General features: G+C 70.7%; 100 protein-coding genes and 1 pseudogene (2 of these 101 cut by a window edge). 42 read left to right on the top strand and 59 right to left on the bottom strand.

Annotation, left to right across the window (positions count from 1 at the left end; genetic code table 11):
• Positions 1-11: the start of a serine hydrolase domain-containing protein gene (locus MZC64_RS27875; RefSeq protein WP_247761794.1), read on the bottom strand. It extends 1075 nt beyond the left edge of the window; the window shows 11 of its 1086 coding nt (coding positions 1-11); its start codon is at positions 9-11; the stop codon falls past the left edge of the window.
• A 151-nt stretch (positions 12-162) separates the two neighbouring features.
• Between MZC64_RS27875 and MZC64_RS27870 the strand changes: the two genes are divergently transcribed.
• Positions 163-621, top strand: a complete 459-nt coding sequence (locus MZC64_RS27870) for a GNAT family N-acetyltransferase (RefSeq protein ID WP_247761795.1) — start codon at positions 163-165, stop codon at positions 619-621.
• Here the strand turns inward: MZC64_RS27870 and MZC64_RS27865 are convergent.
• From MZC64_RS27865 to MZC64_RS27830, 8 genes are read right to left on the bottom strand one after another with little or no spacing between them, the layout of a single operon-like run.
• Complete coding sequence (locus MZC64_RS27865) at positions 599-1489, bottom strand: DUF4380 domain-containing protein (protein WP_247761796.1); 891 nt, start codon at positions 1487-1489, stop codon at positions 599-601. The genes MZC64_RS27870 and MZC64_RS27865 overlap by 23 nt on opposite strands.
• On the bottom strand, positions 1483-2631 hold the full coding sequence (dgoD, locus tag MZC64_RS27860) for a galactonate dehydratase (protein ID WP_247761797.1): 1149 nt from the start codon (positions 2629-2631) through the stop codon (positions 1483-1485). The genes MZC64_RS27865 and dgoD overlap by 7 nt, the downstream gene beginning before the upstream one ends.
• Positions 2632-2641: 10 nt before the next feature.
• Entirely contained in the window at positions 2642-3361 is a 720-nt protein-coding gene (locus MZC64_RS27855; RefSeq protein WP_247761798.1) for an SDR family NAD(P)-dependent oxidoreductase, read from the bottom strand.
• A 13-nt stretch (positions 3362-3374) separates the two neighbouring features.
• A complete protein-coding gene (locus MZC64_RS27850; protein ID WP_247761799.1) occupies positions 3375-5501 on the bottom strand; it encodes a glycoside hydrolase family 27 protein in 2127 nt (708 codons plus the stop codon).
• Positions 5498-7555 (bottom strand): alpha-galactosidase, encoded by a 2058-nt coding sequence (locus MZC64_RS27845; RefSeq protein WP_247761800.1) that lies wholly within the window; start codon positions 7553-7555, stop codon positions 5498-5500. Before MZC64_RS27845 ends, MZC64_RS27850 begins: the two co-directional genes overlap by 4 nt.
• Complete coding sequence (locus MZC64_RS27840) at positions 7552-8379, bottom strand: carbohydrate ABC transporter permease (protein ID WP_247761801.1); 828 nt, start codon at positions 8377-8379, stop codon at positions 7552-7554. The genes MZC64_RS27845 and MZC64_RS27840 overlap by 4 nt, the downstream gene beginning before the upstream one ends.
• Complete coding sequence (locus MZC64_RS27835; protein ID WP_247761802.1) at positions 8376-9275, bottom strand: carbohydrate ABC transporter permease; 900 nt, start codon at positions 9273-9275, stop codon at positions 8376-8378. Before MZC64_RS27835 ends, MZC64_RS27840 begins: the two co-directional genes overlap by 4 nt.
• 1 nt (position 9276) lies before the next feature.
• Entirely contained in the window at positions 9277-10554 is a 1278-nt protein-coding gene (locus tag MZC64_RS27830; RefSeq protein ID WP_247761803.1) for an ABC transporter substrate-binding protein, read from the bottom strand.
• Between the two features lie 144 nt (positions 10555-10698).
• Here MZC64_RS27830 and MZC64_RS27825 point away from each other — a divergent pair, with 144 nt between their 5' ends.
• The 4 genes from MZC64_RS27825 to MZC64_RS27810 all read left to right on the top strand — a co-directional run bounded on the left by MZC64_RS27825 (position 10699) and on the right by MZC64_RS27810 (position 18213).
• Positions 10699-11403, top strand: coding sequence for a FadR/GntR family transcriptional regulator (locus tag MZC64_RS27825; protein ID WP_247761804.1), 705 nt, complete (start codon positions 10699-10701; stop codon positions 11401-11403).
• Between the two features lie 217 nt (positions 11404-11620).
• On the top strand, positions 11621-12706 hold the full coding sequence (locus MZC64_RS27820) for an alpha-lytic protease prodomain-containing protein (protein WP_247761805.1): 1086 nt from the start codon (positions 11621-11623) through the stop codon (positions 12704-12706).
• 184 nt (positions 12707-12890) lie between these two features.
• Positions 12891-16046: a S8 family peptidase gene (locus MZC64_RS27815; protein ID WP_247761806.1), complete on the top strand. Its 3156-nt coding sequence runs from the start codon at positions 12891-12893 to the stop codon at positions 16044-16046.
• Between the two features lie 181 nt (positions 16047-16227).
• Positions 16228-18213, top strand: a complete 1986-nt coding sequence (locus MZC64_RS27810; protein WP_247761807.1) for a hypothetical protein — start codon at positions 16228-16230, stop codon at positions 18211-18213.
• 198 nt (positions 18214-18411) lie between these two features.
• Here MZC64_RS27810 and MZC64_RS27805 read toward each other — a convergent pair whose 3' ends face one another.
• The gene (locus MZC64_RS27805) at positions 18412-19824 is read right to left on the bottom strand and encodes an endonuclease/exonuclease/phosphatase family protein (protein ID WP_247761808.1); all 1413 of its coding nucleotides are present in this window, start codon (positions 19822-19824) and stop codon (positions 18412-18414) included.
• 148 nt (positions 19825-19972) lie between these two features.
• Complete coding sequence (locus tag MZC64_RS27800) at positions 19973-20341, bottom strand: VOC family protein (RefSeq protein WP_247761809.1); 369 nt, start codon at positions 20339-20341, stop codon at positions 19973-19975.
• A gap of 75 nt (positions 20342-20416) precedes the next feature.
• Here MZC64_RS27800 and MZC64_RS27795 point away from each other — a divergent pair, with 75 nt between their 5' ends.
• On the top strand, positions 20417-20866 hold the full coding sequence (locus MZC64_RS27795) for a MarR family winged helix-turn-helix transcriptional regulator (RefSeq protein ID WP_247761810.1): 450 nt from the start codon (positions 20417-20419) through the stop codon (positions 20864-20866).
• Positions 20867-20907: 41 nt separating this feature from the next.
• Here MZC64_RS27795 and MZC64_RS27790 read toward each other — a convergent pair whose 3' ends face one another.
• Together MZC64_RS27790 and MZC64_RS27785 are read right to left on the bottom strand one after the other, a co-directional pair.
• Complete coding sequence (locus tag MZC64_RS27790; RefSeq protein ID WP_247761811.1) at positions 20908-22020, bottom strand: oxygenase MpaB family protein; 1113 nt, start codon at positions 22018-22020, stop codon at positions 20908-20910.
• A 71-nt stretch (positions 22021-22091) separates the two neighbouring features.
• A complete protein-coding gene (locus tag MZC64_RS27785; protein ID WP_247761812.1) occupies positions 22092-22730 on the bottom strand; it encodes a GPP34 family phosphoprotein in 639 nt (212 codons plus the stop codon).
• A gap of 612 nt (positions 22731-23342) precedes the next feature.
• Here MZC64_RS27785 and MZC64_RS27780 point away from each other — a divergent pair.
• Positions 23343-23960, top strand: a complete 618-nt coding sequence (locus MZC64_RS27780) for a hypothetical protein (RefSeq protein ID WP_247761813.1) — start codon at positions 23343-23345, stop codon at positions 23958-23960.
• Positions 23961-24126: 166 nt separating this feature from the next.
• Here MZC64_RS27780 and MZC64_RS27775 read toward each other — a convergent pair whose 3' ends face one another.
• The 3 genes from MZC64_RS27775 to MZC64_RS27765 are packed head-to-tail and all read right to left on the bottom strand — an operon-like array spanning position 24127 to position 27493.
• Positions 24127-24762, bottom strand: a complete 636-nt coding sequence (locus MZC64_RS27775; RefSeq protein ID WP_247761814.1) for a GPP34 family phosphoprotein — start codon at positions 24760-24762, stop codon at positions 24127-24129.
• Positions 24759-25655, bottom strand: coding sequence for a class I SAM-dependent methyltransferase (locus tag MZC64_RS27770; RefSeq protein WP_247761815.1), 897 nt, complete (start codon positions 25653-25655; stop codon positions 24759-24761). The genes MZC64_RS27775 and MZC64_RS27770 overlap by 4 nt, the downstream gene beginning before the upstream one ends.
• Positions 25652-27493: an ABC transporter ATP-binding protein gene (locus tag MZC64_RS27765; protein ID WP_247761816.1), complete on the bottom strand. Its 1842-nt coding sequence runs from the start codon at positions 27491-27493 to the stop codon at positions 25652-25654. The genes MZC64_RS27770 and MZC64_RS27765 overlap by 4 nt, the downstream gene beginning before the upstream one ends.
• A gap of 359 nt (positions 27494-27852) precedes the next feature.
• On the opposite strand from MZC64_RS27765, the gene MZC64_RS27760 reads away from it, so the two are divergent.
• The 9 genes from MZC64_RS27760 (at position 27853) to MZC64_RS27720 (ending at position 36801) form a co-directional block, all read left to right on the top strand.
• On the top strand, positions 27853-28044 hold the full coding sequence (locus tag MZC64_RS27760; RefSeq protein WP_185006029.1) for a hypothetical protein: 192 nt from the start codon (positions 27853-27855) through the stop codon (positions 28042-28044).
• A gap of 304 nt (positions 28045-28348) precedes the next feature.
• Complete coding sequence (locus tag MZC64_RS27755) at positions 28349-29764, top strand: flavoprotein (protein WP_247761817.1); 1416 nt, start codon at positions 28349-28351, stop codon at positions 29762-29764.
• The gene (gene lxmK, locus MZC64_RS27750) at positions 29751-30821 is read left to right on the top strand and encodes a class V lanthionine synthetase subunit LxmK (protein WP_247761818.1); all 1071 of its coding nucleotides are present in this window, start codon (positions 29751-29753) and stop codon (positions 30819-30821) included. Before MZC64_RS27755 ends, lxmK begins: the two co-directional genes overlap by 14 nt.
• Positions 30818-31753, top strand: a complete 936-nt coding sequence (locus tag MZC64_RS27745) for a T3SS effector HopA1 family protein (RefSeq protein WP_247761819.1) — start codon at positions 30818-30820, stop codon at positions 31751-31753. Before lxmK ends, MZC64_RS27745 begins: the two co-directional genes overlap by 4 nt.
• Positions 31750-32535, top strand: coding sequence for a bifunctional 2-polyprenyl-6-hydroxyphenol methylase/3-demethylubiquinol 3-O-methyltransferase UbiG (locus MZC64_RS27740; RefSeq protein WP_247761820.1), 786 nt, complete (start codon positions 31750-31752; stop codon positions 32533-32535). Before MZC64_RS27745 ends, MZC64_RS27740 begins: the two co-directional genes overlap by 4 nt.
• Positions 32532-33704, top strand: a complete 1173-nt coding sequence (locus MZC64_RS27735) for an insulinase family protein (RefSeq protein WP_247761821.1) — start codon at positions 32532-32534, stop codon at positions 33702-33704. Before MZC64_RS27740 ends, MZC64_RS27735 begins: the two co-directional genes overlap by 4 nt.
• On the top strand, positions 33701-34885 hold the full coding sequence (locus MZC64_RS27730) for a pitrilysin family protein (RefSeq protein WP_247761822.1): 1185 nt from the start codon (positions 33701-33703) through the stop codon (positions 34883-34885). Before MZC64_RS27735 ends, MZC64_RS27730 begins: the two co-directional genes overlap by 4 nt.
• A gap of 29 nt (positions 34886-34914) precedes the next feature.
• Positions 34915-35394 carry an SRPBCC family protein gene (locus tag MZC64_RS27725; RefSeq protein ID WP_247761823.1) on the top strand — a complete coding sequence of 160 codons (480 nt, stop codon included), beginning with the start codon at positions 34915-34917 and terminating at the stop codon, positions 35392-35394.
• A 186-nt stretch (positions 35395-35580) separates the two neighbouring features.
• On the top strand, positions 35581-36801 hold the full coding sequence (locus MZC64_RS27720; protein ID WP_247761824.1) for an MFS transporter: 1221 nt from the start codon (positions 35581-35583) through the stop codon (positions 36799-36801).
• 74 nt (positions 36802-36875) lie between these two features.
• Here the strand turns inward: MZC64_RS27720 and paaN are convergent, their stop codons facing one another.
• Genes paaN through pdhA form a run of 4 tightly spaced genes read right to left on the bottom strand, consistent with a single transcriptional unit; the run spans position 36876 to position 41977 of the window.
• On the bottom strand, positions 36876-38549 hold the full coding sequence (paaN, locus tag MZC64_RS27715) for a phenylacetic acid degradation protein PaaN (RefSeq protein WP_247761825.1): 1674 nt from the start codon (positions 38547-38549) through the stop codon (positions 36876-36878).
• Positions 38550-38596: 47 nt separating this feature from the next.
• The gene (locus MZC64_RS27710) at positions 38597-39868 is read right to left on the bottom strand and encodes a dihydrolipoamide acetyltransferase family protein (protein ID WP_247761826.1); all 1272 of its coding nucleotides are present in this window, start codon (positions 39866-39868) and stop codon (positions 38597-38599) included.
• Positions 39865-40875 carry an alpha-ketoacid dehydrogenase subunit beta gene (locus tag MZC64_RS27705; protein ID WP_247761827.1) on the bottom strand — a complete coding sequence of 337 codons (1011 nt, stop codon included), beginning with the start codon at positions 40873-40875 and terminating at the stop codon, positions 39865-39867. The genes MZC64_RS27710 and MZC64_RS27705 overlap by 4 nt, the downstream gene beginning before the upstream one ends.
• A gap of 1 nt (position 40876) precedes the next feature.
• Positions 40877-41977 (bottom strand): pyruvate dehydrogenase (acetyl-transferring) E1 component subunit alpha, encoded by a 1101-nt coding sequence (gene pdhA, locus MZC64_RS27700; RefSeq protein ID WP_247761828.1) that lies wholly within the window; start codon positions 41975-41977, stop codon positions 40877-40879.
• Between the two features lie 171 nt (positions 41978-42148).
• Between pdhA and MZC64_RS27695 the strand changes: the two genes are divergently transcribed.
• From MZC64_RS27695 to MZC64_RS48835, 5 genes are all read left to right on the top strand, one after another.
• On the top strand, positions 42149-42604 hold the full coding sequence (locus tag MZC64_RS27695) for an Lrp/AsnC family transcriptional regulator (RefSeq protein WP_247761829.1): 456 nt from the start codon (positions 42149-42151) through the stop codon (positions 42602-42604).
• A 173-nt stretch (positions 42605-42777) separates the two neighbouring features.
• On the top strand, positions 42778-43986 hold the full coding sequence (locus tag MZC64_RS27690) for a S8 family peptidase (protein WP_247761830.1): 1209 nt from the start codon (positions 42778-42780) through the stop codon (positions 43984-43986).
• A 108-nt stretch (positions 43987-44094) separates the two neighbouring features.
• A complete protein-coding gene (locus MZC64_RS27685; RefSeq protein ID WP_308301079.1) occupies positions 44095-44985 on the top strand; it encodes an aminoglycoside phosphotransferase family protein in 891 nt (296 codons plus the stop codon).
• Between the two features lie 60 nt (positions 44986-45045).
• Positions 45046-45297, top strand: coding sequence for a hypothetical protein (locus MZC64_RS27680; protein ID WP_247761831.1), 252 nt, complete (start codon positions 45046-45048; stop codon positions 45295-45297).
• A complete protein-coding gene (locus MZC64_RS48835) occupies positions 45294-47567 on the top strand; it encodes a tetratricopeptide repeat protein (protein ID WP_247761832.1) in 2274 nt (757 codons plus the stop codon). The genes MZC64_RS27680 and MZC64_RS48835 overlap by 4 nt, the downstream gene beginning before the upstream one ends.
• On the opposite strand, the gene MZC64_RS27670 is transcribed toward MZC64_RS48835, so the two are convergent.
• Genes MZC64_RS27670 through MZC64_RS27655 form a run of 4 tightly spaced genes read right to left on the bottom strand, consistent with a single transcriptional unit; the run spans position 47564 to position 50849 of the window.
• Complete coding sequence (locus tag MZC64_RS27670; RefSeq protein ID WP_247761833.1) at positions 47564-48079, bottom strand: GNAT family N-acetyltransferase; 516 nt, start codon at positions 48077-48079, stop codon at positions 47564-47566. The two genes, MZC64_RS48835 and MZC64_RS27670, sit on opposite strands and share 4 nt — an antisense overlap.
• A gap of 18 nt (positions 48080-48097) precedes the next feature.
• Positions 48098-48892 (bottom strand): citryl-CoA lyase, encoded by a 795-nt coding sequence (locus tag MZC64_RS27665; RefSeq protein ID WP_247761834.1) that lies wholly within the window; start codon positions 48890-48892, stop codon positions 48098-48100.
• Positions 48889-50091, bottom strand: coding sequence for a CaiB/BaiF CoA-transferase family protein (locus MZC64_RS27660; RefSeq protein ID WP_247761835.1), 1203 nt, complete (start codon positions 50089-50091; stop codon positions 48889-48891). The genes MZC64_RS27665 and MZC64_RS27660 overlap by 4 nt, the downstream gene beginning before the upstream one ends.
• Positions 50091-50849, bottom strand: a complete 759-nt coding sequence (locus tag MZC64_RS27655) for an IclR family transcriptional regulator (protein ID WP_247761836.1) — start codon at positions 50847-50849, stop codon at positions 50091-50093. The genes MZC64_RS27660 and MZC64_RS27655 overlap by 1 nt, the downstream gene beginning before the upstream one ends.
• A 97-nt stretch (positions 50850-50946) precedes the next feature.
• Here MZC64_RS27655 and MZC64_RS27650 point away from each other — a divergent pair, with 97 nt between their 5' ends.
• A complete protein-coding gene (locus MZC64_RS27650) occupies positions 50947-52263 on the top strand; it encodes an MFS transporter (protein ID WP_247761837.1) in 1317 nt (438 codons plus the stop codon).
• Here MZC64_RS27650 and MZC64_RS27645 read toward each other — a convergent pair.
• From MZC64_RS27645 to MZC64_RS27630, 4 genes are all read right to left on the bottom strand, one after another.
• On the bottom strand, positions 52253-56104 hold the full coding sequence (locus tag MZC64_RS27645) for a hypothetical protein (RefSeq protein ID WP_247761838.1): 3852 nt from the start codon (positions 56102-56104) through the stop codon (positions 52253-52255). The genes MZC64_RS27650 and MZC64_RS27645 overlap by 11 nt on opposite strands.
• A gap of 268 nt (positions 56105-56372) precedes the next feature.
• Positions 56373-57023 carry a glycoside hydrolase family 6 protein gene (locus tag MZC64_RS27640; protein ID WP_247761839.1) on the bottom strand — a complete coding sequence of 217 codons (651 nt, stop codon included), beginning with the start codon at positions 57021-57023 and terminating at the stop codon, positions 56373-56375.
• Positions 57001-57315, bottom strand: coding sequence for a hypothetical protein (locus tag MZC64_RS27635; protein ID WP_247761840.1), 315 nt, complete (start codon positions 57313-57315; stop codon positions 57001-57003). Before MZC64_RS27635 ends, MZC64_RS27640 begins: the two co-directional genes overlap by 23 nt.
• Positions 57316-57340: 25 nt before the next feature.
• Positions 57341-59527, bottom strand: coding sequence for a glycoside hydrolase family 9 protein (locus MZC64_RS27630; RefSeq protein ID WP_247761841.1), 2187 nt, complete (start codon positions 59525-59527; stop codon positions 57341-57343).
• A 215-nt stretch (positions 59528-59742) separates the two neighbouring features.
• Between MZC64_RS27630 and MZC64_RS27625 the strand changes: the two genes are divergently transcribed.
• Positions 59743-60738, top strand: a complete 996-nt coding sequence (locus MZC64_RS27625) for a LacI family DNA-binding transcriptional regulator (protein WP_247761842.1) — start codon at positions 59743-59745, stop codon at positions 60736-60738.
• 106 nt (positions 60739-60844) lie between these two features.
• Here MZC64_RS27625 and MZC64_RS27620 read toward each other — a convergent pair whose 3' ends face one another.
• The 9 genes from MZC64_RS27620 to MZC64_RS27580 form a co-directional block, all read right to left on the bottom strand.
• Entirely contained in the window at positions 60845-61180 is a 336-nt protein-coding gene (locus tag MZC64_RS27620; protein ID WP_247761843.1) for a hypothetical protein, read from the bottom strand.
• Between the two features lie 113 nt (positions 61181-61293).
• On the bottom strand, positions 61294-63168 hold the full coding sequence (locus tag MZC64_RS27615; RefSeq protein WP_247761844.1) for a DUF2264 domain-containing protein: 1875 nt from the start codon (positions 63166-63168) through the stop codon (positions 61294-61296).
• Positions 63165-64175, bottom strand: a complete 1011-nt coding sequence (locus MZC64_RS27610) for a hydroxyacid dehydrogenase (protein WP_247761845.1) — start codon at positions 64173-64175, stop codon at positions 63165-63167. Before MZC64_RS27610 ends, MZC64_RS27615 begins: the two co-directional genes overlap by 4 nt.
• A complete protein-coding gene (locus tag MZC64_RS27605) occupies positions 64172-65038 on the bottom strand; it encodes a carbohydrate ABC transporter permease (RefSeq protein ID WP_247761846.1) in 867 nt (288 codons plus the stop codon). Before MZC64_RS27605 ends, MZC64_RS27610 begins: the two co-directional genes overlap by 4 nt.
• The gene (locus MZC64_RS27600) at positions 65035-65928 is read right to left on the bottom strand and encodes a carbohydrate ABC transporter permease (RefSeq protein ID WP_247761847.1); all 894 of its coding nucleotides are present in this window, start codon (positions 65926-65928) and stop codon (positions 65035-65037) included. Before MZC64_RS27600 ends, MZC64_RS27605 begins: the two co-directional genes overlap by 4 nt.
• The gene (locus tag MZC64_RS27595; protein ID WP_247761848.1) at positions 65925-67253 is read right to left on the bottom strand and encodes an ABC transporter substrate-binding protein; all 1329 of its coding nucleotides are present in this window, start codon (positions 67251-67253) and stop codon (positions 65925-65927) included. The genes MZC64_RS27600 and MZC64_RS27595 overlap by 4 nt, the downstream gene beginning before the upstream one ends.
• 96 nt (positions 67254-67349) lie before the next feature.
• Positions 67350-68561 carry a substrate-binding domain-containing protein gene (locus tag MZC64_RS27590; RefSeq protein ID WP_247761849.1) on the bottom strand — a complete coding sequence of 404 codons (1212 nt, stop codon included), beginning with the start codon at positions 68559-68561 and terminating at the stop codon, positions 67350-67352.
• Between the two features lie 288 nt (positions 68562-68849).
• On the bottom strand, positions 68850-70718 hold the full coding sequence (locus MZC64_RS27585) for an ABC transporter ATP-binding protein (protein ID WP_374205800.1): 1869 nt from the start codon (positions 70716-70718) through the stop codon (positions 68850-68852).
• The gene (locus MZC64_RS27580; protein ID WP_247761850.1) at positions 70715-72448 is read right to left on the bottom strand and encodes an ABC transporter ATP-binding protein; all 1734 of its coding nucleotides are present in this window, start codon (positions 72446-72448) and stop codon (positions 70715-70717) included. The genes MZC64_RS27585 and MZC64_RS27580 overlap by 4 nt, the downstream gene beginning before the upstream one ends.
• Before the next feature lie 88 nt (positions 72449-72536).
• Between MZC64_RS27580 and MZC64_RS27575 the strand changes: the two genes are divergently transcribed.
• Positions 72537-73154: a TetR/AcrR family transcriptional regulator gene (locus MZC64_RS27575; protein WP_247761851.1), complete on the top strand. Its 618-nt coding sequence runs from the start codon at positions 72537-72539 to the stop codon at positions 73152-73154.
• Here the strand turns inward: MZC64_RS27575 and MZC64_RS27570 are convergent.
• Positions 73129-73920 (bottom strand): isocitrate lyase/phosphoenolpyruvate mutase family protein, encoded by a 792-nt coding sequence (locus MZC64_RS27570; protein WP_247761852.1) that lies wholly within the window; start codon positions 73918-73920, stop codon positions 73129-73131. The two genes, MZC64_RS27575 and MZC64_RS27570, sit on opposite strands and share 26 nt — an antisense overlap.
• A gap of 71 nt (positions 73921-73991) precedes the next feature.
• Between MZC64_RS27570 and MZC64_RS48830 the strand changes: the two genes are divergently transcribed.
• Positions 73992-74945 (top strand): helix-turn-helix domain-containing protein, encoded by a 954-nt coding sequence (locus MZC64_RS48830; RefSeq protein WP_247761853.1) that lies wholly within the window; start codon positions 73992-73994, stop codon positions 74943-74945.
• Here MZC64_RS48830 and MZC64_RS27560 read toward each other — a convergent pair.
• Together MZC64_RS27560 and MZC64_RS27555 are read right to left on the bottom strand one after the other, a co-directional pair.
• Entirely contained in the window at positions 74922-76133 is a 1212-nt protein-coding gene (locus tag MZC64_RS27560) for a styrene monooxygenase/indole monooxygenase family protein (RefSeq protein WP_247761854.1), read from the bottom strand. The genes MZC64_RS48830 and MZC64_RS27560 overlap by 24 nt on opposite strands.
• 89 nt (positions 76134-76222) lie before the next feature.
• Positions 76223-76819: an excalibur calcium-binding domain-containing protein gene (locus MZC64_RS27555; protein ID WP_247761855.1), complete on the bottom strand. Its 597-nt coding sequence runs from the start codon at positions 76817-76819 to the stop codon at positions 76223-76225.
• Between the two features lie 263 nt (positions 76820-77082).
• On the opposite strand from MZC64_RS27555, the gene MZC64_RS27550 reads away from it, so the two are divergent.
• The gene (locus MZC64_RS27550; protein ID WP_247761856.1) at positions 77083-78384 is read left to right on the top strand and encodes a methyltransferase domain-containing protein; all 1302 of its coding nucleotides are present in this window, start codon (positions 77083-77085) and stop codon (positions 78382-78384) included.
• A 100-nt stretch (positions 78385-78484) separates the two neighbouring features.
• A complete protein-coding gene (locus tag MZC64_RS27545; protein ID WP_247761857.1) occupies positions 78485-79219 on the top strand; it encodes a hypothetical protein in 735 nt (244 codons plus the stop codon).
• Between the two features lie 4 nt (positions 79220-79223).
• Here the strand turns inward: MZC64_RS27545 and MZC64_RS27540 are convergent, their stop codons facing one another.
• From MZC64_RS27540 to MZC64_RS27530, 3 genes are read right to left on the bottom strand one after another with little or no spacing between them, the layout of a single operon-like run.
• Positions 79224-80054, bottom strand: a complete 831-nt coding sequence (locus MZC64_RS27540) for a class I SAM-dependent methyltransferase (protein ID WP_247761858.1) — start codon at positions 80052-80054, stop codon at positions 79224-79226.
• A gap of 14 nt (positions 80055-80068) precedes the next feature.
• Complete coding sequence (locus MZC64_RS27535; protein ID WP_247761859.1) at positions 80069-80626, bottom strand: DinB family protein; 558 nt, start codon at positions 80624-80626, stop codon at positions 80069-80071.
• Between the two features lie 9 nt (positions 80627-80635).
• The gene (locus tag MZC64_RS27530) at positions 80636-81790 is read right to left on the bottom strand and encodes a mandelate racemase/muconate lactonizing enzyme family protein (protein WP_247761860.1); all 1155 of its coding nucleotides are present in this window, start codon (positions 81788-81790) and stop codon (positions 80636-80638) included.
• Positions 81791-81919: 129 nt separating this feature from the next.
• Between MZC64_RS27530 and MZC64_RS27525 the strand changes: the two genes are divergently transcribed.
• From MZC64_RS27525 to MZC64_RS27515, 3 genes are read left to right on the top strand one after another with little or no spacing between them, the layout of a single operon-like run.
• A complete protein-coding gene (locus tag MZC64_RS27525) occupies positions 81920-82732 on the top strand; it encodes an ABC transporter permease (protein WP_247761861.1) in 813 nt (270 codons plus the stop codon).
• Between the two features lie 17 nt (positions 82733-82749).
• Entirely contained in the window at positions 82750-83748 is a 999-nt protein-coding gene (locus tag MZC64_RS27520) for an ABC transporter substrate-binding protein (RefSeq protein ID WP_247761862.1), read from the top strand.
• Positions 83749-83753: 5 nt separating this feature from the next.
• Positions 83754-84542 carry an ABC transporter ATP-binding protein gene (locus MZC64_RS27515; protein WP_247761863.1) on the top strand — a complete coding sequence of 263 codons (789 nt, stop codon included), beginning with the start codon at positions 83754-83756 and terminating at the stop codon, positions 84540-84542.
• A 555-nt stretch (positions 84543-85097) separates the two neighbouring features.
• Here MZC64_RS27515 and MZC64_RS27510 read toward each other — a convergent pair.
• Positions 85098-86012: a hypothetical protein gene (locus MZC64_RS27510; RefSeq protein ID WP_247761864.1), complete on the bottom strand. Its 915-nt coding sequence runs from the start codon at positions 86010-86012 to the stop codon at positions 85098-85100.
• Between the two features lie 165 nt (positions 86013-86177).
• Between MZC64_RS27510 and MZC64_RS27505 the strand changes: the two genes are divergently transcribed.
• From MZC64_RS27505 to MZC64_RS27495, 3 genes are read left to right on the top strand one after another with little or no spacing between them, the layout of a single operon-like run.
• Entirely contained in the window at positions 86178-86852 is a 675-nt protein-coding gene (locus tag MZC64_RS27505; protein WP_247761865.1) for a response regulator transcription factor, read from the top strand.
• A complete protein-coding gene (locus MZC64_RS27500) occupies positions 86849-88234 on the top strand; it encodes a HAMP domain-containing sensor histidine kinase (RefSeq protein ID WP_247761866.1) in 1386 nt (461 codons plus the stop codon). Before MZC64_RS27505 ends, MZC64_RS27500 begins: the two co-directional genes overlap by 4 nt.
• Positions 88231-88707, top strand: coding sequence for a hypothetical protein (locus tag MZC64_RS27495; RefSeq protein WP_247761867.1), 477 nt, complete (start codon positions 88231-88233; stop codon positions 88705-88707). The genes MZC64_RS27500 and MZC64_RS27495 overlap by 4 nt, the downstream gene beginning before the upstream one ends.
• Here MZC64_RS27495 and MZC64_RS27490 read toward each other — a convergent pair.
• Positions 88704-90506 (bottom strand): acyltransferase family protein, encoded by a 1803-nt coding sequence (locus tag MZC64_RS27490; protein ID WP_247761868.1) that lies wholly within the window; start codon positions 90504-90506, stop codon positions 88704-88706. The genes MZC64_RS27495 and MZC64_RS27490 overlap by 4 nt on opposite strands.
• Before the next feature lie 74 nt (positions 90507-90580).
• Here MZC64_RS27490 and MZC64_RS27485 point away from each other — a divergent pair, with 74 nt between their 5' ends.
• Positions 90581-91087: a 2'-5' RNA ligase family protein gene (locus MZC64_RS27485; RefSeq protein ID WP_247762152.1), complete on the top strand. Its 507-nt coding sequence runs from the start codon at positions 90581-90583 to the stop codon at positions 91085-91087.
• A 33-nt stretch (positions 91088-91120) separates the two neighbouring features.
• Here MZC64_RS27485 and MZC64_RS48065 read toward each other — a convergent pair.
• Positions 91121-91390: pseudogene (locus MZC64_RS48065) on the bottom strand (alpha/beta hydrolase); the annotation flags it as partial.
• Positions 91391-92406: 1016 nt separating this feature from the next.
• Here MZC64_RS48065 and MZC64_RS27475 point away from each other — a divergent pair.
• Genes MZC64_RS27475 through MZC64_RS27465 form a run of 3 tightly spaced genes read left to right on the top strand, consistent with a single transcriptional unit; the run spans position 92407 to position 96584 of the window.
• Positions 92407-92865: a hypothetical protein gene (locus tag MZC64_RS27475; protein WP_247761869.1), complete on the top strand. Its 459-nt coding sequence runs from the start codon at positions 92407-92409 to the stop codon at positions 92863-92865.
• Positions 92846-94324 carry a hypothetical protein gene (locus tag MZC64_RS27470; protein ID WP_247761870.1) on the top strand — a complete coding sequence of 493 codons (1479 nt, stop codon included), beginning with the start codon at positions 92846-92848 and terminating at the stop codon, positions 94322-94324. The genes MZC64_RS27475 and MZC64_RS27470 overlap by 20 nt, the downstream gene beginning before the upstream one ends.
• On the top strand, positions 94317-96584 hold the full coding sequence (locus MZC64_RS27465; RefSeq protein WP_247761871.1) for a tetratricopeptide repeat protein: 2268 nt from the start codon (positions 94317-94319) through the stop codon (positions 96582-96584). The genes MZC64_RS27470 and MZC64_RS27465 overlap by 8 nt, the downstream gene beginning before the upstream one ends.
• Positions 96585-96665: 81 nt before the next feature.
• Here the strand turns inward: MZC64_RS27465 and MZC64_RS27460 are convergent, their stop codons facing one another.
• From MZC64_RS27460 to trpB, 7 genes are all read right to left on the bottom strand, one after another.
• Entirely contained in the window at positions 96666-98723 is a 2058-nt protein-coding gene (locus tag MZC64_RS27460) for a glycosyltransferase (protein ID WP_247762154.1), read from the bottom strand.
• Between the two features lie 2 nt (positions 98724-98725).
• Complete coding sequence (locus MZC64_RS27455; RefSeq protein ID WP_247761872.1) at positions 98726-99331, bottom strand: DUF998 domain-containing protein; 606 nt, start codon at positions 99329-99331, stop codon at positions 98726-98728.
• A gap of 57 nt (positions 99332-99388) precedes the next feature.
• On the bottom strand, positions 99389-100840 hold the full coding sequence (locus MZC64_RS27450; RefSeq protein WP_247761873.1) for a HAMP domain-containing sensor histidine kinase: 1452 nt from the start codon (positions 100838-100840) through the stop codon (positions 99389-99391).
• Complete coding sequence (locus tag MZC64_RS27445) at positions 100837-101547, bottom strand: response regulator transcription factor (protein WP_247761874.1); 711 nt, start codon at positions 101545-101547, stop codon at positions 100837-100839. The genes MZC64_RS27450 and MZC64_RS27445 overlap by 4 nt, the downstream gene beginning before the upstream one ends.
• Positions 101525-103525, bottom strand: a complete 2001-nt coding sequence (locus MZC64_RS27440; protein ID WP_247761875.1) for an NACHT domain-containing NTPase — start codon at positions 103523-103525, stop codon at positions 101525-101527. The genes MZC64_RS27445 and MZC64_RS27440 overlap by 23 nt, the downstream gene beginning before the upstream one ends.
• A gap of 418 nt (positions 103526-103943) precedes the next feature.
• Complete coding sequence (trpA, locus tag MZC64_RS27435; protein WP_247761876.1) at positions 103944-104693, bottom strand: tryptophan synthase subunit alpha; 750 nt, start codon at positions 104691-104693, stop codon at positions 103944-103946.
• Positions 104687-105871 carry a tryptophan synthase subunit beta gene (gene trpB, locus MZC64_RS27430; RefSeq protein WP_308301078.1) on the bottom strand — a complete coding sequence of 395 codons (1185 nt, stop codon included), beginning with the start codon at positions 105869-105871 and terminating at the stop codon, positions 104687-104689. Before trpB ends, trpA begins: the two co-directional genes overlap by 7 nt.
• A 45-nt stretch (positions 105872-105916) precedes the next feature.
• On the opposite strand from trpB, the gene MZC64_RS48060 reads away from it, so the two are divergent.
• Together MZC64_RS48060 and MZC64_RS27415 are read left to right on the top strand one after the other, a co-directional pair.
• A complete protein-coding gene (locus MZC64_RS48060) occupies positions 105917-106714 on the top strand; it encodes a GntR family transcriptional regulator (RefSeq protein ID WP_308301077.1) in 798 nt (265 codons plus the stop codon).
• A gap of 79 nt (positions 106715-106793) precedes the next feature.
• Positions 106794-107381, top strand: a complete 588-nt coding sequence (locus tag MZC64_RS27415; protein ID WP_247761877.1) for a LuxR C-terminal-related transcriptional regulator — start codon at positions 106794-106796, stop codon at positions 107379-107381.
• A 37-nt stretch (positions 107382-107418) separates the two neighbouring features.
• On the opposite strand, the gene MZC64_RS27410 is transcribed toward MZC64_RS27415, so the two are convergent.
• Positions 107419-108393 (bottom strand): hypothetical protein, encoded by a 975-nt coding sequence (locus MZC64_RS27410; RefSeq protein WP_247761878.1) that lies wholly within the window; start codon positions 108391-108393, stop codon positions 107419-107421.
• 89 nt (positions 108394-108482) lie between these two features.
• Here MZC64_RS27410 and MZC64_RS27405 point away from each other — a divergent pair, with 89 nt between their 5' ends.
• Positions 108483-109094: a MerR family transcriptional regulator gene (locus tag MZC64_RS27405; RefSeq protein ID WP_247761879.1), complete on the top strand. Its 612-nt coding sequence runs from the start codon at positions 108483-108485 to the stop codon at positions 109092-109094.
• Between the two features lie 3 nt (positions 109095-109097).
• On the opposite strand, the gene MZC64_RS27400 is transcribed toward MZC64_RS27405, so the two are convergent.
• Both MZC64_RS27400 and MZC64_RS27395 read right to left on the bottom strand, forming a co-directional pair.
• Positions 109098-109700 (bottom strand): response regulator transcription factor, encoded by a 603-nt coding sequence (locus MZC64_RS27400; RefSeq protein ID WP_247761880.1) that lies wholly within the window; start codon positions 109698-109700, stop codon positions 109098-109100.
• Entirely contained in the window at positions 109697-110881 is a 1185-nt protein-coding gene (locus tag MZC64_RS27395; RefSeq protein WP_247761881.1) for a sensor histidine kinase, read from the bottom strand. The genes MZC64_RS27400 and MZC64_RS27395 overlap by 4 nt, the downstream gene beginning before the upstream one ends.
• Positions 110882-110932: 51 nt before the next feature.
• On the opposite strand from MZC64_RS27395, the gene MZC64_RS27390 reads away from it, so the two are divergent.
• Positions 110933-112072, top strand: a complete 1140-nt coding sequence (locus tag MZC64_RS27390; RefSeq protein ID WP_247761882.1) for an LGFP repeat-containing protein — start codon at positions 110933-110935, stop codon at positions 112070-112072.
• 50 nt (positions 112073-112122) lie between these two features.
• On the opposite strand, the gene MZC64_RS27385 is transcribed toward MZC64_RS27390, so the two are convergent.
• A complete protein-coding gene (locus tag MZC64_RS27385) occupies positions 112123-112650 on the bottom strand; it encodes an RICIN domain-containing protein (protein ID WP_247761883.1) in 528 nt (175 codons plus the stop codon).
• A 91-nt stretch (positions 112651-112741) separates the two neighbouring features.
• Positions 112742-113917, bottom strand: a complete 1176-nt coding sequence (locus MZC64_RS27380) for an MFS transporter (RefSeq protein ID WP_247761884.1) — start codon at positions 113915-113917, stop codon at positions 112742-112744.
• Positions 113918-113979: 62 nt separating this feature from the next.
• Between MZC64_RS27380 and MZC64_RS27375 the strand changes: the two genes are divergently transcribed.
• Complete coding sequence (locus tag MZC64_RS27375; protein WP_247761885.1) at positions 113980-114897, top strand: phosphotransferase; 918 nt, start codon at positions 113980-113982, stop codon at positions 114895-114897.
• Here the strand turns inward: MZC64_RS27375 and MZC64_RS48825 are convergent.
• Positions 114868-115343, bottom strand: partial view of a DUF4185 domain-containing protein gene (locus MZC64_RS48825; RefSeq protein ID WP_308301076.1) — the end only. It continues 1027 nt past the right edge of the window; the window shows 476 of its 1503 coding nt (coding positions 1028-1503); the start codon falls outside the window, past its right edge; its stop codon occupies positions 114868-114870. The genes MZC64_RS27375 and MZC64_RS48825 overlap by 30 nt on opposite strands.

Here is a 115343-nt window from a genome sequence, read left to right as displayed (position 1 = left end):
CTTCTGAGCACGGGAAACCATCCTTTTCTACGCGGACCCCCCGTGCCCACCACATCAGTCCGGCCGCGCTGTTCTCTTGTGCGATCGGCCAAGATCAGGGCCGGGCGCCGCGCCGATCGCACAACCCTTGCTACCGCGAGCCCATCGCGGTGGGATGGCGGCATGATCACCGTCGCGCCCTGCCCGCCGGACCGGGTCGAGTGGCTGGTCCGGCTGCTGACCGGCTATCACCTGGCCACCGAGGCGGAGAAGGGCGCTCCGGCGCCGGACGCCACCGGGTTGCCGGAGCGCTACCGCCGGGAGGTGCTGGATCCGCTGGGTTCGTTCGCGGACGGCCTGGTGTTGCTGGCGTCCACTGTGGACGAACCGGTGGGGTGTGTGGTGCTGACCGCAGACGGCGAGCTGAAACGGCTGTGGGTGGATCCGGGCTGGCGCGGCAAGGGCGTGGCCCGGCACCTCACCGAGGCCGCGGTGCAGGCGGCCGGGACCGGGGTGCGGTTGTCGGTGTGGGACTGGCGGACTGACGCGATCGGGTTGTACCGGCGGCTCGGGTTCCGCGAGGTCGAATCCTGGGACGAGCGGGACGGGATGGTGTGTTTCAGGCTGGATCCGCCACGCTGACCTCGATCCGCAACCCGGTGGACGCGCCCGGCGCCAGGGTGGTGAGCGGGCCGAGAATCTCGCATTCCACGATCTCGTCCGGTGGGTTGAGGTTGCCCAGGGCGGCGATTGGTTCGGGCAGCGGGGATTCCAGCCAGACTTCCAGCGGCGAGCCACCGTCCGGATACTCGGCGGCACTGTCCACAGTGAACCGCTGGGTGAGCGAGCGGCGGCCGTGGTGGGTGACCCAGCCCACGCTGCCAGGGAAGCCGAGTTTGCCCACGGTGGCCTGGCTGGGCACCGTCACCAGGTCACCGTCGATCCGGTGTTCGACCGGGTGGGTGGTGGTGATCAGGTCGCGGACCCTGGGCTCGGGGCGGTCGGTGAGTCCGATGTGGACGGTTCCGGCCGGGAGCTGGGTGACGTTCCACAGCGACCAGCGGACCGGGTGCTCGCCGGTGTTGGTGGCGGTGAGGTCGAGGCAGTAGCCGGCGTCCTTGGCGTGCAGGGTGAAGCGGCGGGTCAGGCGCAGGCCGGTGTGCGGGTCGTGGCCGCTGGTCAGGGTGACGGACAAGCCTTCGACGGCGGCGGTGTACGGGCCGGAGTCCAGCACCGGGTCGGGTGGGCCGGGCCATTCGTGCGCGCCGGACCAGCCCTGCGGGGCGGGCCAGGTCTTGTCGCCGCCGTAGTTGACCCAGTCGCCCATCTCCCCGGAGTTGGGTGCGAACCGGTGCCCGCCAACGGGTTGCAGCTCGTCGTCGAGCAGCCTCGGGTTGCGCCACAACACCTCGACGCCCTCATGCCGCAGGGAGAGCAGGCGGCCACCGAGCGCGGGCAGGAAACCCAGCCGCAGCACGCCGTTGTCCAGCCAGATCGCCTCGGTCACCATTCGGCCAGACTGCCGTCCTCGTGCCGCCACACCGGGTTGCGCCAGTGGTGGCCGGTCTCGGCGGCGCGGCGGACCGCGGTCTCGTCGATCTCGATGCCCAGGCCGGGGCCGAGCGGGCGGCGGGCGTGGCCGTCGACGAAGTCGAACGGGGTGGTGTCGAGGAGGTAGTCCAGGAGTTCGCCGCCGGTGTTGTAGTGCAGGCGCAGGCTTTGTTCCTGGATGAGGAAGTTGGGCGTGGCGAAGGCGATCTGCAGGCTGGCGGCCAGTGCGATCGGGCCGAGCGGGCAGTGCGGGGCGATGCTGGCGCCGTAGATCTCGGCCAGCGCGCCGATCCGCCGTAACTCGGAGATGCCGCCGGCGTGCGAGGGATCCGGTTGCAGCACCGCGACGCCGGCGTCCAGCGCCGGTTTGACCTCCCAGCGCGAGTACAGCCGCTCCCCCACCGCCACCGGCACCGTGCTGGCCTGCACCACCGAGGCCAGCGCATTGCCTTGCAGCTCAGGCAGAACCGGTTCTTCGACGAACATCGGCTGCACCTCCTCCAACATCCGCACCAGCCGCCGGGCCATCGCCGGGCTGGTGCGGCCGTGGAAGTCGATGGCCAGATCCCCGTGCGGGCCAAGGGCTTCCCTGGCCTGCCGGGCCCGGTCGAGGGCGGCGTTGGCCTGGGCGGGGGTGTCGATCGCGGTGAGCGGCCCGGCCACGTTCATCTTCACCGCGGTGTACCCGGCCTCGACCTGCCTGGTCACGGCGTCGAAAATGCCGTCCGGCCGGTCGCCGCCCACCCAGGAGTAGACCCGCACCCGATCGCGCACCGGGCCGCCGAGCAGCTCGTGCACCGGGCAGTCCCGCGCCTTGCCCGCGATATCCCACAGCGCCTGGTCGTAGCCGGACAGCGCGCTGGAGAGCACCGGTCCGCCGCGGTAGAAACCACTGCGCCGCAACACCTGCCAGTGATCCTCGATGCGCAGCGGGTCCTGGCCGAGCACCAGTTCGGACAGCTCGTGCACGGCCGCGCGCACGGTCTCCGCCCGGCCCTCCACCACCGGCTCGCCCCAGCCGACGAGGCCCTCATCGGTGCTGATCTTGAGGAACAGCCAGCGCGGCGCGACCAGAAAGGTCTCGATCCCGGTGATCTTCACTCATACCCCCTCATGACGAGTCCTTGGCCGCTGACCAGCCGCCGTCGACCACCAGTTCCGCCCCGGTGACGAAGCTGGCCGCCGGGGAGAGCAGGAAGTTGACCACCTCCGCCACCTCGGCAGGCTCACCCAGCCGCCGGGCCGGGGTGGCCCTGGCACTGCGTTCCCGGTCGGCCTGGCTGACCCGGTCCCAGGCGGCGGTGAGCACCGGGCCGGGCAGCACCGCGTTGACCCGCACCTCCGGCGCGTACTCCACCGCGAGCTGCCGGGCCAGCGACACCAGTCCGCCTTTGCTGGCGGCGTAGCCGGGGTGGCCGGGGATGCCGAAGTGCGCGTGCACCGAGGACACCAGCACCACCGCGCCGCGCCGGGGCATCAGCGTGGGCAGGCAGGCGTGCGCGGCCAGGTAGGCGCCGGTGAGGTTGACCTCTAGTTGCCGGGTCCACTCGGCCCGGCTCTGCTCGTGCAGTGGCCGCACGGTGACGGTGAAGGCGTTGCATACCAGCGCGTCCACCCCACCGGCCAGGTCGTCGGCCAGTTCCAGCACCCGTCGCCAGGTGTCCTCGGCGGCCACGTCGCCTACTAGGGGGTGGGTGCCGTTGTCCATTGTGGACGCGACCAGGTCGACGCCGATGACCTGGTAGTCCGCTGCCGCCAGACGTCGGGCGGTCGCGGCGCCGATGCCCGCCGCCGCTCCGGTGACCACCGCGCACCGCGACCGTCCCGACATGGCTACTCCCCTTTCAGAGCCTGGACTGGGACACGCGGTTGTCCGGTCCGCGGTGCACCAGCCAGGCCGAGCCGTTCGCGCCAGGGGCGGCGCCGACCGCGCCGACAACACTGTTGCTGGCGAACTCGGTTCGCTTGAACCAGCCGCCCCAGTTGCCGTCGGTCCGGTTGACCTGCCACAGCGTGTAGTCGCCTGCCCTGGCGAACAGGTAGATCCTGTCCTGTGTGGACAGTAGCGTCGGACTGCCGCTGATCACGCCACCCAGGCCGGTCCACGCGCCCCAGTTGCCCGCGGTGTCGCGCTGGCGGACCCAGACGGCGTCCTCGGCGGTGCGCACCGCGACGAAGGTGCCGTCGGAGACCACGGCCGCGCCGGGGCGGCCGTAGGTGGGCTTGTCCCCGGGGGCGCCGATGCTGGTCCAGGCGGAGTCGGCCGTGCGGGTCCAGATTTTGCCGTCGGCACCGCGGCCGAACAGGCTCCAGTTGTCGGGACTGGTGAAGGCCACGCTGGGCGAGTCGGTGAGGCTGCCGCCGAGGCGCTGCCACGGTCCCCACACCCCGGCGCGGGAGGTGCGGCGGTAGGCGGCGTTGTCCAGGCCGCGCACGAACACGTCGATCCGGTTGCCCGCGCTGGCGTAGGCGGCGGGCTGGCCGAGGATCCGGCCGCCGGTGGGGCCGCCGAGCGGGGTCCAGCGCTGGGACCATTTGTCGCCGGTGCGGAGCTGCTGTTCGAGGACGCCGTGTTCGTTGCGCTGGAAGGCGACCGCGGTGGCGTCGTCGAAGCGGACCAGGGCCGGGCTGGCCGAGGCCGCGCCGCCAAGGGAGTCACCGGGGGCCAGTTCGGCGCCGCGCAGCTTGAGCATGGCGGTGCCGTGCGCGGGCACGGTGGCGGTGTAGGAGCCGGTGGCCTTGCCGCGGTCGGCGCGGGCGCGCAGGTCGCGGACGGCAACCTCGCCCTGGAGTCCGGCGTCGGCGAACTTCACCGTGATCTCGGCGGGCTGATCACCGCGGTTGAGCAGGACGACCGAGCGTTCACCGGCGCGGGAGAGCACCTTGCTGTAGATGTCGGTGCTGCCGTTGTTGCCAATCCGCACGCCCTGGATGGCCCGGCGGTCCTGGTTGACCGCGAGGATCTCCGGGTTGCGCAGGGTGCGGATCATCGATTCGGGCAGGGTGCGCGGATCGGAGCCGATGATCAGCGGCGCGGCCATCTGCGCCCACATCACGAACTGGGTGGTGGACTCCTCCTCGTTGAGTTCGAGGGTGCCCTTCTCGGTGCGGCGCATAGGGATCAGGTAGTCCGGGTCGTTGAAGTGACCGGGCCCGCTGGCTTCCGGGTGCGCGGCGTTGTCGTCCATGTTGCGCAACATGTCCCGCCAGATCCCCTCATACGGGGTGCCGAAGGCGACATCGGTGGAGGAGCGCCAGGAGTCGGCCACGGTGGGGCCGAAGCTGTAGGAGATGCCGGCCACCTGGTCCGGGCCGTGCGGCACGCTCCAGGCGTCGGTGACCGGGTTGCACAGGTTGAGCAGCATTGGCCGCCCGGCCTTGCGCACCGCGGCGGAAAACTCGGCGAAGGCCTTGGCGGGCTTCATGTTCTGGTGGATGCCGCAGAGGAAGTCGATTTTGATCGCGTCGAACTTCCAGCGGGCGAACTGCTTGGTGTCGCGTTCGTAGTAGCCGCCGCTGCCGACCCCGCAGTTCTTGCCGTCCCAGGCGCCCGCGTCGGTGTAGATCCCGGCCTTGAATCCCTTGCGGTGCAGGTCTTCCACCAGCTGGTCGAAGCCGTTGGGGAACTTGACCGGGTCGATCACCAGGTCACCGGCGGCGTTGCGGGCCTGCGGCGCGGTCCAGCCGCCGTCAATCCAGATGATCTTGTATCCGGCGTCGCGCAAACCGCTGGCGGCCATGTGGTCGGCGACCCCGCGGATGCTGGCCTCGGTGGGCGCGCCGGTGCCGTAGTAGGTGTTCCAGCCCATGTACGGGGTGTCGGCCAGGCCGCTGTCGTAGTACTCGGGCGCGCCCTGATCGACCGCGGCACTGGTGTGCGCGGCCTCCTCGGGCGACGCGGCGGCGGGCAGCGTCGCGGCGAGCATGGCCAGGGCGGCCAGTGCCGTGCCGCGCCGTAACAGGGTTCTCATGGCAGGGTCACCTCTCGTCGTTGGTGGGTGTCCAGCACGGTGACGGCGGCGTCGTCGGCCGGGGTCCAGTCGAAGGGGAGCCCGGCGTACAGCAGGTGCGCGCCCGAGTAGCGGGCGCCGGTTGTTCTGTCCACATAGGACGCGGCGGGGTTCAGTCCGCGCAGGCGGACGCGGGCGGAGCGGCCGGGAACCAGGGGTGCGCCGTCCAGGCGGCCGGTGTTCCAGGCCAGCACGACCACCGTGTCACCGGCGGTGTACTGCACGGCTTCGGTGTCCCGGTCGGCGCGTGGCCGGTGCACCACGCCGGTGTGGATGATGCCGCGGATCTTCTTGTACTGGGCGATGAGTTCGGTGGCTTCGGCACGTTGTCCGGCGGACCACTTGCCGAGGTCCGCGCCGATGCCCAGGACCCCGGCCATAGCGGTGACGAAGCGGAACTTGAGTGAGCGCGGGCGCGGGTCAAATATTCCGGGGGCGTCGGTGACCCAGGAGCTGAGCAGGTGCGGGGCGTGCGCCAGCAGGAAACCGTCCTGAATGGACAGTCGGTCCAGGGGTCCGGTGTTGTCGCTGGGCCAGAGCACGTCGGTACGGGCGATGGTGGCCAGGTCGGTGCGCGCGCCGCCACCGGCGCAGGCTTCGATGGTGACGTGCGGGTAGGTGGTGCGCAGGTGGTCGAGCAGGCGGTGGTAGTTGGCCACGTGCGCGGCGTCCAGGTCACCGGCCGGGCCGCCGCGTTCGGTGGGCGGGCGGTTCATGTCCCACTTGAGGTAGCTGATCGGGTAGTCGTCCAGGAGCTTGCCGAGGGTGTCCCGGAGGAACAGGTAGACGTCCTCGCGGCCCAGGTCGAGCAGGAGCTGGTTGCGGATCAGGGTGGCCGGTCGGCCGTCGATCCGGTAGACCCAGTCCGGGTGTTCGGCGTAGAGCTTCGACTTGGGGCTGACCGATTCCGGCTCCACCCACAGCCCGAAGTCCAGTCCCAGCGCCCGGATCTGCTGGACGAACGCGCCAAATCCTTCGAGGAAGGCGGATTCGTCGGGGGTCCAGTCGCCGAGGCCGCCAGTGTCGTCGTGGCGGCCGGTGAACCAGCCGTCGTCGACCACGAACAGCTCAACCCCGAGGTCCGCGGCGACCTTGGCCAGCGCGAGCTGACCGGGGCCGTCGACGTCGAATCCGGTGGCCTCCCAGGAGTTGTAGAGCACCGGGCGGGCGCGCGGCCGGGACAGGCTGCGATCGTAGGCATGCCAGACCCGGGACAGCCCGTCCAGACCGTCCACACTGGACGCGAGCGCGAGTTCCGGGGTCGACAACCGCTGTCCTGGGGCCAGTCGGATCGGGCCGGGATGTGGCAACCGTCCGGCGTGCACCCGGGTCCACCCGGCCGGTTCGATCTCCGCCTCCAGTTGCCAGGAACCGGACCAGGCAAGGGAAATTCCCCAGGCCGGGCCGTCGGGTTCGGCGGCGTCCTGCACGGCGAGCCAGGGCACGGCCGCGTGTCCAGGCACGCCGAAGCGGCTGTGTAGCCCGAAGCGCCCGGCGGGCAGGATCAGTTCGCGGCGCTGGAACTCCTGGGACCACTGGCCGGTCAGGTAGGTCAGCCTGGCCCCGGCGGACCCGGTCGGGATGCAGACTCCGGCCGAGTCGAGGCGGCTGAGTTCGAGGTCGGCCGGGCCGGTGTTGGTGAACTCGACCCAGCGCAGCAGCACGTCCTGGCCAGGCACCGCCTGGTAGCACAGCTCCGCCCACAGCCCGGACAGCTCGTCGGCGAAGGTCAGTCGCAGAGTGTCCGAAGTGGACTCGGACTCGACCAGGGACCACCAGGTCTCCCCCGCCACCTCCAGGTCCGCGCCGCCGAAGGCCCGCAGCCCGCGCGGCGCGTACTCGATCGGCGCGGCGTCGGCCTCGGTGATGAAATGCACCTCACCGTTGTTACGCAACGGCGAGGGCCCGTCCTCAATGCCGTGCGGACCCCAGGAATGCAGTTCCGCCCAGCGTCCGTCGGGGGCCAGCGCGACCGTGTAGGAGGTGGTGGCCAGCCTGAGTGTCCAGTTGGTCATTTCACCGCGCCGATCGCGAGTCCGGAGATGAAGTGCTTCTGGAAGCGCAGGAACACCGCCACCGTCGGGATGGCGGCCAGCACCGACCCGGCCGCGATCACGTTCCAGGTCGACACGTACTGCCCCTGCAGGCCGAGCAGCGCGGGCGTCACCGGCATCACCGTGCCCGAGCGCAGCACCGTGATCGCCCACAGCAGGTCGTTGAACACCCAGGTGAAGGCCAAGGCGCTCAACGCGGCCAGCGCGGGCCGGGCCAGTGGCAGGATGACCGACCAGAAGATCCGGATCGGCCCGGCCCCGTCGATCACCGCGGCCTGCTGGATCTCGTTCGGGATCGCGCGCAGGAACCCTTGCAGCACAAAGGTGTAGAAGCCCAGCCCGAAGCCGACCTGCACGATGACCAGCGCGGACAGCGTGTCGTAGATGCCCAGCACCTCGGTCAGTTTGGCCACCGGCACCAGCAGGATCTGCGGTGGCAACAGGTTCCCGGCCAGCATGACCAGGAGGATGCTGCGCCGGAACGGGATCTCGTAGCGGCTCAGCGCGAAGGCCGCCGCCGCGCTCAGTGCCAGGGACAGCAACACGGTCGGCACGGTGACCAGGAGGCTGTTCAGCATCGCGCCGCCCACCCCGCCCTCACCCCAGGCCTGGGCGAAGGGTTCCAGGGTGAACGAGCCGGGCAGGCTGCCCAGACCGTTGCTCGCCACATCGTCGAAGGTGCGGATGCTGGTCACCAACACCAGCGCGATCGGCAGCAGCCACAGCACGGACAGCGTGCCCGCGCCCGCATGGAAGAGGAATGTCCTTACCCGGCGGGGAATCACGCTTCCTCCTCGCGCAGCACGCGGACCAGGTAGGTGACGATCACGCCGAAGGCCAGCAGGAAGATCACCACGGCCAGCGCGGAGGCGTACCCGAGCCGCAGGGTCTGGAAGGCGGTGCTGTACATGTAGGTGCTGAGCAGTTCCGAGGAGTGGTAGGGCCCGCCCTTGGTCATCGACCACACCACGTCGAAGGAGCGCAGCGAGTCGATCACGATCACGGACAGGATCACCGAGTTGACCGGGCGCAGCTGCGGCCAGGTGACAAAGCGGAATTGCTGCCACGGACTGGCCCCGTCCAGCTTGGCCGCCTCGTACAGCGCCGGGTCGATCCCCTTGAGCCCGGCCAGGTATAGCACCATCACGTACCCGAGTTGCCGCCACAGCGCGGGGGCGAGCAGCGCGTACAGCGCGGTGTCCGGATCGGCCAGCCAGGACCGCTGCCACTCGCCGAGGCCGACGGTGTCCAGCAGCGAGTTGACCAGGCCGTCCGGCTGGTACAGCCCTTGCCAGATCAGCGAAGTCGCGACCAGGGAGAACACCACCGGGGTGAACAGCGCGGCGCGGTAGAAGCCGACGCCCTTGCGTTCCCGTTGCAGCAGCATGGCCAGGGCCAGACCACCCGCGGCCGAGACCCCGCCGAAGAGCACCAGCCAGATCGCGGTGTTGGCGAAGGCGGTGCCGAAGGTGGGGTCGGAGAACAGTTCGGCGTAGTTGTCAAACCCGGCCCAGGTGGGTGGGGATACGCCGTCCCAGGAGGTCAGGGACAGGTAGAATCCTTGCAGCGCGGGCCAGAACACCCAGAACGCCTCAACCGCGAACGGGACGAACACGAACAGCAGCAGGATCGGTGGCAGCCGGTGTCGGCGCCGGCGCGCCGGGGCGGCGAGGACGGTCATCTCAGGAGTTCCACACCTTCTGCGCGGCGGCCTGCCACTCGGTGAGGATGGAGCTGATCTCGTTGGGGCGCTGGATGAACCGGATCAGCGCGGTGTCCGCGGTGGGCTGCAACGCGTCGCTGGAGTCCCGGTTGAAGAACTGGGTCAGCTCCTTGGCCTCCTGCAACATCTTGCGGCCCTTGAGCACCAGCGGAGTGCCACTGTCCTTTGCGGACGGATGGGCAGGCAGGATGGTGCCGGAGGAGTTGCGGATGTACAGCTCCTGGGCCGGCGCGGTGGCCGCGTACTTGAGGAATTCCTTGGTGGCGGCCAGGTGCGGGGTGCGGGAACTGGCGAAGAAGCCGTCGGTGGGGGCTTCCTCGGCCACCGGCACGGCCGGGTCCAGGATCGGGAACTGGAAGAAGTCGATGTCGTCCAGGGCTTCCTTGGGTGCGGCGTCGGCGAAGAAGGTGCCGATCAGCATCATCCCGGTGCGGCCCTGCAGCAGCGAGGTGGTGGCGTCCTGGAACGGGATCGCGGTGCCGCGCGGGTCGAAGTGCGGCAGCACGGTCTTCCAGGTCTCCAGCACCTTGGCCACCTTGGGATCGTCGAAGCGGCCCTTGCCCGCCAGCAGATCGCGGTGGAACGGGGCGCCGTTGATCCGGATGTTGAGGTAGTCGAACCAGGCCGAGGAGGTCCACTGGGTGCCGCCGCCCGCGCCCAGCCCGATCGGCTCGATCCCCTTGCCGCGCAAGGTCTCGCACAGTGCGAGGAACTCGCTCCAGGTGTTCGGCGGTGTCACGCCCCACCTGGCGAAGTTGCTCTTGCGGTAGAAGAAACCCCACCAGTAGTAGGTGGTGGGCACGAACACCAGCTTGCCGGCGCCGTCGCCGCTGAGGGTGCGGAAGGACTGGCTGTAGTCCCCCATGCCCTGCCAGACATCGCCGACGTCGAGCAGCAGGCCCTTGCGCGCGTACCCGGCCAGGATCGAGCCGGGGTACCAGGTGTAGGTGTCCGGCGGAGTGGCCGAGGTGAGGTAGCTGGGCAGCTGGGTGCGGAAGGTCTCCGAGGCCACCGTGTTCACCGCCGCCTTGGCCGCACCCGAATCGCTGAAGCCCTTGGCCAGCGCCTCGATCGCGGCCTTGGCCGCCGGGGCGGACAGGTTGGATTGGATGCTCACCGCACCCGCGGTCTGCTGCACCGCGCCGCTGGAGGCCGAGGTGGCGCAGCCGCCGAGCACCGCGGCGCCGCCGAGCGCACCCATTCCTAGCAGGAAGTTTCTGCGACTGACCTCGATCATTGCCTGCACCTCGTTGTGGGGATCTGGGCCGCGCGGATGGTCATCCGGGGTCACAGGCTCGCAAGCCACGCTCGCAGTGTCAAGATTAATTCCTAATTTACGAGCAATCGCCCGTCCGTGCCGTCAGCTCGTTACTGTGCGGGCATGACCACGCACCGTCCCCGCGGCGTGCACGGCCAGACCGTCGAGGTGCTGGCCAGCCGCATCCTGTCCAGCGAGCTGGCCGAGGGCGAGACCCTGGACCTGCCCGCGTTGCGCGCGGAACTGGACGTGAGCCTGACCGCGCTGCGCGAGGCGCTGAAGGTGCTCACCGCCAAGGGGATGATCGACGCGCGGCAGAAGCGCGGCACCTTCGTGCAGCCCCGCAGCTCGTGGAACATGCTGGACACCGACGTGATGCGCTGGCAGACCGCGACCACCGCGGCCGCCGACCTGTTCGACGAGCTGACCGAGGTCCGCGCGGTGGTCGAACCCGCCGCGGCCCGGATGGCCGCCCGCCGCGCCAACCCGATCGAGGTCGAGGCACTGGCCGCGGCACTGGAGCGGATGGCCGCCGCCGGTGCGGACACCGAGGAGATGGTGGCCGCCGACCTGGAGTTCCACCGGGCGCTGTTGTCGGCCACGCACAACAACTTCCTGGTGCAGATCGAGCGGGTGATCGCGATCGGGCTGGCCGCCAGGGACCGCCTGGTGCACGGCGCGGACCCGGCCGACGATCCGGTGCCGAGCCACCGCGCGGTGTACGAGGCGGTGCGGTCCGGGGATCCGGCTGCGGCCGAGGCGGCGATGCGCGCCCTGGTGGACAAGTCCAGCGCGGACTTGAACCGGGTGAAACGCCCGATCGCCTAAGTCGAGCCGAATTCGACAACGATACCCAGGGAAGTTCGCGAAGACCGGCCGCGATTTCGACCACTCCGCTTATGCACCTCACCCGACCGAGCGAAGAGTCCGCCACTTTCCCGCACATCAGCCCAGGTCAGCTACACAATCAGCCGCTATCTGCGTTTACCCGGACTGCCGTAACGTCGAGATCCGTTCTCACTTCGCGCATTCTCCGGAGGCTCTCGTGCGTCGACCTTCGCTGTCCACATTCGCCGTCCTGACCACCGTGACACTGTGCGCCGCCGCATTCGCCACGCCCGCGACGGCCACCCCGGCCACCCTGACCGAAGCCGCCGGACCGACCGCCCTGGAGACTGCCCGGACCGCACTGAGCACCGCGCTCGGTGGCAGCTTCGCCGGTTCCTGGCTGGACCTGAACACGGGCAAGCTCGTCGTCGGCGTCACCGACCCCGCCGGCTCGGCCCGGGTCCGTGCGGCGGGCGCGATCCCGAAGACCGTGCAGCACAGCGAATCCCGACTACGCCAGCTACAGTCCACTTTAGACAATAGGGCGACCAGCGCACCCGACTCGGTCGCCGGATGGCACGTCGACCTGCCCGCCAACCAGCTTGTGGTCAGCCTGGTCGGCAACGACCCCGCCGGAGCGGCCTGGATCCACGGCAGCGGCCTCCCCGGCATCCGGGTCGACCGGGTGGCCGCCGCACCCCAGCTGCTCTGGGACATCATTGGCGGACAAGGACTCTACTTCTCCGGGCATCGCTGTTCGGTAGGGTTCAGCGCGTTCCACGACGACGATCACTACGTGCTCACCGCCGGACACTGCGCCAGGCACGGCGGCACGGTCCGCGGCGCCGGCGGCACCATCGGCACGGTGAGCCGATCCTCCTTCCCCGGCAATGACTACGGCACCGTCCGGGTGAGCAAGGACGACGCGAACATCACGTCCAAGGTGGACCGCTACGGCGAGGGCTCGGACGTGCGCATCGAGGGCAGCTCGGCGGTCGGCATCAACGGCCGGGTCTGCCGCTCCGGCTCCACCACCGGCTGGCACTGCGGCCGGGTGCTGGCCATCGACGAGACCGCCAACTACGGCGACGGCAACGTCGTCCGCGGCCTGACCCGAACCGACGCCTGCGCCGAACGGGGTGACTCCGGCGGCTCCTTCGTCAGCCGCCCCGAACACGGGCGAGCGGAGGCCCAGGGGATGCTCTCCGGCGGGTCCGGCAACTGCAAGGACGGTGGCGGCACCTACTTCCAACCGGTCCGCGAGGTGCTCCGGCGCTACGACCTGACCCTGAAAACCACCTGATCCGACCGTCCGCTGGCGGCGCCGTCCGGACCCCCGAACAGCGCCGCCGGCGGACACCTCATGGTAGCGCTCTCACCTTACGGCGCAAGAGGATGCGCGTTGATCGGAAGCCCTCCGCACGGCTCTTGTAGCTGTCCGACACCGGCCACTAGGTTCCGGCGACGTTGCCTACCTGGAGGTACTCGTGCGCCGTTTATGTGGTGGCTTCCTACTCTCCGTCCTGCTGGTCTCAGCCGGGCTACCGGCACTCGCCCAGGCCGCTCCGGCATCCTTCGATCCCGCCGCCGCGGTCACCCTGATCACCGGCGACAAGGTCGTCCCCGGCACCAACGGCGGCACCGGTCACCTGATCCCCGGGCCCGGCCGGGAGCGGCAGACCTTCACCAGCTACCAGTCCCAGGGCCACACCTACGTGATCCCCGCCGACGCCGCGCCCCTGCTCGCCGACAAGATCATCGACCGGCGGCTCTTCGACGTCACCGAACTGCGGGCGTACCGGGGCCCGATCCCGCTCATCGTCAAGTACGCCAACGCGGAACGGCCCCTCGCCCGGATGGCGGGCGCGCTCGATCTGCCCAGCATCAACGCCACCGCGGTCAAGGTTGAGCCCGCCGCGTTCTGGCGCGACCTGACCGGCCCCGCGCTAAAGTCCAGTGGTATCGCCAAGATCTGGCTGGACGGGCAGCGCCAGGCCACCCTCGACCACAGCGTCCAGCAGATCGGCGCGCCCACCGCGTGGGCGGCCGGGTACACCGGCGCCGGGGTGACCGTGGCGGTGCTGGACACCGGGGTGGACAACACGCACCCGGACCTGGCCGACCGCGAGGTGGGTGGCAAGAACTTCTCCGGCTCGCCTGACGCACTGGACCACTACGGCCACGGCACGCACGTGGCCTCCACCATCGCGGGCACCGGCGCGAAGTCCGGCGGCAAGTACCGCGGGGTCGCCCCTGGCGCCCGGATCCTGGACGTGAAAGTGCTGGCGGACAACGGGTCCGGCGCGGACTCGGGAATCATCGCCGGGATGCAGTGGGCCGCGGAGCAGGGCGCGCACATCGTCAACATGAGCCTCGGCGACTGGGACACCCCGGAACTCGACCCGCTTGAGGAAGCGGTGAACACGTTGTCCGCCAAGCACGGCACGCTGTTCGTGATCGCCGCCGGCAACGCGGGCCCGCGGGGAGGCACGATCCACTCGCCCGGCAGCGCGGACGCGGCGCTGACCGTCGGCGCGGTGGACCGCGACAACAAGCTCGCCGAGTTCTCCTCCCGCGGCCCGCGCAAGGACGGCGGGATGATCAAACCGGACCTCACCGCGCCCGGCGTGGACATCGTGGCCGCGCGGCACGCCGACGGCAAGATCGGCGAGCCGGTCGGCGACGGCTACACCAGGCTGTCCGGCACCTCCATGGCCACCCCGCACGTGGCCGGTGCGGCGGCTTTGCTTGCCCAGCAACACCCCGGCCTGACCGGTGACCAGCTGAAGGCAGTGCTTACCGGCTCTAGCACGCCGACCCCGGGGCTGACCCCGTTCGAGCAAGGCGCGGGCCGGGTGGACTCGGCGAAGGTGCTCAAGCAGACCGTCACCACCAAGCCGATCAGCCTGAGCCTGGGCAAGAACCGGTGGCCGCACACCGGCAAACCCGCGGTCACCAAGGAGATCAGCTACGCCAACAGCGGCAGCACGCCGGTGACCCTGGACCTCAAGATGGACACCACCGGCGGCGTGTTCAGCGTGTCCCCCAACCAGATCGTCATTCCCGCCGGCGGAAGTGCCGCTGCCACCGTGAAAGCGGAGGTGACCAAGGCTCCGGACGGTGGCAAGTTCGGCGGTGCGGTGCTGGCCACCGGCGGCGGGATGTCCGTGCGCACGGCGGTCGAGATCGATCTTGAGGTCGAGAGTTACGACGTGACCATCGCCGCACACGACCGGACCGGGGCGGCGCCGCGTTTCGCGAACGCCTTCCTGGTCAACGTGGACACCGACGAGGCCGTGTTCCCTGGCGGCTTCACCAACGGCAAGGTGGTCCAGCGGCTCGCGGCCGGGCGGTACCTGCTCTCCGGCTCGGTGACGACCGACGAGCCGTACGCGCACGACGTGCTGAACGCGCCGAACCTGCGGATCACCGGACCGGCCACGATCACCCTCGACGCCCGCACCACCAAGCCGCTCGACCTCACCCTGCCCGAAGCGGATGCGCGGTTGTCGTTGCTGCAGATCGGTTTCGAGCGGCTCGCCGGGCCACACCGGTACACCATCAGCAGTTTCTCGCGCGGCGGCGACGTGCGCGACGTCGGCTTCGCCCAGGTCGGCCCGGACGCCCCGGCCGGCGAGGTCACCGGAGGGTTGCACACCAACTGGACCACGCCCACCGGGCTGTACGGCCTGGCCTGGTACCGCAAGGGCGGCGTCCACACTGGACTGTCCAAGGTGGTCAAGCCCGCGGACCTGGCCACAGTGCGGGTGAATCTCGGCCCGGTGACCGGCCAGTCCTACGTCGGACTGACCTCGTCACCGCACAACGCCAGGGCCGACTGGGGCTTGGGCACGCTGACACCGGTGAAACCCGGTGTCTACACCGAGTTCTACGGCGGGGAGAACGCCGACTGGTCCCGCCGGCTGAGCCTGCCCGGCCAGAACCACCAGTCGTTCGTGGGCGCGGTGAAGTCGTACGCGCCGGGCCGGACCTACTCGGAGTCCTTGTACCGTGGCGTTTTCGGGCCCGCTTTCCCGGACACCCGGGACGATCAGTGGACGCAGCAACGCGGTGAACTCATGGTCATCACCCTGCCGCTGTTCAGCGACGGCGCGGGCAACGCGGGCTTCTCGGCCACCACCTCCGCCTCGACCAAGCTGTACCGCGACGGTCAACTCTTCGGCGAGACCCGCGACGCCGGGGGCGGCCGGTTCGTGCTCCCGGCCGGCCGGGCCACTTACCGGGTGACCACCGAGGCCACCCGCACCGGCCACACCCAGGCCACCAAGGTCAGCGGCAGCTGGACCTTCCAGGGCGACCGAACCCCGGGCGTCACCCAGTACCCGGTCTCCGCCGTCCGCTTCACCCCGGCGCTGGACGACGCGGGCAGTGCCCCCAGGGGCTTGTTCGCGCTGCCCGTCTCGGTCGAGAACCAGGCGGGCACCAGTTCCCGGCAACGCCTGCAGGTGGTCCAGGTCTCCTACGACCAGGGCGCCACCTGGAAGACCGCGCCGGTGCTCGGCGGCCGCGCGCTGCTGTACCACCCGGACAACGCCAAGTCGGTGTCGTTGCGGGCCACCGCGGCGGACCAGGCGGGCAACTCCGTCGACCAGACCATCATCGACGCCTACCTGCTGCGTTAGCCATGCCCGGGTGGGGTGCCGAGTGCGGCGCCCCACCCGGAGCCCAGGGGTAGCAACCGATTTTCCGCCGGTCAAGCCAGGTCGGCAAAACCTGCCCCATCGGGACCAGATTCGGCTCAGATCCGCGACCGCGCGGGCATGATCCCGGTGTCTGAACGTGTTGTCCCGAGGGGGGATTGTCGTGAACCAGTCGTTGCCGTCCCGGCGTGCCGCGCTCACCGGCCTGGCCGCGTTGTCCGCGACCGCGCTGACCGGCTCCGGGGTGGCCGCCGCCGCGCCTGCCGACCCGGTGCCGACGCGCGTGGTCGACCTGGGCGCCATCGGGGTCGACCGCAACGGCGGCGGTGACCCGGTGGAGAACGCCAGGCTGATCCAGCTGGCGTTGAACAAACTGGCCGACAACCACGTGCTGCACATCCCGGCGGGCACCTACCTGATCGCGCCCAAGCCCGGGGTCTGGCACGCCGCGCCGATCCTGACCATCCCGCCCTGCCGCAACCTGATCGTGCGCGGCGACGGCCCGGCCTCGGTGCTCAAGGTCGCCGACCAGCCCGCCCCGGACAAGCCCTACGTCTACGGCGCGGTGCTCGGTTTCGCCCAGGGCCCGGTGGTGCCGGACCTGGTGTGCTTCACCGACTTCACCATCGATCACAACTGTGAGCGGAACAAGCCGCCGGTGGAGATCGAGTCCAACGGCAAGATGGTCCCGGTGCTGGTGAGTTCGATCTCCAGCTACGCCTACACGCCGAAGTTCGGCCGGATCACCGTGCGGCACCTGACCGTGCACCGCGCCGACGCCCGGGTGTCGCTGTACTTCCCCGGCCAGGCCGACTCCGGCAGCGTCGCGGTGCACGACTGCCTGTGGACCGAGGCGAGCAACCGCACCGGCGCGGCCGAGGACGACCACTCCTTCGTCAACGCCACCTGCACCTCACTCACCGTGCTGCACAACAGGTTCCACGGCGTGTCCTGGGAGAGAGCGCCGCGCACCGCGATCGAGACGCACGCCACCAACACCGTGGTGCAGGGCAACCTGATCGAGAAGTTCCAGATCGGGATCAACATCACCGGCAACGCCCGGCACGGCGGCACCACCTACCGGCATCTGTGCCAGGACAACCTGATCGAGACCAGCCGGGACGGCATCCTGATCTGGTCGCACCGCTACGGCACGCACACCACCACCGTCGGCTTCGAGGACATGACCATCTCCGGCAACCACGTCACGCTACGGCCGGAGAAGTACACCGGCGCCGTGGCCAGTGGCAAGGGCATGCGTGGCATCGGTGTGTTCGCGGTGAAGAAGGGCGGCTCCGTCGAGAATCCCCCGCCCAGCATTGGTTTCCGCAACCTGCTGGTGGCGGGCAACACCATCCGCTACCCGCAGGAGTACGTGGTCCTGGACTACGTGTACCTGACCGAACTGGAGCGGCGGGCCGGCGCGCTGTCCTTCGCCTTCCACAACACCACCGCCGCGGACGCGGTCTACGACAACGTGCGGATCACCGGCAACACCGTCTACGACTGCGCGTTCTCCGGGCTCTACATCGAGGGCGGGCGCTGGCGCGGACTCCAGGTGGACAACAACGCCTTCGTCGACTGCGCGCACTCCAACTCCGGCCGGCGCCAGCCCGCCTACAACAACAAGGCGCTGCGGATCGCGGTGCAGCTGCTCAGCGACTGCGTGATCGCGGGCAACACCTTCCACACCAACCCCGCGCCCCAGCACTTCCGCAACCGGATCAACGGCTACCTCCAGGTCGAGCACACCGGCCCGGACCGGCACCGGTTTGTCGTCGCCGGCAACGTGATCACCATCGACCCGGCCTTCACCCCCAGCGAGGTCACCGAATACCTGCACATCGCCGGGCCCAACACCCAGTGGTCCTTCGACGGCGCGGTGCCCAGGGCGAGCGTGCCAATCACCAACAACGCACCCGGCGGCACCGGCTCCCGGATCCGGGTGGACCAGTCCGAGATCACCGCCACCCGCACCGCGAACGCCTGGCAGCAACAAGGTTCCGGCACCGCGGCGCCAACCGGCGCCGGCTTCCAGCCCGGCGACGTATGGCTGAACACCGCGATCTCAGCGACAAACCCAGTGCACTCCTGGGTATGCGTAACCGGCGGCACGGTCCCAGCCTGGCGCGAACTACGCCTGTCCTGAGCCAGAAGCCCCCGTGTTGGCCGTTGTGGACGGCGAGTTGGCCCAACTGGTACGCCGGTTTGGCCAAAGTGGGCGTACCAGTTGGCCCAAGTGGTACGGGAGTGCGGATCACGCCGCCGATTGGCCAAGACTGGGTACGACAACGGCCAACACGCCGCGTGGCCGCGGGGTCCGGTACGGGGACCCCGCGGCCAGCTGTCAGCGGGGAATCACCTTGAAGGTGGACACCAGGTGGTCGGAATACAGCGCGGCGAGCACCGCAATCGCGTTCGCCACCACGTTGAGACTGGCGACCAGGTAGTCGTAGGCGCTGGTCGGGTTCAGCGCTGGGTGGGTTGGCGCGCTCGGCGGCTGGACCTGACCGTTCACCGGTGCCCTGAGCAGTCCGGGCAGCCGGTTGTAGTCACCCAGCACGGCGTAGCCGAAGGCCGGGCCGAGCGCGGTCACCATGGCGTCGATCTCGCCGAGCAGTCTGGCGGCGTCATTGCCGCCACCGGACCAGGCGTGCACGGTGAAGTAGAACATGTTCCCGAATCGGACGCCCAGCGCCGCCCGGCCGCCCATCGGGTTGGGCACGACCACGACCTCATCGGGTCGCTCCCTGGTGACGATCGCCAGGTTGACCCGCCGTGCGCCGGGATCGGTCTCCAGGAAGAACACGTGATAGCCCGGACGACTCGCGGTGCCACCCCACCGGTACTGCCTGGCGAGCGGCGCGCCCGGCACCGGATTGCCCAGCGGGCGGGCGCTGTCCGGCGGCTGTCCGGCCTCCTGGAGCGCGACCACCCGGTTCTGATTGGCCAGTGGCTGCACGACCCTGTTCCACTTGTCCTCACTACTGGCGCAGGCGCCCTGCATGTTCCAGGTGGCCACCTGGTTCGGGTCGGCCTGCCGCGCCGAAGCCGGGGCGACGGCGGTCCGGCCGGCCGGACCGGTCGAGCCTGCGCCCGGGATCTTGCAGAGCAGCGGCTGATCCGTGCCGGATGCCTCGGCGGGCAGCTTCCAGAACTGCCGGGTGTCCGACTGGCCGCACGGGGCGAGGATCACCCGGCCCCATTTGTAGGTCCACCACAGCGAGTTCGCGGTCTCGAAGGTGACGCAGTTGCCGGGAAACTTGGCCGACTCGATCTGGCCGGTGCTCAGGAAATTCCATTGCTGCCCGATGCTGTTGTCACACGACTGCGATTCGGTGTAGCTGGACAGTGCCGACTGCTGCATGCACCGATAGCGGCGTTGCTGCTTCGAGTAGCCGCCGACCATTCGGCCGGTGGTGGTGCGCACCCACAGGTCGGAGTAGTCGTGCCAGGTGCCGCCCTTGTCGTAGTTGGCGCAGGCGGTCACAAAGGGCCGGTACTCGTCGTTGTCCTCGGTCGGCTCGGCGTGGTAGAGGCAGACCGGGTACTGGCCCCAGCCGCCACCAGGGGCTTGATCACCGTTCCACGCCTGGAAGACGCCGGTGCCGGGATCACCCGGGTTCAGCTTGCCGTTGTTCTCCGCGTGCGCTGTGCCAGGCAGCACCGCCACGACACCGGTCAGGATCATGGCCAGGCTCAGCCCTGCGGCGAGCACCAGCCGGGATAGGGATAATCCAGGGAACGAAGAATTCTTCATGATTGGCCTGACTTCCGCTTACGTGAATCCCATGACGCGAATCCCAGTCAGGAAATGTAGCGCCCTGTCAGAGCCGTTCTCGCGGAGTTGACCGGATTGTGTGACACCCACATTCACCGAACCCCATATCTAGGGAAATTCCACATTATTAGGGCACCGCCGTGAAGAACTCGTAGGAGTGGCCGTCGGGGTCCCGCACGTAGACCCCGCGGCCACCGCCGAGGCTGTTGGTCCGCCGGTCCCAGCCGTGTTCCACCCCCGAGCCGTAGTCGATCGCCAGGTCGGCGGCCAGCACGGCGAGCAGGGCGTCGAACCGGGCGTCGTCGAGCAGGAAGGCGTAGTGCCCGGCAGCCAGGGGCTGGTCGTCGGCGAAGTCCAGGGTCAGCTCGGCATTGACCCGCAGCGCCGCGAACGGCCCGGCGGCACCGGGCTCGCCGCCGATAAGCCTTGCCAGGAAACGGGATCCGGCCCAGCGGTCGGCGACCGGGATGATCAGGTGGTTCAGCGTGATGGTCATGGTCCCGCAGCATATGCGTGCGAATCGCACACGACAAGGGTGCGATTCGCACATGTCTAGGATAGGTTGACAGCCATGGCGCGCTCCGATGACGGCGGTCCGGCGTTGTTCCGGCTGGTGCGGTTCTGGTCCCGGCGCTGGGCCGGCCTGGCCGCGGGCGAACAACGCCAGGTCCAGCACGTGCACACCCTCGAAGCCGTGCACAGCGCGGTGACCGGCGGGGTGGAACCGAGCGTGGGCGAGATCGCGCACCGGTTGGGCCTGGATCACTCCGGGGCCAGCCGCCTGGTCCGGGACGCCACCGCCGCGGGTTACCTGGCCCGCGCCGAGTCCGAAGTGGACAGACGGCGGACGGTGCCACGGCTCACCGGGTCCGGGCGGAAACTCCTGACCGGCGCACTGGACTGGCAACGGGAAGCCTTCGGCGAGCTGACCGCGGACTGGGCCGAGGCGGACCGGCAGCGTTTCGCCGGCTACCTCCAGCGCCTGGCCGAACAGGTCGACGGCCCCCAGCGCTCAGGCTGAATCCCGCACGCCCGCCGGGCCGAGCAGCCCGCCCACAACACTCAGCCTGACCCCGCGCCCCACTTCTCCCGCAACTCCGCCGGAATCGTCAACGCCGTCGACTGCCCGTCGGTCAACTGCCGCACGTTCACGCTCAACAACAGCCGCGCCGCGCGATCCAGCACCCGCCGGGCCACCTCGCTCTCGTCCTCGGCCCGCTCCAGCCGCCGCATCACCCGCACCCCGAACCCGACCACCCGGCCCCAGCCACGTTGCTTGGGCACCCGCAGCCAATCCGCGACCTCCGGGTTCACCACCTGCCGCACCATCGCGGGCACCACCCCGTCAAAAGCCTTGCCCGGCATGAGTTTCCGGTACAGCTCAACCAATGCCGAGGTCAGCTCGACGCCATCCTCCGACGGCCCGTAGCTCGCCTCGACCAGGGTGGTGTTGAGCGCTTCGGCCTCGGCCAGGGTCTCCGGCATCGCCTCGGTGCGGATGCCCAGCAGGTGCCCGGCGACCCGCCACACGTGGTAGTAGTCCTCGGCCTCCTGCTCGGTCACCGAGATGCCGATCCGGCGCATGCCGATGATCACCTGCACGGAGAAGATGAGCAGTGCGCCGAGCAGGTCCTGCTGGCAGATCGGCACCCCGTCGCGCTCGTGATCCCATTCCGGCGAGCGCGCGATGAAGTAGCGGACCGCGGCGTGGATCAGCCGGGTCTTCTGGATCACCGGCACGAACGAGCCACCACTGGTGAACGGCTTGGGCGCCATCAGGCTCAGCACGAACTGCGCGGTCTCGGACAGCCTGCGGTGCGGCTGGTTGAGCCGGTGGGTCAGGGTCAGCACCTTGGACGGGCGCGGCTGGGCGTAACAGTTGACCATGGCGCCGAAGGAGAGCACCGAGGCCACATGCATGCCGTCATCGAGGAAGAACTCCTGCGCGCGACTCACCCTGGCGAGGTCGGTCCACGGCGGCGGGTTGTCGGTGGCGATCAGGAACTCGCGCACCACAGGTGGCAGGTGTTCCGGGATGGGCTCGTCATTGGCGCGCAACTCGGCGAGCAGGGTGTTCACCCGGCTGATCTCGCCGGTGGCCACCAGCTCGGCGATGACCGCGTCAGCGGGCGGATCACCCTGGAACTTGAGAGCCTCGATCGCGCGTTCGTCCACGCGTTGATCCTGACCCGGCGCATACGTTGGCAAAGCCGCCGTTCGAGCGCCGCCGCGCTCCGTTCGAGTGATCAGATCGGCGGGATGATGCCCTCCGGCACGCCCTGCACGCCGAGGTCGATCACGACGCCGGCCACCGGGTACCGCTCCCAGACCTTCTCCGCGATCTGCTTGGCCGTCTTGCTGCGCCCGGCGACGATCTTGACCAGCGCGGCCGCGGACAGCAGCCCGACGATCAGCTCGTCCTGCTCGGCCGGGTCCTCCGCGCCGAAGAGCACCGCCTTGATGTCGGCGTGGATCTTGTTCCGGCGGGCGGTGTCCACCAGGTGCCAGGTGGTGTTGGAGAAGATCAGCTTGCGCCGCTCGGTGCGCGACTCCACCGCGCCCTCGGCGACCAGCCGCCCCAGCACCCGGTCCTTCTGCCCGGTCGACAGCCGCGCGATGGCCTCCTTGACGACAGATCCCTTGTGCTCCTCCAGCGCGGCCAGCGCCTCGTTCAGCGCGGGCACCCCGGTGTCGGAGTCGTCGGTGACGAAAAGCCGGTTGTCCTCGCCGAACAGCTCCAGCCGTTCCAGCTGGGCCAGCTCGATCAGCAGCGCGACCGCGAACAGCCCGTCCAGGGACCGCCGGGTGGCGAACTGGCCGTCTTCGGTGAGCAGGAGCAGCGCGAAGTCGTCGACCAGCGCGGACGGGGCGTCGTTCGTAGGCACGCCCGCATCCTATGACCTGCCAGGACTCGGGTCCGAACCCACCCGGGCCGCAAAAGGGCAGGTTGAGGGCCTCGCATCCGCGATCGGGGCAGGGCCCAGTGCGCCAGGCCCATGAAAGGCCAGGACGCGTCACCGAGGAACTCGCTGAAACGAGCAAGGAGCGACAGCCCGGCTCCGAGGCGGAGGTGTCTAGCCGCTGCGTTGTTGGCCCCACCCCGGCGCCTTGTGCACACACTAGAAGCGGACTGCCACCAAAAAGTTTGGAAGAGCCCACCTCAACTCGGCGAGGGTTACAGACCGCTCATCTCTCAGGCGTTCGGGTGAACGGTATCCGCCACTTCTGAGCAACCGGCTGATCGGCACCACGGAGAGATAGTTGACCGTCGAACGACAGGATCGAACACTTGAGCGAACGACGTGCGACTAGCGGGTCATATACGTGAAACCGCAGCGTAAGGTACCCCTGAGCGGAAGTTCCGCTTAGGCAGAGCTTCCATCCAGGGGTACCGACGTAGACACTCGAACCCTACCGTTGCTCTCTTGCACTCGCCATATGAGGGCAAGAAGTCTGATCGGGTCGGAGCCCTGCCAGCTACGTGGTAGGAGGTCCCTTTGGACCCAAACAGGCCGCCCGTCGGGCTCATCCTCGACTTCGCCAACTGCAAGCTCGGCCGCCAGGCCAGCTTGGTGCGCGAGCAGCACAAGATGCTCACTGATCCGGACCGCCAGCCGTGGAACTTCTACGGTCCGATGATCACCGCCATGAAGAGCTTCGCCTCTGACGTGACTCGTACTGAGGTTCTGGACTCCGCAGTTCGCAAGGTACGTGGCACGACGAAAGCCCGTCACTACATGGCGCTACGGGAAGGCTTCGTCACCGCTTGGAACTCGGGCTACGCAAATGTTCCTGTCGGGGCTGCTGTCTTCCGGGGCAAGACCATCGGCATGACAGTGAACCCTCAGTTGGCCTACAAGACCGCGGCAGACGACCTCGCGGTGGTCTACCTGTATCTGAAGGAAGAGCAGCTGACGAAGGACGCTGCTCAGCCGATCCTGTTCGCGATGAACGAAGTGATGGGCGATCTTCTGCCAGGAGCGCGTCCGAGGATCCTCGATATCCGTCGCACACGGTTCCATCAGATCGACAAGAGGCTCTCTGTCGCCTCGCAGGGTCTGCAAGTCGCAGGGATCCTTGGTCAGTGGGCCGCTATGTGGGCGGACTTCGAGTAGGAGTACCCGGCAGGACACTCCCGTGTTCCCCGCCCCATCCTCGGGAAGTGCCACAGACCGACCATTGAGGACAGTCCTCAGCGGTCGGTCTGTGCTGGCTGTCGCGCCGAGGTCCCCTGAGCGAAGTCAGGTCGGTGGCAGATGATCAGGATCCATCTTCGCGCCGTCAAATCATCGGGATGACACCCTCGCCGGAGCCCTGGAACGCCTGCTCCGCGAACACCCCCAGTGCCGGGTGCCGCGCCCACAGCCGCTCGGTCAGCGACTCGGCCCGTTCGGCGTGTTCTTGCTGGTCAGAGACCACTTCCAAGAGGTCTGCGGAGTGCAGGTAGGCGAGCAGCAGCTCGGTGCGGTGGTCCGGTTCGACGCTCTCCGCCAGCGCGGCGTGCAGCCGGGCGCGGAAGGCGTGCCGGGTGTCGGTCTCGGTCAGCGGCCACACCGTGGTGCTGAACAGCAGCCGCCTGCGCTGCTTCTCCTCGCGGACCAGACCCGCCGCGACCAGCCGCGTCATCACCCGGTCCAGGACACCGACCGCGACCAGGCCGAGGGCGTCGCGCACGATCGAACCCTCGGCTTCACCAAGCCGCGCGAGGGTGTCGTTGAGCAGGTTGTCGCTGGTCTGGGTGCTGTCCTGGACGAAGAGGCGGTGTTCCTCGTCGAAGAGTTCCAGGCGGTCCAGCGCGGCCAGCTCGAACATCAGGGCGCCGGCGAAGAGGCCCTCGGCGCTGCGTTTGGGGCTGAACCGGCCGGTGTCGTCGAGCAGTAGCAGGGCCAGGTCCTCGGCCAGTGTCCGGTTCGTCATGCTCGGCTCCCCAACTCGGCGGCCACGAAACGCAACCGCATGTGGTCCAGTTCCCCGGATCCGGTGAACGCGGCCGGGTCCATCCCGGTCTGCTCGGCCAGCAACGCCCCCGGGTGCAGCAGTTCGCCGACGGCAGGCCGGAAACCGTGTTCGGCGAGTTCGCCGTCCAACCGGTCGGGAGCGAGCATGGCGAGCACGTTGTGTGCGAGGAAGCGGTCGGTGGCGCCGTCCGGGCCGATCCGCTCGGCGTAGAAGTTGGCGGTCTGCCTGCCTTCGGCGGCACTGCGCCGGGTTCCGGCCAGCACAAAACCGCCCGCACCGGTGGGGCCGAGCGGGATCACGTCGTGTTCCTCGCGGTGTTCGTCCGGACTGGTCGGGCCGGGCAGGTGGTCGAAGATCAAGGTGCCGCCCGGGTGCAGGTGCCGGGCCGCGGTGGCGAAGAGCCGGGACCGGTCGGCGGGGTTGGTGAAGGTGGACACGGACAGTCCGCTGAGCAGCACGTGGTCGAAGCGGCGGCCCAGATCCAGGGTGAGCACATCGGCCTCGGTGAAGGTGCACCGGGCGGCGACCTCGGCGGACAGCTTGGCGCGGCGGCGTTGCGCGCGGGCGAGCATGGCCGGGGCGTTGTCCACGGCGGTGACGGTGTGGCCGGCGGTGGCCAGCAGGGTGCTGAGCCGGCCGGTGCCACAGCACAGGTCCAGCACCTGGGCCGGGTTCTGGCCCACCCGGCGGGCCAGCCAGGTCAGGTCGGCGGTGAAGTTCTCCGCCATGCCACCGTAGAAATCGGCGAAGAAGCCCTCGTACAGGTCCACCACCCGCATCCCGGGCAGCGGCAGCATCCGCAGCGTGGCGAAGGGGCCGAAGAACGGTTCGGTGCGGGCCGGGGCGGTCACTTCGCGGCTCCGGTGAGCAGCTGGGTGGCGGCGAGTTCGCGGTACAGGTCGTCACCGTCCACAAGGGACTGATGCGAGCCGGTGGCGCGGACCTGCCCCTGTTCCAGCACCACGATCTGGTCCGCCTCGGTGATGGTGGACAGGCGGTGCGCGATCAGCAACACCGTGCACTGCTCGGCCGCGCGGGCGATGGTGGTGCGCAATGCCTGTTCATTGCGCGAGTCGAGCTGACCGGTGGCCTCGTCCAGCAGCAGCACGTCCGGACGGCGCAGCAGCGCGCGGGCGATGGCCAGTCGCTGCCGCTCCCCGCCGGAGAGGGTGACGCCGCGGGAGCCGACCGAGGTGTCCAGGCCCTGCGGCAATCCGGCCACAAAATCGGTGAGCATGGTGGCGCGCAACACTTCCTCGATCTCGGCGTCGGTGGCCTCGGGCGCGGAGTAGAGCAGGTTCTGCCGCACGGTGCCGGACAACGTGGTGGCGTCCTGCTCAACGTAGGCCAGCCTGCGCCGCACCTCGCCACGGGGCAGGGTGGCGATGTCCACGTCGTCAAGTAGGATCTCGCCCTGCTCCGGCTCGTAGAAGCGTTGCAGCAGACCAAAAAGCGTGGTCTTACCGGCACCGGACGGGCCGACCAGGGCGGTCTGCGCACGGGCGCGGGCGGTGAAGGAGACGCCGGTCAGCGCGGGCGAGCGGTCGGCGTACTGGAAGTGCACACCGCGCACGGTCACCGTCGGCGGCTTGCGCGGGGCCGGGGCGGTGTCCAGGTCCACATCGTCCTCGGCGGGGATGTTCTGCACCTCCTCGATCCGGCCGATCGCGCCCAAACCCGTTTGCAGGGTGGAAAAACCGCCGATCAGCGACACGATCGGGTCGGAGAGGTAGAACAGGTAGAGCAGGAAGGCGATCAGCGCGGACAGCGACAGCGACCCGGCCGCGACGAACATGCCGCCCACGCCCAGCACCGCCAGGAAGGCCAGCTGCACCGAGACCCCGGAGATCATGCTGACCACCGCGGTGTACTTGGCGCTGGTCAGTCCGGCCTCATACGCGCTGTCCACGGCCGCGTTGGCCTGTTCGGTCTCCCGCGCCTCCGCGCCGTTGGCCTTGACCAGCCGGGCCGCACCCAGGATGCGTTCCAGGGCCGCGCCGACCGCGCCCACCGACTCCTGCGCGCGGGCCACCGACAGCCGGATCTTGGGCAGCACCACCATCAGCAGCAGGCCGACCACCACCAGCACGCCCAGGGTGATCAGCAGCAGGCCCAGGTGCAGGGTGGCCATCAGCACCACCGCGGCGATCAGGGTGAGCCCACCGCTGACGATCATGACCAGGCCGTCGGTGGCCGCGCTCTGCAACAGCGTGCTGTCCGAGGTGACCCTGGCGGAGAGGTCACCCGGCTGCCGGGAGTCCAGTTCGGCCACCTTGACCCGGATCAGCCGGTGCACCAGGCCGCGGCGGACCTGCCGGATCACCCGTTGCGAAGTGCGTTGCTGCAACCAGGCGTTCAGCCCGGTCACCGCCATGCCGCCGATGAGCAGGCCCAGCAACAACAACACCGGGCCGAGCACGCCGCCGCCGGTGGTCAGACCGTCCAATGTGGACCGGGCCACCATCGGTTGGGCCAGGCCGGCCGCGCTGGCGAGCAGGGACAGCAGCAGCGTGATGACGAGCACCCCGCGGTGCGGTCGCGCGTACTGGAGCAGCGTGCGGAAGGCGCCCGGCTGTGGTGCAGGCGGCGCGAACTGGGCGTACAGCGCGGCCTGCGCCTCCGCCGCGGACAGCGCGCCCGGCGGGTCTTCGAGTGCGGTCGCGGCGGTGACGCCGGTACGGGTAGCCATAGGTCAGTCCCCAGATATCGCGTGGCCGGCGTGGCGGCATGGTGACCTGCGGGCACGCCGGAAGTTTCCCCAGATGACCGCACCGTACACCGAACTCGTGTCGAGCCGCCATTGTTTGACTGTCGATGGAGGGAAACCTCCATACCGCGTCTGCGCCATATGTGAAAACGGATGTTTCGGTTGCAACCGCCTTCTCGGCCATGCTAGGAAGGTATTGCTCAATCCAACTGGGGGAACGAGTGCACGTCTGAACTGGGGGCACGATCCTGACGTATCCGCTGGATACGGCGCATTCGCCGGGCCATGCCCACTGCCGACAGACCTGCTCATCCCCCGTGTACCGAGTATAGGGGAATTCAATGCAGAACATGCAGGAGCGCGACCTGTTCACCGGCTACGCGGCCTACACCACCGCCGAGGAGCTGAGCCTGACCGAGCACGACACCGCGGAGGCCGGCATCACGCCCGCCACCCCGGCGATCACCCCGGCCACGCCATCCAGCATCCCGTGTGTGCAGGGCACCATCCTCACCATTCGCTTCATGTGCTGATGGTTCGAATTGTTTGACGCTCATTTCACTCGAACCACATAACGTGAGGTGAGTGCAGGAATAGGGGATTTGAAAGAAACCCCGAAGAACGGCTGATACAAGTCACTCTTTCGAGTGAGTTGTGCGGTCGGCGGGCTGCGCTGACCAGCGTGAAAACACAGTCTCTGGCCGAGCTGATAGCTGGTCAGCGCAGTCCGACCGCCCACCCTACTGACGTGCGCTCAGGCGAGCAACCAATCCTGGGGGAACGGTGTCTTCGTCACCGCCACTCGTCCCGAGTGTGCTTTCACCACCCGAACTACCCGTGCGCAACCTGCTCGTCGTGGGCACCGGCGCGCTCGGGGTGAGCATGCTGCCGTTCTGGCTGAACTGGTTGCGGCACAACTATCCCGGTCTCACCGTGCGGGTCGCGCTGACCCGGAGTGCCACCAGACTCGTGTCGCCGCAGGCGGTTGCCGCGATGACCCGGACGCCGGTGTTCTTCGACGAGTGGACCGAGCAGCCCGCGCCGGTCGCCCCGCACGTGGAGCTGGCCGAGTGGGCCGACGCCATCGTGGTGCAGGCGGCCACCGTGCACTTCCTGTCCAGGCTGGCCCTGGGCCTGACCGACACCCCGCTGCTGCTCGCGTTGCAGCTCACCGCCGCCCCGGTGGGCATCGCGCCCTCACTGCCTCCCGGCGCCGAACGCAGCCCTGCCATCGCCGCGCATCTGTCCACATTGGACTCGGACCCGCGGTTCGAGCTGGCCCGGCCCACCGCCGCGCACAGCGCCGCCACCGGCGGCCCGGACGGTGAGACCGCCGACCTGCCCACGGTGTTGTCGCTGCTCTCGGCCCGCCTCGGGGTGGCCCCGCAGGCCGAACTGGACTTCGGCACCGGCTTCCAGCGCACCCGGGTCTACCCCGACGGCGAGTCCGCGTTCCGCTGGCTGCGCACCGCGGGCGCGCAGCGCGCGGAACCGCTCGTCCCGGTGTCCGCGGAGGTCGCCGCGTTGCTGCCCGCGGACACCCCGGCCGAGTTCAGCACCCCTGAATTCGTCCACAGTGGACACTCCTATCGGACGCCCGGCCGGTCCTCGGCCGCGGACTGGCTCTTCCGCGAGCACCCCAACGTCCCGGCGCTGATCGGCTCCGCACTGCACGCCGTGGGCCGCTCGCTGCGGGTGCTGCACGACTCCCCCGGCTCGGTCTCGGCCACCGCACCCGGCCCGGCCCGGCTGGTGCGCTGGCTGGACGGCGACAGCGACCTGCGCGCACAGGCCGCGGCGGCCTGGGGCGCGCAGCGGCTGGACACCGTGCGGTACTGGTGCAGCTGGGCCGCCCGGCCGGGCACCCTGATCCACGGTGGGGTCTCCCTGGCCTCGATCGTGCCACCGCTGTCCGCGGGCCGGGTCGGCCTGCTCAGCGGCCCGGAACTGGCCACCGGACCGGCCGAGTTGGACCTGGGCTGGCTGCTCGGCGAACTCCTGGAGCTGCGCGAGCAGGAACGGCTCGGCGTGCTCGCCGGGGTGCCGCACGACTGCCAACGACTGGCCGAGGCATTCCTGCAGGGCTACGGCCCGGACTTCGACGCCGCCGCTGCCTGCCGGGCCGCGGTGCTGCGCTTCCTGACCCACCTGCACGACCACGCCGTCTACGTCGGCGCGAACGACCAGCTGCCGCGATACCTGGCACTGGCCGCGGATCTGATCGACGAGGAGGGCAAGCGTGCGCTCGGCTGAGACCACCCGGCACCGGTTCAACCCGACCGCCCCCGCCAGCGCGGTCAACACTCTGCTCGCCGGCCTGAGCCTGGGCGAGCTGCCCACCGACGGGCTGACCTCCTACGGCGGCCGCAACACCAACTGGGCGGGTACCACTGGCACCGGCCGGGCCGTGTTCGTCAAACACTTCACGGATCCGGCCGCACTGCGGCGATCGGTGGCCTTCGAGGAGTTGTCCGCCGGGCGGATCCCGGCGCCGCGCTGCCTCGGCTGGTCCGAAGTGGACGGTCTCCAGGTCTTCGAACTGCTCGCCGAGGCGCACTCCGGCGCGGAACTGGTGCAGGACGGGCACTTCGACGCGCAACTGTCCGCGCGAGCCGGGTCGCTGCTGGCGCAGGTGCACAGCCTGGACGGTCCGGAGCTGGACACCACTCCCCCGCAACTGCCCTCGCTGGAGTTGCTGGCCGCGCTGCCGCTGGCGGTGCTGGGCGAGCTGAGCATGGCGCAGTTGCAGGCATGGACGCTGATGCAGGAGGACGCCGAGTTCCTGGCCGCGGTGCACCGGCTGCGTGCCCTGGAGGCCGCCGCGCCGCAGGTCCCCGCGCACACCGACCTGCGGCTGGACCAGTTCGTGCTGGCCGGCGGCGAGTTGCGCCTGCTGGACTGGGAGGAGTTCCGGCTGGCCGACGCCGCCCGCGATGTCGGCGCGTTCGTCGGCGAGTGGCTGTTCCAGGCCACCTTCAAAATCACCGACAGCGAGGCGCCCGAACTGCGGCACGAGGACATCGTGCAGCGCGGGGTCACCGCTTTCCGCGGCTACCGGGGCCACCTGGACGCCTTCTGGCGGGCCTACCTGGATCGGCGCGGCGCGGTGGACGCCGGGTTCACCGAGCGGGCAGCGGGTTTCGCGGGCTGGCAGCTGTTCGAGCGGCTGCTCAGCGTCGGCCGGGAACGCTCGGTGCTCAGCCCGATCGCCCGCGCCGCCGCCGGCGTCGGCCGCACCGTGCTGCTCAATCCGCGCGCGGCCACCGGCCTACTTGGACTGTCCACTTCGGACACTGAGGTGGCGGCATGAGCCTGACCGGATACCTGGACCGGATCTCGGTGGACCTGGACGACCTCTCCGCCGAGGTGTGCGGGCTGGCGGTGCGCGGCCGGACCGTGCGTGAGCTGCGCGCGAAACTGGCCGCCGCGCTGTACAACGAGATCCACACCGGCCAGACCACCTTGTCCAGCACCGAATCCCTGCCCGACCGAAGCCTGCGCGACCACGACTTCGAGCGGGCGCTGGCCGAGGTGGTGCCGCACGACACCGCGCCGGTGCCCGCCGAGGTGCTGCGGGTGACCCCGGCCGGGGACGTGGTGGTGCGACTGCTCGGCGTACGCGCCGGGGTGCCCGCCGAATCGGTGCCCAGCGGGGTCGAGCTGAACCCCGGGGACTGGATCGAACTGGGCATGCCGTCCCGGCGGCCCGCGGTCTCCGCCGGATTCTTCCTGGTCGAAGGCTCGCGCGGCGGGTTCGCCAGCGCGGCCGGGTTGCGCCGGATGTTCTTCCACGTCACCGAACCCGACGCCGCGCCGGGCATGTGGGGTGTGGTGCTCAAGACCCTGGAAGCCCGCGGACTGCGTTACCGGGCCAAGGCACTGTCGGTGCGCGCGGCCTACCCGCGCCGGGACGCCGTCGTAGTGTACCTGCCCGGCGAAGAACCATTGGTGGAGCAGGAGATCGCCGCCGAACTGGCTGGCTCGCCCGGCCTGGGCGCCAGCACCTCCGGCTTCGCCGAACGCCTCGCCCCCGGCATCGCGCGGGCCTGGGAACCGGCCGACCCGCGGCCGGAGTACGCCTCGATGAGCTTCGGCCAGCACCGCAGCGCCGCCCTGGCCGAGGCCCTGATCAGCCACGCCCGCACCCCGGAGACACCACTGGACCTGGTGCTGCGGAACAGCTTCCGCGCCGCGTGCGTCAACCCGGCCGACCCGGCCCGCAACCTGGAGGAGACGGCATGACCCAGACCAGCGAGACGGCCTTCGCCTCGATCGACCAGCTCGCCTACGCCGGGATGTACGGCGATCAGACCGCGCCGGTCTACGACCTGATGTACCCAGCAGGCCCCAACGACGAGGAATGCGCGGACTTCGTGGCCGGCCTGCTGCCCGCCGGAGCCTCGGTGCTGGAACTCGGCGTGGGCACCGGACGTCTGGCGGTTCCCTTGGTGGACAAGGGTTTCCGCGTGCACGGCGTGGACGCCTCCCAGGGCATGCTGGCCAAGCTGGCCGAACGCGACCCCGAGGGCCGGGTGGGCAGCACGCACGCCACCTTCACCGACTACCGCCTGGACGAGCGCTTCGACCTGGTGCTGGGCTCCTTCAACGCGCTGTGCCTGCTGCAAAGCTCGGACGACCAGGTCGCCGCACTTCGCAACGCCCGCACCCACCTCGCCCCTGGCGGCAAGGTGGTGCTGGAGACCTTCGAGCCGGCGAAGTTCCACTCCCAGCAGCAGACCGAGATGAACACCTACCCGCTGGGCCCGAACTCGGTGGTCATCGAGTCGATGAAGACCGTGCGCGCGCTACAGCTGATCTTCCTGACCACCTCGATCTTCGACGAGAGCAGCAAGCCCGAGGTCGCGGTGACCTTCCTGCGCTACATCTGGCCAGGGGAGCTGGACCAGATGGCCGCGCGGGCCGGACTGCGCCTGGTGGAGCGGTTCGCGGGCTGGAAGCGGCAGGCCATCGACGACGGCGCCGCGGTGTACGTCTCGGTGTTCGAGGCGGACGACCAGGCGTGACCCTGCTCCGCAACGGCCTGACCGTGCTGCTGGACCCGGCCGCCCGGCCGGGTCTGACCGCGGTCGCGCTCACCGTCGCCGCGGGCTCCGGCGCCGACCCACCCGGCCGCCACGGCCTCGCGCACGTGGTGGAACACCTGATGTTCCAACGGGAATCGGACTTCGCCGCCCGGGTCGAGGGCTGGGGCGGGTCGAGCAACGCTACCACCCACCGCGACCTCACCCTGTTCCACACCGTGGTGCCCGACGAAGCCCTGCCCGGCCTGCTCGCCCTGGAAGCCCAGCGGTTGCACGGACTCGGCGCCGACGGGCTGGCCGCCGAGTTGCCGGTGGTGGGCGAGGAGATCCGCGGCATCCTGGACCGGACCCGCGGCGGTTTCCCGTGGCGGCCGCTGTCCCGGGCACTGCTGTCCCGGTCCGAATGGCTGGACCCGTATGGCGAACCGGCCGAAGTGGCCGCGGTGACGGCTGCCGACTGCGAAGCGTTCATCAGCACGCACTACCGGCCGGACAACTTCACGCTGACCATCTCGGGCAGCTTCGACGCCGACCGGGTCCGGGCGCTGGTCGCGGCAGAGTTCGCCGACCTGCCCACCCGAAATCCCGCCACCCCAACGACTTCCGCTGCGTCCGCCCCTGCCGCCAGCACACTCGCCCCGGACCAGCTCGCGATCGGCTACGTCCTGCCCGCCGATCCCGCCGAGTACCTCGCGACCGTGCTGCTGGCCGCCATCCTCTCCGGCAGCCGGATTCCCGCCCTGGTCCGCTCCGGTGGTCCGGTGCTGGCCGCCACCTTCGAAACCGGCTACCAGGGCCGGTTCCAGGAACACCGCGCCCCGGATCTGGCCGCCAGTCGGATCCGGCGGCGTCCCGGTGCGACCGCCGCTGAGGCGGTGGCCGCGATCGAGGCCGAGGTGCGCCGGATCGCGGTGTCCGGCCCCGGGACCGCCGAGTACCAGCGCGCGGTCAACCGGCTCCTGCTGAACCACCACCAGGAGCAGGATCACGTGCTCAGCCGGGTGCAGCACCTGGCCCGGCGTCAGGTGCTGGGCACCGCGCCACTGCCGGCATCGCTGGCCGGCCTGAGCCCCGACGCTGTCCGTGCGGCCGCCGCCGCACTGGGCGGCCACGGCCGGACGGTGCTGTCCGGCGAGGAGGGACCGTCGTGAATGGACTGTCCACATCAGACGAGGTCCGGCTACCCAACGGGTTGCGGCTGCTGACCATTCCCGAGCGCCGCATCCCAGTGGCCGAGGTCCGCCTGGTCATCCCGTTCGCCAGGGTCGGCCCCGAGGCGGCCTCGCTGGACCTGCTGGCCGCCTGCCTGCTCACCGGCGCCCGCGATCGGGACCGGCGGGCCTTCGCCGAGGCCGTGGCCGACTGCGGAGGCCGCCTCGACGTCCTGGTCGGCCCGGAGGAACTGACCCTCGCCGGCAGTGTGCTGTGCGCCGGCCTGCCTCAGCTGCTGCGCCTGCTGCACGGCGTCCTGGTGGCGCCCGGCTACACCGCCGCCGAGCTGAACCACGCCTGGGCCAAGGCCGCGAACACCGTGCCCGGCCCGCGCACCCAGGCCCAGCGTGCCCTGCTGTCCCAACGCTTCCTGAACCACCCCCTGGCCACCGACCCGGCCGATGCCCGGCCACCCGCGACCACGCCCGAGGACCTGCACCGGGTGCATCAGGCCGTGCTCACCCCGCACGAGGCCGTCCTGGTGCTCGCCGGGTCGATCGGCCCCGCCGAGATCGCGCTGGCCACCGAACTTTTCGGCTGCTGGCAGGGTCCGCTCACCCGCTATTCGGTGCCGCCGCTGCGTTACCGCGAGTCCACCGAGATCACCGGCGACGCCGAGACCGGCCTGATCCTGCTGGCCGCCCCCGCCGTCGACTCCGCCGATCCGCGTTGTGCCGCGCTGGACGTGGCCAACCAGGTCTTCGGCGGCCTCACCAGTTCCCGGCTGATGCGCAGGCTGCGCGCGGAACTCGCCCTGGTCTACTCGGCCACCTCGACCTTCCAGGTGAGCCGCGGCGGCAGCTGGCTGTTGCTGGACACCACCGGCGCCCCGGCCTCGGTGCCGCGCATCGTCACCGAGATCCAGGCCCTGCTGACCGGCTTCACACCGACCCCGGACGAATTCGAGCAGGCCCGCCAGTACGCCATCGGCATGACCCGGCTCGGTGTGGCCAGTCTGGCCGACCTGGCCACCGCCGCGGCCGGGTACGCCGCCTACGGCCTGAGCCCACGCTGGCTGCTGACCTACCCGGAACAGTTGCGGGCCCTGACCCTGGCCGAGGTAGCCGCGGCGGCCGAGGAGTTCCTGCGCCCACACTGTTTCACCGGAGTCACCGCCTGATTGTCGGTGCCGTGGCTAGGGTGGAGATCGTGACCGAGGAAACGAAACAGGTGTCGGTATCGCGGCGGATCGCCGCTCCGGCAGCCGAGATCTTCCGCGTGCTGGCCGAACCACGGCGGCACGTGGAACTGGACGCCTCCCGCATGCTCCGCGAGGCCGTGTTCGAGGGTGCGCTCTCGGGTGTGGGCCAGGTCTTCACCATGAAGATGTACTACAAGCCGTTCGGCGACTACGAGATGGACAACCACGTGGTGGCCTTCGAGCCGGACCAGCGCATTGGCTGGCGGCCGGTCGCCGGTCGCGGCCACCCGGAACCGGGCAGTTCCTGGGGTCAGCGGTGGATCTTCGAGCTGAGCCCGGACGGCCCGGATGCCACGGTGGTGACCCAGATTTTCGACCTCACCGACATGGCCGAAGAGCACCGCGCCTCGGTCACCCATGGCGAGACCTGGCGGCCCGGCATGACCAAGACCCTGGAACGCCTCGACACCCTGTGCACTAGCGGCTGAACTCCTGACTCGCCGCGGCTGCTCAGCCGCAGCCGTCGAGTTGGCCCAAGTGGGACGACCAGTTGTCCCAACCAGGCGTACGACTTGGGCCAACTCGACGCTGAGCGGTTTCCACAACCATCCGTTGTGGATCGGCGCGAGTCGGTTGTTTGCGCCATCGCGGCGGCGCTCGCTTGGATCTCCCCCGTGCGCAGATCATTGGGACGGGAATTCGGCTGGCTGTGGGCGTCCTTCGCGGTCAGCTCGCTCGGCAGCCGACTCGCCATCCAGGCTTTCCCGCTGGTCGCCCTGCTGGTGCTGGACGCCGGGACGGCGCAGGTGTCCGTGCTGGCCGCGGCCGGGCTGGCGGCGGGGGCGGTGCTGGGGATCCCGCTGGGGCCGTGGGTGGAGTTCCGGCGCAAACGCTCGGTGCTGATCGGCGCGGACCTGCTCCGCTGCGCGGCGATGTTGAGCGTGCCGGTGGCCTACGCGCTGGGGTGGCTGGGTTTCGCGCAGTTGCTGGTGGTGTCGATGGTGACCGCGGTCGCCGACATCGCCGCCCGCTCGGCCAGCGGCGCCTGGTTGAAACAGCTGGTGCGCCGCGAGGACCTGGTGCACGCCACCGGCCGCCTGGAGGCCACCACCTGGACCGCCACCACCCTGGGGCCGCCGCTGGGCGGGCTGGCGATCGCCGCGTTCGGGCCGATGGCCACCCTGGTCGCCGACGCGGTCAGCTACCTGCTGTCGGCAGCGGGTATCCGGGCCGCGGGCGGCCGGGAGCGCCTGCCGGCACGCGCCGCCGCGTCCCGGGCCGGGGAGCTGCTCGCCGGGTGGCGGCACATCTGGCAGCACCCCGGGCTGAAGTTGTTGCTGGGCAACACGATCCTGGTCAACGGCCTGATCATGGCGACCGCGCCGCTGGCCCTGGTGCTCATGGTGCGGGAGCTGGGTTTCACGCTGTGGGAGTACGGCCTGGCCTTCGCCCTGCCCTGTCTCGGCGGTCTGCTCGGCGCGCGGCTGGCCCCCGGGCTGGTGGCGCGATTCGGGTCGGCGCGGGTGCTGCGGGTGGCCGGGGTGGCCCGGGTGTGCTGGCCGGTGGGCCTGGTGCTGGTCGGACCGGGCCTGCCGGGCCTGCTGCTGGTGATCGGTGTCCAGTTCGGGCTGGTGACCTGCATGGGCGTGTTCAACCCGGTGTTCGCGGCCTACCGCCTCGCGGAGGTCCCGACCGATCGGTCGGCGCGGGTGCTGGCGGCGTGGACGGTGACCAGCAACCTGACCGTGGCGGGGCTGACCGCGGTGTGGGGTGTGCTGGCGGCGTGCACCGGCGCGCGGGCCGCGATCGGCATCGCCGGAGTCCTCATCCTGGCGACCCCGCTCCTACTCCCCCGCAGTGTTGGCCGATCTCGTACCCCGTCTTTGCCGTTGTAGGGCGAGTTGGGCCAACTGGTACGCCGGTTTTGCCCAAGCGGGCGTACCAGTTGGCCCAAGTGGTGCGGGGTGGGTCAGGCCGGGATGTGCCTGCGGGACTGGACGATGTGGAAGCGCCCGGTGACATAGGCCGGGTCGGTCAGCGCCGCGGTGGCCGCCGGGTTGGCGCCGGTGCCGTGGAAGTCGCTGAAGGCCGCGCTCTGGTTGACGAACACGCCGCCGGTCAGGTTCTCCGACAGGTGCACGCCCGCGGTCAGCGCCGCTTCCCTGGCCGCGTCGATCACGGCCGCCTCGGTGGAGTAGACCGAGGCGGTCAGCGCGCCCTTGGCCTGCACCGAGCCGCGGAAGATGTCCAGGGAGTGCTCGGTGGAGTCGGTGCTGATCACGAACGAGATCGGGCCGAACCACTCGCGGGTGTAGGTTTCCTCGTCCTTGGCGTCCAGGCGCACCACCAGCGGGGTGCGGATGGTGGCGCCGGGGTGTTCCGGGTCCTCGACCGGGGTGGAGGCGTGTGCGACGGCGCCCACGTTCTCCGCGTCGGCCAGGCGCTGCTTGACGCCGTCGTTGACGATGGCGCCCAGGGTGCCGACGGCGCGGGCCGGGTCGCCGAGCAGCTTGTCCAGGGCCGCACCCAGGTCGGCGGCGAAGGCTTCCGGGGTGCGGTCGCCGACGTCGGTGCGCACGCCGCCCGCGGGGACCAGGATGTTCTGCGGGGTGGTGCACATCTGTCCACTGTAGAGGGACAGGGAGAAGGACAGGTTGCGCAGCAAGCCCTTGTAGTCGTCGGTGGAGTCGACCACGACGGTGTTCAGGCCGGCCTTCTCGGTGTAGACCACGGCCTGGCGGGCGTTGCCCTCCAGCCAGTCGCCGAACTCGGTGGAGCCGGTGAAGTCGACGATCCGGATGTCCGGGTGGACGGCCAGGTCCGCGGCGATCGGCTTGCCGGGGGCTTCCACGGCCAGGGTCACCAGGTTGGCGTCGAAGCCGGCCTCGGTGAGCACCTCGCGGGCGATGGAGACGGTCAGCGCCAGCGGCAGCACCGCGCCAGGGTGCGGCTTGACGATCACCGGGTTGCCGGTGACCAGGCTGGCGAACAGGCCGGGGTAGGTGTTCCAGGTCGGGAAGGTGTTGCAGGCGATGACCAGGGAGACCCCGCGCGGCACCGCGGTGAAGGTCTTGTCCATCACCAGCGGGTCGCCCTTGCGCTGCGGCTTGGCCCAGCGGGCGCTGCGCGGCTGGCGGGCCTGCTCGGCGTAGGCGTAGGCGATCGCCTCCAGGCCGCGGTCCTGGGCGTGCGGGCCACCGGCCTGGAAGGCCATCACAAACGCCTGGCCGGTGGTGTGCTGCACGGCGTGCGCGAACTCGAAGCTGCGCGCGTTGATCCGGTGCAGGACTTCCAGGGCCACCCCGGCGCGCACCGCGGGACCGGCGTCGCGCCAGGCGGTCATGCCTGCCTTGGCCGCCGCGATCAGCTCGGCCGGTTCGCTGCGCGGGTAGCGGATGCCCAGTTCCAGGCCGAACGGCGAGACCTCGGTGCCCACATGCTCGACGATGCCCGGCTGGTCGAGCGCGTAGTCCTTGCCCAGCAACGCCTGGAACGCGGCTTCACCGGCGGGGGCCGCGTCCTCGCCGTAGACCGACTTGCTGGGGGTCTCGGGGAACGGCGACCAGTACTCGCGGGCGTCGATCGCGGTGACCGCGTGGTCGAGCTGCTCGGCGTGCTTGGCGTGGAAGTCCTGGGCGGACATGCCCTCTCCTCGGATCGCGGGCGAACGGGTGGTCAACAGCCGGATGATCACAGACGAGCCAACAGGCCGAGTGGCGACTCGACGGCGTCGGCTACGAAGCGGAGGAAACCACCGGCCACTCCACCGTCGCACACCCGGTGGTCGAAGGTGAAGGACAACTGGGTGATCTTTCGGACCGCCAGCTGGCCGTCCACCGCCCAGGGCCGGTCGATGATCCGGCCGATGCCGAGCATGGCCGCCTCGGGGTGGTTGATGATCGGGGTGGAGCCGTCCACGCCGAACACCCCGTAGTTGTTGAGGGTGAAGGTGCCGCCGGTGAGATCGGCCGGTTCCAGGGTGCCGGTGCGGGCGCGTTCGGTGAGCGCGGCCATCGCGGCGGCCAGTTCGGCGGTGCTCAGGCGGTCGGCGTTGCGCACCACCGGGACTACCAGGCCGCGGTCGGTCTGGGCGGCGAAGCCGAGGTTGATGTGTGGCCAGCGCAGGATTTCCCGGGCCGGACCGTCCACAGAGGAATTCAGTTCCGGGTAACGCTTGAGTCCGGCCACGCAGATCCGGCCGAACAGGGCCAGCAGGCTGATCTTCTGCTCGGGGCAGGCCGCCTGCACCGCTTTCTTGGCTTCCAGCAAGGCGGTGGCGTCGGCGTCCACCCAGGTGGTGGCGTCCGGGATCTCGGTGCGGCTGCGGCTGAGTTTGTCCGCGACCGCCCGGCGCAGCCCGCGCAGCGGAATCCGTTCCGGCCCACCGGCATCGGGCAGGGTGACCGCGGCTGGCGCGTTGCTGGCCGCGGCGATGGCGGCCTCGACGTCCTTGCGCAGCACGATCCCGGCGGGTCCGCTGGGGGTGATCGCGGTGAGGTCGATGTCGTGTTGTTTGGCCAGACCGCGGACCAGTGGGTTGATCACCCGGGGAGCCAGCGCGGGTTCGGGTGCGGGCACGGCGGCGACCAGGGCGGGCTGACGGCGGCGGCGACGCCGGGATCCGTTGTCCTCCTTGGTGCCGTAGCCGATCAGCACGTTGCCGGAGCCTTCGGGTTCCTTGGTTCCGGCGCGTTCTTCGGTGCGGTAGGTCTCGTGTGCGCCCTCGGCGGAGACGGTGATCAGCGGTTTACCGACCTCCAGCACCGCACCGGACTCGCCGTGCAGCGTCAACACGGTGCCGGCGAAGGGAATCGGCACCTCGACCGCGGCCTTGGCGGTCTCCACCTCGACCACGACCTGGTCCACGGTCACCGTGTCCCCCACGGCGACCCGCCAGCTCACCACCTCCGCCTCGGTCAGTCCTTCACCGAGGTCGGGAAGCCGGAACACCTGCTCGGTCACGCGACCACCTCGGCGACGTAGCGCAGGTCCGGCTTGTCGTCGCGCTGCAACCGGTCCAGGGTGTCCAGGATCCGGTCCACGCCAGGCAGGTGCGCGTGTTCCAGCATGGGCGGCGGGTAGGGGATGTCGAAGCCGCTGACCCGCAGCACGGGCGCGTGCAGGGAGTGGAAGCAGCGTTCCTGCACCCGGGCGGCGATTTCCGCGCCGACGCCGGCGAAGCCCTGGGCCTCCTGCACGACCACGCAGCGGCCGGTGCGGCGGACCGAGGCGGCCACTGTCTCGTCGTCGAAGGGCACGATGCTGCGCAGGTCCACGACCTCGACGTCCCAGCCCTCTTCCGTGGCGGCCTCGGCGGCCTGCAGCGCGACCGGGGTGGACGGGCCGTAGGCGACGAGGGTGACGTCCTTGCCACGCCTGCGGATCGCGGCCCGGCCGAACGGCTCGCCGCGGGTGAGTTCGACGTCGGCCTTGGCCCAGTACAGCTTCTTGGGCTCCAGGAAGATCACCGGGTCGGGGTCGTCGATGGCCGCGCGCAGCAGCGAGTAGGCGTCCTCGACGGTGGCCGGGGTGACCACCTTGAGGCCGGGGGTGTGCGCGTAGTAGGCCTCGCTGGAGTCGCAGTGGTGTTCCACGCCGCCGATGCCACCGGCATAGGGCACCCGGATGACCATCGGCAGGGACAGCGCGCCGCGGGTGCGGTTGCGCAGTTTGGCCACGTGCGAGGCGATCTGCTCGAAGGCGGGGTAGGCGAAGGCGTCGAACTGCATTTCCACCACGGGTTTCATCCCACCCATGGCCATGCCCACGGCCAGCCCAACGATCCCGGCCTCTGCTAGGGGGGTGTCGAAGCAGCGGTCCTCGCCGAGGTCGCGGGTGATGCCGTCGGTGATCCGGAAGACGCCGCCGAGCGCGCCGACGTCCTCCCCGAAGACCACGACCCGCTCGTCTTCCTTGATGGCATCGCGTAACGCCTGGTTCAGCGCCTGGGCCATGGACAGGTTCGGCATCTCAGCGCTCCTCGGCGTCGAGTTCGGCGGCCAGCATCTCCTGCTGTTCGCGGAGCTGGCTGGTGGGTTCGGCGAAGACGTGCGCGAACAACTCCATCGGCGCGACCGTCGGTTCGGCGTTCATCCGGGTGCGCAGGTCGGCGGCCTTGGCTTCGGCCTCGGCGGTCCAGGCCGCGATGTCCTCTTCGGACAGTGCGCCGAGGTCGCGGAGGTGTTTTTCCAGCCGGGCCATGGGATCCCGGCCAAGCCAGCGCTGGACTTCCTCGTCCTCGCGGTACCGGGTGGCGTCGTCGGCGTTGGTGTGCGCCTCCATCCGGTAGGTGTGCGCCTCGATCAGGAAGGGCCCGTTGCCGGAGCGGGCGTGTTCGACGGCGGCCTGGAGCACGGCGAGCATGGCCACCGGATCGTTGCCGTCGACCTGTTCGGAGCGCACGCCGTAGCCGATGCCCTTGTAGGACAACGCGGGCGCGGCGCTCTGCTTGGACAGCGGCACCGAGATGGCGTAGCCGTTGCTCTGCACCAGGAAGATCACCGGGGCGTTGAACACGGCGGCGAAGTTGAGGGCTTCGTGGAAGTCGCCCTCGCTGGTGGCGCCGTCGCCGATGAAGGCGAGCACCACGGTGTCCCGGCCCTGCCGCTTTTCCGCGAAGGCCAGTCCGGTGGCGTGCAGGGTCTGGGTGGCCAGGGGGGTGCACTGGGGTGCGGTGCGTACGGCCTTGGGGTCGTAGCCGCAGTGCCAGTCGCCGCGCAGCAGGGTGAGCACTTCGACCGGGTCCAGGCCGCGAGCGACCAGGGCCATGGACTCTCGGTAGGTGGGGAAGACCCAGTCGGTGTCGCGCAGGGCGAGCACGGCGCCGATCTGGCAGGCCTCCTGGCCGCGGCTGGAGGGGTATACGGCGAGGCGGCCCTGTTTGGTCAGCGCGGTGGCCTGGGTGTCGAACCGGCGGCCGATGATCATGCGCCGGTATGCCTCGCGGAGCAGGGCCACGGGCGGTGCGGCGTAGCCGGCCTGGAAATCGGCCGGGCTGCCGTCCTCGGCGAGGAACCGGACCGGGGTCACGGAGGGCAGCAGCGCGTCAGGGCGCGCGGGAGCTTCGGTCACGGCGAACCTCCTAGTCGGACGTCCCTGTCTGACAGGCGTCCTCAAATGGTTGCCCCGTACGGGTGGCTGGCTCAAGATGTGCCAGAAACAGCAGACGAACGGCTTCCCTGAAACGTGAAAGGCGGCAATATGTCCATCGACAGCGGTGCCGTTGGCTCAGCGGGCGGACAGATGGCCACCTCTCTGGATGAGGTGGACCGCTCGATCCTGAGAGTGCTGGCCAAGGACGGCCGGATCTCGATCAGAACCCTGGCCGAGCGGCTGCACATCTCGCGCACCAACGCCTACGCCAGAATCGACCGCTTGGTAGGCGACAAGGTGATCACCGGGTTCGGCGCCCGGATCGATCCGGCGCGGGCCGGCCTGGGCACCACCGCGATGGTGGTGGTGACCATCGAGCAGGCGTCATGGCGCGAGGTGTCCGAGCAGTTGCGCTCGATTCAGTACGTGGAACACCTGACCATGGTCGGTGGCGACTTCGACGTGCTCGTGCTAGTGCGCGCCCCGGACAACCAGGCCCTCCGGGAGATCGTGCTGGAGCGGATTCAGGAAGTGCTCGGCGTGCGTTCAACACGGACCTGGCTGGTGTTCGACGAGGTCACGGGCACGCACCCGGGCCTGAGCTAGCCAAAGTGTGACTAAAAAGTTAAGGCAAACCTGTAACGGCACCTACTAACGAACTCTTGCTTACTCCGTTCGGGTCAACCATGCTGCGTCTAGTGGCTGCGAGTAACCGCCCCTGACATGCAGCCACAACTCCGTGTGGTGAGGGCTACACGGCGGAGTGAACGGAGTAACAGATGGCACGAGACCGACGCAGGGCCGCACTGGGCGCCGGGCTGATCGCCGGCACCTCCCTGCTCGCCCTGGTCGCTTCGGCGCTGCCCGGCCTCGCCGCGCCCGCTGAAGGTCAGATCCTCAACGCCGGCACCGCCAACGCGGTCGCGGGCAGCTACATCGTCACGCTGAAGGATGGCGCTGCCGGTGCGCAGGACCTGGCCTCCCGGTTCGGCGGCAAGGTCACCGCGACCTACGACAAGACCCTCAACGGCTTCGCCGTCTCGCTGAGCGAGCAGCAGGCCAAGCGGCTGGCCGCGGACTCCCGCGTGGCCTCCGTGGAGCAGGACGGCGTGGTCAGCCTCGCCGGCGAACAGCTCAACCCCGAGTGGGGCCTGGACCGGCTTGACCAGCAGTCCCTGCCGCTGGACAAGAAGTTCACCTACGGCAACGAGGGCGCGGGCGTGACCGCCTACATCCTCGACACCGGGGTGCGCATGACGCACCAGGAGTTCGGTGGCCGGGCCAAGAGCGGCTACGACTTCATCGACAACGACGCCGACGCCAGCGACTGCCAGGGTCACGGAACGCACGTGGCGGGCACCGTGGGCGGCACCAAGTACGGCGTGGCGAAGAAGGCGGACCTGGTCGGGGTGCGCGTGCTCAACTGCCAGGGCTCCGGTCAGTGGTCGCAGATCATCGCGGGCATCGACTGGGTCGCGAAGAACGCCAAGAAGCCGGCCGTGGCCAACATGAGCCTCGGCGGCACCGGCAGCAACGCGGCCATGGAGAACGCGGTCAAGAAGGCGGTCGCCGCGGGCGTCACCTTCGCGATCGCCGGTGGCAACTCCGGCGCCGATGCCTGCAACTTCACCCCGGCCCGGGTGCCGGAGGCGATCACCGTGGGCGCCACCCAGCAGAACGACGCCCGCGCGGTGTGGCAGGGCGCCTCGGTCGCCTCGAACTGGGGCAAGTGCCTGGACATCTTCGCCCCCGGCACCGCGACCGTGTCCGCGATCCACACCAACGACACGGGCACGTCCACCAAGAGCGGCACCAGCATGGCCACCCCGCACGTCGCGGGCGCGGTCGCGCTGTACCTCTCGGTGAACCAGCAGGCGACGCCGCAGCAGGTCCGCGACGCGCTGGTGAACAACGCGGTGAGCGACAAGCTGACCGACATCAAGACCGGTTCGCCGAACAAGCTGCTCAACGTCAGCTTCATCAAGTAAGGCAAGTGCGCTGACCGGCCGGGGCCGGGTGCGCGGGGCCCTCCCCCGCCACCCGGCCCCGGTTTTATTCAGCGGCGCGTTCCGGCCCCGGCGGCCAGGATGTCCGCTGTGGTCACCAAGATGCACGCCGACGAGGTCGAACTGGACGTCGCCAGGGTCCGGGGCCTGCTCGCCGAGCAGTTCCCGCACTGGGCCGACCTTCCGTTGTCCCGCCTCGCCTCGGCGGGCACCGACAACGCGATGTTCCGTCTGGGCGCGGACATGGTGGTCCGGCTGCCCCGGATCGCCGGCAGCGCCGACCAGGTCGCCTTCGAACAACGCTGGCTCCCCCGCCTGGCCCCCGAACTCCCGGTCCCGGTGCCTGTACCGCTGGGCCACGGCGTGCCCGGCGCCGGATTCCCTTGGCACTGGTCGGTTTTCCGCTGGCTCGACGGCGCGAACCCCGCTGTCGACCACCTCGACTCGCCCGCCCGACTGGCCACCGACCTGGCCGGGTTCATCACCGCCCTGCACCGGATCGAACCGGACGGCCCGCCCTGCTCCCGCGGCCGCGCACTGTCCACAAGGGACGAACCAACCAGGCACGCACTGTCCCAGTTGGACGCGGAGATCGACGTGCCCGCGGCAACCGCGTTGTGGGATCAGGCATTGCGGGCCCCGGAGTGGTCCGGCGCACCGGTGTGGCTGCACAGCGACCTCTCCCCCGGCAACGTCCTGCTCGACCGGGGACGGCTCAGTGGCGTAATCGACTTCGGCGTCGCGGGCACCGGGGATCCGGCGGTGGACCTGATCCCGGCGTGGAACCTGTTGCCCGCGAGCGCTCGGGAGGAATTCCGGGCGGCTACGGGGGTGGACGCGGCGACCTGGGCACGTGGGCGGGGGTGGGCGTTGTCGATCTCGCTGATCCAGCTGCCGTATTACCTGCACACCAACCCGGTGCTGGTGGCCAGCTCCCGGCACGTGATCCGGGAGATCCTGACGGAGGCTGCGATAGAGTAACAAGCCGTAACGCTGAGTGGCCGCCGGTGGACGTTCCTGCCGAGGCAGGAAGGAGGCGGCATGCGCCAATGGCTGTCTGCCCTGGTCACCGCCCTGGTGACCACCGGCGTGGGCATCAGCGTCAACGTGGCCACCGACCTGGGATCGAACTGGTGGGCCTGGGCCGCGGTCGGCGGCTGCACCCTGGCCGCCGCCGGAGTGGCCTGGTGGACCCAGCGGCCCGCGCCCGCCGGCGGCGGCCAGACCGCGATCGCGTCGGACCACGCCACCATCCAGCAGGCCGGGCGCGACATCATCCAGGGGCCGCGGTGACCGACCGGCAGTTCGCGATCGGGTCCGGCCACGCCCGGATCCAGCAAGCCGGGCGCGACATCGTCAACCACTATGTCTCCGGCGAGGAGCCACCACGGATCAGTCCGCCGCGCCGGGTCAGTGCGGCAGCCAGGATGCTGTTCGGCGCCCACCCGCCGGTGCCGCTGGGACGGCCGACGACCTGGTTGCGGCCGGACGCGGACATCGTGCCGGTGCAGCCGCGGCCGGAGGTGGACGAGTTGCGGCGGTGGTGCGTTTCGCCGGGGCGGTCGCGGTTGCGGCTGGTGTGTGGGCGGGGTGGGCAGGGTAAGACGCAGTTGGGGCGGCAGCTCACCGGGCAGTTGCGGAAGCTGGGGTGGCTGGCGGGGTTTCTGGACGCGGCTCAGGGGTGGCCGGAGATCGAGGCGGCGCTGGGCAGCAAGCTGGTGCAGCGCAAGGACACCTTGCTGGTGGTGGATTACGCGGAGAACCAGGCGCTGACGTTGAACCGGTTGGCGGACCTGGTTCGGCGGTCGCCGCGGGTGCGGGTGTTGTTGCTGGCCCGGCATGAGGGTGGGTGGTGGCGGGATCTGGTGGATGAGCCCGCTTGGTCTGGGTTGGTGGATCCGGTTGCGTTGCCGTTGGGGTCGTTGACTGATCAGTTGCCGCCGGATCGGGTTCGCGCTGTGCATGGTGATGCGGCGCGGTGTTATTCGGATCGACTGGGTCGTCCGGTGCCTGAGTTGTCCTGGCAGGAGCGGCGGTGTACGACGACCCTGGATCTGTACGCCGATGCGTTGCTTCAGGTGCTGGATGCTGAGTCGCCGGTGCGGAGCGGGGTGCCGGATGATCCGGTGTCGGATGTTCTTGCGCACGAACGGCGACATGTGCGGCAGGCACTGCGGGCCGAGGGTGTTCCGGTGTCTGCGGCTGATCTTGACTGGATGTTGCTCGCGCCTTACCTGGTTCCGGCGGGCACCTTGGCTGAGGCAGTGACGGCGTTGGAGTCGTTGCCGTTGCAGGAGAAGGGTGCTCTCGCGAAGGCTGCCCGGGTGCTGGGTGGGTTGTATCCGGATGAGGCAGGTGGGGTGTGGGCGCCGCCTCGGCCGGACCGGTTGGCGGACACGCATGTGCTGGCGGTGGCCGCGGGCTCGGTGTCCGACGGGGATTGGGTCGAGGCCGCGGTTGCCTTGTGCGGCAACGATGGGCGGCCGGTTCGGTTGCTGCTGCGTTGTCTGTCCACGCCGCGGGCCGATCCGGTTGGGCTTCGTCGGGTCGAGCAGGCGGTGGGCGAGCTGGTGGTCCGGCAGCCGAGGACTTGTTTGCTGCCGGTGATCCTGGCCGAACCACGACGGTTCGAAGCGGAGATCCTCCAGGTACTGCGACCGGATAGTCCTGACTCTCAGCTCGGCCATGACAGCCTCCAAGCAATAGATCTCGTCTTGGGGAACCTGATCCCATCCGTTGCCTGGGCAAAGATCGCAATGGTCATCTCGGCTCGGCTAGTAGCGGAGACAACACCCACAGAGGATGCGAGCGATGCGGAGTACTTCCAGTACGCACTCAAACTGAGCACCCTCGGCGGCAGGCAGGGCCTCGTTGGGCTACATCGGCAGGCATTGGCCGTCAGCGAGCAGGCGGTAGCAATCCTGCGTCAGCTCGCGGATACCAACCACGGCTGCTACCTGCCAGCACTGGCGACCGCGTTGGGCAACCTGAGTGTCGGTCTGGCGACGGCCGAGCGACTGACCGAGGCACTGGTGGCAAGTGCCGACAAAGTCCGGATCTGGCAAACGCTGGCCGAGGAAAATCCCGACAGGTTCCTGCCCGAGTTCGCCTCTTCCCTGGACGGCCTTGGCCTCATTCACTTGCAGGCGGACAACATCGAAGAGTCGCTTGCCAGCGCAGAAGAGGCCGTCTCGATACACCGCAAGCTGGTGAGCAATGATTCTGCTCATCTCCCTGGCCTCGCCCGAGGGCTGAATTTCCTTGCTCCCTGTCTGGTCACGGCTGGCCGAGCAGCGGACGCCCTGGCAGCAACCACAGAGGCCGTCGAGTTGTACTGGAGACTCGCAGCGGACAACGACGCCTACCTACCCGAATTGGCCAGCTCGTTGCTCGGCTTTACCCTGGCCAGGACCACCATCGCCCACGACCTGCCTGCGGCGCTGATCGCAGCCACCGAAATGGTTGATCTCTACCAGCAGTTGGCCGAGCAACTCCCGCAGCGGTTTGCCGGTGATCTAGAGACGGCAAACCGGATCCTGGCTCTCGTCCGCAACCAGCTCTAGTCCGCCTGGTGGGTCCAGATCTCCAGGAACACGACCTTGCCGTCCCGCTCCAACCGCTCCGGCTCCCCCGCCGCGAGCTGATACCCCGCCGACCGAGCAACCCCCTTGCTCGGATCATTCGTCGTGTTGATCCGGAGCCGGATTTCGTCCAGCCCAAGCACATCGTGCCCAAACTCCGTCAGCAGCCGGGTAGTCCGCACCGCCAGCCCCTGCCCCCGATGCGCGGGCCCCACCACATACCCCGCCTCAGCCCGGGTCGGCGCCAGAAAAGCCAGTCCCAGCGCGGTCTTGCCGTCCGTGGTGATCGCCAGGTGCAGACGATTGTCCTCGGCACGGGTGCGGCGGATCATCGCCAGGTAGTCGGCGGGGTCGAAGGGGCTGGGGATGGGGGTGTTCGCGTGGATCTCGGGGTGGTCGAGGAGTTCGGTCATCGTTTCCAGGTCGGCGTCGTCCCATTCGCGGAGTACCAGGCCGTGGCCGGTGAGGGTGAGGGGCCAGGCCAAGGGGTCCACGGGCTGCTCCTGTCGGGATCAGGGTCGGTCAAGATCACGGTACGGCTTGCCGTGGTAACCGGCCAACAAGGTTTTGGGCAGGGGGCCCTTGATGCGGGCACCGCCCTCTTTTTCCTCCCAGGCGTGGGCCAGGATGCCGACGCTGCGGGAGAGCAGGAACAGGCCGCGGGCGAGTTCGGCGGGGAAGCCGAGTTCGGCGTAGATGATGGCGGTGGCGCCGTCGATGTTCATCGGGATCGGCTTGGATCGGCCTGCGGCCAGGGCTTTTTCCAGGGCCAGGCCGGCGGCTAGGGCGTTGCCGGGGACCTCGCCCTCATCGACTGCGGCCTGGACCTGGGCGAGCAGCGGGTCGCGGCGGGGGTCGTGCGGGTGGAAGCGGTGGCCGAAGCCGGGGACGTGTTTTCCGGCTGCACGGTGCAGGGCGATCAGGTCGGCCGGGGTCTCGCCGGCGATGATGCGGTGCAGGAGGTGGACGCATTGCTGGCCCGCGCCGCCGTGCACGTCGCCGAGCAGGCCGACACCGGTGGCCACCGCGGAGTTCAGGCCGACGCCGCAGGTGGCGGCCATCCGGGCGGCGGCGATGGAGGGGGCTTGCGGGCCGTGGTCGACGGCGGCGACCAGGGCCGCTTCCAGCAAACGGGACTGGGCGGGGGTGGGCAGGTCGCCGCGCAGCATCAGCCAGATCTGGTCGATGAAGGTGATCTGGCCGATGAGTTGTTCGACCGGGTAGCCGCGGAGCAGGATCTCGCCGGGGCGGATCCGGGTGATCGCGGTGGACCACCAGTCGGTGACCGGGCTGGGTTCGCCGCTCATACCGCGCCTCGCTCTCGCAACCGGTCGATCTCCTCGGGCGGATAACCCAGTTCCGCCAGCACTTCCCGGGTGTGCTCACCCAGCAGCGGTGGCGGTGACGCGGGGCGGGCGGACTCGCCGTCGACCCGGACCGGGCTGCCCAGCACGTCCAGCGCGCGGTCCCGGCCGTCCGGGAATGGCAGCCGGTGCACGAACTCGCGGGCCGCGAGTTGTTCCAGGCCAAGGGCATCCGGCACGGACAGCACCCGGGCGGCGGGCACGCCGGCGTCGGAGAGGATCTCCTCCCACTCCTTGGCGGTGCGCTGGGCGAGGGCCGGTTCGAGTTCGGCGCGGAGTTGCTCGCGGTGGGTCTTGCGGTCCACCGGGTGGGTGAAACGGTTGTCACTCAATAGATCCTCCCGACCGAGCAGTCGGGACAGGGTGGCGAACTGTTGCTGGCGGTTGGCGGCGATGTTGAGGTGGCCGTCGGCGGTGGCGAAGGTGCCGGAGGGGGCGGCGGTGAAGTTCTCGTTGCCGATCGGCTCCGGATCGTGGCCGGTGATCAGGTAGTTGGAGGTGACCCAGCCCATCGCGGTGAGCGCGGCCTCCAGCATGGACACGTCCAGGAACGCGCCCTCGCCGGTGCGTTCCCGGCGCAGCAGCGCGGCGGTGACCGCGTAGGCGGCGACCAGGCCGCCGAGGGTGTCGGCCACCGGGAATCCGGCGCGCAGCGGGGTGATCTCGGGGGTGCCGGTCACGCTCATCATCCCGCTGAGGCCCTGCACGATCTGGTCGTAGGCGGGCCGGGAACGCATCGGCCCGGTCTGGCCGAAGCCGGAGATCGCGCAGTAGACCAGGCCGGGATTGGCTGCCCGCAACACATCCCAGCCCAGGCCGAGCCGATCCATCACCCCTGGCCGGTAGTTCTCCACCAGCACATCGGCCTCGGTCACCGCGCGCAGCAGCGCCGCCCGGCCGTCGGGGTCCTTGAGGTTGATCGTCAGCGACCGCTTGCCCGCGTTCTGCGCCAGGAAGGACGCGCCAAGCAGATCATCGGACAGGCCGCGGTCCGCGCCGAGCTGGCGGGCCAGGTCGCCGGTGCCGGGCACCTCGACCTTGACCACATCCGCGCCCTGCAAGGCCAGCTGGTAGCAGGCGAACGGGCCGGCCAGCACCGTGGTCAGGTCCAGCACCCGCACCCCGGCCAGCAACGCGGCCATCAGCTCACCCCGCCGATGCAGTCCAGCGCGGTCAGCTTCCGGGCCGAATCCACCAGCAGGGCGCCGAATCCGGCCACCGCGGTCTCGGTGAACCGCGCGGTCGGGCCGCCCAGCGCGAGCGCGGCCAGCACCTGACCGTCCCGGCCGAACACCGGCGCGGCCACCCCGGACACGCCTTCCTCACGTTCGCCATGGCTCACCGACCACCCGGTCAGCGCGGCCGCGCGGGCCCGTTCGGCCAGGGTCTGCGCCCAGTTCTCGTGCGGGGCCTGCCGCGCGATCGCGGCGATATCGGGCTGCTCCGCCCTGGACAGCAGCACGTGGCTGGCCGCACCGGACCACAGCGGCATCTCGGCGCCGACCCGGACCACGTGCCGCAGCGTGCGGGTGCCCTCCTGCCTCGCGATGCACACCCTGGCCCGCTGCTGCCGCACGTACAGGTGCACTGCCTCGCCGCCGCTGGCCTGGCTCAGCTCGGCCAGCAGGGCCAGTGCCGCCTCGGGCAGCTGCCAGGTGGAGCGGGCCAGTTCGGCCCAGCGCAGCAACGCCGGACCCGGCACGGTGCGCCCGTCACCGCGGCTCCACAGCAGCCCGCACTGCTCCAGGGTGTGCACCAGCCGGACCACGGTCGTCTTGGCCAGACCGGTGGCGTCGGTCAGCTCGCGCACGGTGCGGCTGGGGTGCTCGGCGTCGTAGAGCGCGAGCAGTTCCACCGCCCGTTGCACGCTGCGCACCCCGGACGACTCGGATTCGGACACAACTCCCCCTTGCCTGGGACTGGACGGGTCCATAACATCACCGAACCACTCAGCGGCACAAGTGTACCACCAGGTGGTACTCGACAAAGGAGTCCGGATGATTCGTCCCAGGGTGGCCCTGGCCGCGGTGCTCGGCACCACCGTGGAGTGGTACGACTTCGCGCTCTACGGCACCGCCGCGGCCCTGGTCTTCAACAAGCTCTACTTCCCCGGCAGCGATCCACTGGTCGGCACCGTGCTGGCCTACGGCACCTTCGCCATCGGTTTCCTGGCCCGCCCGCTCGGCGGCGCCTACTTCGGCGAACGCGGGGACACCAAGGGGCGCAAGAACGTCCTGGTCGCCACCCTGCTGCTGATGGGGGTGGCCACCACCGGGATCGGCCTGCTGCCCACCTACGGCCAGATCGGCCTGGCCGCGCCGATCCTGTTGACCCTGCTGCGTTTTGTGCAGGGTTTCGCCGCGGGTGGGGAGAAGACCGGGGCGCTGATCATCCTGTTCGAGAACTCACCGCCCAAGTGGCGCGGCTTCCTCACCTCACTGCCCGCGATCGGCACCGGCACCGGAACCCTGTTGTCCACCGGCGCTTTCGCCCTGGTCACCGCGACACTGTCCGAAAAGGACTTTCTGGACTGGGGCTGGCGGGTGCCGTTCCTGCTGGGCGCCGCGCTGACCCTGTTCGGCCTGTGGATCCGCCGTTCCATCGACGAGACCGAGGAGTTCAAGCGGGCCGGCGTGCCCGCGCCCACGGTGCGCCGTCCGCTGCGGGAACGGTTGGCGCACAGCAGGTTCATGGAGGCATGGCGCCGCTACCCGCGGCAGATGCTGATCGTCATCTGCGCGGGCGCCGGGGAGAACGCCGGGTTCTACGTCTTCGGCACCTTCTCCGTGGCCTACGCCCAGGACCGCCAGCTGCCCACCGCCGCACTGCTCAGCGGCATCTCCATCGCCGCCGCGATCAAGCTGATCACCGTGCCCGCCTTCGGCGCGCTGTCGGACCGGATCGGCCGCCGCCCGGTCTCCATCGGCGGCGCGCTGGTGCTGCTGGCCGCCGCCTGGCCGTTCTTCCTGCTGCTCGACGGCGGCCAGACCTGGGCCATCTGGCTGGCACTGCTGATCACCCTGGGCATCGGCCAGTCCGCCATTCTTGGTTCCCAGCCAGCGTTCTTCGCCGAACTCTTCGACACCAAGGTGCGCTTCAGCGCGGTCGGCGTGGCCAACAACATCGGCACCGTGCTCACCGGCGGCCTGGCCCCGCTGCTGGCCACCGCGCTGCTGTTGTGGTTTGACCACAACGTGTTCGGCGTGGTGGTGTTCGTGGCGCTGATGAGTGGGCTGACCGCGGTCACCGTGGCGCTGGCCCCGGAGACCCGGCACGTGGAACCGGCGCCCGCGCCCGTCCCGACTAACAGGTAGGCCGGCGCGGCAGGTCCAGCAGGTGCCGCTGCCACTGCTGTTCGGTCAGCTGCCCGGTGCTGGCGCAGATCCGGTCCACCGCCCTGGCCACGTCCAGATCCAGCAGCCGCGCGGTGTTCGTGCCGTCGCCGACGACCAGGTGCCGGGCATCGGAGCGGAAGGCGAGCACCGAACCCGCGTTGTTCCCGGTGCTGATCGGCCCGCCGATCGGACCGGCGTTGGCCGGATCCGACACCCGCCACAGCCGCATCGTGCTGTCGTTGCCGGTGCTGGCCAGGGTGCCGCCGTCGGGACTGAAGGTCATCGCGGTGATCTGTTTGGTGTGTCCGGACAGGGTGCCGAGCTGACGCGGGTTGGCCGGGTCGGCGATCGACCACAGCACAATGGCGTCCTCGCGGTAGGACAGCGCCAGGGTGCGGCCGTCCGGGCTGATCGCCAGCCGGTCCACCGGGCCGGGCATGGTGATCCGGCCGCGCCGCACCGGGTTGGCCGGATCGCTGACATCCCACAGCTGCACGGTGCGATCCAGGCTGGAGGTCACCAGCAGGCGGCCGTCCGAGCGGTAGGCGAGCACCATGACCTCGCGATCGTGCGCGTCCAGCTTGCCCAGTTGCCTGGGGTTGCGCGGATCGCTGATGTCCCACAGCCTGCTGGTCAGATCGGTCTCGTTGGTCGCCATGGCAAGGCCGTCCGGGCTCAGCGTGATCCCGCCGGTGAAGGCGGTGCCCAGGGTGAACTCGTGGAGCAGCACCGGATCGCGCGGATTGGTGAGGTCCCACAGCCGCACCAGCGAGGTGTTGCTGAGGGTGGCCAGCAGGCGACCGTTCTTGGCCAGCCGAAGCTGGGTCGGGCAGTCCTGGCACTTCCGCGCCGTGTTGACCGCGGGCAGCTCGGCCACCGTCTGCACCGGCTCACCGTCCACTGTGGACCAGATTCGGATCTTCTGGTCCTTGGCCCCGGTCACGGTGACCCGCCCGTCCGGGCTGACCACCACGGAGTCCATCGGTTCCTGGTGCCCGATCAGCACTTCCGCCGGCAGCGACCACAGCCGCACCGTGCCGTCACCGGCGCCAGTGGCCACGGTGCGGCCGTCCGGGCTGAAGGCCAGCGAGTAGATGGTGCCGCCGGTGCCGGCCAGCGGCGGCCCGATGCTGGTCACCGCGGTGGGATTGGCGACGTTCCACAACACCGCGAGCCCATCCCCGCCCGCGGTGGCCATTATCGTGCCCTCGCGGTTGAACGACACCTGCCACACCGCGCCGTTGTGCCCGCTCACCAGGTTGAACAGCGGGCTGCCGTCGGCGACCCGCCACAGTCGCAGGCTGGAGTCCCGGCTGCCCGCGACCAGTGTCTGCCCATCGGGGGTGAAGGCCGCGGTGTACACGCTGTCGCTGGCGCCGGTCAGGTTCCGCGGCCCGCGCAGCTCGCCACCGGTCAGCTCCCACAGCCGGACCGGGCCATCGCCGCCCGCGGTGACCAGGGTGCGCCGGTCCGAGCTGAAGGCCAGCGCCCACATCTCGCCGTCGGTGCCCGGCCACGGGCCGCCCAGCGGCCGCGGCTTGGCCGGCTCGGAGAGGTCCCACAGCCGTACTGTGCCGCTGTCCTGTCCGGTGGCCAGCACCTGCCCGTCCGGGTGGAAGGCGGCGATGTTGACCCGCTCCTTGTCCTCCTCCGCCGCCACCAGCCAGCTGGTCACCAGCACGGGTGCGGCCGGGTCGGTGAGGCGCCACAGCCGCACCCTGCCCTCGGCCCCGGCCGCGGCCAGCAGCTTGCCGTCCGGGCTGAACACCACGGTGCTCAGCAAGCCATGGCGCCCCTCCAGCGGTGGCCCCCACGGCCGCACGTTCGCCGGATCGCGGACGTCCCACAGCCGGACCGTGCCGTCGTCCCCGGTGGTGGCCAGCATCTTCCCGTCCCGGCTGAAATCGGCCTGGAAGACCTCGCCGACGTGCCCGGTCAGGCTTTCGGCCAGCGGGGTGTTGCGGGTGCCGACCAGCCGGGTGTGCACGCTCTGATCCTGCGGGCGCAGCCGGTGCGCGGCCAGGTTGAGCTGCGCGGACAGCGAGGGATCGCTCGCGGCGAGCCGGTCGGCCTCGGCCAGCACGTGCCGGAAACTCGCGTCGTCGCGCTGTCGTTCGGCGGTGGCCCGTTGCTGGAAGGCCACGATCGCGGTGGTGGAGGCCAGCAGCGCGAAGGCCACCACCGCGGCCACGAGTTGCCGCAGCCGCCGGGTCCGCCGCCGCTGCCCGGCCACCTCCTCCTCCCGTGCGCGCTCGGCCGCGGTGAGGAACTCCCGCTCCCGCACCGTCATCGCCTCCCCGCCGCCCGCCGCCCAGGCACTGGCCTGGGCCAGCCGGACCCCGCGGTAGAGCGCGGCCGGATCGCGGTCCAGGGACTCCCAGGTGTCGGTGGCCTCGGTGAGCAGGCGGTGCGTGCGCAGGCCCTCGCGGTCGGCGGCCAGCCAGTCGTGCAGCCGTGGCCAGTACCGGATCAGGGCCTCGTGGCTGATCTCCAGGCCGTCCTGGTCGGCGGTGACCAGGCGGGCGGAGACCAGTTCGGCGACCACGTGCGCGGTGTCCGGATGGTCGTCGAGTTCCCGGTGGTAGAGGCGGCGTTTGGTGTCCTCGGTGCCTTCGCCGAGCGCGGTCAGCCGCAGGAACAGGTGCCGGGCCACGGTTTGCTGGGCCTGGTCGAACCCGGCGTAGGTGCCCTCGGCGGTGCGCGCGATGGCGTGCGCGATCCCGCCGACGGCCTGGTAGCCGACCGAGGTGAGCGTGGTGCCGTGCCTGCGCCGCCAGGTTTCCAGCAGCGCGTGCGAGACCAGCGGCAACACTCCCGGCTGCCCGGCCGTCTCGGCCATCACGGTGGCCACCAAGGCGTTTTCCAAGCGGTAGCCGCGGTCCAAGGCGGGCCGGGTGATCGCCTCGCGCAGCTGTTCGGTGGTCATCGGGCCGAGCAGCACCTGCCCGTCCTGGATGGCCTCGACCAGCTCGGCGTGCGCGGCGCAGTGGGTGTAGAAGTCGGTGCGCGCGCCCAGCACCACCCGCACCCGGCTGGTCGGCGCACTGGCCGCGTGCAACAGCATGGCCAGGAACAGCTCGCGTTCGGCCGGGTCCGCGCAGAGGGTGAAGACCTCCTCGAACTGGTCCACCACCACCAGCAGTTCCACGCCCTCCCGGTCTGCCAGGGCCTGCCGGACCCGCAGGTGCAGGTGCTCGGCGCCGCGGCCGAACTCCGCGCGCAGCACGGCCGCGGATTCGCCGATGAGCGCGGCCAGTTGCACCGCGCATTCCTCCACCGGCTGCCTGCCCGGCGACATCAGCAGCACCGGCGGCGGGTTCTCCCCCTTGCGCACGGTGGCGATCAGCCCGGCCCGTAACAACGAGGATTTCCCGGCCCCGGACGCGCCGAAGACGGCCAGGAATCGCCGTAGTGCCAGGCGGTGGATGAGTTGTCCGACAATCTCGGCGCGGCCGAAGAAGCGGTCCGCGTCCGTGGCCTGGAAGGCGGCCAGGCCGACATAGGGCGCGTCGGATTCCACCGGCGGCGGCTTTTCCGCCTCCTCCTCGGGCTGGGCCAATTCGGCCGCGACCCGGTGCCAGCGGGATTCCCATTCCCCGGCATCGCCCGCGCAGGCCCGGACAAAGGCCAGGGTCGCGGCGAGGCTGGGCAGTCGTTTGCCCCCGGCGGCATCGGCGAGGGTGGTGGCCGAGTAGTGCGAGCGGCGGGCCAGTTCCCGGTAGGTCGGACCGCCCGCGGCCGTACGCAGGGCACGGAGGTCGCGGGCGAAGCCGGTCAGTGCGTCATCGCCGGAGCCGAGCGGTTGTTCGGTGCGTGGCATGCGGGTCCCCCAGCAGGTGGTGCGTTGTCCGGAGCCTGTTGTACGACCCCCACCGTCGTGACACCGGACAACCCGAAGGCAGTAGACATCACCCTGTCGCATTCAGCAGCGGGATGCGGCAACTCACAGAAACACGCGTCATCCGCAGGGGGCGAGGCTGTCAGCGCCGGGCGGGCTGTGACAGCCATCTGTTGGTGGTGGCGTGTGTGGGGGGCCGCCGCCGCGCCGGATAGCTGGGGGTTATCCGGGGCGGCGGCGGCCGAGGGGGTCAGCTGCCGTCGATCAACCTGATCGCGAGCGCGGGACTGAACTGACCGGCGGGAATGCCAGGGGCGATACCGCAGTCGCCGTCGGAGTTGCCGGGGGTCTTGACCCACAGCAGCATTTCCGCGCCGCCACCGACCTGGGCGGGCACGCCGAGCTTCCGGCCGGGCGGATTGCACCACTGCCCGTTGTGGCCATTGCCGTTGCGGCTGGTGTCGATCACGAATTTGGCTGGGTAACCCAGGGCGGCGACCACCGAGCCGGCGTAGCTCTGGGAGGCGGCGGTCGGGTAGTAGTTGGACACGTTGACCGCGAAGCCGCGCACGTTGCGCACCCCGGCCGAGTTCAGCCGGGTGGCCATGGTGGCGGCGGGCACCCAGCCGGCGTTGCCGCCGTCGAGGTAGGCGAAGGTGTTGGGAGCCTTCTGCCGGAGCTGCTGGGTGGCGTAGGTGAGCATGCCGAGGCGTTCCTGGATGGCGGCCTCGCTCATGCACTCGAAATCGCCCAGCGCGTCCGGCTCGATCACCACTACCGCGGGTTTGGCGCCGATCCCGGCGGCCAGGCTGGAGATCCAGGTCCGGTAGGCGGCCGGACTGCCCGCGCCACCGCCGGAGTGGCCGCCGCAGGCGTCCCTACCGGGCAGATGGTAGGGCAACCAGCACCGGCAGCTTGTCGTGGCTGTCGGCCGCGCCGACGTAACTGGCCACGGTGGCGCCGATGTTGGCGTCCGCGCCAAACCACCTACCGATCGGTCGGTTCGCGATCGCGGACTGGATGCGCGCGGCGCGGGCGTCGCCGGGGTTGTTGCGCGCCCAGACCGCGGGCGCGGAGTTCGGGTTGACGTAGAAGCCGCTGGTGAGGTCGATCGGGTTGGCCGCGAGCGCGGGTGGCGCGGTGGCCAGGAGCAGGGCGGTTGCGGACAGGGCCAGCCGGGCGGTCCACGACATTGTGGAATCCCTTCGGTTGCAGAGGTCAGCGGGTGTCGGCGAAGGCCGCCACCCAGGCCAGGGCGGAGTTCCAGTTGATCGCCACCTCGTTGGTGGAGAAGGAGCCGATGTCGTCCAGGTAGCACTTGGCCGGGGCGCAGCCGGGCAGATTCTGCTGGGCCACCGGGTCCTGCAGCCCGGGGTTGGGGCCGCCGGCCAGCGCGCCGGCCGGCGGGTTGGGCAGGGTGGGGTCGAGCTGGTTGGCCCAGTGCCGGTGGTGCTGGTTGCGGCTGGCCCGTTCGCCGTAGCCGCTGACAAAGGACTGGTTGAGCGCGTTGCGGCCGAGCAGGTAGTCCATCGCGGCGAGCACCGCGTCCCGGTAGCCGGGCCTGCCGGTGAGGTCGTACGCGGTGGCGATGATCATCGCGTGGTTGGCGGTGGAACTGGTGGAGCCCCAGGCGTACTCGCCGGGGTTGGGGTAACCCTGGCCCTGCTGGTGCCGCACATAGCCGTCAGCGACGGTCAGGATTCGTTGGCGGGCAGCGAGAACGCGGTCGACGGGGAAGCGCAGGGGGTGGCGGGCGATGGTCAGGTCGGCCAGGCCGCCGGTGTCCTTCCAGGAGAATCCGGCCGGGGTGAGCGTGCTGGTGAGGTGGCGCAGGTAGCCGGGTTCGCCGGTGGTGGCGTGCAGTTCGGCCGCGGCCCAGGAGAACTCGTCGCGCACGTCAGTGTCGTCGTAGGGGCCGCCGCCGGTGGTCTCCCTGGGGGCGAACCGGTCCGGGTGACGCAGTGCGGCCTGCCACGCGGTGTCGGCGGCCTCCCGGCAGCGCTGGGCGAAGGCCCGGTCCCAGCGGGTCCAGATCCGGGCGCAGCGGGCGGCGGCCGCGGCCAGGTTGAGGGTGGCGGCGGTGGACGGCGGGTGCAGGTAACGGGGTTGCGGGTCCAGGTGCGGCAGCAGCGGGTGCCCGGTCCAGGCCAGGTCGTGGATCTTGTGATGGGCCAGGCCCGCCAGGGGTTGCCCGGCCGGGACCTGCATGCGCAGCAGGAACTCCAGCTGCCAGCGGGCTTCGTCGAGCACGTCCGGGATGCCGTTGCGCTGCTCGGGGATGCGCAGCAGGCCGTCGCGCTGGCCGGTGGGGTCCCAGCGGTCGCGGGCGCGTTCGTAGAGGTCCAGGAGCTGCCAGACGGCCAGGCCGCCGTTGACCACGTACTTGCCGTGATCGCCCGCGTCGTACCAGCCGCCGCGCGCGTCCAGGGTGTGGTCGCAGCTGCCGGGCAGGCAGGGCACCGCGGTGTCACCCTGGTTCGGCGCGACGTCGAGGTGCCCGGCCGGGCGGGCGTGTGCCGCGCCGACGTGCTGGGCCTCGATCGGGATGCCGCTGCGGTTGTGGAAGAAGTACTGCAACGCATCGCGGCGCAGCTGTTCGTATGGCCGATCCAGCAGGTCGAACGGCTCGCTGACCTCCTTGCCCACGACCAGGGTGTAGCCGGTGCCCCGGGTGCGGAGCTGGGAGAAGTCGGCCAGGTGGACGTGATCACGGGAGTCGGAGTCCTGGCCGTACACCCGGGTCCGGCCGGTGGCCACCACCGCTCCGGTGGCGTTCTTCACCTGCCACGGCAACGATTGCGTTGATGTGTCCACAATGGAGGCTTGTTTCGGGCCGTTGACCTGGTAGCCGTGCTGGTTGACCCGGACGGCCGAACCGTAGTGCCAGCCGCCGCCGGGCGGGATCACGCCGCCGGTGAGCGAAACATTGTCCACACACAGGGTGTAGGACTGAGTGGCGCCACCTGCCTGGAGCGACACCTGGGCGTGTCTACTGGCCACAGTGGACAGTCCGGTGAACTCGAAGGTCTGCGGGGTCTCGGTGAGCGTGACCTGCTTGTTGATCGTGCTGCTGTGCGGTGGCGCGGTGAGTTGCAGGCTGATCCGGATCGGCGCCTTGCCGGTGGCGGTGAAGCGGAGCGTGTAGGGCTGACCGGCCTCCAGGGGGATCTCGTTCTGGCCGATCATGGCGTCCCACGGATTTGTTGTCCCCGCTGGGATGTCCGCGCACAGGCGACCGGCCTCGACCCGGGAGGGCGTGTTGCCACTGCTCCACCACGGGGTTTTGCCGGTGTCGAAGGAACCGTTGAGCACGCGTTGGTAGGGCTGGGCGTGTGCGGGCGGCGCGAGGCCGATCAACAGCAGGGGCAGCAGAGCGGCCACGGACAGCCTGCGGGTGGTGGTCATACCGGGGGACCTCTCGGGTCGGCAGGGGTCCCGGCACAGCACGGCGTCAGTGCCGAATGGTCGACCCTGGCGGCCGCGGCTGTCAACGGTTACGCTGCTGTAAGCGCTTCCAATTCCACCCTGCACTCCGGCTCTAGCGACGGCGTCACCGCAGCTAGACGGCACCGTGTAATCCTGTTATCGCTTCAGTTAGACCGACTGATGGGGTCCGATCCATGACCGAGCGGCCACCCACCCTGGACGCGGTGGCCCAGCGCGCGGGCGTGTCCACCGGCACGGTGTCCCGGGTGCTCAACAACGCCCAGCACGTCAGCCAGAAGGCGCGTCAGGCGGTGGAGCGGGCGATCGAGGAACTGGGCTACGTGCCCAACACCGCCGCGCGTTCCCTGGCCGCGCGGCGGCGTGGCGCGGTGGTACTGGCCATCTCCAGCGAGGATCCGGCGCTGACCGCGAACCTGTTCTTCGCCGAGGTGATCACCGGAGTGAACGCGGTGATCGAGGAAACCGACCTGCAACTGCTGCTGGTATTGGCTGCCTCCCAGCGCGGCCAGGACCGGTTCACCAGGGTGCTGCACGCCGCCGACGGCGTGCTGCTGCTGGCCTTGCGCGAACACGATCCGCTGAGCAAACTCGCCGCGGACAGCGGTTTGCCGGTCGTGCACGGCGGCCAGCCACTGGGCCACACCCCGCGGCACTACGTGGACGCGGACAACCGCGGTGGCGCCCGGCTGGCCACCGAACACCTGCTCTCCCTTGGCCGCCAGCGCATCGCCACCATCACCGGCGGCACCGACCAGCAGGTCGCGCTGGCCCGCCACCTCGGCTACCGCGAGGCCCTGGCACTGGCCGGACTGAGCGACAAACGGTTGGCGCACAGCGATTTCACCGAGTCCGGCGGCGCGGCCGCGATGACCCGGCTACTGGCCGAACACCCGGACCTGGACGCGGTGTTCGTCGCCTCCGACGCGATGGCCGCCGGGGCACTCACCGTGTTGCGGACCCAGGGCCGCCGGGTGCCGGCGGACGTGGCGGTGGTGGGGTTCAACGACATCGTGACCGCGCAACACACCCAGCCCACGCTGACCACCATCCGCCAGCCGATCGAGGCGCTGGGCCGGGAAATGACCCGGATGCTGATCCGCCTGATCAACGGCGAGCAGCCGACCTCCCTGATCCTGCCCACCGAACTCATCCGCCGCGACTCGGCCTAGCCCTACGTGCCGCACCCGCCGTCGAGTTGGCCCAAGTCGTACGCCTAGTTGGCCCAACTGGGCGTACCACTTTGGCCAACTCGACAGTGGAGGCCGGCGGCACCGCTCAGCCGGTCGCCAGGCGGAAGCTGCGGGCGGGGAAGGTGGGGAAGGAGTGCAGGTCGTTGGCGGGGATGGTGATCGCGTGGCCGGTGCAGTCGGTGCTGCGGAAGAACTTCAGGGTGTGCGGGGTGTTGTTGAACTCGGCGCGCACCACGAATGAGGTGGTGGTGCAGGCGGTGCTGGGCGCGGGGTGCAGCTCGGTCTGGCCGGAGAACTGGATCGTCTCCCACACCCGCAGTCCCGCCGGGTGGGCCGGGTCGGCGGCGGCCGGTGCGGCCAGGCCGAGCGAGCCTGCCAGCGCGAGTACCCCTGCGGCGTAGCTGATCCTCTTACCGCGCACTGATTTCTCCTCACTGAATGCCACTGGTCGATCGCGCTCCGAGCATGTTGGTTCAACATGAAAGTTTCAAGACAAATGTCCCGGCGGGCCGAGCTGGTGGCCCATCGGGACATTCAGCGCAGTACTGGTAACGCGGGTTCGCCGCTGAGCACGGGTGCGCCCAGGTCGATCCGCAGCCGGGCGCCGTCCCCGGCCCACAGCAGCTCGATCCAGTCCGCGCCCACGGTGATCTCGTTGAGCGCCTTGACCTCCGGTGCGCCGCTGAGGGTGGCCACCGCGAGGTGCAAGGTGGTGCCGCCCGCCGCGCCACGCAGCCGGGGCAGGGTGGCGAACGGGGTGTAGGCCGTGCCCTGTGGCGCGCGCACCTCGTCCTGCCCGGTCCAGCCGTGCAGCCCAGACAATCCTGAGTGCACCAGGGAATCCGGTCCGGTGGCCCAGCCGGTCAGCTCGACCGCGGCTCCCGGTGGCGCGCCGACCACCCGGTGCACTCGCAGCTCGACGGCGCCCTTGGCCACGGTGAGGCTCTCCACCCGCAGCCCTGGCACCATCGGCGGGCCGGATGGGAACACCGGGCGATGCCAGGAGGCTGCCCAGCCCCAGCCGTCCCCGGTCCCGGCGCCGAGCGGCCGGATGCGGCGGCGGACACTGCGGATGCCGTCGACCAGGACGCTGAAGTGGTTGTCCGCCTGGTTGGTTTTGGCGGTGGGGCCGGTGTGCGTGGAGTAGGCCAGCCGGCCGTAGTGCGGGTCGTCCTGGGCGGCGGACTCGGGTTCGTGCGGGCGGACGTGATCGCTGCCGTGGTTGTGCAGCCGGACGATCCCGTCCGCCCTGGTGGTCTGCACCAGCAGTCCCGGGCCGGGCAACGCGAGCACCCGGTCCGGGCCTTCCACTGGCGCGGACTGTTCGACCTCTGTCCACAGTGGATGATCTGGTGGAGCGAGCAGGCAGACGAAGGCTTTCGAGGCCCAGTAAGGTGATCCTGGTCCGGAATAATGCTGTAGCGTGGGTTCGTGCGGGCCGTGCCAGCCCAGGCTGAGCAGGCCGTCGGTGGCCGAACCGCGGTCCAGGAAGTAACGCAGCGCGCCGCTGAGCACGCGACGGGAGGCGCCGGGGGTGAGCGGGGTGTCGCCGGTGAGCGCGCCCAGGCCGATCGCGGCGGTGGCGGCGAAGCGGTAGGTGAGCGACCGTCCGAAGTGGATTGGCGCGCCGTCTCCGCCGAACAGCAACGAAAAGCTGTCCAGGTGCTCGCGCAGTCTGGCCTGGTGCACGGTGTCCCGCTCCCCCGCCAGGTGCTGGTCCAGCACCGGATACAGGTGCAGGGCCCAGCCGTTGTAGTGGTCGAAGGCGCGGCCGTCGCCGTCGGCGTACCAGCCCTGGCCGCGGTACCAGGTCTCCAGCAGCTCCAGCGCACGGGTCCGGGCCCGCGCCGTGTGCGCGTTGGCGCGGCCGACCGATTCCAGGAATCCCGCGACGGTGTAAGGGAAGAGGTACCAGTTGTTGGGCGCGGGCACGTGCGTGAGCGCGTCGTGCAGCCAGGCCGCCACCCGGTCCTGGGTGGCCGGATCCAGGTTGTCCCACAACCACTCTCTGGTCAGCCGCAGGCCGAGGGCGACCGAGGCGGACTCGACCATGGGCTGGCCGTGGACGTGGTGATCGCGGATCAGCGGCCAGGACTCGTGATCGTCCCGGCCCGGCGTGGCCGTGCCCGCGGTCAGCCCCTCGGCGTAGCGGCCGAGCCAGCCGTGCGGGTCGGCGCCCCGCTCCCCGGCCACCCGGAACGCGGCGGCCAGGAAGGTGCGCGCGTAGCCCTCCAGGCCGTCGGAACGCACGCCACTGTGCGCGGGCCTGCCGGGCAGGTCCAGGCGGGCGCCGCGCGGACTGGCCCAGCGCCAGGCCGCGGTGAGCAGCCCGTCGGCCACGGCCCCCCAGTGCGCGCGGGTGAAACCGGTGTGCGGACTCAGGTTCCGGTCTTCTTCGGGCAGTCTCATGCCAGCCGGTCCAGCCTTTCGCGTTGTACCGGGTGGGCGAACCCGGCGCCCGTGCTCCAGCGGGCGATCTCGGCGGCGGCGTGTTCGGCCAGCCGTCCCCACTCGTTGCCCTGGGATCCGGCCAGGTGTGGGCTGATGAGCACGTTCTCGCTGTGCCACAACGGATGTTGCTTGGGCAGCAGTTCGGGATCGGTGACGTCCAGCACCGCCCGCACCCGCCCGGCCAGTGCCGCCTCGGCCAGTGCTTCCTGGTCCACCACCGCGCCGCGGGCGGTGTTGATCAGCATCGCGTCCGGCCGCATCGAGTCGATCAGTTCGCGGCTGACCAGGCCGTGGGTGGCGGGCAGCAGTGGAGTGTGCACGCTGACGACGTCGCCACGGGCGAACAGCTCGGGCAGGCTCACCGGCTCGACGCCGAGTTCCCGCGCCTCCTCTTCGGTGACGTACGGATCGTGCAGCAGCACCCGGAAGTCGTAGGGGCGCAACAGTTCGATCACCCGTCGGCCGATCATCGAGGCGGACAGGATGCCCACCGTGCGACCGAAGTTGCCCAGCGACCGGGAGGTGCGCAGCCACCGGCTGGGATCCTCCCCGCTGGCCCGGTACTCGCGGGCGCGTTCGAGAACTTTCTTGCCGCTCAACAGGATCATCGCCAGGGTGTACTCGGCCACCGGCAGCGCGTTGGCCGCGGCGGCCGAGGACACCTCGATCCCCCGGTCCCAGCACGCCTGCGTCACGTACCCGCGCACCGTGCCACCGGTGTGCACCACCGCGCGCAGCCTGGGTGCCGCGGCCAGCACCTCGGCGGTCAGCGGCGGGCAGCCCCAGCCGATGATCAGGACCTCGGCCTCGGCCAGCGCGGCGCGGGCGGCGGCGGTTCCGAATTCAGCCAGCACCACGTCCGGGAGCAGGTCGCAGACCCGGTCGAAGGCGGCCAGCGCCGCCGGGTCGAGCACGGCCTCGGCGGCCTCCGGCGACATGGCCAGCACGGCCCGCGGGCGGCTCATTTGACCGCCCCCGCGGTCAGACCGGAACGCCAGAATCGTTGCAGTAAAAGGAAAGCCACGATCAGCGGTAGCACCGCCAGCAGCGATCCTGTGATCACCAGCGGGTAGTACTCCGGGGACACCCTGGCCGCGCTGTTCCAGGTGTAGAGCCCGAGGCTGACCGGGTAGAGCTGCTGGTCGGAGAGCATCACCATGGGCAGGAAGAAGTTGTTCCAGATCGCGGTGAGCTGGAACAGGAACACGGTGACCACCCCGGGTCCGAGCATGCGCAGCGCGACCCGGAAGAACATGGTCAGCTCGCCCGCGCCGTCGATCCGCGCCGCCTCCAGCACCTCGCCGGGCACGTAGCCCTGACTGAAGATCCGGCCCAGGTACACGCCGAAAGGGTTGAACAGCACCGGGATGAACACCGCCCAGAAAGTGTTGACCAGTCCGCTGGCCGAGGCCATCAGGTACAGCGGCAGCGCCAGCACGGTCTGCGGCACCATCACCGCCGCGAGCACCAGTCCGAAGAGCTTTTCCTTGTGCCGGAACAGGTATTTGTCGAAGGCGTACCCGCAGGCAATGCTCACCACCGCGCTGATCCCGGCGCCGACCCCGGCGTAGAGCAGGCTGTTGAGATACCAGCGGCCGAACAGCCCTTTGTCCTCGGCGAAGACGTCGGCGAGGTTCTGCCAGAAGGAGAAGTTGGTCAGCGACAACACCTCGCTGTTGAACAACGCGTCCCGGTCCTTGGTGGCGGCCAGCAGCAGCCACAGCACCGGCAGCAGGGTGTAGAGCACGAACAGGCCGACCACGGTGTTCACCGCGATCCGGCCGAACAGCCGCGGACGCAGCGCGGCGGGCAGATCGGTGGCACTCATGCGGTCTCCCCACGGGCGGCGGTCCGGTTGCTCCAGCGGGTGATGCCATAGGACAGCGCGATGGTGGCCAGCAGCAGGATCACCGAGGCGGCCGCGGCCAGGCTGTAGTTGTTGCGGGTGAAGGCCGCGTCGTAGATGTACATGCTCGGCGAGAACCGGGAGCTGATCATCGGCGTGGACTGGCTGAGCAGCATGGGTTCGGTGAACAGTTGCAGCGCCCAGATCAGGGTGAACATCGAGACCATCACGATCGAGGAGCGCACCAGCGGGACCTTGAGCCGCAACGCGGTGCGCACCGGTCCGGCCCCGTCCACCACGGCCGCCTCCACCACCTCGCGCGGCACGGCCTGCAGCGCGGCGTAGAAGATCACCATGTTGTAGCCGAGGTTGCTCCACAGCGCGATGTTCACCATGGACGGCAACACGGTCCGCACGCCGAGGAAGTCCACGGTGATGTCGGCCTGCGCCAGCAGATCGATCACCGGGCTGAGGCCGGGGGTGTAGAGGTAGAGCCAGATGATCGCGGCGATGATGCCGGGCACCGCGTGCGGCAGGAACAACGCCAGCTGCGCCCAGGCCCGCAGTCGCGCGGCGCCGGAGTCCAGCAGCAGCGCCAGGCCGAGCGCGCCGAGGACCATCAGCGGGATGTAGAGCAGGCAGTACAGCGCGACGGTGGCCATGCCGCCGAGGAAGGTCGGGTCGGTGAGCACCGCCTGGTAGGCGCGCAGGCCGATGAACACGGTGGATTCCGGGCCGAAGCCCAGGCCCGGCTGGTCGTCGCTGAAGAAGCTCAGCCACACCGCGGTGCCGACCGGCAGCAGGAACACCAGGGTGAACAGCACGAAGAACGGCGCCATCAACAGCGCGCAGGCCAGCCTGCCGCGCTTCACCCGGTCACCTCGGTGGTGGTCAGGCCCAGCGCGCGCAGGTCCGGCATGGTTCCGCTGTGCGCCTCCCGCACCGCCTCCAGGAGGCTGCCGTGGCCGCCGCCGGCGCGGGCGAAGCCGTCGTGCATGAGCTTGAGCGTGGCGGTCATCCGCGGCCCCCAGGTCCAGCCGTCCCGGATCTTGCGGGCCTCGGTGTCGAAGAGCCGGTAGATGTCCTGGCCGCCGTAGTAGGCGCGGTCGAATGCCTGGCTGCCCACCTCCACCAGCGCGGACGCGGCCGGGTACTGGCTGCTGGTGCCGCTGGACAGCCTGGCGCGCAAGGAATCCGGGTGCGAGACCTGCCACTCGATGAACTCCATCGCCGCCTCTGGGAAAGCGCTTGCCTGAGTGACCGCGAAAGTGGATCCCCCGTGCGTGGCAACGGACTCCTTGGTCACGCCGTCCCACTGCGGCATGGGCGCGATCTTCCACAGCCCCTTCTGCCCCGGCCGGGCGTTCATCTGCGCACCCGCGTCCCAGGCGCCGGTGAGCCGGGTCAGCACCCGGCCCTGCCCGATCTGGGCGTCGGCGTGCGTGCTGTCCGCGGCGTTGGTGTGGACCAGCTGCTCATCGATGAGCTGCTGCCAGTAGGCGGCGACCCGCCGGGTGGGCTCGTCGGCGATGGAGACGTTCCAGGCGCCGCCGGTGGTGCTGAACCACTGCGCCCCCGCCTGCCAGGAGAACCCGGCGAACTGCGCGCCGCCGTCGGTGGCGAACAGCACCAGCCGCCGGTCCCCCGGCAGCCGGCGGGCTACCCTGGCCAGTTCGGCGAACTCGCCCCAGGTGCGCGGCACGGCGAGGTTGTGCTGGGCGAACAGGTCGGCCCGGTAGTGCAGCACCATCGGCTCGACGTCCAGCGGCACCGTGAACACCCGGTTCTCGAACGTGGTCAGCCCCCAGGCCTGCGGCAGCAACTTGGCCCGCAGCCGATCACTGATCAACCCGGTCAGATCCCGCAACACCCCGTCAATGGCGAATCCAGGGACCTGGGGGTACTCGATGGTGGCCACATCCGGCGGATTCCCGGCGCGGGCGGCGTTGCTGAGCTTGGCGTACCCGCCCTGCCCGCCCGAGGGCACCTGCTGGAAGTCGACGAAGATCCGGTTCTGCGATTTGTTGAACGCCTCCACCACCTGGCGACTGCCCCGCAGTGAGGACCAGAAGGTGATCCGCACCGGTCCCCCGCCCGGCCCCGGTTTCCGTGGCGTGGGATCCGGACCGCAGGCGCCGAGCACCGGTAGCGCGACGGCCGCGGCAAGCAGCGAACGACGGCTCAAGCGAGTCGACATCGGCACCTCCGTTGGCAGGATGAGGTCACCGAATCCTGATCGCCTGAGCATTTCAGGTCAATAGAACGATCAGACAAACTCAAACCGGTCAAACGATCAGATCGATCGGGTGGATCCCCGCACCTTGAGGTCCGGGATCAGCTCCACCCGGCGAGTCCGCCATTCGCCCGGGGTGGCCAGCCGGTGCAGGAGAAGCTCGGCGGCGGCGCGTCCGACCTGGGCTTTTGGCGGGGCGACGGCGGTGAGGGGCGGGCTGCCGAGGGCGGCGACGACGTCGTCGTAGGCGACGATGGAGCAGTCGTCGGGGACCCGGATGCCGGCTTCGGCGAGTTGCTGGACGAGCATGAGGGCGTCGACGTCGCCGTGCAGGATGGCGGCGGTGGCGCGGTGCTCGCGCAGGACGGCGGCGAGGCCGGGTTGGGCGTCGGGGGTCGCGGACAGCCGCGCACTCCGCCCGCCTGCCGCGGCGGCGATCCGCGGCGCACCCGCCTCGGGCAGCGCCGACCCCGCATCGGCTCCGGCGGCGATCCACTCGACGGCGGTGGCCAGGCTCGGCTCGACCCGCCCGGATGGCGCATCCGCCCCCGCGTCCGCCGCGCTCAGCACCACCGCCCAGTCCTCGATCTCCGCCCGGTAGGACGCGATCTCCGCGAAGGCCGCCCGCAACGTCCGCGCCGTCGGACTGTCATCCCGCGCCGCCAGCACGATCCGCCGGTGTCCCAGCGCGACCAGGTGCGCCACCGCCAGGTGCATCCCGTACCAGTGGTCGGTGCACACCGAGTCCAGTCCGTGCAAGGCGCTGCCTGGCCAGGGCCTGCGTTCCATCAGCACCAGGGGGACCCGCACCGCCGCCAGCCAGTCGTCGGCGAGTTCGGCCGCCGTGGTCCGCCAGCGGGGCGCGATCAGCAGTCCGCGCACATCCTCGGCCAGCACCCGCTCCACGATCGGCCGCTCCGCGCCTGCGACCTGCGGCGCGATGTGCAGCACCACCCGCATCCCGGCTTCTTCCAATGCGGTGCGGGCGCCGTGCATGGTTTCGTGCAGGTAGGCGTGCCGTTCCGGGACGACCAGGGCGACCGCGCCACCCTCGGCGGGCGGGGGCGCGGGGGTGGGTTCGGGGGCGCGCAGGGAGCGGGCGATGCCGTGGCCGCGGCGGAGGGTGCCCGCCTTGGCGAGTTCCTCGACGTCGCGGCGGATGGTGACGACCGAGACGTCCAGCTCGGTGGCCAGGTCGGTCACCCGGACCGAGCCACGGGACTGGACGGCGGCCAGGATCCGTCGACGTCTGGCCTCGCTTGGCTCTCGCATCCGGTACCGCCCGTGTTCGTTTGATCGTTTGGCGGAGCATAACCGCGGATGAGCGACCATTCGCAATGTAAACGTCTTCAGTGAGCGGTTGATCCGATCGGTTGGTGATCGCTCGGGTGGAGAGCGCCCGGCGACCGGATGTAACGGCGGAACGGGGCGGCGAACAGAAGAGCAGGCGGCGGGTGATCGGGGCCGCCCGGGTGCCAGCGGATCAGCCCGCGCCGACAGCACCCCCCGCGGGCAAGGAGCGCTGCGGGGCGGCCGGAACACCCCGGCCGCCCCGCGCACTCACGGCGTCGCGTTGAACTGCGCCGAATACAACCGGTGATAAGCCCCTTGCGCCGCAAGGAGTTCCTCGTGATTCCCCTGCTCCACGATCCGCCCCGCCTCCATCACCAGGATCACATCCGCATCCCGGATCGTCGACAGCCGGTGCGCGATCACGAAGCTGGTCCGGGCCGTGCGCAGGTTGGCCATCGCGTGTTGCACCAACGATTCCGTGCGGGTGTCGACCGAACTCGTGGCCTCGTCCAGGATCAACAGCGACGGATCCGCCAGGAAGGCGCGGGCGATGGTCAGCAGTTGCTTCTCCCCCGCACTGACGTTGCCGCCTTCCTCGTCGATCACCGTGTCGTAGCCCTCCGGCAGGGTGCGCACGAAGTGGTCCACGAACGCGGCCTTGGCCGCGGCCAGGATCTCCGCCTCGGTGGCGTCGGGGCGGCCGTAGGCGATGTTGTCCCGGATGGTGCCGCCGAAGAGCCAGGTGTCCTGCAGCACCATGCCGATCTGGCCGCGCAGGTCCTCGCGTTTCAGGCTGGTGATGTCGGTGCCGTCCAAGGTGATCCGGCCGGCGTCGAGTTCGTAGAAGCGCATGATCAGGTTGACCAGGGTGGTCTTGCCCGCGCCGGTGGGGCCGACGATGGCCACGGTCTGACCCGGTTCGGCGACCAGGGACAGGTTCTCGATCAGTGGCTGATCAAGACTGTAGGAGAAGCTGACCCGCTCGAACTCCACCCGGCCATGGCGTTGTGCCGGAAGGGAACTCCGCACCGGGTCGGGCTGCTGTTCCTCGGCGTCGAGCAGCTCGAAGACGCGTTCGGCCGAGGCCACGCCGGACTGCAGCAGGTTGGCCATGGAGGCGACCTGGGTCAGCGGCTGGGTGAACTGGCGGGAGTACTGCAGGAACGCCTGCACCTCGCCCAGGGTCATCGCGCCGCTGGTGATGCGCAGGCCGCCGACCACCGCGATGAGCACGTAGCTGAGGTTGGACAGGAACATCATCGCGGGCATGATCAGCCCGGAGATGAACTGCGCGCCCAGGCTGGAGCCGAACAGTTTCTCGTTGCGGCTGGCGAACTCCGCCTCGGACTCGCGCTGTCGACCGAAGACCTTGACCAGCTGGTGTCCGGTGAACGCCTCCTCGATGTGCGCGTTGAGCGCGCCGACCTCGCGCCACTGCGCCACGAACAACTTCTGCGAGCGCTTGCCGATCTGGGCGGTGATCACCATGGACAGCGGGATGATCAGCAGCGCGATCACCGCCAGCAGCGGGGAGATGGTGAACATCATCACCAGCACGCCGACCACGGTCAGCAGCGAGGTCAGCGACTGGTTCAGCGTTTGCTGCAACGTGGTGGAGATGTTGTCGATGTCGTTGGTGACCCTGGACAACAGCTCACCGCGGGGCTGGCTGTCGAAGTAGCGCAACGGCAACCGGTGCAACTTCTCCTCGACATCCTCGCGCAGCCGGTACACCACCCGCTGCACCACCCCGTTGAGCAGCAGGCCCATCAGGTAGGCGAACGCCGCGGACACCAGGTACAGCCCGAGCACCCAGGTCAGCGTCACGCCGAGGGCGGCGAAGTCGATGTGCGCGTTGGCATCCCCGCGCATCCGGCCGAGCACGCCGTTGAAGATGATGTCGGTGGCCTGGCCCAGGATCTTCGGCCCGGCAACGGAAAAGCCGACGCTGAGCACACCGAGGGCGAGCACGGCGAACAGTTTCGGGCGCTCCGGCCGCATCCGGCCGAAGAGTCGTTTCGCCGAGGACTTGAAGCTTTTCGCCTTGCCCATCGGCATGCCCATGCCGGGAAAACGCCCGCCCATGGGCCCCGATGCCGGTGGCCGGGGGGCGGTGCTCGTGGTGGGGGCGCTCATGCCGCTTGCTCCGGAGTCAGCTGGGACTGGACGATCTCCCGGTAGGTCGGGCAGGAGTCCAGCAGTTCGTGGTGGGTGCCGGTGCCGACGATGGATCCGTTGTCCAGCACGATGATCTGGTCGGCGTCCAGGATGGTGGACACGCGTTGCGCCACCACCAGCACGGCCGCCTGCCCGGTGTGCGGGCGCAGTGCGGCGCGCAGCCGGGCGTCGGTGGCCAGGTCCAGTGCGGAGAAGGAGTCGTCGAACAGGTAGATCTCCGGTTTCCGCACCAGGGCGCGGGCGATGGACAGGCGTTGCCGCTGTCCGCCGGAGACGTTGGTGCCGCCCTGGGTGATCGGCGCGTCCAGCCCGCCGGGCATGTCCGTGACGAAGTCCTTGGCCTGGGCGATCTCCAAGGCCTGCCACAGTTCCGCGTCGGTCGCGTCCGGATTTCCGTACCGCAGGTTGCCGGCCACGGTGCCGGTGAACAGGTAGGGCCGTTGCGGGACAAGGCCGATCCGCTCCCAGAGCAGTTCCGGCGCGGCCTCGCGCACGTCCACCCCGTCCACCAGCACCGCGCCCGCGGTCACGTCCACCAGCCGCGGGATGAGCGAGAGCAGGGTGGTCTTGCCGGCGCCGGTGCTGCCGATGATCGCGGTGGTCTGCCCGGCCCGCGCGCGGAAGGACACGTTGTGCAGCACGGGTTCGGCCGCGCCAGGGTAGCGGAACTCGACGTCCCGGAACTCCAGTTCGCCGTGCCCGCGCAGCTCGCGCACCGGATTGTCCGGCGGCCGCACCGAAGGTTCGGTGTCCAGCACCTCGTTGATCCGCTCCGCGCACACCGCGGCGCGCGGGATCAGGGTGGCGATGAAGGTGGCCATCATCACCGCCATCAGGATCTGCAGCAGGTAGTTGAGGAAGGCGGTCAGCGCGCCGATCTGCATCTGCCCCAGATCCACCCGGTCCGCACCGAACCACAGCACGGCCACGCCGGAGACGTTGAGCACCAGGATGACCACCGGGAACAGCAGCGCCTGCACCCGGCCGACCCGCAGCGCGGTGTCGGTGAGTGCGTCGTTGGCCGCGGCGAACCGCTTGGTCTCACCGGGTTCGCGGACAAAGGCACGCACCACCCGGACGCCGGTGAGCTGCTCCCGCAGCACCCGGTTGACCTGGTCGATGCGGTCCTGCATCTTGCGGAACTGCGGCACCGTGCGGGAGACGATCAGCCCGATCGCGATCACCAGCACCGGCACGCAGACCAGCAGCAGCCAGGACAGGCCGAGGTCCTCGCGCAGCGCCATCACGATGCCGCCCACGCACATGATCGGCGCGGTCACCAGCATGGTGCACACCAGCACCACGATGATCTGCACCTGCTGCACGTCGTTGGTACTACGGGTGATCAGCGAGGGCGCGCCGAAGGTGCTGACCTCGCGGGCGGAGAACTCACCGACCCGGTGGAAGACCGCGGCGCGCACATCGCGGCCGAAGGCCATCGCACAGCGGGCGCCGAAGTAGACCGCGCCGATCGAACAGACGATCTGGAGGAGGGTGACGGCCAGCATCCAGCCGCCGGTGGACAGGATGTAGCCGGTATCGCCGGTGGCGATGCCGTGGTCGATGATGTCGGCGTTCAGGCTGGGCAGGTACAGCGAGGCGATCGTGCCGATGAGTTGCAGCACGAGCACCGCCGACAGCTCCCGCGTGTACGGCCGTAGATAGGTACGTAACAGTCGGTTCAACACCGAATACCCCACAGAAGAAACGTTCCGTATCTTACGTTTCCAACGTAGACTCCCAGCCTAAGAAACGCAACGTACTTAAAGGGGCAGGGTGAGCGAGCCGAAGTCGCGCCGCCGCGGTGCCGAGCTGGAACAGGCCATTCTGGACGCGGCCTGGACCGAGCTGAGTGAGACCGGGTACAACCGGCTCACCATCGAGGCGGTGGCCGCACGAGCCGGGACCAGCAAGCCGGTGATCTACCGCCGCTGGTCGAACCGGGCCGAACTGGTCCTGGCGGCCTGGAACCACCGGCTACCGGCGCGGATGGACCCGCTGCCCACGGACACCGGGTCCCTGCGCGGCGACCTGATCAAGATGTTCACCGAGATCGCGCGGCGGATCGAGGGCATGCTCAGCGAGATGCTCGCCGGGGTGATGGGCGAGACGTTCCGGCACCCGGAGATCACCGCGGTGCTGCGCGAACGCCTGCACAACTCGCCACTGGCCGAGGTGCTGACCAAGATCCTGCGCGAGGCGGCAGCCCGAGGGGAACTGGACCCCCTCGAACTGTCCCCTCGGCTGATCCAGCTGCCGATCAACCTGGTCCGCCTGGAGGCCATCCACGGCGGCGAGAAGATCACCGACGACACCATCCACGCCCTGGTGGACGAGGTCTACCTGCCGCTGCTGCGCGGACTGGAACTCACCGCGCGCGAAACAACGAGTTGACCTCGCCAAAGGGCAGACCGTCGGCGAGCGCGTCGTAACCGCCGGTCGTCAGGAGTTCCCGCGCCGCCCGTGCGGTGGCGGCGAGCGCGGCCTGGGCGATGCCGGAGCCCACGCTGACCCTGGCCACCCCCAGCTCACCGAGCCGGGCCACCGTGGGGGCGCCGGGCATGGCCATGATGTTGAGCGGGCCGTGCAGGGCTTCGACCAGGGCGGTGATGGTGTCCTCGGCGATGACGCCGGGCACGAACACGCAGTCCGCACCGGCGGCGAAGGCGGCGTTGCCGCGGGAAATCGCCTCGGCGAGGGCTTCGGGGCCGCTGCCGCCGAGCAGGTAGACGTCGGTGCGCGCGTTGAGGACCAGGTCCGCGTCGGCCTTGCGGGCCAGCCGGATCCGGTCCGCGGCGGCGGCCGGGTCGAGCAGCGCGCCCTGCGCGGAATCCTCGACGTTGACCCCGGCCACGCCCAGTTCGGCCAGTTCGGCGACGGTGCCGGCCAGATCGTCGTAGCCGCCCTCGACATCGGCGGTGACCGGGATGGACACCGTGTCCAGGATGGCGCGCACGGCGGCGATCATCCCGGCCCGGTCCAGGCCCTCGCCGTCCGGACGGCCGTGCGCCCAGGACACGCCCGCGCTGGTGGTGGCGATGGCCGCGGCGCCGGCGGCCTCGATGACACGCGCGCTGGCCGGGTCCCAGGCGTTGGGCAGGACCAGCGGGCGGAGTTCGTGCAGCCGCCGGAACTCGGCGGCGTGGTGGGTTCGGCTCACTCTCCCAGCTTGTGTGCCAGGCGGGCACCTGCCTATCTTTTTCGCCTCAGCTAAAACGATGGGCAGGTCTGGTGGTCGCGATCGGGTTCGCCGCACAGGGTGTGGCCAGGGTGCGACTGTCCGTGTCCTGTCTGTGGGAGGTCGTGGCCGGGCTGCGGGTGCGGCGCGGCGGCGAGGGCCGGGTGCTGCACGCGCCCTGGCTCGCGCGCACCGCGGGTCCGCCGGCGGACTCGCTGCTGTGGCAACTGGTCCCGGCCGCACCGCACTACATCCCGGACTTCCTCACCCCGCCGCCGCCGGCCCCGGACCTGACCGCCGAACTGGCCGTGCTGACCGCCACCCCACCCGAGCTGGTGCGCGAACACCTGGCCCTGTCCGGCATCCCGGCGACCCCGGAGATCCAGGCACTGCACGAGGATCCGGCGGCCGGGCTGACCCGGCTGGCCGCGGAGATCACCGGGTACTGGCAGCGCGCGCTGGCGCCGGACTGGCCGCGGATCCGGGCACTGCTGGACCGGGAGGTCTTCCGCGGCGCGCGGGTGCTGGCCGAGCAGGGCACCGGCGCGCTGCTCAACGACCTGCACGAGTCGGTGCGCTGGGACGGCGCGGCGCTGACCGTGGCCAACAACCACTGCCAGGCCCCGAACGTCACCGACGGCCCCGGCCTGGTGCTGATCCCCTCGGTTTTCGTCTGGCCCTCGGTGCTCAGCATCTCCGCCGGCGAGGCCCCGCAACTGGCCTACCCGGCCCGTGGTGTCGCCGCACTGTGGGAAAACCCTTCCGGCCCAACGGAAAACCTGGGCGCGGTGCTCGGCCGCTCCCGGGCGAGGTTGCTGACCGAGATGACCGCGCCCACCTCCACCACCGAACTGGCCCGCCGCACCGGGATGTCCGCGGGTGCGGTGTCCCAGCACCTCAACGCCTTGCGCGGCGCGGGTCTGGTGGCCAGCCACCGGGTGGGCAAGGGGGTGCTGAGCGCGCGCACCGCGCTGGCCGAGGCGTTACTGGGCGGCGGCGCGGGCTGAGGCGGCGGCGAGGTAGTCCAGCGCGGCGGTCTCCTCGGTGAGCCAGCCGGTGTAGTCGACCGGGTTGGCGAAGAGCTGGGCGAACCGGTGCGCCACCTCGGGCACCCGCTGCGCGGTGTCCAAAGTGGACATGACGTGCGCGGGTGGCGGGTCGAGCAGGTCGAGGCTGAACCGGGTGGCGTGCTCGGCCCGCGCCCAGCACCGGGCGAACGCCCCGTGCATGAACTCCGCGTCGAACGGCCGATCACCGTGCGCCACAATGGCTTCCTCGTAACTGCGGGCGGCGTGCGCGGCCATGTTCGCGCCCTGCCCGGACAGCGGATCGTTGGTGACCGCGGTGTCCCCCATGGCCAGCACCAGCGCACCCGAGGGCAGCGTGCCGACGGGGTGGCGGACCACCGGGGTGATCCGGCCGTGCAGGAACTCCAGCGGCCCGGCCGGCTCGGTGCCGTCCAGAATGCCGCCCTGCCAAGGAAAATGCTCCCGCATCAGCTGCTGGGCGCGGGCCAGGTGCGCGTGCGCGTCGGTGATGTCGTCCCAGCGGTCCAGGGGTCCGCCGGGCACCGCGAAGATCCCGGCGCCGTAGACCGGACCGTCGACGGAGAGGATCGGCAGCCCGAAGCACTCGCCGTGCGGACCGAGCGCGAAGCTGAGTCCGGGCTGCGGCGTGCCACCCCGCACGTACAGCACCCCGATACTGCGCCGCGGCTGGGTATGCGGCGACAATTCAGGGTTGCGTGGGAACAACTGGTCGAACTGCGGTCCGCGGCCCGCCGCGACCACCACCAGGTCGAACTCCCGGGCGTAGGGCTCCAGCTCGTCCGGGGTGACCCGGTGCAGCCGGAGTTCGCCGCCCCGCCGGGTGAACTCGGCCATCCAGTCCGCGACCTTCACCCGCTGGTCCACCGACTGCGCGGGCTGGTCCAGCGGCGCCTGCCAGGACATGCCGGGCGCGGTGAAGGAGACGGTTTCCACCGGGATCGCGCGGTCGTCCCAGAAGTTGATGCCGAGTTCGCGCTCGCGGACCAGGGCGGGGTGGAACACGCACTGGTTGGAGATCAGGCGTCCGGCCAGCACCTCGGCGGCGGGGCGTTCGGCGACCACGGTCACCGCGTAACCGTGCCGCAGAAGTCCCAGCCCCAGCACCAAACCGGCCTGCCCGGCCCCGATGATCACGATCCGCCGCATGCCCCCGAGTCAACACCCGGCCCCGCCAAGTCGCCCGCGAGTGGATCATCTCTGCCCACTCGCGCCGCGATGTTCGCCCTGATGGCCGACTACTTCTCGCAGGCCACGCCGTCACCGTCCCGGTCGAGGTGTTTGCCGTACCCCGGTTCGCCGCGATGCAGCGGAGCCGCGCCCTTGCTCCTGACGTCGTCGCAGTTCTTGTAGTACACCGGAGCCGGTTTGGTCTGCCGGGTCGGTTCCGGCGCGGGCGGCGGTTCCGGGCTGGGATCCGGACGGCGTGTGGTGGGCGGCGGGGCCTCGGTGGTGGTGCTGGGCTGGGATTTGTCCACCCGCAGCACCAGCCGGGTGGTGACGGCCACCGCGGTGCCCATGCTGGTCACCGACACCACCCGCCAGTTCGACTCCACGATCACCTGCCGCCCGTCGACGGACTCCACCCGCACATCCCGGAACCCCAGCGCCGCCAGTTCGGCCTTGGCTTCCTTGGGGTTCTTGCCGATCACCCCCGGCGGCACGATCACGCCGGCCGGAGTCTCGGCCGCCGCGGACACCGTCACCGAGGTGCCAGGGTCCGTTGTGCCGCGGCCGCCGGTCAGGCCGCCGATGATCGCCAGCCCGAGCAGGACCAGGCCCGCCACCCACGGCCACTTGCGTTTACGCGACTGCCACCACGTTGTCAGACTCACTCGCCGTTCCTCCCCTGGACGGATATCACCTGCACGTCGTGAGTTGATCCGGTGGCGTTACGGTCCGGGCGGAAAATAGGTTGCCGCCGCCGATACCGTCGGCGCCATGAGTTTCTTCTTCCGACGCTGAGCGACCGCCGGCGGCTCACGGGTATCCCCATCGCCGGTGATGCGGGACGGCAGCACGCCGTCCCGGGTCGCGACGTGGGAGAAGATCAAGTGATCTTTCGTGTTTCTCCGCGTCCGGGCGCAGTCGTCCGCTGGTGACGGCCGCGCGCCTGGTGGCGCGGACGGTGCGGGGTCTGGAACAGATGGTGGCCGATGAGGTCCGCCTGCTGGGCGCCGTGGAGTGGGTGGGGTATCGGGAGGTCGGATTCCGTTGTGCGGAGCCGACTTCGGCGGTACTCGGGTTGCGGTGTGCCGATGATGTGCTGGTGCACGGTGCTTCGGTGCGGGGTGTCGGGGCCGCGCGGGCTGATCTCGGGCGGCTGACCGCCGCGGTGCTGGCGATGCCGGTGGCGGAGTCGCTGGCGGTGCGGAAGCGGTGTGGTGGCGCGGACACCGTTGCGGGGGTTGAGGTTTCGGCTTCGTTCGTGGGGCGGCGGAACTTCAGCCGGTATGACATCGAGGACGCGGTGGGTGGTCCGCTGGCCGCGCGGTTGGGGGTGCCGTACTGGAGCAGGCGGGGTGGGGTCGCGCCGCCGGGTGGTGGGTTGGGCTGGCGGGTGACGCTGGAAGGTGAGCGGGCGCTGGTGGGGTTGCGGATTGGCGAGCGGCCGTTGCACCGGCGGGAGTATCGGCGGGTGACGCGGGCAGGGAGTGTGCATCCGCCGGTGGCCGCGGCGATGGCGCGGCTGGGTGGAGTTGGCGGCCGGATGCTGGATCCCTGTTGTGGGGCGGGGACTCTGGCGGTGGAGGCGGCGTTGGCCGGGGCGGAGCTGGTGCTGGGGTTTGACCGGGATGCGGAGGCGGTGGCGGCTGCGCGGGCGAACTGGGGTGGGGTGACGGGGGCGGACATGGTCGGGGGCGCGGGCGATGCGCGGCCGGGAGCCGGGGTCGGCTGGGAGCCGGCGAGTTCCGGGCAGGCGGGGGCCGTCGACTGGGAAGCGGCGGGCTCCGAGCAGGCGGGGACCGGGGTTGCCTGGAGCGTGACGGATGCCGGGCGGGCGAGGGCCGGGACTGCTTCGAGTGTGGCGGACGACGGGCGGGCGGAGGCTGAGGTCGCCCGGAATGTGCCGAACGCCGGGCAGGTGGGGGCCAGGGTTGCCTGGGCTGTGGCGGATGCCGGGCGGATTCCCGTTGCCGACGGCGCCATCGACCTCGTGCTCTGCAATCCGCCATGGGACCGCCAGGTTCCGGCCGCCGGGATCCTCGCCCGACGCCCGGACCGCTTCTGGCGGGAGTTGCGCCGGGTACTGCGGCCCGGCGGGCGGGCGGTGCTGCTGTTGCCGGAGCACGGCATCCGGCCCGCCGGGTTCCGGGTCCTCTCCCGGGTGCCGATCAGCCTGGCCGGGCGGCAGCCGGAGATCGTCACGCTGGCGGCACCTGGCCCGACCGATCGGTAGGTTCCCCTGCGGGCGGGCCGTCTCCTGGCGAACCCGCCCGCCGGGGCCGATCACTGTGGGATCGTGCGGGCGGCACATCCGAGCACCGGAGGTTCGACACGTGATCCGCCGCCTGGCCGCCGTCACCCTGGCCACCGCACTGGCCCTACCGCTGCCCACCGCCGGCGCGGTCGCCCCGCCGAACTACGGCGACTACGCGCTGGTCTTCGAGCGTGCCGCCGGGCAGCTCTGGACCGAGGGCGTGGTGGCCAGCCAGTGGGCCTGGAAACCGCTCAACGCGGACAAGACCGAGTCCGAGATCGCCTGGGGCCATCCGAAGGAATGGCCGCCCGGCTACGGCGAGCACTTCGTCAAGGACGGGGACTGGCTGCTGGTCAACGGCTACTTCGACCACACCAACAGCAACTTCAACACCCAGCGGGTGACCGCGGAGTCCATCGGCGACGCCCACTGCGCCAACATGCAGCCACTGCCGTCTATCGGAGGTAGACAGCACTACGTGCGCTGGACCATCCCGGCCACCGCCTACTGCCTCTCCGCCACCGGCACGATCAAGGTCGGCGCGAACGGCGCGGTGGTGAACTTCCGGCACGAGCAGATCTGGTACCCGCCCGCGCCGTGCGCCAACAGCTTCCTCGGCGACCAGCTGTGCATCCGCCAGCACGAGCGCTGGTACGACGACAAGGGCGTGCCGTTCTCGCTGTCGCTGGAACGGGATCAGCACATCGCGCTGGGCGTGGGCATGGGGTTCCGGATCCACCAGACCTACGACCGCGGCTGGCCCGCCGAAATCAAGCAGTGGCAGGCCGAGCTGCGGTACGCCTGGCGCTGGTGAGGGGTCAGGGGCGGCGGGCGCGCACCAGGTAGGCGGCCGAGCCGTAGCGCACGCCGTCCTCGGTCAGGTGCGCGGCCAGGTCCGCCCGCACCGCCTCGACGATCCGGGCCTGGGTGTCCGCGTCCTGCTCGCGCATGATCCAGCCGAACTGCTCGGTGATGAACTCCAGCGCGTCCGGGACATCGCGGCCGAACCACATCTGCTCGCTGACCGGGTCCACCGCGATATCGGTGAATCCGGCGGTGCTCAGCAGGTCCCTGGTCAGGTCCGGATCGGTGAGCCCGCCCGCGGTCGGCGGTGGCGTCGTGGGCTCGACGCCGTTAGCGAAGGCGGTGCGGAAGGTGCGCATCCACTCGTTGCGCGGCATGGGTTGCCAGCTCAGCAGGGTGAGCAGGCCGCCGGGGCGCAGCGCGCGGGCCAGGTTGGCGAAGGCGGCGGGGGCGTCGCCGAAGAACATCGCGCCGTGCCTGCTGACCACCCGGTCGAAGGCGTGCTCGGTGAAGGGGTGCACCTGGGCGTCGAGCTGGCCGAACACCGCGTTGGGCAGATTCTCCCGGCCGGCGAGTTCCCTGGCCAGCGCGAGCATGGGCGCGGACAGGTCGACCCCGAGCGCCAGTCCCGATTTCGCCTGCCGCGCGGCGTCCCTGGTGACCTGACCGGCCCCGCAGCCGACGTCCAGCACGGTGGAATCCGGCTCAATCGCGGCCGCGGCGAAGAAGTGCTCCCGGTAGCGGGCCACACCCGCGTCGAAGCGGTCGGCACGCCGGGCCCAGAACTCGCCCTGGCCGCCGTCCCAGGCTTGCAGTTGTTCGGTGTTGGACGGGTCGACTAGCAACTCACTGCTCCGTTTCAGACGCCGATCGCGCCATCGATCCGCTCCCGCAGGAGATCGGCGTGTCCGTTGTGCCGGGCGTACTCCTCGACCAGGTGGATCAGCACCCAGCGCAGCGACACCGTCCCGCGCCAGCCGTCCACACCCTCGACGTCCAGGCTGTCGGCCGCCGCGACGAACTGCTCGGCGAAGGCGACCTCGGCCCGCCAGTGCGCCCAGGCCGCCTCGATCACCGCCGGATCGGGTGCGGCGCCGTCGAAATCGGCGTCCGGCCGGTCGTCGGTGACATACAGCGGCGGCACGTCCTGACCGGCCAGCACCCGCCGGAACCAGCGGCGCTCCACCTCGGCCAGGTGCCGGATGAGGCCGAGCAGGGACAGCGTGGACGGCCCTACCGATCGGTCGGCGAGCGCGCGGTCCAGGCCGGCGCACTTGAGTTCCAGGGTGGCGCGCTGGCCGTGCAGGATGCCGAGCAGCACCGCTCGTTCGGCGCCGGTGGCCGGTGCGGCCAGCCGCGGGTCGCGGTCGGCGGGGACGAACATCTCCGCACGGCGGCGCGGGCTGGCGGTGCTCACGAGCTGACCCTACGGGGCGGCGAGCACGTCCACAGCTCGTTTTCGCACCTCGGCCTCATCCACTTGCACACCCAGCCCCTGACCGGTCGGGACCTGGGCGACACCGTCGCTGACCTGCACTGTTGTCCCGCCGACGTAGGCGGAGTCGATGAACTGCCTGCCGTTGAGGTCGACCGGGCCGGTGATGCCGTGCGCGGCGAAGAGGTGCAGCGCGGCGGCCAGCCCCAGGTCGGAGTCGGTCAGGCCGGAGCCCATCAGCCGCACCCCGCTGTCCTGGGCGAGCTGGCACAGGCGGCGGGACAGGGTCAGGCCGCCGGTGCGCTGCACCTTGGCGATGGCCACGTCTACCGCGTCCAGACGGATGAAGGTGGCCAGATCGGTGGGATGGCGCAGGCTCTCGTCCAGCGCGATCGGCAGCGGGCTCAGCACCCGCAACCGGCGCAGCCCACCGATGTCGTTGGCCGGCAACGGTTGTTCGAACTCGGTGACGCCCAGCCCGTGCAGTTCGCGGGCCAGTCGGAGCGCGCTGTCCACGGTGTAGGCCTGGTTGGCGTCCACCCACAGCGGCGCGTCCGGGGCGGCCGCGCGGGCCGCGGCGACCACGGCCAGGTCGGTGCGCTCGGCGTGCAGACCGATCTTGACCTTGAACGCCCGGTAGCCGGCAGCCAGGCCCTCGGCCACCGAATCGGCCACCTCGGCCGGGGTCTGGCCGGAGAGCACCCAGGCCAGTTGGATCCGCTCGGCGCGGCGCTGACCCCACAGCACGCCCAGCGGCACGCCCAGCGCGTGGCCGAGCAGGTCGTGCAGGGCGATGTCCACCGCGGATTTGGCCAGTGGCGCGCCGATGGAGAAACCGCGGTTGATCACGCGGTCGAACACCGCGGTCACGCCGTCCAGGTCCCAGGCCGGGCGGCCGAGGATGGCCGGGGCGAGGTAGCGGTCAATGGTGGTGACGATGGATTCGGCGGTCTCGTAGGTCCAGGCCGGGATCGGGGTGGCCTCGCCCCAGCCGCACACCCCGTCCGCGCTGACCTTGACCAGGATCCGGATGCTGGGCCGCCCGGCCACCGCCACCGCGCCACCGGCCACCCCGAAGTCGCGCAGGGTCGGCAGCGCCACCGCGAAGGTCTCGACCCGCTCGATCGTGAGGCCGGACAACGTCATCGGGCTCCCTCCCCCTCTTGACCGTGCTGGACGACGGCTCTAGCGTACTGACCCAACGCGATTCGGAAAGCGCTTTCCGACTGGACAGTGCTGAGCGTACGGCGCTTTCCACCGGAGAACGGGGAGCCGATGACCGAGCGCGAATCCGCAGGCGCCGCCCGCGCCCGCCGGTGGCTGGAACGCTCCTGGCGGCCGGTCGCGCTGCTGGCCGCCGGCCTGCTGGCCTGGCAGTTGATCACCGTCACCGGCCTGGTCGCGCCCTACCTGGTGCCCTCCCCCGGCGCGACGCTGTCGGTCTTCGCCGCCAAATGGTCCTACCTCGGCGAACACACCTGGGTCACCAGCTACGAAACCCTGCTGGGCTTCCTGATCGCCGCGGTGCTGGGCGTGCTGGCCGCGGTGGTGATGGTCTACTCGCCGACCGTGGAACGCACGCTCTACCCGATCCTGTTGTTCGCCCAGGTGATTCCCAAGATCGCGATCGCGCCGCTGTTCGTGGTGTGGCTGGGTTTCGGCCTGGAGCCCAAGGTCCTGGTGGCGGTGCTGATCGCGTTCTTCCCGGTGGTGATCTCCATGGTCACCGGGCTCAAGTCGGTCAGCGCGGAAATGCTGGAACTGGCCGCCACCATGGGCGGCGGGGCGGTCAAGACCTTCGTCAAGATCCGCTTCCCGGCCGCGCTGCCCCAGTTGTTCGCCGGCCTGAAGGTCGCGGTGACGCTGGCGGTGACCGGCGCGGTGGTCGGCGAGTTCGTCGGCGCCAACGAGGGCCTGGGCTACGTGATCCTGCAGGCCAACGGAAACCTCGACACACCAATGCTGTTCGCCGGCCTGATCCTGATGTCGATGATCGGCGTCGTGCTGTTCGTCCTGCTGGAGGCCGCCGAGGCGCTGCTGCTGCCCTGGCACGTCAGCCGCCGCACCCCGACCGACACGACCCTCTAGTCGAAAGGCCACCGCCCATGAGGACCACCGGTCGCGCTCTGCTCGCCGCGCTGTTGTTAGTGACCGCCACCGCGTGCGGCGGTGGCGGCGCGCCCGATCCGGGCAGGCAGATCACCCTGACCCTGAACTGGTATCCCTACGGCGAGCACGCGCCGTTCTACCACGGGCTCAAGCAGGGGATCTTCCGCAAGCACGGGATCAACCTGAAAATCCAGGCGGGCCAAGGCTCCGGCAAGACCGTGCAGGCCGTCGGCGGCGGCCAGACCGAGTTCGGCTGGGCCGACACCGCCTCGCTGCTCACCGCGGTCGACTCCGGCGTCCCGGTGAAAAGCCTCGGCGTGTACCTGCAAACCACTCCCGCTTCGGTGCAGTTCTTCGGGGACAAGGGATTCAGCAAACCCAGCGACCTCAAGGGCCGCACCGTCGCGCTGACCGCCGGCGACGCGCTGTCCAAGACCTTCGGCGCCTTCCTCAAACAGAACGGCATGACCGAGACCGACGTCCGCATCCAGAACATCGACCCGGCGGGCAAGATCGCCGCGGTGATCGCGGACCGGGCCGACTCACTGGTCGGCAACGCCAACGACCAAGGCCCCACCATCCAGGACAAGGCGAAGAAACCCGTGTCCTACCTGCGTTTCGCCGATTTCGGCCTGAACTACTACAGCGACGGCCTGCTCACCTCCACCGCCCTGCTGGACAAGGACCCGGACCTGGTCAAGCGCATGGTCGCGGCCACCACCGAAGCCTGGGCGGAAGCGGAGAAGAACCCGGCCGCCGCGGTGGAGTCCATGCAGGGCGCCGCCGAACAGCTGCCGCCGCCCGCGGTGGTGCTGGACCAGTTCACCGCCACCCGCGCCCTGCTGCGCACCGAGTCCACCCGCAACCTGGCGCCCGGGGTGAACATCGAGGCCGATTGGAAGGCCACCATCGAGGTGTTCGTGCGCACCGGAGTCCTGGCCACGGCAAAGGATCCCTCGACCTACTGGGCGCACACCGTGGCGGCCAAGGGATGAGCCGGGTGATCACTACCCGCACCAGCCACGCCGTGCAACTGAACGCGGTCACCGTCCGCTTCCGCGCCCGCAAGCTCGCGGTGACCGCGGTCGAGGAGGTGTCGCTGGATGTCGAACCGGGCGAGTTCGTCAGCATCGTCGGCCCCTCCGGCTGCGGCAAGTCCACCCTGCTGAAACTGGTGGCGGGCCTGCTTTCCCCGTCCGCGGGCACGGTCCGCCTGCTCGGCGACCAGGTCCGCGGCCCCCGGCACGACATCGGCTACGTCTTCCAACGCGCCGCCCTGCTGGACTGGCGCTCGGCCCGGCGCAACATCCTGCTCCAGGCGGAAATGCGCGGCATGCCAACGGCCGAGGCCCGGCAACGCACGGACGAGCTGATCGAGTTGACTGGGTTGAGCGGCTTCGCCGACGCGCTGCCGCACGAGCTGTCCGGCGGGATGCAGCAGCGGGTGGCGCTGTGCCGGGCGTTGCTGCACCGGCCGCGGGTGCTGCTGATGGATGAGCCCTTCGGCGCGCTGGACGCGCTGACCCGGGAGCAGATGAACGTGGAGCTGCACCGGATCTGGCGAGAGACCGGCACGACGGTGTTGCTGGTGACGCACTCGATCGCGGAGTCGGCTTATCTGGCCAACCGGGTGGTGGTGCTGACGGCGCGGCCGGGGCGGGTCGCGGAGATCATTCCGGTGGGGTTGCCGGAGCGGCGGGGGTATGCGGAGACGATGGCGTTGCCCGGGTTCTCGACGGTGACGGGGCGGATCCGGGAGTTGCTAGGGGCGGCGACTGCGGCGGAGTGAGGCTGACGGCTGGCCAGGGGGCCGCAGGGCGGGACGGGGCGAGGCGGTCACGACACGAGCCTGACGGCTGCGGGGGCGGGGGCGGCCACGCTCGCGGAACAGGTCCGCGGCGCGGAGGCCGGGGTCGGGAGCCGTGACTGGATCGGCCCTGCCTCGGCTGAGCCCAGGGTCGCGTGCCTACCGAATGGTCGGTGGGCACGCGGGACAGCAGGTCTGCGTGCCTACCGAACGGTCGGTCACCTTGCACGTTGGCTGGTTCGCACCTCTACCGAACGGTCGGTCGGCTTACGCGTTGGCTGGTTCGCACCTCTACCGAACGGTCGGTCGGCTTACGTGATCTGGTGCTGGGCCGCGCCGACCAGGCGTTCCCGCGCGGACCTGCTCGCGCGACAGCGCCGCTCCCTCTTCCCCTTCCCTCCCGGCTGATCTTCGCTCTTCGCCCACGACGATTAATTTCGATCGACACTGAAATAATCGCGACGCCAGAGAAAACAAGCCAGCCGGAAGCGCAACTGGCCACCCCGAACGGCCTGGCTCAGCCCGAGTGAGCCGTGCTCAGAACGCCGGGATCTTGGTGATCGGCGAGTTGCCGTCACCGGCGGGAGTCAGCGTGATCTGCCAGCCCCGGTTGCCCTGGAACCCCTGCAGGAACTTGGCGAACCCGCAGTCCCTGGTGAACCCCCGCCGCCCGGCGTCCCAGTCCACCCCGGTCTTGTAGTAGACCCCGTAGGTCCCGCTGGGCAGTCCGGTCAGCGTGGCGCTGGCGCCGGCCCGCACGTAGATGGTGGCGCGCGGGTCGGTTGGTTCGCCGACCACCGCGGAGACCGCCACGTCCTGCTTGCCGTTGTTGGTCACCGCCAGGGTGCCGCCGCCCTTGGCGCCGGCGCGGTGCACCACCTCGCCGTTGGCCGCTCGGCGGTTGGGCAGGTCAGGGGGCTCGGGTGGCAGCGGCAGGCCGGCGAACTTCAGGCCGGCCTTGGTCAGTTCGGCCGGGAACCCGCGCATGTTGTCCCGGCGCAGCTCGACGATCGTGCTGACCTTGGAGTTACGCACGAAGACGCCCTCGTCAACCCGGGTGCCGCACTCGGTCAAGCGGTCGCTGATCGTCAGCGGCTGCGTCATCGCGCTCAGGCCCAGGAAATAGCTGTCGAAGCGCCGGTGCTGGCCGCGCAGATCCGCTGGTGGCGTCAGGTCGCGGAACTTCATGTTCTGCTTCATCAGCGCGTTGCCGAGGGCGGCGCGGGCGATGTTCAGCTCCGCCAACGTGTTCGCCGCGACGACCCGCTCGCCCAGCGGGCGGACCACATCCTCCAGCTCGGTGAGCGCGGCCTGGTACTGCTCCCTGCTCAGTTCGACCGGTGCGGCACTGGTGCTGCTGCTGGTCGGCGCCGGTGCGCTCGGGCCACCGCAGGCGCCCACGGTCAGCAGCGCGACGGCCAGCACAGCCGACACGGTTGCCGAGTTCCCCATGACTCGTCCCCCAGATCGTCCTCCTGCTGCGGCGCAGGCTAGCAGCGGCCGGCCGGGTCCGCTCGGCCAGGCTGGTCCGGGCACAGTGGACGGTGCTGTGTCGTAGTTGTGTCGCAGCGCGCCGCTGACCGTGCCCCGGCCCCGTTGCCACCGCATACTGGCTTGGTGGCCGCGATTCTGCTCGTCGAGGATGACCCGCTGGTGCGTCGTGGGCTGCAGCTCGCGCTGACCCGGCACGGCCACGAGGTCCGCACCGCCGAGGACGGCGAGACCGGGTTGCGCGAGCTGGCCGGCACGCCGCCGGACATCGTGGTGCTGGACGTGATGCTGCCCGGGATGGACGGGTTCGAGGTGTGCCGCCGGATCCGGACCTCCGGGGCGGTGCCGGTGATCATGCTGACCGCGCGCGGTGACGACTTCGACGTGGTGCACGGGCTGGCCGCCGGGGCGGATGACTACGTGATCAAACCGGCCCAGCCGACGGTGCTGGACGCGCGGATCCGGGCGGTGTTGCGGCGGGTCGGGGTGGAACCGGACGGGGTGCTCGGCGGCGGGGCGCTGGTGATCAATCCGGTGGCGGCGACGGTGTCGCTGGCCGGGGCGCCGGTGGCGTTGACGCCGACGGAGTTCCGGTTGCTGCTGACGCTGGCCCGCGCGCCGGGGCGGGTGTTCAGTCGGCAGCAGTTGCTGGAACTGGTGTGGGAGCACGACTATCTCGGCGACTCGCGGCTGGTGGACAACTGCGTGCAGCGGTTGCGGGCCAAGATCGAGGACTCGGCGCGGGAGCCGGCGCACGTGCAGACCGTGCGCGGTTTCGGCTACCGGTTTGGTCCCGGATGAGGCGACACAGCCTGCGCACCCGGCTGGTGGTGGCGTTTGTGCTGGTCACCGGGCTGGGCGCGGTGGCGGCGACCTGGGCGAGCGCGGGGTCGGCGCGGGCCGCGCTGCTGAGTGAGGCGCAGCAGCGGCTGACCGGGGAACTGACCGCGCGGATCGGTGCGGTGGCAGCACAGGTGAGTTTCCCGCCGGACCAGGCCACGCTGGACCGGCTGCGGGCGGCGGTGGGCGACAACACGCTGGTGTCCACTGTGGACCTACAGGCCGGCGCCGGGGCGGAGCGGGCGGCCGAGGCGTTGCGCACCGCGGTGCGGGAGCGTAATCGGCTGGTGTGGCAACGGGTTGAGCAAGATGGGCCGCGACTGCTGATCGGCACCCCCGTCATGATCACCGCGGTGGACGGACAGCGGCGGCCCTCGGGCATCGAGGTCTACGCGGTGCGCGATCTGGCCGGCACCCAGGCGCAGCTGGACGAACTGACCATGGCCGCCGCGCGCACCAGCGCGATCGCGTTGCCGCTGGCGGTACTGGTCGCGTTGCTCGCCGCGGGCGGGGTGTTGCGGCCGGTGCGGCGGGTGCGGGACACCGCGCGCAGGCTGGCCGCCGGAGACCTGGACGCGCGATTGCCGGTGCGGGGCAAGGACGAACTGGCCGAACTGGCGGGCACGGTCAACGAGATGGCGGGCTCCTTGCAGCACACCGTGGCCGAGCTGCGGCGGCTGGAAGCCGACGCGCGCCGGTTCGTCGCCGATGTCTCGCATGAGCTGCGCACCCCGCTGAGCACACTGGCCGCGGTGAGCGAGATCCTCCAGGGCAGCAGCGCGCAACTCGGTGCGGCGGAACGGGAATCGGCGGAACTGGCGGTGGCCGCGACCCAGCGGCTGGTCCGGCTGGTCGAGGAGTTGATGGAGGTTTCCCGGTTCGACGCGGGCATGGCGCAGCTGCGCATCGAGCCGGTCGAGGTGGGTGGGGCGATCCGGGACTGCCTGCGGGCCCGCGGCTGGCTCGACCGGGTGCGGACCGAGTTGCCCGAGCCGGTTCCGGCGCGACTGGACCGGCGTCGGCTGGACGTGATCCTGGCGAACCTGGTCGGCAACGCGTTGCGGCACGGCGGGCCACCGGTCACCGTGACACTGCGCGCCGAGGCCAGGCGGATCGAGATCGAGGTGACCGACCGGGGTCCCGGACTGCCGGAAGCGGTGCTGCCACACGTGTTCGACCGGTTCTACAAGGCCGACGCGGCCCGCTCGGGCACTGAGGGCAGTGGGCTGGGCCTGTCCATCGCGCGGGCGAACGCCCGGCTGCACGGCGGCGACCTGACCGCGGCGAACCGGCCAAGCGGCGGCGCGTGCTTCCGCCTGGTGCTGCCCAGGGAGGCGACATGAGGCGGATCGGCTTGGCGGCGCTGGTGTTGCTGACCGCGGGCTGTGCCATCCCATCGTCCACTGTGGAGGATGGCGGCGAGGCGCCGACCGGGGTCTCGCCAGGGATCACACTGTACTTTGTGGACGGTCAGGGCCGGTTGCGGCCGGACGAGCGCCACACCAGGAACCTCGGCTCGATCGGCGAGGCGGTGTCCCTGCTGCTCACCGGTCCCGGCAGCGCGGCGCCCGCCCTGCACACCGAGATCACCGTCACTGGCACGACCAGGGTGTACGCGACCACCGAGCCGGACCTGATCACCCTCACCCTGCCGCTGACCCGCGACGAAGTGACCGACCGCGGGGTGGACCAGGTGGTCTGCACCGCGCTGGGCGTGCACGTGCAGAGCGGCGGATCGGCGACGACCAGGGTGCAGTTGAACTTCACCCTGCCCGGCGCCGATCCGCACGGTCCACGCACCTGTCCGGCGACCTAGCAGCCGTGGAACTGTTTGTCCCCGGCCCAGCCGGTGTTGGCCCAGGTTTCCGGTGCCACCCGGGCGATCCCGGAGTAGCGGGCGGCGAGCGCGTCGAGCAGCCAGGCGGTGAAGCGGGCCGCGCCAGCGGGGCAGGTGTGGATGCCGTCGGAGCTGCGCTCGATCCGGCCGTCCCGTTCCCGCTGGTACGCCTCGCCCCAGACCTCCTTGCCCTCCAGCACCGTGGCGCCGGTCGCCTTGATCGCGTCGGTGGTGCGCCCCAGCTCGGCCATGTGCCCGGCGTAGAAATCGTCCGGGCGGATCGGCGGCATGGTCACGAACACCACCTTGGCGCCGCCTGCCTCGCGCACCAGGCGTTCATAGCCGGCACGCTGTTCGGCCGGGCTGCCCCAGTCGTAGGTGGTGACCTGGTACACCAGCACATCCGGGCGGAACTCGGCGAGCACGCGGGGCAGTTCGGCCCAGGTGGACTCGGCCAGCGGGCCGACCACCCCGCCACCACCGGCGGCGGCGATCGACTTCAGGGTGAGCCCGCTCGCCTTGGCCGCGGCGGACAGCGGCAAGGCCAGTCCGGCGGCGATCGAGTCGCCCATGAACAGCACCTTGGACACCTTGGGGCCGTTGGCCGACACCGCGGGGCGGCCGCCGAGCGCGCTGGTGTCGATCGCCGCGGTGGCCGGGCGGGGCAGCACGATCCAGGTCAGTGCGACCACGACCAGGCTCGCCGCGAACGCCGCCAGGCCGGTGCGGCCACGGGCCCAGGCTGCCCGGTACCGGATCGGATCCTCCACCAACACCTTGGACAGCACGGCCAGTCCCAGCGACACGGCGCAGACCAGCAGCGTCCACAGCCAGCCGTCCAGGCCGGTCTTTTCCTTGGACAGCAACAGGAATACCGGCCAGTGCCACAGGTAAAGCCCGTAGGAGACCAGACCCAGCCCACGCAACGGCTGCCAGCACAATCCGCGGTCCAGCACCGAGCCGGGCGCCAGCAGGATGAGCAGCGCGGCGGCCAGGGACAGCGCGAACAGCCCGCCCTGGAACAACATCGGCGACTTCTCCCCGTCGACCAGCAGCCAGGCCAGCGCCAGGCCGAGGGCCAGCGGCACCGCGGTCCAGGACGGCAGCGTCCGCCGCACCCACTCGCGCACCGGCTCGGTGGCCGCCAGCGCGCCCAGCAGCAGGGCGAAGGCGCGGGTGTCGGTGCCGGTGTAGACCCGGTCCGGGTCGGTGAGCACCAGCATCAGTCCCAGCGAGGCCAGCGCGCCCAGTCCGGCGGCCAGTGCCACCGCGCGCTGGCGGCGCAGGCCGAACACGACCAGCGGCCACAGCAGGTAGAACTGCTCCTCCACCGCGACGCTCCACAGGTGCCCGAACACCCGGCCCGGCCCGAACCGGTCCCAGTACCCGGCCGATTCGGCCAGCAGGTGCCAGTTCGCCAGGTTGAGCTGCACCCACGGACCGTCTGCCAGCGCTGTGCGCAACAGGTCGGGTGAGCCGAAGGCCCAGGTCAGCAGGGTGACCCCGGGCAGCAGCACGGCGAGAGCCGGCCACAGCCGGCGGATCCGGCGGCCCCAGAACGCGGTCAGCGAACGGGTGTGATCACGCAGTAGCAGGTCGGTGATCAGGTAGCCGGAGAGCACGAAAAACAGGTCCACGCCGAGGAATCCGCCGCTGAGGTGGCCCGCGTGGAAGAGCAGCACCCCGGCCACGGCCAGGCCGCGCAGCCCGTCCAGCGCGGGCAGCCGCGGCCGCGCGCCGGGCTCGGCGACCGGGCGCGCCGACAGTAGGTTGGTCATGCCCCGAGCCAACGCGTCCAGTTCCCCGCCTGGATCTCCGTCCTGTCGCAGTCTTGTCGCGGCACAATGGCCCGGTGCCGGCCCTGGGAACCACCGCGTTGCTGATCCTCGTCCCGGCCGCCGAGCCGCTGCTGGAGGCGGCCCGCGCGGTCAATCCGGCCACGGTCCGGCCCGGTCTGCCCGCGCACGTCACCGTCAGCTACCCGTTCGTTCCGTTCACCGAGGATCTGACCGCCGCCGTCCACTCGCTCGCCGCGGACACCTCGCCGATCGATCTCACGCTGGCCGAAGTTGTTGTCAGACCGGGCTTTCTGGCCGTCACCGCACCCGGCGCCCAGGAACTGGCGGACCGGGCCGGGCAGCGCTGGCCCTGGCTGCGGCCCTATGACGGGCGGTTCGGCGAGCGGCCGCCAACGCATCTCACCGTGGCGCTGGGGGCGAGTGCGGGCGAGGCGGACCGGATCGGCGAGCAGGTGCGCGCGCTGCTGCCGATCCGCCTCGCCGCGACCGGGCTGGAACTGGTGGAGCGGACCGTCCGGGGCTGGCAGGTGCGGCTCAGCGCGCCGTTCGGTCCGGGCTGAGCGCAAGACCCGGGGCAGCCGCCCGCGCAACCGCTCGGCCAGTGCCACACCGCCCTGGTACGGGGTGGCCGGATCGCGGCGGGACTGGAGCACCAGCGGGGTGGTGGTCAGGCCGTGGCCGGCGATCCGGACCTGCGGGCTGGGCTGCTGCGGCCAGAACGCGCAGGGCAGGTCGGCGAGCATGAAGTACCGGCCGTTGAACGGAAACCGGCGCTCCAGCTCGGCCGCGTCCCGTTCGTAGACCGCGGGATCGCGCGGCCAGCGGTCCTCACCACAGGTCAACCCGAGGAACACCGAGGTCATGTTCAGCGGCCGGTGCTCGCCGCCACCGCTGGGCAGCTCGGCGCCGAAGGGACGGGTGGCCTCCAGCAGCAGGGTCCCGGTGCGCTCCCGGTTCAGCTCGACCAGCAGCCGCTCCACCAGACCCCAGGTCCGCCGGTAGTTGACGTAGAACCCGGTGGCGCTGAACAGGGTGTCGCCGGTGGCGAACCGGCCGGGCTGCTTCGGATCGGCGATCGGGTTGTCCTGCAACCACTTCCGCAGGCGGGTCCAGGTGGCCAGCAGTTCGGCCCTGGTGCCGCCGAGGCCGTTGGTCGCGTGTCTGCTCACGATGTCGTCGAACATCTCGTTGGTGCGCTGCTCTTTTGCCTCGGCCTGGGCGACCCGGCTGCGCCGCCAGGCCCAGTCGGGGTGGATCGCCGAGTCCAGCACCGCCCGTTCCGGCGCGTACGGCTGGGCCGGGGTACGCGGGCCGACCAGGCCGCCGCAGTCGATCGGGGTGCCGTTGACCGTGCCGCGCGGGGCGAACCCGATCAGGTCGTAGCTCGCCGCCAGTTCCGGGAACCCAGCCCAGAGCGCGGTCCAGGCGAAGACGCCGTCCGCGCCCGGACCGCCCGGGTTGGTGAGCAGGACCCCGCGGCGGCGGGCCGGATCGGTCGCCTTGATCCGGCTGACCCCGATGCTGATCCGCTCCGCCCACGGCCGCGAGTAGTCCCGCGGCACGCTGAGCCGGGCGCACTCGATGGCCACCCCAGTCGGCGCGCCGGCAAATCCGGCGCAGTCCCCCAGCTGATCGGCCTTGCCTCCGGCTCGGCCCCGGCCGGCGTGGTGATCAGGCCGGTCCCCGCCAGGCCCCGAGCGCGAGCGCCACCCAACGTCGAGCACGCGGCATGTCGATCCGCCCTGCGTCGTAACCCCCACTACCCGCTTCAGCCTACCGAAAAGTCCGATTCCGGGTCACGGGTTAGTCACTGTGCGTAACACCTCGTCAGGCCTGCCCGACAGCGGGATGTCCTGAACCAACGTCGCTGAGGTGGGCAATGGCTCTGAGTGTCTGGCTGTCCCTGTTGTCCCCGGTGGTGGCGTTGCTCATCGCGTTCTGGGGATTCCGGCGGTCCACCAGGGCGGATCGGTTGCGGGCCTTCTTCGACCTGCACGAGCGGTACCTGTCCGCGGAGGTGCGGGCCGGGCGGCGGATCTTGCACCAGCGGGTGGCCGGGCGCTCGGCGGCGGAACTGGCCGAGCTGGACCGGGACAGCCTGGACCGGATCGGGTACACCCTCGCGGTGCTCAACTCGATCGCGATCGCCTGCGCGGGCGGCTACGTGGACCGGCGGCTGGTGCGGCGCAGCATGGGCCGTTCCTATGCCGGCGCGATCGCGGCGGCCCAGCCCTACATCGACCGGGTCGAGGCACTGCGCGGCTTCCGGCCCTACCCCTTCGCCGAATCACTGGCCGAGCAACTGCGGGAGGGCGCGCATGTCGAACCCCGGGACTGACCGCAGGCTCCGGTTGTGCGTGGTGCAGCTGGACGGGCTGCCGCACGCGCGTACCGCGGAAAGCCTGTGGCTGCCCGCCGAACCCCTCTACGCGGCAGGCGCCGGACCCGGCGAGCTGTCCGCGGCGCACCTGTTCAGCGGCGCCCACCCCACCGTCTACGACGGCATCCAGGAACTGTCCACTTCGGCCACTCGATCCTGCCTGACCGAGCTGATGTCCTTCCTGGACCGGCAATCCGCCGATGTGGTGGTCTTCCCGGAGTACCTGGTGCCGCTGGGCTGCCTGGAGACCCTGCGCGAGTTCTCCGCGGGCCGGGTGGTGGTGGCCGGACTGGGATTTGTGCGCAACCTGGCCGAGGCCGGCGAGCTGGTCGCACTGGCCGAATCGGACTGGCAGGCCGGAAACCTGGTGCACCGCAACGTCTCCGTGCTCATCCACGACGGCAGCGTGCACCTGATCACCAAACTTTCCCTTGCCGACGGGGAGAACGCGACCGCGGGCGAGGGCGTGCGGATCGTGGAACTGACCCTGCGCGGGCGGCAGGTGCGGCTGGCGGTCGCGGTGTGCAAGGACTATTTGCTGTGGGAGAGCAATGCGACCGTGCAGCGCGCCGACATCGTGTGCGTGCCCGCCAACTCCCCCACCATGCTGCCGTTCCAGCCGGACGCGCCGCGGGATCACGTGCGGCTGCTGGCCAACGCGGCCTGCCACGGCGGCTCCCAGATCATCGTGCCCGCGCTGGACGGTCCACTGGTCAACCGGCTGGGCGTGGAGCCAATCGGCAAAGGATTCCAGGCGGTGATCCTGGTCGAGTACGACAGTTATCCGCGGCGGCCCACCGCGCTGGCCAACCCGGAGAACAGCCTGGCGTTGCGCGCCCAGATCATCGGCGCGGCCGACGCGGCCGAACTGGCGGTGCTCGCCGAACTGGCCGAGCTGACCGCGACCACACCGGGAAAAGCGTTGCGGGCCCAGGTGAGTGAGCTGCGCGCCCGGCTGGCCGGGACCGGTCCGCTCGTGCAGGCCCTGGAGGCCTACGACATCTACCTGGCCCAGGGTTTCGACCCGGACAAGGAACTGCACGACCTGCTATGCACGCACCTCGCGGTGACCGGCGGCGGCCAGTCGGTCATCCGCGGCCGCCAGGCCCGCTACATCGTGTCCATGCTGCGCGAGCTGGAGGCCGCCTGCGCGGGCAGTTTCGGCGCGGCCAGGGACACCTACCAGCGGCTGGCCGAACGGTTCGCGGCAGCCGATGAGCCCGAGCTGGTGGTGGTGCCCGTGCCGCGGCAGGCCCCACCGGCCGAACCGGAGCGGCCGAGTCTGCTCAAGTACACCCGCTCCACCGCGCGGGACGGCACCCGCTCGGAGAGCTGGGAGATCCACGATCCCGACCTGGCCAGGGAATTCCTCCTCAATCCGCCGACCAAGACCGATCGGGGAGCCAGCGATGAGTGAGTCGACCGCATCGGAGATCCGGCTGGCAGGCCAGGTCCGGCAACTGCGCGCGCGGCTGGCCGGGCCGGGCGGCGACAGCGTGGAGACCAGGGCCGCGCTGGCGCTGGCGTTGCTGCGACTGGGCGGGCACCAGGCCCGCACCGGCGCGCGGGTGGCCGCGCTGACCGCCGCCAGGGAAGCCGCCGCACTGACCCTGGACCTCGCCAAGTCCACTGTGGACTATCCGGCGCGGACCCGGGAGTGGTTGTCGCTGCTGAGTCATTCGCTGCAGATCGAGTACGAGGTGACCAGGGAGCTGGACGTGCTGGACCGGGCGATCAGCACGCTCAACCAGGTGCTCGGGATGCTCGAACCCGACGACCGCGATCTCAGCGGGCACCTGTCCAACCTGGGCAACGCGTTGCGGCAGCGGCATGAGCACACCTTCGACGAGCGGGACCTGCAGCACGCGGTGCGCAGGCAGCGGCAGGCATTGCGCTGTGCCCCCGACGACGACCGGGACCGCTCCGCGCTGCTGGCCAACCTGGGCGCCTCGCTGCGGCTGCACTACGAGCGCACCGGCGACCTGGACTCCCTGGACGAGGCGATCGCGGTGCTGCGCCAGGCCACCGCGGCCACCTCGCCGGAACACCCCGGCCGGTTGCGCAGGCTGTCCAACCTGGGCGCGGCCCTGCGCGCGCGGCACAGCAGGCTGGCCGATCCGGCCGACCTGACCGAGGCGGAGGCGATCCTGCGCCGGGCCACCGCCGGCATGCTGCCGGACTCCGACGATGCCCTGGCCGTGCTGTCCAATCTGGCCAACGTGTTGCAGGACGAGGCGGACGCGTTGCGGGACAGCGCGAAACTGGCCGAGGCGGCCGAGGTGTTCCGCCAGGTCGCCGACCGGCGGTGCGTGCTGCTCGGGCCGGAACACCCCGACACCCTGGCCACCCGCAACAACCTGGCCAACATCCTGGCCCAGCAAGGCGAACTGGCCGCGGCCGAGGAAACCTACACCGCGCTGCTGGCCGATCTGCCCAGGGTGCTCGGCGCGGACCACCCGGACACCCTGGCCAGTCGCAACAACCTGGCCAACGTGCTTGCCCAGCAAGGGAAACTGGCCGAGGCGGAAGCCGCGTACACCGCGCTGCTCACCGATCAGCTGCGGGTGCTGGGCGCCGATCACCCGGACACCCTGGACTGCCGCAACAACCTGGCCACCGCACTGACCCAGCAGGGCAAACTGGTGCTGGCGCAGCAGACCTACCAGGAGGTGCTGGCCGCGCAACTGCGGGTGCGCGGCGAGGACCATCCGGACACCCAGCGCACCAAGGCGTTGCTCTCCGGCCTGGCCGACATGCTGTGCAGCCGGGTGAGCGTGGTGGTGCCCAGGGTGATGCTGGTGGTGCACACCAACTCCACCGCCGACAGCGCGGACCAGGCGCGGATCACGTTGCGGCGCCGGATGTACGAGGCACTGAAGAACGCGGTCACCCGCAGCCACATCCCGTGGGCGGACTGCGCCACCGAGAGCTACGGCGAGGGCGTGCTGCTGTTGTTGTCCCCCCAGGTCTCCCGGGAACAACTGGTGGCAATGGTGCCGGACAACCTGTCCCGCGAACTCCGCGCGGTCAACGCGAACCTGCTGCCCATCGACCAGTTGCGGCTGCGGGTGGCCATGCACGCGGGTCCGGTCCGGGTCGACGACCGCGGCGTCACCAGCCCCGCCGTCCGGGAGACCTTCGGCATGGCCGACGCCCCCGCCCTGCACGAATCCCTGCGCCGGGACCGCGCCGACCTGGCCCTGATCATCTCCGACGCCCTCTACCAGAGCACCACCCGCACCCCCGGCGCCCTGTTCCGCCCGGCCAGGGTCCCGGTGCGCAACGCCGACCTGCTGGCCTGGATCCTGCACCGGCCCCGGGAACTCACGGTGGGGCAACCCCATCCGGGATATCGACCGTCCACTGTGGACCCGTATGTGCTGGTGCTGGCCACCGACGCGTTGCTGGCGGTGCCACTGTGCCGGTTCCCGTACAGCAGACAGCGGTTGCTGGACTCACTGGACCCGGCGATCAGTTCCTCGGTGCACCGGGATTCCCGGGCCCGCCAGGAGGTGCAGAACATCCTGCGCACCTGTCTGGCCCATGAGGACGGGTTGAGTCAGTTGCTGGCGGCGGTGCGACAGCTGGAACACACGACGTTGCCGGTGCGGCACCTGACCACGACACTGGCCCGGCTGTTCGCCGATCGGGGGAAGCCGGGGCCGCGGCCGAACTGAGCAGGACGTCGAGTTGGCCCAAGTGGGACGCCCACTTGGGCCAACTACGCGTACGACTTGGGCCAACTCGGCGGGTACGGGTCAGGCTGCGCCGGTGAGGACTGGGGTGGGGGCGTGCGGGCGGACCAGTTCGGCGTAGACCTGCTCGAAGGTGGCCAGGGTGGTGTCCAGGGCGTGCCGGGTGATCAGCTGGGAGCTGGCCGCGCCCATGGTGGCCCGCTGGTCCGGGTCGGCGGCCAGGGCGGCCAGGTGGCCGGTGAGCGCGTCCAGGTCAGCCGGCGGGTACAGGTGGCCGTTGACGCCGGGGTGGACCAGGTGCGGCAGGGCCATCGCGTCGGCGGCGACCACCGGGAGGCCTGCGGCCATGGCCTCCATGGTGGCCAGGCTTTGCAGTTCGGCGGTGCCGGGCATGCAGAAGATGTCGTTGCGGCGGTAGGCCTGGACCAGGTCCTCGTCGGAGACCACACCGCGGAAGCGCACCCGGTCGGTGACGCCCAACTCGGCGGCCAGGCTTTCCAGGCGGGTGCGGCAGAAGCCGTCGCCGACCAGTTCGGCGCGCAGGCCGGGGATCCGGGACACCGCGTGGATCAGCTCGTGCACGTTCTTCTCCGCGTCCAGGCGGCCGACGAAGAGCACCGAAGTGTCCACTGTGGACTTCGACGCACGCGGGGCGGCGTAGTGCTCGATGTCGATCCCGCAGGAGATCGCCCTCGGCTTGCCGGGGAAGTGGTTGGCGGTCAGCAGGTTCACCGCGCGTGGGGTGGGCGCGGTGACGATGCCGGCCTCGCGGTAGACCCGGACCAGGTCGCGCCAGCCCAGCCGGGCCAGCGAGCGGCGCAGCGCGGCCGGGATCTTGAGGTAGCCGAACAGGTTCTCCGGCATGAAATGGTTGGTGGCCACCGTCGGCACCTGCCGGGCGGTGGCCGCGCGCAGCACGGCGCGGCCGACCGGGAAATGTGACTGCACGTGCACCACGTCCGGGTCCAGCCCGGCCAGCAGGTCCGCGGCCTTGCGGGTCTGCCAGGGCAGGCTGATCCGGAAGTCGGGGTGGAACGGGGTGCGCACCGAGGGCAGGTGGTGGATGGTGATCCCGCCGTCGGTCACGGTGCCCGGCTCACCGCCGGGCGAGGGGCAGATCACGTGCACGTCGTGGCCGCGCGCGGCCAGGCCGTGGGCCAGCCGGCCGGCGAAGTTGGCCGCGCCGTTGACATCGGGCGGGAAGGTGTCCGCGCCCACTACGATCCGCAGCCCGGACCCGGTGCGGCGTGACGACATCACTTGCTCCTCTGGTGCGGCGACTTCTCGTTGGTCTGGCACGGATCGGGCCAGCACCACCACGCCGCCGACGGCCAGCAGCGCGAGCGCGGCCTGCCCGGCGGCGGTGGCGGGAGTGAGGTAGGCGGCCTCGCCGTAGAGCAGCAGGCCGGTGCTGACCGCGGTCAGCGGGTCCAGCACGGTGATCGCGCCGACCACCACCGCGGTCGGTCCGGCGGCGTAGGCCTGGTGCATCACCCAGCCGCCGACGGCCAGCAGCAGCCCGGCCTCCGCGGCGATCAGCAGACCGCCCCACTGCGGGTCGGCGGTGAACAGCTGGCCGGTGGCGGATTTGGTGAGCACCGAACCGAGTCCAAAAAGGACAGCGGCGGAGGCGGCGAGCACCGCACAGCGGGCCTGACCCCGCACTCGCAGACCGGCCACGGCCACCAGCAACGCGCCGAACGCGGCCAGGTGCACCGCGCCGGGCACCGCGACCGCCGTGACCACCGCGGGCGAGACGGCCAGCGCGACAAAGCCGAACACCCCGCCGCACACCGCGAACACGGCCAGCCGCACCGGTGCCGCGATCGGCTGCCGCCGGGCGCGGGCGGTGAAGACCACGGTCAGCACCAGGCTCAGCACGCCCAGCGGTTGCACGATCACCATGGGCGCCAAGGCCAGCGCGAGCACGTGCAGGCCGCTGCCGAGCACGGCGAACCCGGTGCCGGTGAGCCAGCCGCGCGAGCGGACCGTGCCGGCCAGGCCGCGCAGGGTGAGCGAGCCGTCGGCGTCGTGGCCGCGCACCGCGGAGTGCTGCAAGGACACCGCGGCGGCGAACAGGCAGGCGGCCAGCAACGCTAGGAGAACAGCGAGCGGAATCATGCTCACGGGGTGGTGCTCCGCATCAACGGGGCCAGCGAGACCAGCAACAGCCCGTGCGCGATCAGCGCGACCCGCTGCAGCGCGCCCTGCGGCAGCGCCGGGATCACCTGGGCCAGGCCGAAGGCGGCGGCGGTGAGCAGGGTGGCCACCGCGGCCCACTGCACCCGGCGCAGCGAGAGCACCCGGCGGCCCGCGGTGCTGAGCACGTGCACGATCCGCAGCGCGGCCACCGGCAGGCAGGTCATGAAGACCGCGCCGCCGAAGCGATGGATCTCACCGGACACAGTGGACACCGTGCTGCTCACGTTGCCGGGGAACACCGCCACCGAGGCCAGTCCGCCCGCCCACAGCCCGAGGAAGATGCCGGCCGGCCGGTCCACCGGCAGCCGGGTCAGGATCAGCCCGCCGCCGACGAGGATGCAGAGCTGGGCGATGAGGAACAGCGCGGTGGAGTGGAAGGTGTAGTCACTGACCGGGTCCCACAGCGGGTCGACCTCGACGGTGTAGGCGAAACCGAGGTAGCCGACCAGCAGGGTGGCCAGGCCGAGCAGCGTGAACGCGACCGGCGCGGGGCCCGCCCGGGTGATCGTCCTGCTGGTGGTGGTCACCTCCCCGAGGGTTCGCGGCGATCATGAAGGGACGATGAGAGATCACCCGGGGTTTGGTTAAGAGTCCGTGGCGGCCGCGGGCAGGGTGAGCGAGACCCGGGCCCCGCCGACGGCGTTCCGGCCGGCAGTGGCGTTGCCGCCGTGCAGGGTGGCGATCTGGTCCACGATGGCCAGGCCGAGGCCGGAACCGGGCAGCGCGCGGGCGGTGTCGGCCCGGTAGAAGCGCTGGAAGACGTGCGGCAGGTCGGCCTCGGGGATGCCGGGACCCTCGTCGTCGACCACGATCCGCACCTGGTCGCCGCCGGTCTCCAGGGTCACCGTGACCGTGCCGCCCAGTGGGCTCCACTTGGCCGCGTTGTCCAGCAGGTTCAGCACCGCCCGTTGCAGCGAGCGCGGCCTGCCGATGATCTCCGCCGAGTGCAGGTCGGTGTGGAAGACCAGGTTGGGGGCGCGCGGCCGGACCCGTTCCACTGCGGCGGCCACCACCTCGGCCAGGTCCACCCGGCGCTCGGGTTCGGTGGAGCGGTCCGTCTTGGCCAGCTCGACCAGTTCGCTGACCAGCGAGGTCAGCTCGCCCGCCTGCACCTCCAGGTCGGTGAGCAGCCGGTCCCGGTCCTCGGCGGGCAGCACCCGGGCCGGATCGGTCTGCCGGGTGGCGTGCGCGAGCAGTTCGATGTTGTTGCGCAGGCTGGTCAGCGGGGTGCGCAGCTCGTGCCCGGCGTCCTCGACCAGGCGTCGCTGGGCGTCCCTGGACACCGCCAGCGCGGCCAGCATCGCGTTGAACGCCTCGGCCAGCCGGGCGATCTCGCCGGTGCCCTGCACGGAGATGCCCTGGTCCAGGTCCTGGGTGCGGGCCACCCGCTCGGCCCCGGCGGTGAGCGCGTCCACCGGCCGCAACGCGGTGCGGGCCACGATCAGCCCGACCCCGGCCGCCACCGCCACCCCGGCCAGGCAGACCAGGATGTGCCAGAACCCCAGCACGCCCAGGGTCTCCCGCAGTCCCTGGATCTCCTTGCCGACCTGCACCGCGCCGCCGTCGGGCCGGGGCGCGGTCCACACCCGGTAGAGGTCGTTGTCCAGCACCCGGTCCTCGCTGAACTCCGCGATCGAGCGGTCGGCGACCTTGGCCGCGCCCGCGCTGACCGGCACCGCCTCCTCTCGGCCCGCGAAGCGCACCGGGGTGCCGCCCGGGTCCAGGAACTGCACGAAGATGTCCCCGGTCCGGTCCGGCCGGGGCCGTCTGCCGTCGCTGTCGCCCTCGGGCCGGTCCACGTCGTGCAGTGCGTCCAGGGCGTCCTTCGGGGTGGCCCGCTCCCCGGCGAGCTGGCTGTAGGAGCGCAGCTGGTTGTCGAAGTTCTGCTCCAGCTTGGCCCGCACCAGCAGCCAGGAGCCCAGCGACACCGCGGCCACCGCCACCGCCACCGCCCCGGCGACCAGCACGATCAGCCGGCCGCGCAGGGACAGCTCGCGCCAGCGGGCCGCGCGCAGCCGGGCCAGCCAGGTGCTCACAGCGGTTCCTCGCGCAGCACGTAGCCGACCCCGCGCACGGTGTGCAGCAGCCGGGGTTCGCCCTGGGCCTCCAGTTTGCGCCGCAGGTAGCCGACGTAGACGTCCAGGCCGTTGGAGGCCGAGCCGAAGTCGTAGCCCCAGACCTGCTCGAAGACCAGGGTCCGGGTGAGCACCAGTCGCGGGTGCCGCAGGAAGGTCTCCAGGATGGCGAACTCGGTCCTGGTCAGCCGCAGCTGCCGCCCGGCCCGGTTGACCTCCCTGGTGCCCGGGTGCAGCACCAGGTCGCCGAAGGTCAGCGACTCCCCCGCGCTCGGTGGCGGCGCGGCGTCTGGCTCGGCCGGTCCCTGCCCCGCCCGCCGCAACATGGCCCGCACCCTGGCCAGCAGTTCCTGCAGGGCGAAGGGTTTCACCAGGTAGTCGTCGGCGCCGGCGTCCAGCCCGGCCACCCGGTCGGCGACCTCGTCCCGGGCGGTGAGCATCAGGACGGGCACGAAGTTGCCCTCGGCCCGCAGATCCCGGCAGCTGTCCAGGCCGTTGCGCACCGGCATCATCACGTCGAGGATCACGCCGTCGAACTTCTCCGCCCGGATCCGGGCCAGCGCCTCGGCGCCGTCGGCGGCCAGGGAGACGGTGTAGCCCTCGAACCGCAGCGTCCGGGACAGCGAGTCCCGCACGGCCTCCTCGTCATCCACGATCAGCAGGTGCACGCATCGAGCGTAGCCGCCCCAGCTCGGCCAGTCTGAGCAGCAGAAGCCGGTGCCGGAACTCGTAGCCGGGGCCGCTGCGGCGGAGCAGGCCGCGCTGGTGGGCGTCGTGCAGGAAGGCGAGCAGGTTCCGGGGCAGACTGCCGTCGAGGGCGAGCAGCCAGCGGGTGAGGGTGAAGGAGGCGGAGGCGAACCGCAGGCGCAGGCACAGGCAGGCGAAGACCACCACGACCACGCCGGGGATGCCCGCCTGCTGCCAGGCCAAGGCGAGGCCAAGCCCGCCGGACAACAGCAGGCCCAGGTGCTGGCTGCGGGCGTAGGACCGGTCCGCGCGCAGCACGGCCTGTGGCTCTCGGTCGAAGTCGACCGGGGTGTCCGCCATGACGAACCCGTACCGCCCCAGCGCCGCGATGGCGACCGCGAACGCGGCCAGCACCAGCGTCACCAGGAGCCGGGACCTCGGATCCGAGTCCGGGTGCTGCGCCGGGAGCACCCGGAGCAGCACCCCAATGGCCGTGGCCACCGCGATCGCCCAGCCCAGCGCGATCCGCCGGGCGCGCCGGAGTGCCACCCGGCTCACCGGGTGCGGGAACTTCGGGCTCGCCCACCCGGTGGCGGCCAGACCGGCGGCCGCGCCGAGGGCGGCCCCGAGCGCGGCCCGCGGCGTGCCGTCCAGCCAGTCCGCGGACCACACCCCGAGCACCAGGCCGAGCACGGCGCCGAGCGCGACCAGAGGGTGCAACAGCCGCAACAGCCAGCTCCGCAGCGGCGGGAGCCCGAAATGCAGGTCCCACCAGTCGACGCCGACGATGTTCCAGCGGTCCTGGTACCGGGCCAGGAAGATCATCCACCGCTCGACGTCGTCCGGGTGGTGGCCGCGATGGTCCCGATACAGGGTCGGGATCAGGCCGTCGAGGAGGTGGTGTTCGATCGCGGCGCGGTCCGGGAGTCGCAGCAGGTCGGCCGGATCGGTGGCCGGGTCGGCGTAGAGGGTGCGGGCCAGCGAGAGCATCAGCGGGGTCGCCAGCACGGTGGCCAGCTCACCGCAGGGCTCAGCTCGGAGGTGGTCGAGCACCGGGCGCCAGCGTTGCGCGGTCAGCGGGTTGGTGTCCAGGTAGGCGAGCATGTCGTTGGCGGACACCGGTTCCAGCTCGATCACCGCCGCCCCGGCCAGTGGCGACTCGGTGTGCTCGATCAGCTCGCGGTACTCGGTGGTGCGGCAGGTCAGGATCAGCGGTTTGCCGCCGTCCACGGCGAGGTTGATGCCCTCCAGGGCGGACGGCAGGTGCTCGTGGGGCAGTTCGTCGAGGCCGTCCAGGATCGGCAGGATCCGGCCGGTGGTCAGTAATCGTTGGCACGCCTTGACATCGCCGAGCGCGGTGTGTTCCCTGGCCAGCCCTTCGGCCAGCCATTCGTAGAGCGATTTCTCCCAGTCCCAGGAGCCGACCTGCACCAGGAACGGCACCGGATCCGTCTCGTCGCGGGTACTCAGCAGGTCCAGCAGCAACAGCATGGCCAGGGTGGACTTGCCGCCGCCCGGCTCGCCGAGGATGACCAGCTGCGGGTGTGGCAGGGTGCGGAATCCCGTTGCGGCGTCAAGGATGTCTCCGGACAACTCGGTACTCGCCGTGGCGGCCACCGGCAGCGTGGCGGCCACCGGCAGCGTGGAGGACGCCCAGCGCACCCGGATCGGGGCCGGGCGGCGCACTCCGCGAACGGCGGCCTCGGTGTCCCAGCGGGACCGCACGTCCTCGGCGAAGCGGGTCAGGTCGGGCTCCGGTGGCTTGCGCTGGCGGCGGAAGGTGGCCACGCCGACGGCCAGGGAGGCGGCGCTGACCAGCACACCCAGGATGGTGCTGAGTTTCTGCGCGGTGTCCAGGTCCGGGCCGCGCCAGAGCGTGCCGCCGAGGGTGGCCAGCAGGACGCCGAGCACCACTCCGGCGCCCGCGAGCGCGAAACCCGTTGCGGTGCGCCGGGCCATGCCTGACTCCCCTGCGGTCGCTGCCGAGTCAGGACACCATAGGAGTCGCGGCGGGCCGGGTCGGGGCGTTCCGGTGCCGGGTCACCCGATCGGCGAATCGCACCCGGCCCGGCACCACCGCCCGCGTCCCTACCGACCGTTCGGTGAGGACGCGAACTTCGGGCCACCCGAGCCCGCATCCCTACCGACCGGTCGGTGAGGAGACGGACTTCAGGCCACTACCGCCCGCGGCCCCACCGAACGGTCGGTAAGCAGGCGGACTTCAGGCCACCCGGGCAAGCGTCCCTACCGAACGGTCGGTGAGCACGCGGACATCAGGCCACCCGAGTCCGCGTCTCTACCGAACAGTCGGTAGGGACGCAAATGTCTAGCCACCCGAGGCCGCGTCCTTACCGAACGGTCGGTAGGGCTGCGGATTTCAGGCCACCCGGTCCAGCGCCGCCCGGAAGCCGCGCACCCGCTCGGCCACCGCCGCCGTCCCGCCGCCGTCGAGGAGTTCCCGGACCAGGGCCGAGCCGACCGCCACGCCGTCGGCCTCGGCGCAGATCTCGGTGGCCAGTTCCGGGGTTCCGATGCCGAACCCGGCGATCACCGGCACGGTGGCGTGCCGACGCAGCCGGGTCACGGTGTCCTTGGCCTCCGCGGCCAGCCGGGTGTGTTCGCCGGTGGTGCGCATGGCGGTCATGGAGTACACGAATCCCCTGCTGGCGGCGCAGATCCGGGCCAGCCGGTCGTCCGCGCAGTCGGGGGCGCCAAGCAGCACCACGCTGACCCCGGCCCGTTCGGCCACCGCACGGAACTCCTCGCTCTCCTCCAGGGGCAGATCCGAGACGATCACGCCACTGACCCCGGCCTCGGCCAGGCGGGCCGGGAAGTCCGGGATGCCCAGGGCGACATTCGCGTAGGTCATGGCGACCAGCGGCACATCAATGTCCACTGTGGACAGTTCTTTGAGGACTGTCTCCGGGGTCGCGCCGCGGGCCAGGGCCGCGGCGGCGGCGCGTTGCACGACCGGGCCGTCGACCATGGGGTCGGAGAACGGGAGGCCGATCTCCAGGGCGTCGGCGCCGGCTGCGGCCAGCGCGCGGGCCACCTCCAGCCAGTCCGCGGACATGCCGCCCATCAGATAGGGGATCAGCAGTTTGCGGTCGCGGGGCAGGGTCAGCATGCGAGGTTCTCCCGGATCTGGTGGACGTCCTTGTCGCCGCGACCAGACAGGGTCAGCAGCACGGTGGTTCCGGTGGGCAGCTCGGAAGTCCCGGCCGCACGCAGAATCCAGGCCAGCGCGTGCGCGGACTCCAGCGCGGGCAGGATGCCCTCGGTGACGGCCAGCGCGCGGACCGCGGCCAGGGCCTCCTCGTCGGTGACCGTGGGGTAGCGGACCCGGCCGGTGGCGGCCAGGTGCATGTGCTCGGGGCCGATGCCCGGGTAGTCCAGGCCGGCGGAGATCGAGTGCGCCTCGGCGATCTGCACGCCCTCCTGCAGGAAGTGCGAGCGGAAGCCGTGCAGGATGCCGGGGGTGCCGGTGCTGACCGCCGCCCCGCCCGCGGCCTCCACGCCGATGAGTTCGGCCGGGGTGTCCACGAACCCGGCGAAGGTGCCCGCCGCGTTGGAACCACCGCCCACGCAGGCCACCACGACATCGGGGATCCCGTCCGGCAGCAGTTCCGCGGCCTGGGCGCGGGCCTCGTCGCCGATCACCCGTTGCAGTTCGCGCACCAGGTACGGGTACGGGTGCGGGCCGAGCACCGAGCCGAGGCAGTAGTGCGCGGTCCTGGTCTCGCTGACCCAGGCGCGCAGCGCGGCGTTGGTGGCCTCCTTCAACGTGCCCGCCGACCCGGGCACGCCTGCCGGGACCACCTCGGCGCCGAGCAGTTCCATCCGGAAGACGTTCAGCTCCTGCCGCCGCATGTCGGTGTGTCCCATGTGGACAGTGCAGTCCAGGCCGAGCAGTGCGGCGGCGGTCGCGGTGGCCACCCCGTGCGAGCCCGCGCCGGTCTCCGCGATCAGCTTGGTCCGGCCCATCCGTTTGGCCAGCAGCGCCTGCCCCAGCACATTGTTGATCTTGTGTGAGCCGGTGTGCGCGAGGTCCTCCCGCTTGAGCAGCAGCCGGACGCCTAGGCGCTCGCCCAGTCGCACGCACTCGGTCAGCGGCGTCGGCCTGCCCACGTAGGTGGCCAGCAGCCGGTGGTATTCGGCGACGAACGCCGGATCGTGCCACGCGTCGAGGAATGCCTCCTCGACCTCCCGGCAGGCCGGGACCAGTGCTTCCGGCAGGAACCGGCCGCCGAATTCGCCGAAGCGACCGGTGGCGTCGGGCTGCCCCATCAGCTTGTCAGTCCTCACAGTTCTAGAACTCTAGCACTCTAGTTCGTGGATTACACTCCCCCGGTGACCGAGCAGACCACCGGCTACGACCAGCGGGTGCCGAAATACCTGGCCATCTACCGTGCGCTGGCCGCCGAGATCAGCGACGGCACGCACCAGCCGGGGGCCGCGCTACCCCCGCAACGCCAGCTCGCCGACCGCTTCGGCGTCACCCTGATGACCGTGCGCCAGGCCCTGCGCACGCTCCAGGACGACGGCCTGGTCGAGGCCCGCCCCGGCACCGGCACCTTCGTCCGCCGGCCCGGGTTCGCCTACCACCTGACCGGGCTGCGCAGCCTGTCCGAGGAACTGACCGGGCAGGGCCTGGACCTGCGCACCGAGGTCCTCTCCGCCGACCTGGTCAGCGCGCCCGAGGAGGTGGCCGCCCGGCTCGGCCTGGCCCCCGGCGCCCGGGTGCTGGCCGTGGACCGCCTGCGCAGCGCCAGCCCCGAACCCGGCGCGCCGGTGGTGCCGCTGCTGTTGCAGACCTCTTTCCTGACCGAACGGTTGGGCGGGCTGCTGGACGTGGCCGAGTTGCGGCACCACTCGCTGTACCGGCTGCTCGGCGAACGTCTGGGCCGCCCGGTGACCAGCGCCGAGGAACGGCTGCAGGCGGTCGCGCTGACCGAACGCGAGGCCGCGCTACTCGACCGCCCGGTCGGTTCGCCCGCGCTGTTGAGCCGCCGCCTGAGCCGGGACGAGGCGGGCAACCCCCTGGTCGACGACCGGGCGATCATGGTCGGTGACGGCACCGTGGTGGTGGCCGAACGGGCGGCCACCGAGGTCAGCCTCACCTACCGCACCCAGCACTCACCTGGGTAACCCAGCCGCGACCCACTCGTTGGAGTGAGTGTCGAGCAAACCGCGTACACAGCGTGTCGCGCTCCGGTATCGAGAGAACATGAGCACGCTGGGGGGCAACGGAGCCGCGCCGACGCTGCACCGGAACGCGTCGACCGGGACGGTGTTACTGGTCGGCGAGACCCTGATGCGCCGGACCATGGCGCCGCGACTGCACGATCTGCGGATCGGCCAGGTGCACCAGGCCGCCTCGGCCGCGGCCGCGCTGGAGTTCGCCGCGCTGGCCGGACCGTGCGCGCTGGCCGTGATCGACCTGATCCCACCGGACACCGAGGGCATCCGCCTGGTCCGCGAGCTGAAATCCCGTGGCTGGCCGCAGGTGCTGGTGGTGGTCTCGCCGGAGGAGCCGCTGGCGGTGGCCGCGGCCTTCCAGGCGGGCGCGCAGGGCTACCTGCTCCGGCCCGGCCGCGAGGTGGCGGTGCCGGATCCGGTGTGGGAGCTGACCAACCGGGAGATCGACGTGCTGCGACTGGTCGCCGACGGCCGGTCCAACAAGGACATCGGCGGCGAACTCGGCCTGTCCGCACGCACCGTGGACACCCACCTGTGGCGGATCGGCCGCAGGCTGGGCTCCGGCGACCGCGCGCTGCTGGTCACCCTGGCGCTGCGGGCCGGGATCATCACCTGACCCCCGCCGCCGGTGCGGCAGCGGGGGCAGCGGCTCGTCAGCGGGTGGTGACCAGCTCGGGTTCCGGCAGTCCGGCCGGCGCCCGGCGCAGGATCACCCCGGCGAGCGCGGCGGTCCCGACGACCAGCACACCCAGCGCGGCCAACGTCCAGCCATCCGGCGCGGCGATCGACTGCCCGCGCAACGCCTGCCAGGTCACCAGCGCGATGATTCCCGCATAGGTCCCGGTCCCCAGCCACACCAGGCGGGAGCGGGTCAGCGGATCGGCCAGTCGCGGGCGACGCCGGCCGGCGATCCCCAGCAGCAACGCGAGCAGGGGCAGGGCCTGCATGGCGTGGATGCCGATGAAATGCGGAATGCGCAGGTCACCGCCGGTCAGGCTCCACCCGGTCAGCGGCATCCCCGGCCCGCCGTCGGGCACGCCGACACTGTGCGCGCCGATGACGGGCTGGTGCAGGCCCTGTTGCAGCACCTGGAGCTGGTCCGCGGTGGGACCGGTCATCAGGAAGGCCAGGCCGATGCCGACCGAGCCGAGCACGATGCCGCCGCGGATCGCCCAGGCCATCGGCCGGTCCGGCAGCCGGTCCTTGAGCAGGGCGATGCCCTGGACCATGTTGAGCAGCCAGGCCAGCGTGATCATGGAGCCCATCAGCCGGAACAGCGCGGCGTCGAACGGGGTGCCGTTGTTGAAGTGGCTGCCCTGGCCGCGGACCACCTGGAACACGATGATCACCACTTCCACGGTGACCAGCACGGCGATGACGGTGGCCGTCCACCAGGTCCAGCGGCGGCGCTTCTGTTGCAGGGACAGCATCCAGGCCCAGGTGGGCAGGTAGAGCAGCAGGGACACCGCGAACTTGAGCGGTTTGCCCCAGATCGGCTCACCACGCAGCACCCGGTCATCCAGCGCCAGGCCGGCCAGCGAGAGCACTGTGGCCAGCGCCATCAGCGCGGTGGCGATCAGCAACGGACGGTGCCAGTGCCGGATCGGGAGTAAGGCAGGGCGGAACATCTCAGACCTCCAGGCGAGAACTACTGTCTCTCTGACCGCGCGCTATCGATACACTAGCTATCGATAGCCAAAGTATCAAGGAGGCTGCTGTGCGCATCGGCGACCTGAGCCGGCTCACCGGAATCCCGGTCCCGACGATCAAGTACTACCAACGCGAGGGCCTGCTGCCCTACGGCGAACGGGCCGGCTACAACCAGGTGCACTACGCCGAGGAACACCTGCGGCGACTACGTTTGGTGCGCGCGCTGGTCGATCTCGGGCGGCTGCCGATCGCCACCGCGAAGCAGGTCCTGGAAGCGGTGGACGGGCCGGAGAAGGATCTGTTCAAGTCACTCGGCCAGGTGCACTACGCGATCACCGAACGGCCCGGCGCGGACGAACCCGCGACCGAGCCGGTGCAGGAGCTGCTCGACCGGCTGGGCTGGCAGGTCAGCGAGGAGAACCCGTCCCGGGCCGCCCTGGCCGGACTGCTGGGCACGCTCACCGAACTGGGCCACACCGAACTGCTGACCAGGCTGGACGACTACGCCGGACTGGCCGGGCAGCTCGCCGCCCTGGACGTCGGTTTCCTGGAGCGGCGGGGCAGCCAGGACGAGGTCCTGGAGTCCGCGGTGGTGATCACGTTGCTGGGCGATGTGCTGGTCTCGCTGCTGCGGCGGATGGCCCAAGAGGACCGGTCCACCCAGTTCCGCGAGTCCTGAGCCTCAGCCGCGCTGACCTTGCAGCCACTGGCCGGCCAGCCGGATCAGCTGGGAGCGGCGGCGGGTGCCGAGCTTGTCCCGGACCGCGTCCAGATGCCGGTGCACGGTGCGCAACGCGATGCCCAGCTCCTCGGCGATCTCCCGGTTGTCATAGCTCTTGGCCAGGCAGCGCAACACATCCAGCTCGCGCGCGGTGAGCCGGGGCCGGTCCGCCTCGGCCACGATCGCCGCGGCCAGCTCAGCCGGGAACACCGGCCCGGCCCGCACCGCGGTGACCGCGGCGGCGAGTTCGGCCGAGGGCGCGGACTTGGGCACATAGCCGTGCGCGCCGGCCCGGATCGCGCGCAGCACCTCGGTCAGCGGGGCCTGGGAGAGCACCAGGATCCGGGTGTCCGGGCTGTGCTCACGCAGTTCGCCGACCAGGTCGACGCCGTCGGCACCGGCCAGGTGCAGGTCCAGCAGCACCACCGCGGGCCGGTGCGCGTGCACCGCCTGGCGGGCCGCGGTCAGGTCCCCGGCCTCCAGCACGGTGTGCCCGGCCCTGGCCAGTCCGACCCGCACGCCCTCCCTGGTCACCGGGTGGTCGTCCACCACCAGCACGGTCACGCCGACCTCCGTTCCGGCGGCAGGCTCAGCTCGACCTCGGTGCCGCGGCCCGGCCTGCCGTGGATGCGGGCCACCCCGCCGAGCCGGGTCAGCCGGGCCCGCACGCTCAGCAGCAGGCCGAGCCTGCCGTTCGCGCGCAGCGAGTCCTCGTCGAAGTCGAAGCCGATCCCGTTGTCCCGCACCACCACCGTCACCGCGCCCGCCTCCTCCAGCACACTGACCCAGACCCGGCCGGCCCGTGCGTGCTTGATCACGTTGCACAGGGCCTCGCGCACCGCGGCGAGCAGTTCGGCGGCCACCGCCTCGGCCACCGGCACCGGCCCGGCGGTCACCACCTGGAGGTCCAGTTCCGGGTGTTCGGCGGCCAGTCGCTCCAGCGCGGCGGTCAGCGAGACCTCGCCCGCGGTCACCGGTTCCGGTTGCGGCACAACAAGATTGCGCAGGTTGCGCTCCTGTCTGCGGATCTCGGCCAGCAGCGGCCGCAGGTCCCCGGCGGCCACCGGTCCGGCCGCGGCCAGGTCCGCGCCACCGCGGTGGATGGCGGCGAGTTGTTGCAGCACCTCGTCGTGGATGCGCGCGGCCAGCCGTTCCCGCTCGGCCAGCCGGGCGGCCTGATCACCGGCGCGGGCGGCGTGTTCGGCGAGCCGGGTGAACTGGCGGGCGGCCAGGCCGACGCTGGCGCCGAGCAGCACGTGCGCCAGCGCGGTGCCGGTCAGCTCCAGAACCTCCACAAAGGACAGTTCGAGCAGCGGGGCACCGTTGAGGGCGTAGGACAACGGCAGCGCGCCTGCCACCACCAGGCCCGCGCCGATGCCGCCTGCCACGTGGTGCACCGCGGCCCAGGCCGCCACCGCCGCCATCGGATAGGCCGAGGTGATCGAGGGGTGGTTGGTCAGCACGTGCCCGTGCGGGTGGATCAGCCCGCCCGCCAGCACCAGTCCCACCGCGAGGGTCAGATCCAGCACGAGCACCGGGATGAAGCGCCGGACGGCGGCCAGGGTCAGCCACAACGTCCAGCCCAGGGTGATCAGCAGGGCCGCCGCGGACAGCATCGGGGTGATCGACTGGCCGCCGACCCCGGCCACCAGGGCCATCCAGGCGAAGGCGAGCCAGCGATAGGCCAGCACCAGCCCCATCGGGGCCGGATGCCTGCCCATCGGGGCATTGCGGTAGCCCTGCATGCCGTGTCACCCCCCAGAATTCCGGGCGCGACACTACCGAAGGGGGATCCGATGCGACCGGGCCTGAGTGAGATCCTCGGCGCCCAGTTCGCCTGGTGGCAGCTGGGTTTCCGCCTGCGCCGCACGATCGGGCGGCTCTGTGGGCAGGGCCGGGCGCACCCTGATCAACACGTCTGGACCGTGGCCACCCGCTGGGCGCACCAGCTGCTGGCCGCGCCGTGGTGGTGGCGGCTGACCAAGACCACGCTGGTCACCGGGTTCTCCGTGCTGGGCGTGGCGGCCACGGCGGGCACGCTGTACGAGCGGCTGTCCGCGGCCTTCGCGGTGAGCGCGGCGGTGCTGGTGGTGGTGCCGCTGGCGGTGCTCTCGGCGTGGCGGCACACCTGCCTCGCACGGGCCATCCTGCGCTTGACGCCGCCGCTGGAAGTCAAGGCGGCCAAGGGAATGCCGGTGCTGCGCCTGGTCTCGGCGGGGCTGCTGGTGAGCCTGGCGGCGACCTCGCTGGTGTTCGTGGTGTGGCAGGAGCACGCCGCGGTGCACGGCTGTGCCAACCGACCGGTCGAGCCGGAGGCGCATCGCTGGTGGGTGGCGCGTGGCGGGCGGGACGGGGTGGGCTGTCCGCTCGGCGGGGTGCAGCGGAGCGCCCAGGGCGAGTGGGCGGTGCGCACCGAGCGGGGTGTGGTGCTGACCAGGGCGCCCGCGCTCGGCGTATTCACCGTGTCGGCGGACCTGTTCGACGCCTGGCAGGCCAGCGGCGGGGCGGCCGGACCGCTCGGCCAGCCGATCGAACTCCAGTCCGCCGACGGCGCCAGCGAGTACGTCAACTTCAGCGGCGGGCACCTGGTGCGCGCGCCCGGCCAGTCACCCCGGCTGGTGCGCGATCAGCCCTACCTGCGCACCCTGGAGGTGGGCATCTGCGTCGGCCCGGACCGGCCGTGCCTGGTGCGAGCCAGCCGGATGGGAGGGACCATCCGGCTGGGCTGGCACTGGGGCAACGCGGATGCCTACAACGTCTCCTGGTGGTCGGCGGGCGGTTTCGACGTGATCGGCACCGAGGTGGCCGGGACCGAGTTCACCATCACCGGCATCGATCCCGGCCGCGCCTACGGCATCGGCTTGCAGGCCTGCGACAAACAGTTCCTGCGGAAATCCCGCTGCACCCAGAAAGCGGAATACATCGTCCGGCCTTGACCGGAAAGGCAGGCGCGGGAATTTCCCCGCGCCTGCCGGTCAGAATTTCCTCAGGCCACCGGCTTCCACTGCTGGTTGTTGCCGCCCCAGCAGCCGGACTGGATGACGTCCGCGCCGTGCAACTTGCTGGCGTCCTTGACATCCAGGCATTTGCCACCGGTGTGGGTGGGCAGGAATTCGCGGTAACCCTCGCTGGTCTCCCGCTGCCACCAGCGCTGGTTGGTCCGGCGCTCGCAGTTGGCCTGGAGCACGTTCGCCCCGGAATGGGTGTGCGCCCAGGCCACGTCCAAACACATGCCGCTGTTGCGGTTGACGATCTCGAAGACGTTGCCGCCTACGTGGTTGACGTCCCACCGCTGGTGCGCGGCACCGGTGCAGTTGGCCATCCGGACATCGGCGGCGTGCTGGGTGCTGGCGTCGACGACCTCCATGCACATATTGGCGTCGGCGGCGTGCCGGGGGACGAGTTTGACATTGGTGAAATCCTGGGCCGCGTTCGCGGTGCCCGCGGTCATCAGTCCCAGGCTGGTCATGAGGGTGCCCACGGCCAGCACGGCGGCGGCTGTTCTGTTGCGCATGTTCTCTCCTTGGTTCGTCCTGCCGCCACAGCTTGCCGAGTTCGGCCGGGGCACCACCACGTCCAGGAATTCCCATTTTCACTGGGTATGTTTACCCACGCGGCACCAGAATCCAGGCGAGCAGCGCACCCAGCGCCGCCGCGATTCCGGCCACGGTGAAAGCCAGCATCGGCGACACCGCGGTGAGATAACCGCCGATGGCCGAACCGATCGGATGCCCGACCAGGTTGAGGCTGATCGAGACCGCCAATACCCGGCCCAGCCAAGCCGGGTCGGTGCGGCGCTGGCGCAGGGTCAGCAGGCCGACGTTGACCGGACCGGCGGCGAAGCTGAGCAGCATCAGGCCGAGCACCAGACCGGCGGTGCCGCCGAGGGCGATCAGCGGGATGGCGGCCACCGCGGAGACCAGGATGCCGAGGATGATCGCGAACCGTTCCCGGCCAGCGCGCAGGTGGTGACCGGCCAGCAGCGCGCCGAGCATCCCGCCGAGCCCGGCCAGGCCCCACAACAGACCGGCGAGGTCCGGGGCGCTCGTGGTCACCGCGACCGTCAGCACCCCCCAGGCGATCTGGTAAAGGCCGTAGGACAGGACCAGGGCACGCAACAGCGGATGGCTGAGCACGAACCGCACGCCCTGCGCCGCCGAGCGGACCAGCCCGGTGTCCGTGGTGGCCGGTGCGGTGCGCCCGGCGTTGGCGGGCAACGTGATCAGCAGCAGCCAGGCCCCGGTGTAGAGCACGGCGATGGTGACCAGGGTGAGCTGTCCACCGGCCAGCGCGAACAGGCCACCGGCCAGCACCGGACCGGTGATCTCGACCAGGTTGTAGGCGCCGGAGTCCAGGGCGTTGGCGCGTTCCAGGGCGTTGTCCGGGACCAGCCTCGGCATCAGGGTGCGGATCCCGGCCAGGCTGAGCGGGCTGGTCAGCGAGAACAACGCGGCCAGCAGCACCAGCGCCACCGCATCGCCCGGACCCGTTGCCAGCACAGCGATCGCGCCAATCAGCAGCGCGCTGGCCAGCTGGTCTACCGCGATCGCGCGCACCGAGCCGAAGCGGTCCAGCACCGCCCCGGCCAGCGGACTGAGCAGCACACCCGGCGCGTAGGCGGCGAACATGGTGATCCCGGCGAGCGCCGGTGAGCCGGAGACCGCCAGCACATGCAGCACCAGAGCGAGCGAGAGCATCTCCCCCGCGAGCCGGGCCAGCAGCGCGGAGCCGAGCAGCCGCCCCACCCTGGGCAGCGCGAGCACCTGGCGATAGGTCGACATGCCGATCATGCTGCCGGAAACTCGCTGGACGCCCACCCGGTTTTCCCAGTGTGATCAGCCGGATGGATATCGACGTGACGCTGGTGCGCGACCTGGTGGCGGCGCAGTTCCCGCGCTGGGCGGACCTGCCGGTGACCCGGGTGGCCAAGCCTGGAGTGGACAACGCGACGCTGCGGCTGGGCGCGGACATGTCGGTGCGGCTGCCCCGGTTCGAGCGCTGGATCGGCCAGGTGCACCGCGAACAACGCTGGCTGCCCGTGCTCGCGCCGCGCCTGCCGCTACCGGTGCCGATCCCCCTGGCGCAGGGCGAACCCAGCGCGACCTACCCGTACCCGTGGTCGGTCTACCGCTGGCTCGACGGCGACCGCGCCGACCAGGTCCCCCTGGACCTGCCCACGGTCGCCCTCGACCTGGCCGAGTTTCTCCTTGCCCTGCAAGCGATCGAGACCACCGACGGCCCGCAGCCGGAGTGGAGCAACGGCTTCCGCGGCGCGGACCTCGCCGATCCCCGGGACTCCCCCGTGGTCACCAACCGGCTTGAAGCCCGGATCGGGGCCCTGCGCGGCCTGACCGACACCGACGCGCTCACCGAGGTGTGGCAGGCCGGACTGGCCGCCCCCGCCTGGGACCGGCCACCGGTGTGGGTGCACGGCGACTTGGGCCCGCGGCCGGGTATGGGGCCTGTCCGGAGTGCTGCCCGACCCCGCCGAGCTGGCCCCCGACCACCCCGCCGCATCCGCAACGCGACGCAAGCTGGACGGGATGATCGCGGACCTCCGCGACTAAAACCCACCGGCGTGTTGGCCGTTGTCGTACCCAGTCTTGGCCGAACTGGTACGCCAGTCGGCCAACACACCGCCCACAACCGCCAACACACCGCCCACAACGGCCAACACACCGCCCACAACGGCCAAGACACCGTACGACAACGGCCAACACGGTGCGGGGGGTTAGAGCTGGTCCAGTGTGAAGTCGTCTAGCTGGAGCCAGGTGTCTTTGCCGTCTAGGGCCCAGGTTCCGCCGAAGACCTCGATCTCGGCGCTGTCGGCGACGAAGTCCACGGTCAGGCGGGTGTAGTCGCCGAGGTGGCCGAACTTGCGCTCGGCCGGCACACCCGTGTCCCGGCGCACGCCGAAGTAGCCGTCAGTGGTGGTGGCCGAACTCCGCAGCCAACCGGACAGTCGGTAGCGCTGTCCGGGCCGTACCGCGAGCCGCTGGGTCACCGCGTGCCAGCCGCTGGTCTCGCGCACCCAGGCGTTGTTCGCCCCGGTGTGCGCCAGGCCCGAGCCGTAGTCGATGCCGCCCTTGCCGGTGATCGTCCACGGACCAGCGGCCGCACCGGCCGGCCGGTCCTCGAAACCGCCGTCGGACAACAGGTTTGGCTCCGGCAGCGACTGGTCCAGCCGCAACCGCATGAGCTTGGAGT

Origin of the sequence: Crossiella sp. S99.2 (genome assembly GCF_023094165.1) — a bacterium.
Classification (GTDB): Bacteria; Actinomycetota; Actinomycetes; order Mycobacteriales; family Pseudonocardiaceae; genus Crossiella.
This window is presented reverse-complemented; position numbering and strand designations above follow the sequence as displayed.

Coding starts and splice junctions, on each gene's coding strand:
- MZC64_RS27510 (WP_247761864.1), bottom strand. CDS start 86,012: ATGGGGAACTCGGCAACCGTGTCGGCTGTGCTGGCCGTCGCGCTGCTG.
- MZC64_RS27665 (WP_247761834.1), bottom strand. CDS start 48,892: ATGAGCGGCGAACCCAGCCCGGTCACCGACTGGTGGTCCACCGCGATC.
- MZC64_RS27635 (WP_247761840.1), bottom strand. CDS start 57,315: ATGTCGTGGACCGCCCGGCTGGCCCTGTCCGCAACCGCCCTGCTCCTG.
- MZC64_RS27865 (WP_247761796.1), bottom strand. CDS start 1,489: ATGGTGACCGAGGCGATCTGGCTGGACAACGGCGTGCTGCGGCTGGGT.
- MZC64_RS27625 (WP_247761842.1), top strand. CDS start 59,743: ATGACCGAGCGGCCACCCACCCTGGACGCGGTGGCCCAGCGCGCGGGC.
- MZC64_RS27475 (WP_247761869.1), top strand. CDS start 92,407: ATGGCTCTGAGTGTCTGGCTGTCCCTGTTGTCCCCGGTGGTGGCGTTG.
- paaN (WP_247761825.1), bottom strand. CDS start 38,549: ATGTCCGCCCAGGACTTCCACGCCAAGCACGCCGAGCAGCTCGACCAC.
- MZC64_RS27500 (WP_247761866.1), top strand. CDS start 86,849: ATGAGGCGACACAGCCTGCGCACCCGGCTGGTGGTGGCGTTTGTGCTG.
- MZC64_RS27765 (WP_247761816.1), bottom strand. CDS start 27,493: ATGGCTACCCGTACCGGCGTCACCGCCGCGACCGCACTCGAAGACCCG.
- MZC64_RS27380 (WP_247761884.1), bottom strand. CDS start 113,917: ATGTCGACCTATCGCCAGGTGCTCGCGCTGCCCAGGGTGGGGCGGCTG.
- MZC64_RS27560 (WP_247761854.1), bottom strand. CDS start 76,133: ATGCGGCGGATCGTGATCATCGGGGCCGGGCAGGCCGGTTTGGTGCTG.
- trpA (WP_247761876.1), bottom strand. CDS start 104,693: ATGCTGACCCTGCCCCGCGACCGCAAACTGCTGATCCCCTATCTGATG.
- MZC64_RS27845 (WP_247761800.1), bottom strand. CDS start 7,555: ATGACCAACTGGACACTCAGGCTGGCCACCACCTCCTACACGGTCGCG.
- MZC64_RS27800 (WP_247761809.1), bottom strand. CDS start 20,341: ATGACCATCACGCTGAACCACCTGATCATCCCGGTCGCCGACCGCTGG.
- MZC64_RS27465 (WP_247761871.1), top strand. CDS start 94,317: ATGAGTGAGTCGACCGCATCGGAGATCCGGCTGGCAGGCCAGGTCCGG.
- MZC64_RS27830 (WP_247761803.1), bottom strand. CDS start 10,554: ATGATCGAGGTCAGTCGCAGAAACTTCCTGCTAGGAATGGGTGCGCTC.
- MZC64_RS27470 (WP_247761870.1), top strand. CDS start 92,846: ATGTCGAACCCCGGGACTGACCGCAGGCTCCGGTTGTGCGTGGTGCAG.
- MZC64_RS27870 (WP_247761795.1), top strand. CDS start 163: ATGATCACCGTCGCGCCCTGCCCGCCGGACCGGGTCGAGTGGCTGGTC.
- MZC64_RS27705 (WP_247761827.1), bottom strand. CDS start 40,875: ATGCCGAACCTGTCCATGGCCCAGGCGCTGAACCAGGCGTTACGCGAT.
- MZC64_RS27390 (WP_247761882.1), top strand. CDS start 110,933: ATGCGACCGGGCCTGAGTGAGATCCTCGGCGCCCAGTTCGCCTGGTGG.
- MZC64_RS27775 (WP_247761814.1), bottom strand. CDS start 24,762: ATGACGAACCGGACACTGGCCGAGGACCTGGCCCTGCTACTGCTCGAC.
- MZC64_RS27495 (WP_247761867.1), top strand. CDS start 88,231: ATGAGGCGGATCGGCTTGGCGGCGCTGGTGTTGCTGACCGCGGGCTGT.
- MZC64_RS27385 (WP_247761883.1), bottom strand. CDS start 112,650: ATGCGCAACAGAACAGCCGCCGCCGTGCTGGCCGTGGGCACCCTCATG.
- MZC64_RS27650 (WP_247761837.1), top strand. CDS start 50,947: ATGATTCGTCCCAGGGTGGCCCTGGCCGCGGTGCTCGGCACCACCGTG.
- MZC64_RS27440 (WP_247761875.1), bottom strand. CDS start 103,525: ATGGCCCGGCGCACCGCAACGGGTTTCGCGCTCGCGGGCGCCGGAGTG.
- MZC64_RS27850 (WP_247761799.1), bottom strand. CDS start 5,501: ATGAGAACCCTGTTACGGCGCGGCACGGCACTGGCCGCCCTGGCCATG.
- MZC64_RS27530 (WP_247761860.1), bottom strand. CDS start 81,790: ATGACGTTGTCCGGCCTCACGATCGAGCGGGTCGAGACCTTCGCGGTG.
- MZC64_RS27395 (WP_247761881.1), bottom strand. CDS start 110,881: ATGCAGGGCTACCGCAATGCCCCGATGGGCAGGCATCCGGCCCCGATG.
- MZC64_RS27835 (WP_247761802.1), bottom strand. CDS start 9,275: ATGACCGTCCTCGCCGCCCCGGCGCGCCGGCGCCGACACCGGCTGCCA.
- MZC64_RS27490 (WP_247761868.1), bottom strand. CDS start 90,506: ATGACCAACCTACTGTCGGCGCGCCCGGTCGCCGAGCCCGGCGCGCGG.
- MZC64_RS27660 (WP_247761835.1), bottom strand. CDS start 50,091: ATGGCCGCGTTGCTGGCCGGGGTGCGGGTGCTGGACCTGACCACGGTG.
- MZC64_RS27525 (WP_247761861.1), top strand. CDS start 81,920: ATGACCGAGCGCGAATCCGCAGGCGCCGCCCGCGCCCGCCGGTGGCTG.
- MZC64_RS27805 (WP_247761808.1), bottom strand. CDS start 19,824: ATGAAGAATTCTTCGTTCCCTGGATTATCCCTATCCCGGCTGGTGCTC.
- MZC64_RS27630 (WP_247761841.1), bottom strand. CDS start 59,527: ATGACCACCACCCGCAGGCTGTCCGTGGCCGCTCTGCTGCCCCTGCTG.
- MZC64_RS27740 (WP_247761820.1), top strand. CDS start 31,750: ATGACCCAGACCAGCGAGACGGCCTTCGCCTCGATCGACCAGCTCGCC.
- MZC64_RS27375 (WP_247761885.1), top strand. CDS start 113,980: ATGGATATCGACGTGACGCTGGTGCGCGACCTGGTGGCGGCGCAGTTC.
- MZC64_RS27415 (WP_247761877.1), top strand. CDS start 106,794: ATGAGCACGCTGGGGGGCAACGGAGCCGCGCCGACGCTGCACCGGAAC.
- MZC64_RS27855 (WP_247761798.1), bottom strand. CDS start 3,361: ATGTCGGGACGGTCGCGGTGCGCGGTGGTCACCGGAGCGGCGGCGGGC.
- MZC64_RS27460 (WP_247762154.1), bottom strand. CDS start 98,723: ATGATTCCGCTCGCTGTTCTCCTAGCGTTGCTGGCCGCCTGCCTGTTC.
- MZC64_RS27690 (WP_247761830.1), top strand. CDS start 42,778: ATGGCACGAGACCGACGCAGGGCCGCACTGGGCGCCGGGCTGATCGCC.
- MZC64_RS27645 (WP_247761838.1), bottom strand. CDS start 56,104: ATGCCACGCACCGAACAACCGCTCGGCTCCGGCGATGACGCACTGACC.
- MZC64_RS27595 (WP_247761848.1), bottom strand. CDS start 67,253: ATGTCGACTCGCTTGAGCCGTCGTTCGCTGCTTGCCGCGGCCGTCGCG.
- MZC64_RS27610 (WP_247761845.1), bottom strand. CDS start 64,175: ATGAGCCGCCCGCGGGCCGTGCTGGCCATGTCGCCGGAGGCCGCCGAG.
- MZC64_RS27760 (WP_185006029.1), top strand. CDS start 27,853: ATGCAGAACATGCAGGAGCGCGACCTGTTCACCGGCTACGCGGCCTAC.
- MZC64_RS27590 (WP_247761849.1), bottom strand. CDS start 68,561: ATGCGAGAGCCAAGCGAGGCCAGACGTCGACGGATCCTGGCCGCCGTC.
- MZC64_RS27585 (WP_374205800.1), bottom strand. CDS start 70,718: ATGAGCGCCCCCACCACGAGCACCGCCCCCCGGCCACCGGCATCGGGG.
- MZC64_RS27745 (WP_247761819.1), top strand. CDS start 30,818: ATGAGCCTGACCGGATACCTGGACCGGATCTCGGTGGACCTGGACGAC.
- MZC64_RS27520 (WP_247761862.1), top strand. CDS start 82,750: ATGAGGACCACCGGTCGCGCTCTGCTCGCCGCGCTGTTGTTAGTGACC.
- MZC64_RS27695 (WP_247761829.1), top strand. CDS start 42,149: ATGGCCACCTCTCTGGATGAGGTGGACCGCTCGATCCTGAGAGTGCTG.
- MZC64_RS27615 (WP_247761844.1), bottom strand. CDS start 63,168: ATGAGACTGCCCGAAGAAGACCGGAACCTGAGTCCGCACACCGGTTTC.
- MZC64_RS27410 (WP_247761878.1), bottom strand. CDS start 108,393: ATGTTCCGCCCTGCCTTACTCCCGATCCGGCACTGGCACCGTCCGTTG.
- MZC64_RS27680 (WP_247761831.1), top strand. CDS start 45,046: ATGCGCCAATGGCTGTCTGCCCTGGTCACCGCCCTGGTGACCACCGGC.
- MZC64_RS27825 (WP_247761804.1), top strand. CDS start 10,699: ATGACCACGCACCGTCCCCGCGGCGTGCACGGCCAGACCGTCGAGGTG.
- MZC64_RS27605 (WP_247761846.1), bottom strand. CDS start 65,038: ATGAGTGCCACCGATCTGCCCGCCGCGCTGCGTCCGCGGCTGTTCGGC.
- MZC64_RS27795 (WP_247761810.1), top strand. CDS start 20,417: ATGGCGCGCTCCGATGACGGCGGTCCGGCGTTGTTCCGGCTGGTGCGG.